General features: G+C 58.6%; 90 protein-coding genes and 5 pseudogenes (1 of these 95 only partly in view). 31 read left to right on the top strand and 64 right to left on the bottom strand.

Annotated elements, in window-relative coordinates:
• The first annotated feature begins 986 nt into the window (after window positions 1–986).
• The 5 genes from V1289_RS41160 to V1289_RS41140 all read left to right on the top strand — a co-directional run bounded on the left by V1289_RS41160 (window position 987) and on the right by V1289_RS41140 (window position 5,073).
• Window positions 987–1,340, top strand: a complete 354-nt coding sequence (locus V1289_RS41160) for a hypothetical protein (RefSeq protein ID WP_334404988.1) — start codon at window positions 987–989, stop codon at window positions 1,338–1,340.
• Window positions 1,324–2,163 carry a terminase large subunit domain-containing protein gene (locus V1289_RS41155; protein ID WP_334404986.1) on the top strand — a complete coding sequence of 280 codons (840 nt, stop codon included), beginning with the start codon at window positions 1,324–1,326 and terminating at the stop codon, window positions 2,161–2,163. Before V1289_RS41160 ends, V1289_RS41155 begins: the two co-directional genes overlap by 17 nt.
• A 92-nt stretch (window positions 2,164–2,255) precedes the next feature.
• A complete protein-coding gene (locus V1289_RS41150) occupies window positions 2,256–2,849 on the top strand; it encodes a hypothetical protein (RefSeq protein WP_334404984.1) in 594 nt (197 codons plus the stop codon).
• 288 nt (window positions 2,850–3,137) lie between these two features.
• A complete protein-coding gene (locus V1289_RS41145; protein WP_334404982.1) occupies window positions 3,138–3,965 on the top strand; it encodes a YqaJ viral recombinase family protein in 828 nt (275 codons plus the stop codon).
• Window positions 3,946–5,073 (top strand): ERF family protein, encoded by a 1,128-nt coding sequence (locus V1289_RS41140; RefSeq protein WP_334404980.1) that lies wholly within the window; start codon window positions 3,946–3,948, stop codon window positions 5,071–5,073. Before V1289_RS41145 ends, V1289_RS41140 begins: the two co-directional genes overlap by 20 nt.
• 195 nt (window positions 5,074–5,268) lie before the next feature.
• Here the strand turns inward: V1289_RS41140 and V1289_RS41135 are convergent, their stop codons facing one another.
• The 18 genes from V1289_RS41135 to V1289_RS41050 all read right to left on the bottom strand — a co-directional run bounded on the left by V1289_RS41135 (window position 5,269) and on the right by V1289_RS41050 (window position 23,491).
• Window positions 5,269–5,664 carry a type II toxin-antitoxin system VapC family toxin gene (locus V1289_RS41135; protein ID WP_334404978.1) on the bottom strand — a complete coding sequence of 132 codons (396 nt, stop codon included), beginning with the start codon at window positions 5,662–5,664 and terminating at the stop codon, window positions 5,269–5,271.
• Complete coding sequence (locus V1289_RS41130) at window positions 5,661–5,915, bottom strand: type II toxin-antitoxin system VapB family antitoxin (protein WP_334404976.1); 255 nt, start codon at window positions 5,913–5,915, stop codon at window positions 5,661–5,663. Before V1289_RS41130 ends, V1289_RS41135 begins: the two co-directional genes overlap by 4 nt.
• A gap of 871 nt (window positions 5,916–6,786) precedes the next feature.
• The gene (locus V1289_RS41125) at window positions 6,787–7,323 is read right to left on the bottom strand and encodes a hypothetical protein (protein WP_334404975.1); all 537 of its coding nucleotides are present in this window, start codon (window positions 7,321–7,323) and stop codon (window positions 6,787–6,789) included.
• Window positions 7,324–7,443: 120 nt separating this feature from the next.
• Entirely contained in the window at window positions 7,444–7,992 is a 549-nt protein-coding gene (locus V1289_RS41120) for a tetratricopeptide repeat protein (protein ID WP_334404974.1), read from the bottom strand.
• A gap of 768 nt (window positions 7,993–8,760) precedes the next feature.
• A complete protein-coding gene (locus V1289_RS41115; protein WP_334404972.1) occupies window positions 8,761–10,341 on the bottom strand; it encodes a type II and III secretion system protein family protein in 1,581 nt (526 codons plus the stop codon).
• Window positions 10,342–10,928: 587 nt separating this feature from the next.
• Window positions 10,929–11,381 carry a TadE/TadG family type IV pilus assembly protein gene (locus V1289_RS41110; RefSeq protein ID WP_334404970.1) on the bottom strand — a complete coding sequence of 151 codons (453 nt, stop codon included), beginning with the start codon at window positions 11,379–11,381 and terminating at the stop codon, window positions 10,929–10,931.
• Window positions 11,381–12,757: a pilus assembly protein TadG-related protein gene (locus V1289_RS41105; protein WP_334404968.1), complete on the bottom strand. Its 1,377-nt coding sequence runs from the start codon at window positions 12,755–12,757 to the stop codon at window positions 11,381–11,383. The genes V1289_RS41110 and V1289_RS41105 overlap by 1 nt, the downstream gene beginning before the upstream one ends.
• A gap of 10 nt (window positions 12,758–12,767) precedes the next feature.
• Window positions 12,768–13,226 (bottom strand): hypothetical protein, encoded by a 459-nt coding sequence (locus tag V1289_RS41100; protein ID WP_334404966.1) that lies wholly within the window; start codon window positions 13,224–13,226, stop codon window positions 12,768–12,770.
• A gap of 229 nt (window positions 13,227–13,455) precedes the next feature.
• Window positions 13,456–14,361, bottom strand: a complete 906-nt coding sequence (locus V1289_RS41095; protein ID WP_334404964.1) for a type II secretion system F family protein — start codon at window positions 14,359–14,361, stop codon at window positions 13,456–13,458.
• On the bottom strand, window positions 14,358–15,287 hold the full coding sequence (locus V1289_RS41090) for a type II secretion system F family protein (protein WP_334404962.1): 930 nt from the start codon (window positions 15,285–15,287) through the stop codon (window positions 14,358–14,360). Before V1289_RS41090 ends, V1289_RS41095 begins: the two co-directional genes overlap by 4 nt.
• Window positions 15,287–16,594: a CpaF family protein gene (locus tag V1289_RS41085; RefSeq protein WP_442896226.1), complete on the bottom strand. Its 1,308-nt coding sequence runs from the start codon at window positions 16,592–16,594 to the stop codon at window positions 15,287–15,289. The genes V1289_RS41090 and V1289_RS41085 overlap by 1 nt, the downstream gene beginning before the upstream one ends.
• Before the next feature lie 134 nt (window positions 16,595–16,728).
• Window positions 16,729–17,931, bottom strand: coding sequence for an AAA family ATPase (locus V1289_RS41080; protein WP_334404958.1), 1,203 nt, complete (start codon window positions 17,929–17,931; stop codon window positions 16,729–16,731).
• A complete protein-coding gene (cpaB, locus tag V1289_RS41075) occupies window positions 17,928–18,884 on the bottom strand; it encodes a Flp pilus assembly protein CpaB (protein ID WP_334404956.1) in 957 nt (318 codons plus the stop codon). The genes V1289_RS41080 and cpaB overlap by 4 nt, the downstream gene beginning before the upstream one ends.
• A gap of 1 nt (window position 18,885) precedes the next feature.
• Window positions 18,886–19,401 carry an A24 family peptidase gene (locus V1289_RS41070; protein ID WP_334407874.1) on the bottom strand — a complete coding sequence of 172 codons (516 nt, stop codon included), beginning with the start codon at window positions 19,399–19,401 and terminating at the stop codon, window positions 18,886–18,888.
• A 79-nt stretch (window positions 19,402–19,480) separates the two neighbouring features.
• Window positions 19,481–19,690: a Flp family type IVb pilin gene (locus V1289_RS41065; RefSeq protein ID WP_334404954.1), complete on the bottom strand. Its 210-nt coding sequence runs from the start codon at window positions 19,688–19,690 to the stop codon at window positions 19,481–19,483.
• Window positions 19,691–19,757: 67 nt separating this feature from the next.
• Window positions 19,758–19,967 (bottom strand): Flp family type IVb pilin, encoded by a 210-nt coding sequence (locus V1289_RS41060; RefSeq protein ID WP_334404952.1) that lies wholly within the window; start codon window positions 19,965–19,967, stop codon window positions 19,758–19,760.
• A gap of 1,800 nt (window positions 19,968–21,767) precedes the next feature.
• Window positions 21,768–22,508, bottom strand: coding sequence for a methyltransferase family protein (locus tag V1289_RS41055; protein ID WP_334404950.1), 741 nt, complete (start codon window positions 22,506–22,508; stop codon window positions 21,768–21,770).
• 110 nt (window positions 22,509–22,618) lie between these two features.
• Window positions 22,619–23,491 carry a sterol desaturase family protein gene (locus V1289_RS41050; protein ID WP_334404949.1) on the bottom strand — a complete coding sequence of 291 codons (873 nt, stop codon included), beginning with the start codon at window positions 23,489–23,491 and terminating at the stop codon, window positions 22,619–22,621.
• 242 nt (window positions 23,492–23,733) lie between these two features.
• On the opposite strand from V1289_RS41050, the pseudogene V1289_RS41045 reads away from it, so the two are divergent.
• Window positions 23,734–24,203: pseudogene (locus V1289_RS41045) on the top strand (transposase); the annotation flags it as partial.
• Here the strand turns inward: V1289_RS41045 and V1289_RS41040 are convergent.
• A pseudogene (locus V1289_RS41040) lies at window positions 24,200–24,346 on the bottom strand (IS5/IS1182 family transposase); the annotation flags it as partial. The pseudogenes V1289_RS41045 and V1289_RS41040 sit on opposite strands and share 4 nt — an antisense overlap.
• A gap of 146 nt (window positions 24,347–24,492) precedes the next feature.
• On the opposite strand from V1289_RS41040, the gene V1289_RS41035 reads away from it, so the two are divergent.
• Entirely contained in the window at window positions 24,493–24,636 is a 144-nt protein-coding gene (locus tag V1289_RS41035; protein WP_334404948.1) for a hypothetical protein, read from the top strand.
• 260 nt (window positions 24,637–24,896) lie between these two features.
• On the opposite strand, the gene V1289_RS41030 is transcribed toward V1289_RS41035, so the two are convergent.
• Entirely contained in the window at window positions 24,897–25,526 is a 630-nt protein-coding gene (locus V1289_RS41030; protein ID WP_334404947.1) for an SGNH/GDSL hydrolase family protein, read from the bottom strand.
• Window positions 25,527–25,925: 399 nt separating this feature from the next.
• Here V1289_RS41030 and V1289_RS41025 point away from each other — a divergent pair.
• Together V1289_RS41025 and V1289_RS41020 are read left to right on the top strand one after the other, a co-directional pair.
• Window positions 25,926–26,171 (top strand): annotated as a pseudogene (locus tag V1289_RS41025) (integrase core domain-containing protein); the annotation flags it as partial.
• A gap of 104 nt (window positions 26,172–26,275) precedes the next feature.
• Window positions 26,276–27,403: an acyltransferase family protein gene (locus tag V1289_RS41020; RefSeq protein WP_334404946.1), complete on the top strand. Its 1,128-nt coding sequence runs from the start codon at window positions 26,276–26,278 to the stop codon at window positions 27,401–27,403.
• Between the two features lie 599 nt (window positions 27,404–28,002).
• Here the strand turns inward: V1289_RS41020 and V1289_RS41015 are convergent.
• From V1289_RS41015 to V1289_RS40985, 7 genes are all read right to left on the bottom strand, one after another.
• Window positions 28,003–29,550, bottom strand: coding sequence for a hypothetical protein (locus V1289_RS41015; protein WP_334404944.1), 1,548 nt, complete (start codon window positions 29,548–29,550; stop codon window positions 28,003–28,005).
• Window positions 29,551–30,214: 664 nt separating this feature from the next.
• On the bottom strand, window positions 30,215–30,997 hold the full coding sequence (locus V1289_RS41010) for a class I SAM-dependent methyltransferase (RefSeq protein ID WP_334404942.1): 783 nt from the start codon (window positions 30,995–30,997) through the stop codon (window positions 30,215–30,217).
• A gap of 27 nt (window positions 30,998–31,024) precedes the next feature.
• Window positions 31,025–31,897 carry a class I SAM-dependent methyltransferase gene (locus V1289_RS41005; protein ID WP_334404940.1) on the bottom strand — a complete coding sequence of 291 codons (873 nt, stop codon included), beginning with the start codon at window positions 31,895–31,897 and terminating at the stop codon, window positions 31,025–31,027.
• Between the two features lie 37 nt (window positions 31,898–31,934).
• Window positions 31,935–32,297 (bottom strand): EamA family transporter, encoded by a 363-nt coding sequence (locus tag V1289_RS41000; protein WP_334404938.1) that lies wholly within the window; start codon window positions 32,295–32,297, stop codon window positions 31,935–31,937.
• Window positions 32,285–34,165 (bottom strand): asparagine synthase (glutamine-hydrolyzing), encoded by a 1,881-nt coding sequence (gene asnB / locus V1289_RS40995; protein ID WP_334404936.1) that lies wholly within the window; start codon window positions 34,163–34,165, stop codon window positions 32,285–32,287. Before asnB ends, V1289_RS41000 begins: the two co-directional genes overlap by 13 nt.
• On the bottom strand, window positions 34,165–35,187 hold the full coding sequence (locus tag V1289_RS40990; protein ID WP_334404934.1) for a glycosyltransferase family 2 protein: 1,023 nt from the start codon (window positions 35,185–35,187) through the stop codon (window positions 34,165–34,167). The genes asnB and V1289_RS40990 overlap by 1 nt, the downstream gene beginning before the upstream one ends.
• A 329-nt stretch (window positions 35,188–35,516) precedes the next feature.
• The gene (locus tag V1289_RS40985) at window positions 35,517–36,116 is read right to left on the bottom strand and encodes a TVP38/TMEM64 family protein (protein WP_334404932.1); all 600 of its coding nucleotides are present in this window, start codon (window positions 36,114–36,116) and stop codon (window positions 35,517–35,519) included.
• 604 nt (window positions 36,117–36,720) lie between these two features.
• Between V1289_RS40985 and V1289_RS40980 the strand changes: the two genes are divergently transcribed.
• Window positions 36,721–37,856 (top strand): IS3 family transposase gene (locus V1289_RS40980; protein WP_334395110.1). Its coding sequence is split into 2 segments (ribosomal slippage): window positions 36,721–36,979 and window positions 36,979–37,856, totalling 1,137 coding nucleotides; the frame shifts between segments, so codons are not numbered across the junction.
• A 307-nt stretch (window positions 37,857–38,163) separates the two neighbouring features.
• Here V1289_RS40980 and V1289_RS50060 read toward each other — a convergent pair.
• From V1289_RS50060 to V1289_RS40950, 7 genes are all read right to left on the bottom strand, one after another.
• Window positions 38,164–38,772: an isoaspartyl peptidase/L-asparaginase gene (locus V1289_RS50060; RefSeq protein WP_442896132.1), complete on the bottom strand. Its 609-nt coding sequence runs from the start codon at window positions 38,770–38,772 to the stop codon at window positions 38,164–38,166.
• Window positions 38,703–39,143, bottom strand: coding sequence for an isoaspartyl peptidase/L-asparaginase (locus tag V1289_RS40975; protein WP_334404930.1), 441 nt, complete (start codon window positions 39,141–39,143; stop codon window positions 38,703–38,705). Before V1289_RS40975 ends, V1289_RS50060 begins: the two co-directional genes overlap by 70 nt.
• Before the next feature lie 480 nt (window positions 39,144–39,623).
• A complete protein-coding gene (locus V1289_RS40970; RefSeq protein WP_334404928.1) occupies window positions 39,624–41,447 on the bottom strand; it encodes a hypothetical protein in 1,824 nt (607 codons plus the stop codon).
• Between the two features lie 260 nt (window positions 41,448–41,707).
• Window positions 41,708–42,274 (bottom strand): isoaspartyl peptidase/L-asparaginase, encoded by a 567-nt coding sequence (locus tag V1289_RS40965; protein ID WP_334404926.1) that lies wholly within the window; start codon window positions 42,272–42,274, stop codon window positions 41,708–41,710.
• Window positions 42,205–42,546: an isoaspartyl peptidase/L-asparaginase gene (locus tag V1289_RS40960; RefSeq protein ID WP_334404924.1), complete on the bottom strand. Its 342-nt coding sequence runs from the start codon at window positions 42,544–42,546 to the stop codon at window positions 42,205–42,207. The genes V1289_RS40965 and V1289_RS40960 overlap by 70 nt, the downstream gene beginning before the upstream one ends.
• Window positions 42,547–42,584: 38 nt before the next feature.
• Window positions 42,585–44,042, bottom strand: a complete 1,458-nt coding sequence (locus V1289_RS40955; RefSeq protein WP_334404922.1) for a hypothetical protein — start codon at window positions 44,040–44,042, stop codon at window positions 42,585–42,587.
• A 53-nt stretch (window positions 44,043–44,095) separates the two neighbouring features.
• Complete coding sequence (locus V1289_RS40950) at window positions 44,096–45,397, bottom strand: glycosyltransferase family 87 protein (protein WP_334404920.1); 1,302 nt, start codon at window positions 45,395–45,397, stop codon at window positions 44,096–44,098.
• A 321-nt stretch (window positions 45,398–45,718) separates the two neighbouring features.
• Between V1289_RS40950 and V1289_RS40945 the strand changes: the two genes are divergently transcribed.
• A complete protein-coding gene (locus V1289_RS40945; RefSeq protein ID WP_334404917.1) occupies window positions 45,719–47,200 on the top strand; it encodes a hypothetical protein in 1,482 nt (493 codons plus the stop codon).
• Between the two features lie 234 nt (window positions 47,201–47,434).
• On the opposite strand, the gene V1289_RS40940 is transcribed toward V1289_RS40945, so the two are convergent.
• From V1289_RS40940 to rfbF, 7 genes are all read right to left on the bottom strand, one after another.
• Complete coding sequence (locus V1289_RS40940) at window positions 47,435–49,435, bottom strand: hypothetical protein (protein ID WP_334404915.1); 2,001 nt, start codon at window positions 49,433–49,435, stop codon at window positions 47,435–47,437.
• 457 nt (window positions 49,436–49,892) lie between these two features.
• Window positions 49,893–50,288 carry a GtrA family protein gene (locus V1289_RS40935; RefSeq protein ID WP_334404913.1) on the bottom strand — a complete coding sequence of 132 codons (396 nt, stop codon included), beginning with the start codon at window positions 50,286–50,288 and terminating at the stop codon, window positions 49,893–49,895.
• A 172-nt stretch (window positions 50,289–50,460) separates the two neighbouring features.
• Window positions 50,461–51,390: a transketolase family protein gene (locus V1289_RS40930; protein ID WP_334404912.1), complete on the bottom strand. Its 930-nt coding sequence runs from the start codon at window positions 51,388–51,390 to the stop codon at window positions 50,461–50,463.
• Complete coding sequence (locus V1289_RS40925) at window positions 51,387–52,199, bottom strand: transketolase (RefSeq protein ID WP_334404910.1); 813 nt, start codon at window positions 52,197–52,199, stop codon at window positions 51,387–51,389. The genes V1289_RS40930 and V1289_RS40925 overlap by 4 nt, the downstream gene beginning before the upstream one ends.
• Window positions 52,180–53,097, bottom strand: a complete 918-nt coding sequence (locus V1289_RS40920) for an NAD-dependent epimerase/dehydratase family protein (RefSeq protein WP_334404908.1) — start codon at window positions 53,095–53,097, stop codon at window positions 52,180–52,182. The genes V1289_RS40925 and V1289_RS40920 overlap by 20 nt, the downstream gene beginning before the upstream one ends.
• Before the next feature lie 40 nt (window positions 53,098–53,137).
• A complete protein-coding gene (gene rfbG / locus V1289_RS40915) occupies window positions 53,138–54,211 on the bottom strand; it encodes a CDP-glucose 4,6-dehydratase (protein ID WP_334404906.1) in 1,074 nt (357 codons plus the stop codon).
• Window positions 54,208–54,978 (bottom strand): glucose-1-phosphate cytidylyltransferase, encoded by a 771-nt coding sequence (rfbF, locus tag V1289_RS40910; protein WP_334404904.1) that lies wholly within the window; start codon window positions 54,976–54,978, stop codon window positions 54,208–54,210. The genes rfbG and rfbF overlap by 4 nt, the downstream gene beginning before the upstream one ends.
• 282 nt (window positions 54,979–55,260) lie before the next feature.
• Between rfbF and V1289_RS40905 the strand changes: the two genes are divergently transcribed.
• The 4 genes from V1289_RS40905 to V1289_RS40890 are packed head-to-tail and all read left to right on the top strand — an operon-like array spanning window position 55,261 to window position 57,924.
• Window positions 55,261–55,464 carry a hypothetical protein gene (locus tag V1289_RS40905; protein WP_334404903.1) on the top strand — a complete coding sequence of 68 codons (204 nt, stop codon included), beginning with the start codon at window positions 55,261–55,263 and terminating at the stop codon, window positions 55,462–55,464.
• 49 nt (window positions 55,465–55,513) lie between these two features.
• Entirely contained in the window at window positions 55,514–56,191 is a 678-nt protein-coding gene (locus V1289_RS40900; protein ID WP_334404901.1) for a class I SAM-dependent methyltransferase, read from the top strand.
• Between the two features lie 5 nt (window positions 56,192–56,196).
• Complete coding sequence (locus V1289_RS40895) at window positions 56,197–56,910, top strand: class I SAM-dependent methyltransferase (protein WP_334404899.1); 714 nt, start codon at window positions 56,197–56,199, stop codon at window positions 56,908–56,910.
• Between the two features lie 3 nt (window positions 56,911–56,913).
• Window positions 56,914–57,924 (top strand): glycosyltransferase family 2 protein, encoded by a 1,011-nt coding sequence (locus V1289_RS40890; protein WP_334404897.1) that lies wholly within the window; start codon window positions 56,914–56,916, stop codon window positions 57,922–57,924.
• A gap of 264 nt (window positions 57,925–58,188) precedes the next feature.
• Here V1289_RS40890 and V1289_RS40885 read toward each other — a convergent pair.
• The 3 genes and pseudogenes from V1289_RS40885 to V1289_RS40875 form a co-directional block, all read right to left on the bottom strand.
• A pseudogene (locus tag V1289_RS40885) lies at window positions 58,189–58,515 on the bottom strand (DsrE family protein); the annotation flags it as partial.
• A gap of 77 nt (window positions 58,516–58,592) precedes the next feature.
• The gene (locus V1289_RS40880) at window positions 58,593–60,689 is read right to left on the bottom strand and encodes a hypothetical protein (RefSeq protein WP_334404895.1); all 2,097 of its coding nucleotides are present in this window, start codon (window positions 60,687–60,689) and stop codon (window positions 58,593–58,595) included.
• 1,267 nt (window positions 60,690–61,956) lie between these two features.
• Window positions 61,957–62,145, bottom strand: coding sequence for a hypothetical protein (locus tag V1289_RS40875; RefSeq protein WP_334404893.1), 189 nt, complete (start codon window positions 62,143–62,145; stop codon window positions 61,957–61,959).
• Between the two features lie 310 nt (window positions 62,146–62,455).
• Between V1289_RS40875 and V1289_RS40870 the strand changes: the two genes are divergently transcribed.
• The 4 genes from V1289_RS40870 to V1289_RS40855 all read left to right on the top strand — a co-directional run bounded on the left by V1289_RS40870 (window position 62,456) and on the right by V1289_RS40855 (window position 65,520).
• Window positions 62,456–62,650, top strand: coding sequence for a hypothetical protein (locus V1289_RS40870; protein WP_334404891.1), 195 nt, complete (start codon window positions 62,456–62,458; stop codon window positions 62,648–62,650).
• Window positions 62,647–63,060: a hypothetical protein gene (locus V1289_RS40865; RefSeq protein ID WP_334404889.1), complete on the top strand. Its 414-nt coding sequence runs from the start codon at window positions 62,647–62,649 to the stop codon at window positions 63,058–63,060. Before V1289_RS40870 ends, V1289_RS40865 begins: the two co-directional genes overlap by 4 nt.
• Before the next feature lie 171 nt (window positions 63,061–63,231).
• A complete protein-coding gene (locus V1289_RS40860) occupies window positions 63,232–63,396 on the top strand; it encodes an ADP-ribosylglycohydrolase family protein (protein ID WP_334404887.1) in 165 nt (54 codons plus the stop codon).
• Window positions 63,397–64,362: 966 nt separating this feature from the next.
• Window positions 64,363–65,520 carry an ISAs1 family transposase gene (locus V1289_RS40855; protein ID WP_334404885.1) on the top strand — a complete coding sequence of 386 codons (1,158 nt, stop codon included), beginning with the start codon at window positions 64,363–64,365 and terminating at the stop codon, window positions 65,518–65,520.
• Window positions 65,521–65,716: 196 nt separating this feature from the next.
• On the opposite strand, the gene V1289_RS40850 is transcribed toward V1289_RS40855, so the two are convergent.
• Window positions 65,717–66,166: a M10 family metallopeptidase C-terminal domain-containing protein gene (locus V1289_RS40850; protein WP_334404883.1), complete on the bottom strand. Its 450-nt coding sequence runs from the start codon at window positions 66,164–66,166 to the stop codon at window positions 65,717–65,719.
• Window positions 66,167–66,695: 529 nt separating this feature from the next.
• On the opposite strand from V1289_RS40850, the gene V1289_RS40845 reads away from it, so the two are divergent.
• On the top strand, window positions 66,696–66,935 hold the full coding sequence (locus V1289_RS40845) for a hypothetical protein (protein ID WP_334404882.1): 240 nt from the start codon (window positions 66,696–66,698) through the stop codon (window positions 66,933–66,935).
• Between the two features lie 93 nt (window positions 66,936–67,028).
• On the top strand, window positions 67,029–67,388 hold the full coding sequence (locus tag V1289_RS40840) for a hypothetical protein (protein ID WP_334404881.1): 360 nt from the start codon (window positions 67,029–67,031) through the stop codon (window positions 67,386–67,388).
• A gap of 368 nt (window positions 67,389–67,756) precedes the next feature.
• Here V1289_RS40840 and V1289_RS40835 read toward each other — a convergent pair whose 3' ends face one another.
• The 4 genes from V1289_RS40835 to V1289_RS40820 form a co-directional block, all read right to left on the bottom strand.
• Window positions 67,757–68,113: a hypothetical protein gene (locus V1289_RS40835; protein WP_334404880.1), complete on the bottom strand. Its 357-nt coding sequence runs from the start codon at window positions 68,111–68,113 to the stop codon at window positions 67,757–67,759.
• 204 nt (window positions 68,114–68,317) lie between these two features.
• Window positions 68,318–68,974 carry a type II toxin-antitoxin system HicB family antitoxin gene (locus tag V1289_RS40830; RefSeq protein ID WP_334404879.1) on the bottom strand — a complete coding sequence of 219 codons (657 nt, stop codon included), beginning with the start codon at window positions 68,972–68,974 and terminating at the stop codon, window positions 68,318–68,320.
• A 129-nt stretch (window positions 68,975–69,103) separates the two neighbouring features.
• Window positions 69,104–70,471, bottom strand: coding sequence for an HlyD family type I secretion periplasmic adaptor subunit (locus V1289_RS40825; protein WP_334404877.1), 1,368 nt, complete (start codon window positions 70,469–70,471; stop codon window positions 69,104–69,106).
• 9 nt (window positions 70,472–70,480) lie between these two features.
• Window positions 70,481–72,193: a type I secretion system permease/ATPase gene (locus V1289_RS40820; RefSeq protein WP_334404875.1), complete on the bottom strand. Its 1,713-nt coding sequence runs from the start codon at window positions 72,191–72,193 to the stop codon at window positions 70,481–70,483.
• A gap of 505 nt (window positions 72,194–72,698) precedes the next feature.
• Between V1289_RS40820 and V1289_RS40815 the strand changes: the two genes are divergently transcribed.
• Entirely contained in the window at window positions 72,699–75,122 is a 2,424-nt protein-coding gene (locus tag V1289_RS40815) for a S8 family serine peptidase (RefSeq protein WP_334404873.1), read from the top strand.
• Between the two features lie 108 nt (window positions 75,123–75,230).
• Here the strand turns inward: V1289_RS40815 and V1289_RS40810 are convergent, their stop codons facing one another.
• Window positions 75,231–78,893, bottom strand: coding sequence for a beta strand repeat-containing protein (locus V1289_RS40810; RefSeq protein ID WP_334404872.1), 3,663 nt, complete (start codon window positions 78,891–78,893; stop codon window positions 75,231–75,233).
• Window positions 78,894–79,376: 483 nt separating this feature from the next.
• On the opposite strand from V1289_RS40810, the gene V1289_RS40805 reads away from it, so the two are divergent.
• Complete coding sequence (locus V1289_RS40805) at window positions 79,377–80,069, top strand: Crp/Fnr family transcriptional regulator (RefSeq protein WP_334404871.1); 693 nt, start codon at window positions 79,377–79,379, stop codon at window positions 80,067–80,069.
• Window positions 80,070–80,540: 471 nt separating this feature from the next.
• Here the strand turns inward: V1289_RS40805 and V1289_RS40800 are convergent, their stop codons facing one another.
• The 4 genes from V1289_RS40800 to V1289_RS40785 form a co-directional block, all read right to left on the bottom strand.
• Window positions 80,541–80,891, bottom strand: a complete 351-nt coding sequence (locus tag V1289_RS40800; protein ID WP_334404870.1) for a hypothetical protein — start codon at window positions 80,889–80,891, stop codon at window positions 80,541–80,543.
• 57 nt (window positions 80,892–80,948) lie between these two features.
• On the bottom strand, window positions 80,949–81,395 hold the full coding sequence (locus tag V1289_RS40795; RefSeq protein ID WP_334404869.1) for a hypothetical protein: 447 nt from the start codon (window positions 81,393–81,395) through the stop codon (window positions 80,949–80,951).
• A gap of 328 nt (window positions 81,396–81,723) precedes the next feature.
• The gene (locus tag V1289_RS40790; RefSeq protein WP_334404868.1) at window positions 81,724–82,155 is read right to left on the bottom strand and encodes a hypothetical protein; all 432 of its coding nucleotides are present in this window, start codon (window positions 82,153–82,155) and stop codon (window positions 81,724–81,726) included.
• A gap of 61 nt (window positions 82,156–82,216) precedes the next feature.
• Complete coding sequence (locus V1289_RS40785) at window positions 82,217–82,477, bottom strand: hypothetical protein (RefSeq protein ID WP_334404867.1); 261 nt, start codon at window positions 82,475–82,477, stop codon at window positions 82,217–82,219.
• 493 nt (window positions 82,478–82,970) lie between these two features.
• On the opposite strand from V1289_RS40785, the gene V1289_RS40780 reads away from it, so the two are divergent.
• Together V1289_RS40780 and V1289_RS40775 are read left to right on the top strand one after the other, a co-directional pair.
• On the top strand, window positions 82,971–83,798 hold the full coding sequence (locus V1289_RS40780; protein ID WP_334404865.1) for a YqaJ viral recombinase family protein: 828 nt from the start codon (window positions 82,971–82,973) through the stop codon (window positions 83,796–83,798).
• A complete protein-coding gene (locus V1289_RS40775) occupies window positions 83,785–85,101 on the top strand; it encodes an ERF family protein (protein WP_334404863.1) in 1,317 nt (438 codons plus the stop codon). The genes V1289_RS40780 and V1289_RS40775 overlap by 14 nt, the downstream gene beginning before the upstream one ends.
• A gap of 128 nt (window positions 85,102–85,229) precedes the next feature.
• On the opposite strand, the gene V1289_RS40770 is transcribed toward V1289_RS40775, so the two are convergent.
• A complete protein-coding gene (locus V1289_RS40770; RefSeq protein ID WP_334404862.1) occupies window positions 85,230–97,058 on the bottom strand; it encodes an Ig-like domain-containing protein in 11,829 nt (3,942 codons plus the stop codon).
• A 1,160-nt stretch (window positions 97,059–98,218) separates the two neighbouring features.
• Between V1289_RS40770 and V1289_RS40765 the strand changes: the two genes are divergently transcribed.
• The 3 genes from V1289_RS40765 (at window position 98,219) to V1289_RS50055 (ending at window position 101,063) form a co-directional block, all read left to right on the top strand.
• Window positions 98,219–98,884: a hypothetical protein gene (locus tag V1289_RS40765; protein WP_334404860.1), complete on the top strand. Its 666-nt coding sequence runs from the start codon at window positions 98,219–98,221 to the stop codon at window positions 98,882–98,884.
• Between the two features lie 178 nt (window positions 98,885–99,062).
• Complete coding sequence (locus V1289_RS40760; RefSeq protein WP_334404858.1) at window positions 99,063–99,749, top strand: hypothetical protein; 687 nt, start codon at window positions 99,063–99,065, stop codon at window positions 99,747–99,749.
• Window positions 99,750–100,847: 1,098 nt separating this feature from the next.
• The gene (locus V1289_RS50055) at window positions 100,848–101,063 is read left to right on the top strand and encodes a L,D-transpeptidase (protein WP_442896131.1); all 216 of its coding nucleotides are present in this window, start codon (window positions 100,848–100,850) and stop codon (window positions 101,061–101,063) included.
• A 1,100-nt stretch (window positions 101,064–102,163) separates the two neighbouring features.
• Here the strand turns inward: V1289_RS50055 and V1289_RS40755 are convergent.
• Both V1289_RS40755 and V1289_RS50050 read right to left on the bottom strand, forming a co-directional pair.
• A protein-coding gene (locus V1289_RS40755; protein ID WP_334396741.1) for an IS3 family transposase occupies window positions 102,164–103,296 on the bottom strand; the annotation gives its coding sequence in 2 pieces (ribosomal slippage) (window positions 102,164–103,041 and window positions 103,041–103,296; 1,134 coding nt in all).
• Window positions 103,297–104,845: 1,549 nt separating this feature from the next.
• Window positions 104,846–104,959, bottom strand: a pseudogene (locus tag V1289_RS50050) (IS630 family transposase); the annotation flags it as partial.
• Window positions 104,960–105,078: 119 nt separating this feature from the next.
• On the opposite strand from V1289_RS50050, the gene V1289_RS40750 reads away from it, so the two are divergent.
• Both V1289_RS40750 and V1289_RS40745 read left to right on the top strand, forming a co-directional pair.
• Complete coding sequence (locus tag V1289_RS40750) at window positions 105,079–105,291, top strand: helix-turn-helix domain-containing protein (RefSeq protein ID WP_334407871.1); 213 nt, start codon at window positions 105,079–105,081, stop codon at window positions 105,289–105,291.
• Between the two features lie 294 nt (window positions 105,292–105,585).
• Entirely contained in the window at window positions 105,586–105,825 is a 240-nt protein-coding gene (locus tag V1289_RS40745) for a hypothetical protein (protein WP_334404856.1), read from the top strand.
• A 176-nt stretch (window positions 105,826–106,001) separates the two neighbouring features.
• Here V1289_RS40745 and V1289_RS40740 read toward each other — a convergent pair whose 3' ends face one another.
• Window positions 106,002–107,282 (bottom strand): MFS transporter, encoded by a 1,281-nt coding sequence (locus V1289_RS40740; RefSeq protein ID WP_334404854.1) that lies wholly within the window; start codon window positions 107,280–107,282, stop codon window positions 106,002–106,004.
• 37 nt (window positions 107,283–107,319) lie between these two features.
• Complete coding sequence (locus V1289_RS40735) at window positions 107,320–108,507, bottom strand: FAD-dependent monooxygenase (protein ID WP_334404853.1); 1,188 nt, start codon at window positions 108,505–108,507, stop codon at window positions 107,320–107,322.
• A gap of 223 nt (window positions 108,508–108,730) precedes the next feature.
• Between V1289_RS40735 and V1289_RS40730 the strand changes: the two genes are divergently transcribed.
• Window positions 108,731–109,000 carry a hypothetical protein gene (locus V1289_RS40730; RefSeq protein WP_334404852.1) on the top strand — a complete coding sequence of 90 codons (270 nt, stop codon included), beginning with the start codon at window positions 108,731–108,733 and terminating at the stop codon, window positions 108,998–109,000.
• A 12-nt stretch (window positions 109,001–109,012) separates the two neighbouring features.
• Here the strand turns inward: V1289_RS40730 and V1289_RS40725 are convergent, their stop codons facing one another.
• The 5 genes from V1289_RS40725 to V1289_RS40705 form a co-directional block, all read right to left on the bottom strand.
• Window positions 109,013–109,729 carry a TetR/AcrR family transcriptional regulator gene (locus tag V1289_RS40725; RefSeq protein ID WP_334404851.1) on the bottom strand — a complete coding sequence of 239 codons (717 nt, stop codon included), beginning with the start codon at window positions 109,727–109,729 and terminating at the stop codon, window positions 109,013–109,015.
• A gap of 136 nt (window positions 109,730–109,865) precedes the next feature.
• The gene (locus V1289_RS40720) at window positions 109,866–110,786 is read right to left on the bottom strand and encodes a dioxygenase family protein (protein ID WP_334407870.1); all 921 of its coding nucleotides are present in this window, start codon (window positions 110,784–110,786) and stop codon (window positions 109,866–109,868) included.
• 238 nt (window positions 110,787–111,024) lie between these two features.
• The gene (locus tag V1289_RS40715; RefSeq protein ID WP_334404849.1) at window positions 111,025–112,743 is read right to left on the bottom strand and encodes an AMP-binding protein; all 1,719 of its coding nucleotides are present in this window, start codon (window positions 112,741–112,743) and stop codon (window positions 111,025–111,027) included.
• 51 nt (window positions 112,744–112,794) lie between these two features.
• Window positions 112,795–113,583 carry an enoyl-CoA hydratase/isomerase family protein gene (locus tag V1289_RS40710; RefSeq protein ID WP_334404847.1) on the bottom strand — a complete coding sequence of 263 codons (789 nt, stop codon included), beginning with the start codon at window positions 113,581–113,583 and terminating at the stop codon, window positions 112,795–112,797.
• A gap of 22 nt (window positions 113,584–113,605) precedes the next feature.
• Window positions 113,606–115,343 carry the 3' portion of a CocE/NonD family hydrolase gene (locus tag V1289_RS40705; protein ID WP_334404845.1) on the bottom strand. 8 nt of this gene lie beyond the right edge of the window, so 1,738 of the gene's 1,746 nt are visible here — the last part of the coding sequence; the start codon falls outside the window, past its right edge; the stop codon is at window positions 113,606–113,608.

Raw genomic sequence — 115,343 nt, 5'->3', positions numbered from 1 at the left:
CGTTCCCGGTGTCGCGGACGATGTGCGCTTCGTGAATCTCGTTGGGTGAAATTCCAAATTTGCGAGAAGTTAGCTTTCCGAAATTCTCTTTTGGAATTTCGATGGCCTGCCGAAGATTGTCAGAAGCCTTCGCAACCTGTTCGCTGACCTGCGCTGCGTCGCAGGGCTCCTCGTCAAAGAACGTAGCGGGCGACGGAGGCTCGCTTAGTATCTCCGCAACAGTATTGCTTAGTGCCTGAAGTTTATCCGTACTCATTGCTAACCTTCAGCCCCGACTCCAAGCGGTTTCGCCTCGGGGCGACCGGGCAGATCGTCCTGTTTGCGGCGCCAGTTGTCAAGATTGTGCAGCGCATCAGATGGCGGGGTTCTTTGAAGCCATCGCGGAATTTAACGAACGAATTTCAGGGCCGATATTCTTGTGCCGGCGAACATTTGGATCGGACTTGCGATATTGCCTTTTGCGATAAATCAGAAGGATGTGGTTCCCGATATGATTCCGGAATGCGAGCGACGATACGGAAAATTTCGAACATCCGTTTTAGAATCTGACGGGCCCGCCCCTGTACCCGGCGCGCCACGATCGCGACTGGCTATTATCCGGCTCGCCAGGCCCTGAACCTGTTTGGGCCGCCCGAAGCCCGGCAGAATCCTTTCCCGATTTACGCCAGATTTACCAACGGCCCGCCAAGCAGGAGGGCGCGGCGGGTTGGTAACGTCACATTAAAAATTTTGGCGCGCGCCGCGGAAGTGAGTCGGGCGCGAACAGACCAAGGTTCGATTTGCGAAGTAGAGCGTAGGAGTGGGGTAAAATGGCGAGAAAATGCAGCACATGCCAGCACATCAAGCGGGCCGAGATTGACCGACGGTTGGCGGCGGGCGAGACGGGCAATCAAATCGCGCATGACTATGATTTGAATCCATCGAGCCTGCACCGGCACCGGTCAAATTGCCTTCGGCTCGGCTCTTCGAATGCCATCATGAAGGAAGTGTCGCGCGGCACCGCGGCCGCCGCCTGCCTTCCAACCAAGGCCGATCTTAGCACCGGCTATTTCGACCTGCGGGCGCGGATCGATCAGATCGTCACGCAGGCCGAGCAGCAAGGCTCGCTTCAGGTCGCGTTGTCTGGCCTCAACTCGATCCGGCAAACGCTCGACAGCCTGTCGCGACTTTCGGGTTTTGACCGGCAGGGTTCGCAGGTCAATGTCGCCGTGCAAACCAATGTCAATTTCGACCTGTCGAAAATTGCCGAGCGCATAATCCTTAAATTTGATCATGAGCCCGAACTGAAAGCGCGTATCGCGCAGGCATTGTTGGAGGTAGACGATGAGCACACTGCGTGAATTAGCCTATCAAATTGACCCTGTTCAATGGGTCCGCGGCGCACTCGGGGTCGAACCCTCGCCATGGCAGGCGGAATTCCTGCGCGCGCCGCGTGGCGCCTCGATCATCGCATTGACGGCACGGCAGGTCGGCAAAACCACGACAGCGGCCTGGGCAATTGCGCACCACATGCTGTTCACCGCCGGGGGCTTGAACGTGATTGCCTGCCCCGCCCAACGCCAGAGTGCCGAAGCCGTGCGGCGGGTGCGCGATAGCCTTATCAAGGTCGGCGCCGAACTGAAGGTCGACAACACCTACGGGCTCGAACTAAAAAACGGATCGCGCGTGCTGGCGCTGCCGAGCAGCGATGATTCGATCCGTGGCCTGACGGTGGACGGCTGGATCATAGCCGACGAGGCCGCCCGCCTTGACAACGACCTGATCAGCGCCCTACGCCCGATGCGGGCTCGCCGCCCACAAGCGCGCTTTGCGATGCTGTCGACCGCCTGGAGTCGCACCGACCCGTTCTGGACGGCATGGTCGGACGACGAGCCATCGTGGCTTCGGCTGAAAGCCACCGCCGATGTCCCGGGGATGTACGCGCCCGCATTTCTCGAACAAGAACGGCGGCAGTTGGGAGAACACAGCTTCAATCGGGAATATCTCGGGATTCCCGGTGGCGCGCAGGCCAGCCCGTTTGGCTGGGATCTGTACGAACGCGCGACCCGGATTCACGTACCGCTGGTGCCGCAAGGGCCGGCTTTTGGCCCACCGCCTGAGGCGCAAGCCGTGCCGATTGCAAACCCGTTCCAGCGCCTTCAGCACTCCGGAGTAATTCGATGAGCTATAACCTAGATGACGTCAGCACCTGGCCCTGTTTCAGACCGGTGATCATCGCCCATGATGTCGGGCGCAGCCGCGATCGATCGACCGCCGTGGTCGGCGGCAACTCACCGTATGGACGATGCCTGCTTGGGATCGCCGAAGCCGAGGAACTGCCGCAGAACTTTTTTGGACATGCGCGGGCGAGCGCGCTGGCGGCGGTTGATCGACGTCACAATAACAATGCACTGATCGTCGCGGACCTCAGCTATGACCCGACCTACGGCGAAGTACTGCGCGAGACATTCGGTCCTCGGGTGATTGGAACGCAAATCAGTCGCCATGGCGATGGCATGAACGCCGAATTGCGACCGACCAAACATGGCTGTTTGCCGGTTTACACCATCGGCAGGAGCTATCTGCTCGAACTGTTCCATACCCAACTTCAATCTGATCTTGTCCGATTTGCCGACAAACCGGCAATTCGCCGCGCCTTTGCGCAACTGGCCAATCTGGCGGTCGAGTTTCGCCAAGGCGGAACGGTCTATGGCTGTCCGTCGGGAGCGCACGATGACCTCGGCATCTCCTGCGCGATGCTGGCGTGGGCGGCGCAGCATCGGCATTTGGAGGCGTGGCTTAGAAATCTCGAGGCCCCACGCCGGCCGCCCAAGCCGCGGCAAAGTGTGGGCTGGGGACCGTTTACTTGAGGATCGAACTTCGATGTGCCGGAATAAATTTCTCACGCGGCAATTCCGCAACACAATCATTTTTTTAAATGCTCCCCGCCCCGCTCGCCCGTCAAGTTGATTCGGAACAGGCTCTGCCTGGTGCCGCCTTAGGCATCCTCGTCGTCCAATGCGGCCACTCCATTTCGTATTCATTCGACGCGCGTTTGATTGGCTTCGGTCCCGGTTGTTCGACGCGGCGCGGGTGTGGGGAGATCGTCGATCGGCGATCTGCCGCCAGCAAATGGACAACCCAATGGAGACAGCAAGATGTTGCACTCTGTCAGATCGACCGCGGGCCGCCGGGCCTTTATCGGCGGGTCCGACGCCCGGATTATTATGGGTGACGATGAAGGAGCCCTGCTCCGGCTATGGCGGGAGAAGCGCGGTGAGATCGAACCGGAAGACCTCTCGAACAACCTGATCGTCCAGCTCGGCATCGTGACCGAGCCCCTCAACCGGCACTGGTACGAGCGAAATACCGGCCAGGTCGTCACCGCGGTACAGCGCCAGGTGTTTCATCCCGTGAAGCGCTGGATGGCGGCAACCTTGGACGGCATGGTCGAGGGGACTGGCGCCGTCTTCGAGGCGAAGTTCATGCTGCCGTGGTCGTTCTCGGAAGAAGGCGCGGCCGAGAAACACATGGCCCAGCTTCAGCACAACATGTGGGTGATCCAATCCCGCTCCGCGGTGCTTTCCATCATCACCGGTGGCGGCAAATGGGTCGAGATAACCATCCCGGCTGACCCTCTCTATCAACACCTCCTTCTCACCGCGGAGAAAAAGTTCTGGCGCTGCGTCGAGAGTGGTGAGGCCCCTCACCTGTTTGGCGTCGAGCCGCCACGGGCAAAGATCGAGGCGGTCCGGACCGTCGACATGAGTGGCTCCAACGCCTGGGCCGAGTTCGCTAGCCTCATGCGGCAGACACGAACTGCAGCGTTAGACCATGAGCGGGCGAAGACAGAGCTGAAGGCGCTGGTGCCGGAGGACGCCAAAGAAGCCAGGGGCCATGGCATCCGTGCCAAACGCTCCAAGTCCGGGGCCATCAGCTTTGAGATCCTGAGTGAGGAGCCCGGCCATGCAGCGATCCAGCAATAAAGTCGGCACGCTGGCCGCGGCACTCGCCAAGGCGCAATCCGAAATCGCCAACCCGGAAAAGTCGCTGACCGCGACCATCGAATCCCCCTTTCCGCGGGAGGGGCAGCGAACGTTTCGCTACGCCCCGTTGTCGACCGGTCTGGACATCGTCCGCAAATGTCTGGGCCAGCATGAAATCGCGACGGTCCAGAGCACGGCGATCGACCGGGACAGCGGCCTAATCAGACTGACGACCACCTTGGTCCACGCGTCCGGTGAGTGGGTGTCTTCGGACTGGCCGGTATGCCCGGCCAGCGAGACGGCAGCACCTCACCGCATGGGCGCCGCCCTCACCTATGCCCGGCGCTATGCCCTGTTCACACTGGTCGGGATCGCCGGCGAGGACGATCTCGACGCGCCCGACCTCGCCCTCCAACCGATGGACCCAGGCCCGAAAAACAGTCCGTCGCCAAAGAATTCCGGTTCGAATGGTCAGATCCCGCCAACCCGCGCAGCATTCCAGCGGCCAGGCAAGGGTGCGAACGGTGCCCGGGTCGCTGTCCTATCGAATGAAGCCTCGGAAATTCTGCGGGATCAGCTGCTGCTCGAGCTGGAAGGGTTGGCGCTCAAAGACGATCTGGATACTTGGACACTCCGGGCCTGGCCCAAGGCAAACACCCTGACGCCAGAAGATGGCGACAGGCTCAGGCAGGCCTTCCAGGCCCGGCTCGCCCGCCTGCAGACGATACCGGATAACGACCTCCCGCCAGCCGAACCTGATCCGCCAGGCGCGAACGAGGACACCCGCTCCCGCATCGACAAAAGCGTCCTTGCCCTGCCTGAGCCCAAGCGGCTAAGGGACAAGCAGCACCTGCGCTTTGTCGCCGGGCAGCCCTGCCTCGTCTGCGGCCGCGAACCCTGCGACCCGCACCATTTGCGTTTTGCGCAGCCGCGCGGACTAGCGCAAAAAGTCAGCGATGAATTCACCGTGCCGCTGTGCCGCGCGCATCATCGCGAACTGCACCGTGCCGCCAAAGAAAAGGATTGGTGGTCGCGAAACGGGCTCGAGCCACTCAATTCCGCGCGCAGCCTGTGGACGATGACGCACCCGACTGTTGCAGGCGGATAGCGCAGTCTCAAACCGTCGCCTTTTGGTGATAAGAACCGGCCGGAGCAGAAAGTCTGCTCCGGCCGTGTCTTCGGTAGTTCGGTACTGGACCAGTGAAGCTGGGCCGAATGCCAGGGGTTTACAGAAAGCTTTTGCGTATGTCAGCCCGCGAGACCAACAAGCGTCATTGGCTCGCGAGACAATTCGCCGTTACAGTCAGGCTCGTGCTTGGATGATATCGGTATGGACGAAGTCATCACCCTTGAATAGCAGGGGCTCACCGGTCGTCTTTGCGAGCGCGTAAGCAAAGCAGTCGCCGAAATTGAGTTTGGCGGGATGCCCGCTGCCTTTACCAAAATCGCGATAGGCCTCGCGCGCAATTCGCGCCTGATCCTCGGTGACGGGTTCGATCGCAATGTGCGCTTCTTTGACAAGATCGTCGAAGCGCCGGCTGGCGATAGGATCGCGGCTTCCGTCGATCACCAGCGCGGTCTCAACGAAATTGGCAGCGGACACGCGCCGGATCTGATTTCTCTCGATCGCGACGGCGCAATCCTGTGCTTCGGGTTCGTTGCGAAGGATCGCGACCAGCGCAGACGTGTCGATGATCATCGGGGTAGCCCTCGATCATCGTAAAGCAGTTTGTCGTGATCGGCCGATCGATACGGTTCCTTCAATCGCTTGGCGCAGTCCTTCCCAATCTCCACAAGACGATCCGCCAGGCTGGCCCCCTGTTCGCGGCGGACCCTATCAAGCCGTTCACGAACGGCGGTCGTTACCGCCGCGGTCATGGATTCGCCGGTCCGCTTGGCAAGCTCTTCGGCCAGACGATGCGTCTCCGGGTTTTTGATGTTCAAGCTCATTCCTGGTACCCTTCTAGCCCACATCATATACCGTTCTACCATGCCTTGTAAAGTTTAGGGATCCCAGGAACTCGATGCTGGCGGCTGCCGAGGGCGGACAGCGCCGCTCAGCCCCGCTCAGAACTTCCACCCGCGTCAACCGACCTTAAGGCTAGCCTTAAAGCCACATGCTTCCTCGCAGCCTGTATCGAACAAGGCGGCCCTCCGCGGAGCAAATAGGCCGATCACCCCAAGTTAAAGGGCATCAACTGCTATACGTTGCTATCCACGCCGCGCAGCACCTGCGATTTGGTAGCCAAGCAACCCTGCCCTGCCTCGTCTGCGGCCGCCAACCGTGCGACCGGCACCATTGGCGTTTTGCTCAGATCGCGAATTGAGGCACAAGGTTAGCGATGAATTTACGGTGCCGCTCTGCCGAGCACATCACCGCGAACTCCACCGCGCCGGCAAAGAACGAGATTGGTGGGTGAGAGTCGGTCTCGAACCAATCATCGTGGCACGCAAGCTTTGGCTGGAAACTCACCCGCTCTCGGTTGCCCCACTCGTCCTGGAGGAAGGTAATGCGATTGCGGCGCCGCTGTGACCACTTTGCCTCAGCAGTCGCGGCAGACGCAGACGCGCGAAACGAACTTAGTTACCGGGACTTCCGACACTCGCTTTCCCAGATCAAATCCAACCGCGGGACGCCGAGCGCGGCGTGATCTTCCCAAGATTCCTGCGCGCGACCACCGGGTCCTTCCTCGGAAGGCCGACCGTGATTTCGGTGATCTCGGAATACGCTTCGAAATTGCTCGTGCGAAGACGCCCGCAATGGATCAATCGTCATTGTGAGACGCGACAGCCGGCAAGCCGACGCCGTTTTGCCGCCGAATTAATTGAACCCGCGAACGATTCGGGGCCCTGCCCGCAGCCGACGTACAAAAGCTCGGATTTCCTCCCGCACGGCGCGGATATAGAGCAGGTGCGTGATCGCAAAGGACAGGAGGCAAGTCCCCAAAATGGTCGCCATCACGTACAGGCCAACGCCCGGCGGGACCGCAACCGGTACAAGTGATGCCTGCGTAACGGTGGGTGCACCAACCTGCCAGGAGAGGACCAAAAACCCCGCATACGCCGCGCTCAGGTGAGTTGCGATCGTGAAAAGGGGCCGGGACTTGGCTGCGAGCCCAAAGCAGGCAAGCACGAAGATCGGAAGCGCAACCCCGAAGAACTGAAACCCATCCATCGGAATGAAATAGCTCAAAACTGCATCGCTTCGCTGAAAGATGCCGAACATCCTGAGATTGATGAACCAGAGAAGTTCGGAGCTGGGGGCATATTGAAGAGCACGTGCAGCCAATTCGGCGCAAAGCGTGGCGGCGAACAGCGCGAGTGGCCCCAAGAATTGTAGCTTAAAAAGACGGTTCATAAGACAAGCCATACGTCAAAAACGTTAAGCTTGCCTTAAAGGTTCCCCGGCATAAGGCGCCCCGCCTCGCCGATTCTAAAAAGATCAATACAAACAGAGTATTACGAGTAGTTGCTCTGATTATGGTTGATTTTCCGCCGGTCTTTCAATGAACCGTCGGCTGCCATTGAGCAGCTGAAGATTATTGGCAATAACCGGGTTAGTCGGATCAAGCGAATAGGCCTTCTCAAACTTCCGGCGCGCTGCACTCAGATTGCCGCGCAGCATATACGAATATCCCTGATCATTCAGGATTTGGACCGTTTCTCCCCCCAACCGGATCGCTTGGACATAAGCCTGATCGGCAAGATCGAAGCGACGCAACCGGTCATAGCTCGCTGCGAGTCCAATCCAGGCCGTCACATCCTTCGGGGCCTTTTCGACCGCATCCTTGAAATACCGCTGGGAGATCCCGTAATTGCCGCGGTTGAAGTGTTCCAATCCCATCCGCACAGGTTCATCGGAAGGATAATATTTGACGTCGGTCGGCTCCTGCACAGGGTCTGGACCGGCTGGAGCAACGGGCGCAACTACGGCAGCGTCACGCACAGTTGGTTCTTGCACCGTTTCGCAACCTGCCAAGGCTGTGGCCAGTAAGGCGCTAGCCAGCCAAAAAAGAAGGCGCCGCATAATCCGTTATCCCCGCCCCATTTACTTGCACCGTTCGAAATATCATTCCCACACTAACATGAGCGGGGTTAGAGACGTGTTACCGGTAAGCCACATGCCCCCATTGAAAAAGACGCCGGATAAACTCCCCTGCCCGGCCGACCCCGGCGTTCAACGTATATGACTAAACGCCGCGCTTAACTTTACTACTACCGGTAGCAAAACAACCAAAAGCCCGGGTAAATACAGATTCGGATTTCTACCCGTAATGGTCACGCTGCCGACCGTCCACCCGGGAACGCGCGGTGTCCTTGCGGTGGCGACGCCGATTCGTTAAATCTAAAGCTCATGTGGCTGACTTTGGCTTCTTTGTCTCTCAACTCATTAACGTGCGGCAGCACCTCCAACGCCCACGCTCACGCCGCTACCACCCAAGAGGACGCCACCACCTGCGTCGACTGTTGCTGCCGTTGCGCCCGCAGCTCCCATTGGGAGGCCCTCTCCCGAGATAGCAGGTAACGGATCGCGTGGTTGGGTACCGCTACGATAACGCACAATTGCACCTTGGGTCTTCGCCGCCCCAGCAACGATCCTGCGATCGCCGACGTAGCTCGGCCAGGGATTGATCGTGTGGGTCACGGCATTGGCCTGCTTCGCGTCGCCGGCACTTAATGTCATGGTATCAGAACGCTGGAAATAACGATCCATTTCGTCATTGCCGGCCAAGCCGTTGCAAGACCCGAGTGTAAAGACCGCGAGTAACACCGTGCATGTCATATCGGTCGTCCTTCAGTTGAGGGTCTTGACAACGGGCTGCTCGGTTACAACCGCCGGCGGCTCGGACAGGCGCACATCGGGCGCGATGATGTGCCCGTAAGGCCCTTTGACGTCACCGCCGGAATTGACGTAGTCATTGTAGCGCTTTTTCACTTCCATCTGACCGTTGAGGAAGAAGTCGACGTCATTCGCCGGCAATCGCGAATCGAGGGGCGACGCCAAGGTCTGCCCCGGGGCCGCCGGCGCGACCAGACGCGGCGTCACGATGATCACCAGATCCGTCTCTTTCTGTTGATAAGATGCGCTTCGGAACAACGCACCGAGGACTGGCACCGAGCCGATCCAGGGCAATTGCGAGACATCCTGCGAGTTGCGGGTCTGGAGCAATCCGGCGATCGCGAAGCTCTGGCCGTCGCGCAATTCAACCGTGGTCCGCGCGTTACGGCTGGTCAACGCCGGAACTATCGTCCCCTGAATCGTCACCGCATTGGCGAAATCAAGCTCGCTGACCGACGGCTCAACCCGAAGGTTGATCACGCCGCGCGACAGAACGGTGGGCACGAAAGCCAACTCGACGCCGAACTTCTTGAATTCGATGGAGATGGTGGGAAAGCCGTTCGCACTACCCGTGGTAGAGGGTACCGGCACCGGAAATTCACCGCCGGCCAGGAAGCGCGCCGACTCGCCCGACAACGCCATCAGGTTCGGCTCGGCCAAGCGGCGCACCAGCCCCTTCGTCTCCAGGGCCTGCACTAGCAGATCGACCGACGTGCCGTTATTCAGCTTCAGGACATTCGTTAAGAGGTTGCCGAACGGAGCCGCGCCACTCAACAGCCCTCCCGCGGTGGCGAGAACAGGAACTCCTTGGGGGGTCCTAAATGGTAGTGGTGCTGAGCCGGCGGCGCCGGCAGCTCCACTATTTCCAACCTGCGTGAGGTTGCCATTGCCGGCATAGAGGTTCACGCCCAGTTCGCGGCCAGCGGACCTCGCGACCTCGAGGAAGCGCACTTCCAGCATGACTTGCTGCGGCCCCGCCACGTTCATGGCGTTGACGACGACGCCGCCCTTGGGGACGATGCCGGTGGCAATCGCCATGGCTCGCTCGGCGGCGACCGCATCCGCGGCCATTCCACTCAGCACCACCTGGCCCTCCGCGGCCGTGACACGGATGCCGCGCGTGCCGGTCGATGACTGGATATTCTGCTGCAGGTTGCCCGTATCGATCGCGACCTCGACATCGAGGATGCCGATCTGCTTCATCGTATTGTCGAACAGGATGACGTTGGTGGTGCCGGTCTGCTTGCCCTGAATGTAGATCACGTGATCGCTCAGCGACCTCACCTCGGCGATGTCGGGCGAGCCCGAGACAATGGTCGAAAAAGCTGTATCGACCCTGAAGGTGCGTGACTTGTTGATGGTCACCTTGACGCGCTGGACGTCACTCATTTCGCTGACGAACACGCCGCTGGACGAGCCTCGCCGCTCTGCCGCACCCACGCCGTCAGCGGAACCAAACAAGACAAGCGCCGCGCCAAGAAGTACGACTCTCAAGGCGAGAAGCCTCCCACCGTCCTTGCTCGCAACGCGTCTCATTCCATTCCCCTTCGCCACGATACGCGGCTGCTTCGCAACACCCCCAAAAAACAACGGCTTCGGCGCCCTAACAGCTTCCCTTCGCGCACCACGTCGTAGAGCTTACAATCGGTTCCGTGATAAATCGTTACCTTTGTATTCTCCTGGCGCGCACTGGTTTTGGGCACCGACTCCGCGCCCCGCAGAGAGCACTTTCGTGTCCTCCCGCCGGACGAATACATCATCATCCGTTATGTGCCTCGTTTTGCAAGGAAAGACCTTCACCGGGCTGTCGCAACACCAGAGAAAATTCTCCAATGTTGCCAACAAGCACCACTTTCCGTGCCAGCCTAGGGTGACCTGCAGCGTGAGCACCTTCGTGACGATCACTCATGGGTGACGGCCCGAGCAACCACCGCGTAAAACTCGCATTAAAGGGCTGGTTTTGGTTAATGTTTTCGTTATTTTTGCTTTAATTATCTCCCAGCCGCTCCTCCGCTTGGCAGCCTGAGCCCGGGCAAAAGCTCCACTAATCGACGCGGAAAATCTGTTCAGAAGCCGGGGTCGAATCTCTGTCGCTTACCGCCAGAATGATTCCTGGGAATGTGCTAAAACGGAACTGAGGTGGACGCGCTCGGCGCGTTAAATGCTGTGCCCCATACCGGCATTATCATGGTGAAATTTGGTTGAGATGCCGTAACAGTAAGCGCAGTGGCTCCCACAGCTGGCGCCGGTATGCTAAGCGTCGGCGGACCGCCGGTGATATACAGCAACGGGGCAACGGCTTGTTTGGCTGCATCGGATGGCAGGGGGTCACCGGTACAGCTCGAGGGTGATGTGTTAGTCGCCGACCATGGTGACGAAGGGGTTATTCCTATTTCGGTAGGTGTGTAGCAATAGATCATCATTGCCCGAGCACCAGCATTCGCGAGCGACCGCAATGACTGGGCAGTGATTGCATAACGTCCCAGATCGAAAATGGCAAACATCAACATGAACAAAGGCACGGCGACGAGGCAAAACTCCAGCGCCGCGACGCCTCGTTGATCGAGCTTTCTCATCACTGCACCAAAGCAACGACCTGGCTGTGAGAAACAGTGCCCGGAGCACAATTATTCGAGCTCATGAAGGCATTACCGTTGATGGTGATCGTGTTGGCGATCACTTCTGTACAGGTCGTATTAGCATTTTGAGTACTTCCGCCCCACGTAACATCGACGTGGGGGAAGTACATCGCGCCGCCCAAAGTAACCGTGCCGCCGTTGATCGTGACAGCATTGTTGCTCCTGTTCGATGTCTGATCGTCAATCAGAACGCCATTCAAATCAGAAGAGAAAGCGTTGGTCGCAGGGGCGGAGAGGTTAACATTAGCGGTACCACTAATGGAAAGGCCCGCATTATTAGTCCCGAGCAAGACGAGGGTTACGCCTAGACCTGTGCCTGTAGGTGGCCAGGGTGTGCAGGCGGTGCAGGTGACGGTCCCACCATTGATGCTTATCGCTGCGTTATAGAAAATGTAGGTTCCTGGGGCAAAATCTACATAGTCTCCCGTTGTCACCGTGAGCCTTGTGTACGCCGCCGTACTACCAAGACCACTGTTCGGGGCCATCCTATAGCAATTATTCGTGCCGGCAGGTACCCCAGACGGGCAGGGATTTACTACTATTCTTGGATCTGTATTGCCCGTCCCTGTCCAGTTGTTGAACGTGGCAGTATCCAGTCTTTGCAGCTGGAGGGGGGCCTGCGCTGGCAGCGCATTGTAGTTATAAGGCACGCTAATATTGCAATGGCCCGTGGAGGCGACACAGCCAGTTACGCCATTAACGGCCCAACCGGAACCACTAAAAGTCGGAGTGCTATTGTATTTGACGGAGTTGTCGGACATCAGCCCGCAACCATTCCCGGTTATGTTGCTGCTGCCGCCGATTGTAAGTGCGTTATTATTCGGTCCAAGTCCCAACCCACACAGGTCTTTCGGATTCTTGACTTCGGCGATGGCTTGAGCGCGGACGGTGATAGTGGACAAACCAAGCACTTTTGCCAGGTATGTTGGCTGTTGCTGCGCAACAATGGCACGAACGCGACTGGAGGTCGGCTGATCGATCCCCACAGTCTGCGTCGTTCCTGTCGGGGGCGAGCTCGCACAAGGATACGAGATGTCGCGAGGGTCGCAGAACTTGTTCTGATCGGCAAATTGTTTGCCACGATAGACATAGTCTTGTGCTGTATCACAACTGCTACCAACAGCGGCGTTCGAGCATGCCACCCGCAAGGCGCCCGAATAGGCTGCCGCGTCAGCGGCGTTTTGCGCGTGTTGCTTGGTGACGTACCACGATCCCGCCTCGGCCCCGAGTGCGACCACTCCGATCAGCGGCACCAGGGCAATGACGGTCGCGAAGGCGACAGAACCACGATGGCAACGGAGCAAGTTACGCATCGACATTCTCCTACTGGAATCGTTGCGAGTAAGTTACCGTGCAGTTGCTGCACAACACTGATCCAAGCACCATTGGTGACAAGGTAAAGCTTGTAGAAAAGAGGAAGTACTTCGGCCAGGTTGTGCCGGCACAGGGGGCCGCTGCCCCGGCATCACCGCATTTAACCGCCGCACTGACTGTGTAGCCATCGACCGTCGTGGGTAGCGAGCTTTGCCAGGTGCTGATACTGGTCGCATCGGTAGCGTCGGGGTTGGAATACTGGGTACGCTGTCCCATATCACGCAACGCCTGATATGCAGAGTTGAACTTGAAGCCGGCGACGGCCATGTCGGCAAGCGGCACAAGCAGGGCCAGCATCATGAAAAGGGAAACGATGGTCATCTCCAACGAGGCGGCGCCGCGTTGATCCGAGAGCAGGACCGCGGCGGTCACTTTGTCGTTTCCGGCCAAAACCGTTCTTTCAGCCATAGTGTTACCCTCGGCCTTGCCCTGACCCTTAAAACATTTAGCTCTGAACACCTTGCTGCTGCAGCATAACATCCTTATTGCGTTCTGCTTTATCGGCTCCGTAATGGAGGCTTCGAACCCCGACATCGTCATCCGCTATGAAAGAATTTATGGATCATAAGCCTTCCTCGACAGGGGCGGACCAAAAATCCGATCGTTAAGACCAGTGTCAACAGTGTGTGCTCATAGCTTACTTACCTGCGCTGCTGAACGTAGCGATGAGGCGCAGATACGGACTTCCACCCAAAATGACGAACATGGCTGGAAGCATGAACAACACCATCGGAATAGTCAGCTTGGCGCCTAACTTGTGTGCTCTTTCTTCCAGCCTGGTGATACGTTCTCGCCGGAGGTCGACAGCGACACTGCGCAGGGCCTGGCTCAACGGCGTTCCGTATGTCAGGCTTTGGCTGACAATGGTACCGACTCGGCGCAGTCCCTCTGACGTAGATCCGAATTTCTCGAACGCATCGCTGCGATTTGGCAATATCCGGAGATTATCAAGAAGATCGTATAACACCCGGGCGGTCGCAGGACTAGTCTCGTTCATTTCTTCCGCTACTCGTTGCACCCCGCTCTCCAGACCCATTCCCGCTTCGGTGCATACAACCAGCAAATCGATAGCATCCGGCGTGCCTAGCCGAATGGCAGCATCAAAGCGCCGTTTCAGCACCAACAGGATCAATCGCGGCCCCATAATTCCGATCAACAGGCCAATGAGCGTGAAGATCAACACATCGGTCAGTGGCTTCCCAGAAAGCTGCGCAACAAAAAAGGCACTGATCGGGAATAAGAAACTGCTGACAGTTTTGACACCGATCCAGATCGGCAAGGCTCGATAATGGTTGAAACCGGATGATTGAAGGATCGTCCGTAGTTGATCCAGATTTTCCTCGGCATAGAAGCGCTGATACCGCACGCCGAGCGATGAAAACCAACCGGTCATGTTCTGGATGGGGGCTGACTTGCTGGGAATGCCCATCACAGCGTTTGACACCCGTGTGTTCAATGCACGAAAGTGTATTTCGCGAATGATCAACACGCAGGCCGCAGCCGCAACTGCTATGGCGAAGGCCAAGCTGAGACCAACACTCATAGTGCCGTATCCTTTCTGATCATCCAACGTATCACAAAGTGCCCGACAAGCACTGAGGATGCTGCGTACGCCAGCAGTTTGTTTCCGGTCGGATCAGAGAACAGTAGATCAACTGAGTGCGGACTGATCCAGTAGAATATCCCACCTACAATGAAGGGCATTAATGAAAGTGCTCGCGAAGAAAAGATCACCTCTGCTGCCAGAGCCTTCGCGCGAGCAGCTAGCGCAACACGCTGGCTCACAGTGTCTCCCAGTGTCTGCAAGGTTTCGCTCAAACTGCCACCTGACTTCAGCTGGACTGCAAGCGTCACCGCAAACATCGCATACTCTGCCACCTGCGTTCGCCGATAGATAGCCTCTACAGCTTCCGCCGGAGGTCTCCCCAGACTCAATTCGCTGCATGCAATAGCAAACTGCCCAGCTGTTGGTTGCGGCATCTCGCGGGAGATGGAGCGAAATGCTTCGTTCACAGGCAGCCCGGATCGGACAGTACTTGCCACAATCTGGATCGTATCAGGTAGCTGTCGAAAAAGTTGATTGGCGAGGCGACGTTGCTGCCATCCAAACAGACCTCGCACCACCATGATGGCCACAATTGCAGCCGCAAGATTCACGTAGAGGGTGGGAAAATCCAGCAGGCTATTAACATAAAAGATTGCCGCGGCTGCGATGACACCGGCAAGTAGCGCATATGCGGGGTGCCAAAGGTAAGTTGTCTCTGCGTTGTAATTGGCCAAGCCGTGGATAAACCGCCATCGGGACCCGGCCTGTAACCGACGAATGGAGGGCAGGCTCGCCGAATGTGAGGTTGGTAAAGCTATTGCTACCTGACGATTGATGCGTCTTTCTCGAGCGTCGAGCCACAACGACACGACCGTTGCGCAGATCAGGAGCGCCAGGACAATGATGATCAAATACGGCAGCATTATAGTTGCCTCATAGCGTCAGCCCAAGCTCGATCAAGCCCATAATAGGCAAGACGGCTCTTGAATTTTGGGACTGCGTGGGTGGACCGATAGGCGCCCAATATCCGCCCGTGAACATCCTCCTCTTGGTATTCGAACGCCGCGATGTCATTGGTGGTGATCACATCGGTTTCCAGGCCAGTCACCTCGGTAATTTGGATAATGCGACGTTGTCCATCCCGCATGCGTTCTACTTGCACGATGATATCCAACGCAGCGACGATCTGGGATCGAATCGCCCGCAGCGGCAGGTTTGGCTGTCCCATCTGCACCATGTTTTCAATACGGGTAAGTGCGTCGCGGGCTGAGTTAGCATGCACCGTGGAGATCGAACCATCATGGCCGGTGTTCATCGCTTGCAGCATGTCAAACGCTTCAGCGCCGCGCACTTCGCCTACGACGATCCGGTCAGGACGCATGCGCAGGGCATTCCACACCAGATCGCGTTGTGTCACCTGCCCGGTGCCCTCGAGGCTCGGAGGCCGCGTCTCCAGGCTGATCACGTGCGGCTGTTGCAGCTGCAACTCTGCGGCATCCTCGATGGTGACAATGCGCTCACTGTGATCAATGAATTGGCTGATGGCGTTCAACAGTGTCGTCTTGCCAGAACCGGTACCGCCAGAGACCAGAACATTGAGCCGAGATCGGCCGGCAACCTCCAGCAATTGTCCCATGGCAGAGGTCATTGTGCCGTTTTCGATCATTCCGGCCAAATTTAAACGGCGACTTGGAAATTTTCGGATGGAAATGCAGGGACTATGGATCGCTAGCGGTGGGAAGATGATGTTGACTCGGCTGCCGTCCGGCAAGCGGCAATCCACCATCGGACTCGATTCGTCAACGCGCCGTCCAACCTGGGCCGCGATCTTCTGCGCCACCGATGCGATGTGATCATTGTCGCGGAATCGCATCGCGACCCGTTCCAGCTTGCCGTTTCGCTCGACATAAACGTTACTTGGTCCGTTGACCATGATATCGTTAATCGATTGATCCATCAGGAGCGGACGCAGCGGCCCGTAGCCGGTCATGTCGTCCGCAATCTCGTCCGCTAGCTGAAACTGCTCGCGGCCTGACAGTTCGAGCCGTTCCTGGTTGGCGATTCCATGGATGATTTCCTCGATCTGCCGCCGAAGAACATCGCGGGAAACAGTTGCGGCCACCGATGGCTCAATCTGCTCAATGACCCGTTCGCGCAGCGAAGCCGGCATCACAGCTCGTTCGCGCAGCGAAGCCGGCATCTCGCCTCGTTCGTGCAGTGAAACTGGCATCACGGGCTGGTCGGTCGAAGGTTCGTCGCGGTCTGGCGTCAACGCCGGCAAACCGGTTGGCGTGCCGTCCCTTTCCGCTGATGCAGGAAAACGGGTTGGCGTGCCGTCGCGTTCGCGCGTACCGAATTTTTTCGTCACCGGAACAGCCTCCTCAACCATCCTTTCCGCTGGGCGCCGACGCCAGCGATCTCCCGTACAATGGGGGCGAGGTGACGGCGCAGTTTTGATACGTGCTTTAAAGCTGGAATTCCGAGATTGACCGCCTGGGTCATCCCCTTTCCGAGATCGGGAATCACCATGTCTGGTTCTGCGCCCAAGGCCTTGACAATCGTGGCCCTGGGAAGGCCCCCGGGACGATCGGCGCGATTGAGCAAAGTAAAGACTCGATCTTTACCGGCGATGTTGGTGACGGCGGCGCGGAGGGCATGGGCATTGCGAAGTCCGGTCACTTCAGCCTCCAGCAGCACCAGCACGTGGCGAGAAAGCGTGATCACCGGATGGATGGATGGCGGAAACGGGACTGGTATATCGACAACGATGTAATTGAACCGTTGACGGAGCAGACCCAGCACATGTCTCACTCCCGCTTCAGTGATGTCGAGCTGCGCATCCAGGTCCTCATCGGCGGAAATCAAGCAAACTCGTTCGTTGATTTCGATTGCCGCGCGTTCGAGGAACAAGGTGTCCGCCCGCATCGGGTTTTCCAGAGCGATGCGCAGCCCTGGCCCAGGCCGAACACCCAACATCACCGCCGTTTCGCCGTTTTGCAGATGAAGGTCGAGCAGCGCGACCTTGCCCTTTGTGGTCTCGGCCAGTTGCAGTGCGAGATTGATAGCGATACTCGTGGCTCCGGCGCCTCCCTGCGCGCCGCAGATCGAGATCACATGCCCACCACGATCGGCCGCACCGGGTGCCACGTCGCCAAGCAGCAGCTTTGGACGCAGCTGATGCAGCACCATATCGCGCGTGAGCGGCCTCGGAAGGTACTCGGTCAAGCCGATTTCAATCAGCTCGCGGTAGAAGGTGATCTCTCTGCTCTCGCCGATCAGAGCTACCAGGACATCGGGTGGGCAGACGCTGGACAACCTTTCCAGTTCGGTAAATGGATCATCGATTCCACTAATGTCTGCTACCAATGCGAATAGCTCGGTGTCGGTCTCGAGCATCCGTATGGCATTGCGGATCGTGCCACGCCTGATCGACACGTTGCTACCTTCGAGCCCTTTGCGCAAAGCCGCTGCACTGAGCTCGTCGTTTACGAAACAGATGATTCGGTTGCGCGTTGCAACAGACGGAGTTTCATCAGGCGGGCTGACCATTGCCATGTCGACGCTCATCGCACTTTCTCCGGCGGCTTTACGGCCCCAACCTTATCGGCTGCATTAACCACCACCGTTTCACTCTGGCCGGCAATTTTCGGCAGCTCACCGCAACCGGCGGCTGAATCCTGTTTCCTGACTGAGTATTCCTGGACCTTACCGCCACCATAAACCACCACCGCTGCACTCTGGCCGGCAACAGCATTCTGGCGGGCTATTTCCGGCGACACGTCGCAGCTGGAAATAGTGCGACTGTCCGCTGCGTCCCGTAGCTCGACCGCTGATCGCATGGCCAAGGAGAGCGATCCGAGATTTTTTGCGACCGCGATCTTCTTGACCTGCTCGGGCGCAAGCTGCAGTGACACAGTTTGCGCTACCTTCGCGGCCGTGGCGTTATTGGCTCCGCCGCCTTGCACAATCTCCTGGTCAATCGCGATGATTCGAACATTCTGGAGAAGGGTTTCGCTCAGAGCGCGACGCGCGACATCAGCGTTCGCGGCTACTTGGGTCAAGACAACATCCACATAGTCACCCGGCTTGATCAGGCCCGAGACACCAGATTCTGCGTCAACCTTGATGCTGATGGCACGGGTACCCGGTTCCAAGACGCTCGCGAGAAAACCCCGATCTCCCCGGAGCAATACGTTTTCTGATGTGATAGGACTGCCGGTGTCGAGGTTCTTGCGAACCAGAGAGCCCTGAAGTCTGTTCCTATCGTCGGTCGTATCGCGGATCGCCCCTGTTGGAACGCTATCCAACGGATCGGCGCGGAAATCTTCGTCGCGTGTCAATGTACCAGCCTTCAGCGGACGTGCCGCGACAAGATACCGAGTGAGAGGCGCCGGCGCCTTTTCCGTGACCTGTACCGGGACCTGTGCGTTCGGCAGGTTCATGCCGTAGGCAATAAGTCCGAGCGCAGCGGTCGCGAGCAAAAGAACCATTATGATCGAGAGACGCAAAGTAGATGACATGTCAAAGTCCTTGGCTGAAAATGGTCCAAATACCGCCGCACGCAATCGCAACCCCGTAAGGTAGCGGCGCGTGTCGCAAATGGCGCCAACGTTCTATCGCGTAGACGCGGCGTGCGAACGACGATCCCGCGGGCGCTAGCCTGGGATATGGCAGGCGGCGCATCATCAGATGCACCACGGCAAGAACGCCGCCGGCCAGCGCGGTGATAGTCAACAACTGAATCACGCCCATCAATGGGAGCCCAATCGCCAGTGCGACCAGCAGTTTGACATCGCCGCCGCCCATCCATCCCCGCTGATATATGACTAAAAGCAGCAGAAACAGGATTGTCGCGGCGATCAAGGATTCTACAATCTGCATAGGGCTGGCAAAATGCCCGGCGATCCCGAGCAGCGCCAGCACCAGACAAATTTCATTTCGGATCAATCGTGTTGCGATATCGATCATTGCAACATATACCAACAATAGGATCTCAAGACACAAAGCTGTGGGAACAATCCAATTCATCAAATGCATGCCTGAAAGGAGGCGTGGCATTGGGACATCCATTGCCACGCTCCGGACTCAAAGACCTGTCATGGGACCCAGAGCCGAGTCATGGCAGTCCAGTCATAGTGGAGGCGATCACGCCGAACCCGGTATTTAGCGCTCCGCTGAGGGTGTTAGTCCCGGTACCAGTAAACAGAAGAAGTACGACGGCGCAGACACAAGCCCCGACGATCACGTACTCGAGCGACACCACGCCGTCCTGGTCCGTGCGCAGACGCTTCAACGCTTCCGCGATCTTGGCATAATACATCAACATAGGAGAAATCCTTCTTTCAAAAAGGCGCGCGGCATTGGGACATCCATTGCCGCGCTCTGGATTCCGCTTACGGCAGACCAGTCATAGTGCTGGCGATCTTGCCGAACCCGGTATTCAGCGCTCCGCTGAGGGTATTCGTGCCGGTACCATTAAACAGAAGAAGTACGACGGCGCAGACACAAGCCCCGACGATCACGTACTCGAGCGACACCACGCCGTCCTGGTCCGAGCGCAGACGCTTCAACGCTTCGGTAGTCCTAATATAATACTTCAACATGGGAGAAAATCCTTCTGTACAAGATGAAACCACAACTACTAACGCTGGCAGACACGCCTTCCTGCCAAGTGGGTAAATTTTGTGTTAAAGTGGCCGCTACGTCAATGTTTATACTGGTTTAACCTTAACCGTGAAAATGCGGTGTACCCGGCGGGCAACAACGCCAAATCGTTGAGCAATTTTCTGTTTTTTCTGGCGTCAGACTGTGCACCCGGCCGAAGGAACTCCCGTGCTCAGGCGGAGTACCCCGAAAGAATACTGGCGAGATGTACCGGAATGATACGCGGCGAGGAGAGCATCTCGGGGCTTTGCCGCCGGCCCGAAAACGCAAAACGGCAAACAGCTCTTCCCAAAATGCGGTTCGCAATGGATTGACAGCAGAGACCGTGATCGGGCCGCTTGACGATCCCAACGATACCGAGCCTTCGACCAAGCAGTGATAGCCGATCAGACGCGGGGACCGCAGTAGAGCGCGAACTGGCGCTCCGTCTGGAAGCCTGTTGTGGCGATTAAGGCGTGCGACCTCGGTCGAGACCGGTCCGGCCTGCTCCAGATGCAGTGAGAAGCAAGCACCGCACCTGAGCTTTCTGCTGATCGTGGCCTACGGCAGCCTGCTTCCCCAGACCATTCTTTCGATCATCTACTTTCCCGCAACGGACGGATCCGCACGCACTCGTGAGTTGCTGCTACTGGCGGACGCGACAGCGACAGCGACAATGCTAATATCGGCGATTTGGCCAACGCTGGGCCTGGTCGCCGCGCACGGTAGTGGCGACGTCGCCTATCTGCGAGATATGCTGGCACTACGTGCGGGCGGGCCTTGGCATTTCGAGTGCGATGGAAGGCATCGTAACGATGCCATCGAATCACACGGTTATGGCGCGGCACCGGCCTAGTCGGATATGGGATCGCAACGCTGAACTTTCTGATGCTCTTTCGATCCCGCCGATCGGCGGGCATTACCTGGTCGACTGGCGCTGGCGATCGGAGCAATCGGCGTCCCGCGAGCGCAGCTGCATGGAGTGAGCACGAATTCTGTTCGGCCTTCGGCGCGAGACATTGGTCAAGCCTGAGCGAATTTCGACGCTGATTACTCGCAGTAAAAACGGATCATGTACATGATGTGCTCGAGATGAAGGAAGCCACAGGGCGGCGAGCTCTTGGCCGCGGCGTCTCCGGCCCTCACGGCCTGCTCGACGGCCCGCCTCTCGCGGTCCACGCTCGCCTCCTGCGTGTGCGTTGCCAGTTGCGCTCGGCCTCGCCGGTGATGCGGATTGCGTTCACGGAGAGCCGCATCTCCAAGGGCCGCGCCGGTGCGAGTGGCGCATCAGCGCAAGCGTTTGGAGCCAACCAACGAGTCCCACGCGGGTAGAAGCGGGACCGGACCGCCCGCGTGGCTGCCGCCGCGTCGCGTCAGTGAATAGAAATCGATAGGGGTCATTGGCTCGGCAATTTGATCTGTTCCGCCCCCTTTGGGCCAGGGTTTCCCAGAGTGGTTTTGATGGGATTCAGACTTCGGCGAAGGCTCAAGCTGCTACTGGGCGTCACCTCAAATTTGGCAGGACGGGCGTTAGTCTCTCCGTGATGGTCCCGGAGCATCGCTTACCTTTAAATTTCTCCGGTTAACCGGAACCTGCAGATGACAAAAGGCGAAATGTAACCATCCGGTGAAGCCCGCGGATAAGCGCGTTGCATCACCGATGCCACACAAGCTTGATTGATTAACGGTTTCTCTCCATCGCTGCGTGAAAGATGGGTTAGGTCAACTGGACCCGCTTCGTCGAACGCCGGGCTAACCATCTACGGCGGGTTCGATCCTGCAAAAAACTGGCTAAGCTTTGTGGGGATCAGAAAAGATGTATTCGCAGCATAGACGCGATATTCAGGAAAAGCCGCCTTCAGAATCGCTTCTTCGTTGATCATACGCCGACATTGAAGCATCACAGCCGTAATGGCGATGAGTACGGCAAGCGGCGAAAGCACCTGTAGTGTGACACCGACCAAAGCAACTCCTTCACAGAGGTAGAGCGGATGCCGGACGATTCGATAAGGTCCTTCTGTCACCAAGCGCCTTGCCTCCGCAAAAATGCTGAAAGATTTACCCAACCAGCGGAGCACCACGAAAGAAAGCGTAGTGCCCACTAGGATCAATGTCGTGGACACGACCGACCAAACAGGACCCAGCTCTGCCTTCGGAAGCAAAGCAATTGTTGTGAACAAAAACGTGCCCAACAAGGCCGAGATCCGCGGCTCGATGCCTTTGGACTTCTGTATCGGGACCAGCCGGGTAATAGTTGTCGCTGCAACCAAGCTCAGGAAAGAGACGTTGGCAGTGCTGGCCGCGAGCATGAGCAGCTTATGGATGCTGTCCAACGGAAGCAGGCGAGGAATTCCCGCAACGCCAATCACGACAAGCGCGGTAAAAACAACAACGACCGCCGCTCTCGCGGTCCAATCGAGCCAACGATTGACAGTCAACTCAACGGCCATACTTTTCCCGTGGGATCCATCGGTTCCCTCGAGTTTGATATTCGTCATCATCTCAATCTCGTGCTTTCATCGTCGGCCAAGATGTTCCGGCAAGCTCTGAAATTTGACTCCGTTCCCGCCCAAGCAGGATAGGTCACTGGTGAACAGCTTCAGGGTGCAGATTAACCGGACGGGAGTTCCGTTACTGACCGAGGCTGGGCGAACAATTGGGCGGCCTCCTCTGGGGCCCGCATCGTCTCTGCCAGCGCCGCTGTGTCCGATTTGGACTGGAAGATCCGCTCGCCGATGAAGGGATAAAGCAACTGAGGCACGTAGCGTTGCGGCATCGGCCGATCCAGACCGTAGGTCGTCGGTATTTGCCCCCTCGGCAAATGAAGACTCCCAAACAACGCATCCAGGAAGGACAGCTGCCCGGCGAAATTCCGGTCCCTGGCTTCCCGGTGGTTACTATGATGCCAGTGATGAAATTCCGGCGAAGCAAACAGGAAGCGCAACGGACCAAATCCCACGCGAACATTGGAGTGAATGAGAACCGCCTGCCACTGATAGAGCAAGGCATAGACTCCAATCGCCCATTCGGAGAAACCCAGCGCGAAGACCGGGATCAGCGAGACCCCCTTGGTCAAAATCTGATCGACCGGATGGACCCTGGCCGCAGCCAGCCAGTCAAGCTCCTCGATACTGTGGTGAATGGAGTGGAACCTCCATAGCCAGGGAACGGCATGGAACATGCGGTGGGTCCAATAGAATCCCAAATCAGAAAGTACGATAACGGCCGGGATTTGCACCCAATAGGGCAAGCCCCCGACCATGTCCTGAAAGGATGCCGGGACAATCCATGCGGCGGCAAAGATGACCGCAACGATAACGGCTAGCAGACCAAGCTTTATCAAAATACCATTCAAGAACAAGAAGATCAGATCGTTGCCCCAATTGCGACGAAAGACCTTCTGCGGATGTATGGCGAACAGCCGCTCGAGCGGTATGAACACAAGAACGGTGATAAAAATTACCTTGAAGCCAAAGGGATCCATTACGCTCCTCACTGGCTGTTACCCTATCGCTATTTTCCTATGGCATAAAGGGTAAACCGGCGGCTGCACATTATGATGGTTAAGTGGTTCGGGATGCTGCCATCTGTGATCTCCGAAAAAATAGAGGTAATCCCAACTGGCGCGCCAGCCGGCCGACTGCGCTCGGTGCAAGGTATCCTCGAGACCCGCCAACTCGCGCCGTATCGCATCCGCACGTTCAATCTGTCGAGCGATTCGAAGTTTTGCCGATGAAGCCCGGCCGTGCCGGGATGAGGACGCGCGACTACAACGCACTACCACGTTGTCCGCAGTCCTCAACAGCGCCATCGCCATCAAGAGTTCATCCGCTTTCTCAACGCGATCGAGGAGCAGGTCCCGGTGGGGAAAGTGATCCACGCCATCGTCGACAAATATGCGACCCACAAGCATCCGAAGTACGCCAATGACTGGCCCGGCATCCCCGCTGGACGTTCACCCCGACCTCCGCATCAGGCTCAATGCGGTCGAAGGCGTTTTCGCCAAGCTTACCCGCCGTCGCCTCAAACGCGGCACCTTCCGATCCGTCGTTGACTTGCAAGTCGCTAATGAACCCTTCGTCTGGATTGCCGATCCGAAGCGCGTCCTCGCCGCCGTCAAACGCGGGAACCAAGTTATTCATTGGATGGTCTTACAGGCTAAGCAACTAATCGAGGCGGCTCAGGCGAGCGCCTAGTAGGGCGCGGACTCATTAACGCGCAGCCATAGCCTGATTGATGCAAGGACGAAGGCAAGGTAGTTGGCGGCAAGCTTGTCGTAGCGCGTTGCAATCCGACGACATTGTTTGATCCTGTTGAAGAACCGCTCGACCTGGTTGCGATCGTCCTCTGTCCGTTTCAGTGCAAATTTCGCTGTGTGACGTCTATCACGGCGACAATCCACCACCGCGCGTATCCCTCTATCACGGCTGGCGGGAATAGTCCCTCATCCGACAAAGCGGGAGAGAGACATCGCGCGAATTGAATTTGGCCGAGCTGGACGCAGTGAGCGGCGGCGAGATCGTCGACCTCTTATACGAAGTTGGAAAGACCGTTATCGTCGACACACTCACCAAATATCACGGTATTTCGGATTCCATCAACTACATCAAGCAGCAGGCCGGCAAGTAACGCGACCCAACAGGCGGCCTCAGCTGGCGGCCTCTTTCTCCCGGCCTTGTCGAATCAGCTATTGCTTCGCTGATGGACCGCGACACAATCGAACATCGAGATCGAGCGCCTACTTCAAGACGAGAAACTAAAGGACGAGGACCGGCACGCATCACATGGCGCGCGGCAGACCCTGCGGAACGTGCTCGACTGGGAGCCGGCATTCGCAGACGTTCTACCAGAAAACAGCACGGTCGTCGCTGGTCCGCGATTCTCCTGTCCTACTCGCGAGGACAAATTATTCTGGCCTGGCTGAGAAGAGCGGCCTCCCAGATCGAATAGCTAGCGCTATCTAGGTGCACACCATCTGTTGTATGAGGCTCCGGCATTCGTGCCAAGGGAACGAAGTCGATTCCTTGTTCTTTGGCCAGCATGAAGATAGCGGTATTGTATTCATTTATACGCTCGTTAGCGTCGGATGGACCATCCAATGCCGGAATCGACATAACGGCAATGTGCTCTGCAAGGGGTGTTATTTCCGCTAGCAAGGCTTTGTAGGAGCCTGCAAAATTGTCGGTTCGTCGCGACATTAGGGCGTCATTTGTCCCAAGAGACAAAATCACCAGCGCCGCGCGCTTTCCGCGAAGTGACTGCTTGAGTATGGCGCCCAGACCGCTTGTCGTTTGTGCGCCGGAAATTCCAGCGTTAATGACAGCATGATTGCACAAGACGGGAGGTAAGATCGATGACTCCACAATACTGTCGCCGAGCACGATAATCGGACTAGAGACTCTATCCAGCATTGTTTGAAGTTTGAATTGCCTATACTGAATGAAAGCCTGCTCATTTTGCGGGCCCCGAAACTTCAAAAAGGTCCCGACCGATAGTGCTACCGCCATGATCAGCAGCATGCGGACCGTCGTTCGTCGGCTGATCCCGTGGAAGAGGATCACTTGTGATCCCACATCTGCATAAACATCTCCTTCACGCACAAAAGCGTAGCTCGATATGATATTCAATCGCAAACCAAAAAGCCCGTTGGGATGAGCCGGCGGGCTGGTCGCTTGCTAGTAAGATTTATGCTCGGCGACGCGTTTGATTCAGGTCACCGGCCAGTAGCCATTTAAAGTCAAGCCGGTCTGAGCGAAGGCCATCAGGAGCTGATGCATTAGCACCAACGCTGCCTTGACCCTTTTGTTTCGGTACGAGTTTATACTTGCCGCCGCCCGCTCAAGGTTGCGGAATGATGGCCATTTTAGTCCGGCTTTTTAATCCGCGCGCCGACACCTCGCTCACCGCTCTGCGTGTAATGGCACTACATCGCACCCGGCAAGCCGATGCAGAATGGATTTGTCGAAAGCTTCAATGGCCGACTGCGCGATGAGTGTCTCAACGAGCACTTGTTCGCCAACCTCAGCGAGGCCCGCCAGATTATCGAAGAATGGAGGATCGACTACAACACCAACCGGCCGCACACGAGCCTCAACGGGCTCACACCAACCGAGTTCGCAACCCGCCCCAATCGGGGCCAAAACCAGAACAGACTCTACCTATAAACAAGGGAAAGGGCAAACGGGGGAGCAGGTCAGACAGTTTCCGCGCCCTGGTTGTTCGGTGGTGCTCGTGATGATACGTATTCCGACCAGGCACGGGAGGCAGATTGGAAACTCACCAGATTGGGCAGGATAGTCCGACCAAAGATCGGCTGCCAGAACTGAGGGCGCTAACAGGGCTTCGCGGGGTAGCGGCGACGACCGTAGCATTGGCACACTTCATGCAGTTTTTCCCTAACGGTGTGGAAGCCAACAGCTTTTTCATGTGGCACAATGCCGTTGATCTGTTCTTTTGCCTCAGCGGCTTCACGCTTTCCTACGTTTACAGCCGGGAGGGATTTCAGTTTTCAAGCTACCTGACGGCTCGCATTGCCCGGATTTACCCATTGTATTTCTTAACACTAATCATCGCCGGAGCGGCATGGGTCTTGCCGCTATATGTTAATCCAACAACCTATCCCGCCGGATCAGCCCTTTCCGATTTCCTGCTGCAAGTGGTCATGATCAACTCTTGGCCGGTTATTGGCTCCGGGGTGCATTGGAACATTACGGCGTGGTCGATCTCTGTCGAATGGTTCTGCTACGTCCTGCTGTTTCCCTTTCTCCTGGTTCAAAAACGGCTGCTTCGCTCGTCTCCAATCGTGCTGCTCTGCATCGTCGTCGTTTTGTCAGCATTTTCCTATTTAGTGTTTCTAAGATATTTCGACGGTAACCTATCCAACCCTGAGGTCTACGTACCAAAAAGTCAGTGGAGCTACTGGGTAAGCCTGTTCCGAGGCGTTTGCGGGTTCACGGCCGGATGGATCGTCTTTGCAAGCTTCGAGAGGCGCGATGACCTCTACGCGCTCTGCACTAGATTCTCTACCCTGATTTGGTCATGCGTCGTTTGCATTGTTTTCTTGGGGTATAGGCTTATCAATGCGCAGGCGCTGGTATTCCTCTTTCCGTTCGTGGTGCTCGCCGCGACAGACCCAGCTTCCGCCACGTCGCGCCTACTAGGGTCGAGGGCGCTACACTTTCTCGGCGTGATTTCGTACTCGATCTATATGGTGCACTCTTTCGTTCTTGTGTTGTTCATCGCTGTGTTTCGCACACCTTGGACAGGGTCCCTTCTAGCTCTTTTGGTTGGGACGACATTTGTCGTCTCAGCGGGCACATATTTTGCGATCGAGGTGCCAGCCCGGAACGCGATACGAGGCATTCAGGGAATGCGACCTGCGCAATTGATCTCATAGCATTTCATCTGACGGCTGGCTTGCCGCTCCTTCAGCCTAATTGAACGCGTCGTGAGTACCGGAAAGAAAGCGAAGAGGCCACCCAGCTATTATAGCGCGCCTACAAAGATCAGTCCGATCAAGCTTGATTGAAAACTCAAGCTCGCGCAGTGCGTCCGTGCGTCCGGCAGGAAGCCCAGAATCTCCGGCGATATCGCGCCGGGTGACGCTGACTTACTGAAAGGGGCGCGTCAAAGCGGCAAAGCGGCGAATGACTCGGGCAAACAAGCGACCTCGCTGCGGTTGAACTCTGCTGGCGGTAACTTGCTAGAAGCTGTCCGGCTGGCAGCCCCGGTCAGGTTTGCAAGAATGTCCACGAATGCAGGTCAGGGCGCAACTTGCGCATCAGCTTGCTTTCCCATTTTCGCAGCAGGGGAATCCACATGATGACAGTGCTGGCTACGGTAGGGAAATCAAAAGAAACAATCTATGAAAAGGGCATTCGCTACTTGAAGTATCCGAATGACGCCGCTGGACGTTACAATGTGATTGATTGAGACCGGCGTACAAATCTTCGATAGATGAACGGGCGCCGTATTATTTTCGGAACTAAGTCTAGCTCAATTTCGCCTCACGAATAATTCAGAAATATCGTCAGAATAAACACCAATCCAATTCGATGAAGCTCGAAATTCTTGAGACTCGAAAGAGTTTGGCGCAACGAGACCAATAGAGATCCGGTACTTATCCAAGTATCCAATAAATTCACGTGGGCGTTGGAAGACAATTCTCCGATTTTCAGTAATAAAGCCGTCGCCGAAAAGCATTTCCGTTCTGCCGTCTATAAAGGTGGGAACTCCTCTAAAAATCAAATAGCCGCCGAAATCGTACTCGTTGTAGATGTTACCATGCAAATTGTGCGCAAAAATGTAATCGACCGCATTCTCTGGAGAAATCTGCCTCGATGGCTTAACGGAGTTTCCGAGAACGCCAGTTGCAAGAATTATGATCGCGATTACTCCATAAGTCCCATGGAGACCGCGCCGCCCTAGTTGAGAAATTGTCGTGAAGAATTGTGGTTGAGTCGTAATTTGCTCAGAGAGTCGCAGAAATCGAAATTGCCTTGTTAACGGGGTGGCGAGGAGCAGGGGCGCAAGTATATTGAATAGGAAGATGAATCTCACTGCGGTGAGCATATACGCTGTGATTAACAACAATATTGCTAGTCTACAAAAACGAATTTTAACCCCATTCAGAAGAGCTAAAAATACGAGCGCAAGAACACTGAGGACTGTAATCTGCCCATTGTCGAAACTTACGGCTTGCCACTCATTGATATATGCTTTGCCTTCATTTGCAACGACAACCTGAAAGGCGCTCAGGAACGAACGCGCGCCGTAGGGTGTTATGCACGCAGCGCCGAGCGTGGCGACAAGAAAGATAGCCCATCTTCGGGTTACTAGAAGACGATCACCACTTGGGGATTCGATTACCGCTTCTGCGGCCAGCGCGACCGTCAGGGCAAGCCCCGCCACAAAGCTGCCATGGACGTTCGCCCACAGGGTCATGACTGGGAGCAGCATCAAGCTCGGCGAAGTCTTGGCGTCGACAGCTCTCACCAGCGCCGCGGCCCAGACCACCATCAGCCCATCGCTAAAGATCTGCGTGCGAGCGTGCAAGTGCCTAACCGACAGCGCAAGTGCCACTGCAGCCACGCCGATCGCAACCGTGAGCCGCATGGTGCGCGAGAGCATGAGGAAAAGCAGCGCGTAGGCGAGCGCTATCGCGCCGCCGGTAATCATGGCAACTCCACGCCAACCTAAAAGACTATATGCGCCGAAGAAGCTCAGATCGCCCAGCCAGTCTCTCTCTATCCAGGGATGCCCACGAAACGTATGCGAAAATTCATCGACCTGGGGAAACGATCCGCTTTCCCAAATCTTACGCCCAGTTGCTATGCGCCAATACAGGTCCGGATCTAAGAGAAGCCGGCCAGCAGGAATGAACACAATAAGCAACAGTAAAAAAAACGCGACCAGAAGCACAAATATGAACCATCTGGCTCGCTGAACGTCTTGATCGCTGGGGCGCATTCTTTCGGGCTTCTCGCTGACCGTGCCGATGGTATGCCGGGCGTCGGATCTAGCCGAATCTTCGAGATGACCCATTGCTCCTCCATTCCCGCGAATCTGCGACCATATTGTAGCAATGCGTCAGATGACTTAGAAGGCTAAGGCTGAAGTGGCTCGCGCCGTGAACCGGCAGAGTTCGACGGTGTTACGGTGCGGCGCGCAACGACTGGGAACTCCTCGGCTCGTTATCGCTGTTTCCCGATCGCATAAAGAGTAAACCGACGGCCGCGCATCATAATGGTTAAGCGGTCCGGGATGATGGCGGGCTAATCTCCGACAATATAGAGGTAATCGTAATTGGTGCACCAGGCGCGAACATGCGACGGGACTGTTTCGCCCGCTGAAGCGCTATTCAACTGCGAAATCGTCGTTGGTAGGTAATCAAGCGCGTCTTCGATTTCAAAAGCCGATTTCGAAGCCGATTTCCTGACGGGTTGTTGAGCAGACAGCGTGTATAGCGATGGCACGAACGCAGTTGCATAGTGTACCGCCAAGGTTGGGGGCATAGAACATCGGTGCATTTATACGGCCGGTTTCCCATCGCTGCGTGCGACCAGAGTTGTTGAATTAGCTCGGAGTATCGAAAAGGCTTGCCGCGAAGAAGGTCAAACTCAATGTAACCAGGCACGAGTTGCACCCCACCAGATTACGGCGTGGAAGCGCGAGGTGGCCGCCGGCGATAGTGGCTAGCGACTCCTGATCAAATTCTCCAGTGGGGCAATACGCGCGACTTGAGACGGGCGAGCGTCTGCTGAGCAGAATAAGGCAAACGCTGCAAAAGGAATTTGCGTAGCTTGAAGGGCAAGGGGGAAATATCCGGAATGGACTCGCCATCGCCAAGCCTAGTCGCGGCGATCGCCTGCGGCAACGTGGCCATGCGATCCTCGCGCACGTAAAGAAGAACATTGTAGCGATACCAGAATGAGATGTCGGCTCTATCTGCGATCCGCGGCCTAATGCAGTCGAACGGCATAAATCCGCGCTGACGAAATAGCGTTCGCCAGTATTCAAAAGGCCTTTCATTAATGTGGAATTCGCCTCCCTGTCCGGGGGGCGCCGCTGAAAAAAGCACTAACCCGCTCGAATGTCCCGTCAGAGACTCTATGAACCCGGCTGCCGACTCGGCCGCGAGATGCTCGGCTACTTCCAAGGATTGAACGAGATCGAATGTTCGGTCGAGGTGAAAATTCAAGGACAGGTCATGCGACACAAATTCAGTGGGAGAAATCTGCAACTGGTCGCGTTTGACATACTCACCGTCTACCCCGCGGATATCCGCGACTCCGCTTGCCTTCCATTCCTTCAGCCACGTTCCAGTTGCGCACCCAACGTCGAGAACGCTCGCAATCGGAAGGTTATGCCGTAAGATCTGAATTATGGCACGCGCGGAAAGTGTGTTCGAGAGCACCGCATATTCCATGAATGCGGTGTCGTAGCAATGACCCCTCGCTGACACGTCCTTCTGATCGATTGTAACCGGCAATTCCATTTTCCCTGTGGGCTTTCGGTATCACAGCGTATCAGTTGGAATGGGTTTCCGATGCCTGTGGCGCGTGTTGTCCCAGATTGTTTCCGCCGCCTTGTAGCCAACCGCTGCCCAAGACATTTCGTTGACCCAAACCAGCCGAATATCATTGAGCCCGGCCTGCTGCATGAGTAACTCGACCTCATCCTTTCGCCAATAATTTGCAATGCGCGGTATCATTTGGTCGAATACAATATGATGCAGATGGCGAAATGTGAATCGTCTGAGCAATTTAAAATACTCAACACGCGACAGGCCGAGGCGAAGGAATATCCAGAGAAAGGCAGCAGGGACGTAAGCCAAATACCGAACGGCAGATACGGGGATCCTGCTGAAGACAAGGTTTCGCAATGGGTTCAGTACCCGGACGTAATGCTCCATGTTTTCATAGCCGTATACCCAGATCAGAACGGCACCTCCCGGCTTGACGGCTTGGCGCATGCGCTGGAGAGCTCGGCCGGGATCTTCGAGATGGTGGATGACCCCGATGCTGAAGGCAATGTCGAAGACGTTCCGTTCCTCGAAATCGTACGCGCTTCGATGGAGAACCTCGACGCTCGGAAATCTCGCGAGATTGCGACGGGCGGCCGCTAACGAGCGCTCATCGACGTCGATGGCGACGCCACCGGCAGCACCATGCATCATGGGCCAGTAGCTATTACGGCCCATCCCGCATCCGACATCCAGGAAGCGCTTGCCATGCCAATCTTTCCCAAGGTCCAGCGGGGCCGTCCAGCGCCGAAACTGCTCCTCCTGATCGGGCGTCAAGTCGTTGAATTTTTCCCAGGAATATCCGAAACGATCAGGTGAGCCGCCCTTCACATCAGTCGGATCGTCAAGCACGCTATCTTTGGTCATTAGCCGTCTCTGATCTGCCAACGGGTTGCCAAAAAACTTAAATTGTAAACGAAACGATTCCAATGCCAATGACGATAATAACCATGCCCATCCACCGCATGGAGGAAATCGGTTCATTGAGGAAAACGCCGGCAGCCACAATCACGCAGACGTACTGCAGCGTTAGGATGGCCTGCGCCAAATTAAGCGCAAGACGTTGCAGCACAAGCGAGTATAGCAGGAACGCGAACCCGAAGCAGGCGAGGCCCGCAAAGGTCTTGAGATTGACGACACCACCAAGCATGCTTGCCGCGGCGTCGCTTGGGAGCGCGCCGAGCTTGACGAGTATATTCGCGGCGACGGTAAGTGCGATTTGTGCCAACAACAGAGCGCTGACGAATAGGAGATCTAGGATGCGCACTCTTTCACCCTCGTTTCTTTGACTAATCCATATTGGAGGGCGAGCCATGCCCAGAGGATCAAACGATGGTCCGCTGTGCCTTGGCGATGTTCCCGCCAAAGCCGTTCTATCTGTTCCGGGCGAAAGCCAGGCAGTTCCCTGATAGGAGGCATATTCGGGATGTCCTTCAACCATGAGGCGAGAGGAATGCCGAAACCCTTCTTGGGACGGTCGATGATCTGTCGTGGCAGAAGGTCTCGCATGGCTCGTTTCATGATGTATTTGCTGACGCCATTGCGTAGCTTGAAATGAGATGGCAGCCGGCGAGAAAAATCCACAAGGTCGTTATCGAGGAAAACGGCCCGCGTTTCCAGAGAGTTCATCATTCCGGCTCGATCGACTTTCACCAAAATATCTTCCTGCAAATAAAGACGCGTATAAAACTCCATTGCTTTGTCGAGCGGATTTGCCAAATTGCTGCTCTCCCACAGCTCAATCGCCTCCGAATATAGTTCCTCAGCGCTGGGCGCTTCGTCCATGATCTCGGCCAAACGTCGTGGGTCTGCGGGCGACAACCAAATCGGGTTCCAAAGCGCGGCCTTGTGGTTGAGGCCGAGCAGCGTACGTCGCAGCTTGAAATCGAGACTCATATTGGTATCGGATTTCGGCAGGCGATTGGCGAGCTTCTCCACCATCTGATGCAAGGGCCGGGGCATGCACGCAGAATACCATCGTGCCGGCTTCATCGCACGGAAGGGATCGTAGCCAGCAAGAAGTTCGTCTCCGCCATCGCCGGACAACGCTACTGTCACTTCTTGACGGCAAAAGCGCGAGAGGAGAAATGTAGGGATCAGGGAGCTATCGCTGATCGGGTCATCCATCCGACGCAAGATTTCAACGAACAGCTCTTTTGCGACATTCAAGTCCAGCAGTTCGACCCGATGCACGCAACCGAAATGGTTGGCGACAATCCGGGCGTATTCTGTTTCATCAAATGAAGGTTCATTGAAGCCAACGGTAAAGCATTTGACGTCCGTCTCAGACCGAAACTGCCTGAGCGCCCAGAGAATTGAGCTGGAATCAAGCCCGCCACTGAGAAATACCCCAAGTGGAACATCTGCAACGAGACGGCGTCTAACCGAGTTCAGCAGGAGCTGCCGAAACGTATCGGCGAGCCGCTCGTCGTCACGTTCGCGGAGATTGTCGTCTGGCTCGAGGCGGAACTCCCAGTATCTTTGCACTTCGCAGCGATGATCGTCGAGATTGACGCTCATCTGGCCGCCGGCGGGCAGCTTCAAGATTTCTCGATATGGAGTATGCGGGGCCGGTAGAAAGCCGTAAGCGAAATACTTCGCTATCAGCCGCGGCTCAAGGTTGAACTCGAGTTCGGGGTGTTCCTGAAAGCCTTTGATTTCGCTGCTGAACGCAAAAAGACCGTGCTGCTGGGTATAATAGAGCGGCTTTTCGCCAAGCCGATCGCGCGCCAAAAATAGCTTGCGTCGTCTTTTGTCGAGTACCGCAAACGCAAACATTCCGTTGAGCCGAAGCGGAAGTTGATGGCCCCACTCCTCGTAACCGTGGACCAAGACCTCGGTGTCGGAATGGTTGGTCGTGAATATATGCCCGGCCGCCTCAAGATGCTCGCGGAGTTCGGGCGCATTGTAGATCTCACCATTGAAGACGATCCCGACCGATCCGTCCTCGTTCCACATCGGTTGTGCGCCGCCTTCGATATCGACCACCGAGAGCCGGCGATGTCCCAGAAACACCTGCAGACTTGCATCGATGTGATAACCGGCGCCATCGGGACCGCGATGCCAGAGACGCTCCGTCATCGAGATAATATCGGATTTATTTCCGCGACCGATAAAGCCTACGATGCCACACATCAGTGCGTTTTCTGAATATTCGCGAAATTGGTCTCCTCGCGGACTTCATAACCGAAGCGGCCCTGCGATTCGAAATAGGTGCGGGTCACGATCTCAGCCAGAAGTCCCAGCAGCATGCTGACTGCTCCCATGAGGAGCGCCGTTGCAGAGAAGACTGGCAAAGGTGTCTGGATAAGTGAAATACCTTCAGCGAACTTCAGATAAAATGCATAACACAACGCCAGCAAAGAGATGATCAGGCAAAATGCACTAAACGTACCAAACACATAAATCGGCTTTGAAAGGTAACGATCAAGGAACGTAATAAGCAACAGGTCGAGAACAACTTTAAGAATGCGTTCCAATCCGTATTTTGACGATCCAAACTTTCTCGGATAATGGCGAACCTCGACTTCCTCAATGGTAGCGCCCATCCATTTCGCATAAATCGGAATGAAACGGTGCATTTCACCGTAAAGACGCACGCCCTGGATCATCTCAACGCGAAAAGCTTTCAAAGTACAGCCATAGTCGTGTAGGGAAACGCCCGATATTTTAGAGATCACTCGATTGGCGACACGGCTGACAAAATTTCGTCGGATTTTTGCATCTTTTCGATTTTTTCGCCATCCACACACGACGTCTGCGCCGCTTTCAATGCGCTCCAGAAGCATTGGAATATCCTGCGGATCGTTCTGCAGATCTGCATCGATCGTGACGACTATCTCTCCCAAAGAGTGATTGATGCCGGCTTGCAGCGCGGCGGTCTGACCGTAGTTGCGGCGGAATCGGATTACCCTAAGCCACGAATGCTGCGCTACGCAGGCTTTTAATTTTGCGAAACTGCCGTCGGTACTGCCGTCGTCGATACAGATCACTTCGAAGGAGCCGCTTCCACTAAGTGCGGTATTAAGGGATTCGACCAGCAAGTCTATGTTTTCGGCCTCATTATAGATTGGCGTAACTATCGATATCCGGGGACGTATTCTAGAGATCTCGGAAGAGGGACGGATCGAACCCGCGTTCTGTTCAGCGGTCTGCATGTTCACTGATCCTCAATCCATCGCGTCCGGCCAACACCGGCGCGTTTTGGTTAGGGATAGCCCCGTCGCCTCGGGCTCAGAGTTCAACGTCACTATCCTCTTTCGTAGAGGCTCTCGCGCCGTGGCCATCAGGCTTGGCGCCAAAGGCAGTATACCCTCGGTTTATGCCCACACATACCCATATGCGCTCCGTCTCGCCAACAAAAGCGAACCCGGATTTAAGACGCTGGATCCAACAACCCGCTCGATTCTTGACAAGCCAATATGCTCCTCTCTATGTCGAGGGCCACGGCGCTGAGCTGGCGACGACAGCGGCGTGATGTGATCAGTCAGTGGAGCGGCTCAATGGCCCGATCAGCTAAGATCGCTCTTGTCCGTTGGGCGATAAGCCAACAGACCGCCAAGGCAAACCCTAGGCTCGCCAACATGACGCCGAATTTGAACCATGATTCCGCTCGCACGGCTGCATTGCCTGTAGTGCCCAGATAGACGAACAGGAAGGTCTGGGGCATCAATCCAGCGATCGTTGCAGCGGTGTACTGCCACAAGCTGATCCGGGTAAGGCCGAAAAGATAGTTTGTCGCGGTGCCTGGCACCGGCGAAGCAAGTCGCAACAATCCCACAATTCGCCACCCCTCGATATCGACCGCATCTTTAATGGCCCTCCATTTCGGCCGCCTGTTTATAGCTTTCAAAAAAGAGGACCGAAACAGATATCGCGAGATCAAAAATGCCAAAATGGCACCGACAGTTGAGGAAACAAGAGCGACCGGAAATGCCGAGAGGCCGAAGAGAATTCCTCCGGCCACACATAGCGGTGGACGCGGAATAAAGAAAAGCGCGCCGGCAACGAAGGCCGCCGCGAGGAAAGCGAGGCCCGGGATAGTGGCTTGTTGGATAGGAAGGAAGCTTGTTAGGCCTTCTGTCACGAAAACCTCGGCTAAGGAGGGAGGCCCACCTACGAATGAGAAACAATTACCCTGCCCGTTCTGCGTCGCCAACCACGAGGTGAAATTGTTTAAGCAATATTTGGAACTCTAATGTCATATCGGCATCGGTAAGTCCAGCCGGTCCAACGATCTCTGGCCTACACTTCTTAGCGATACTTATCCGTTAAGGCTAAAAGGTGACCGTGTAGTTCTATTCCTGCCTCTTCGTTCAATGGCTGTCCACGAGCCTCGACGTCGTCCGCAATTGTCTCTACCAGCAGGCTACGGGATCGGTCGGGACACCGGGCTGATCAAAACCTCAGCCCTGACCCATCCCCGGCGCTAAACCCGGTTCACCCTAGCCGGGATCATCGGCGCAAGCCGGTGCCCCGTAGCATTAACATGCACCTAAGTGACTATTATCTTGAAGGAGGGACTAAAGTAGCATTTGTGCATTCGCAAAGTTTTTCTAAGAATTTAAATAACCGGTTCAAACAGGCGTCCTTTACGTACGCCAAGAGCCGGCTCCGGAAATCTGAACAGGGCGATAAGTGGAGTTTCTGCCTGACGGCGGGCAAGATTGGCCCGCGAATCAGGAGAGACGATGAGCAGACGAGCACGCCGGAACCACACCCCGGCTTTCAAGGCGAAGGTGGCACTTGCTGCCGTCAAGGGCGACCGAACACTGGCTCAACTGGCGGAGCAGTTCGACGTCCACCCCAATCAGATCACATCGTGGAAAGCGCAGCTTGAAGGCGGCGCCGCCGATGTGTTTGGGCCAGGTCACGGTAACGCTACGCGGTTACCCGCGATTGATGTGAAGTCGCTGCATGCCAAGATCGGGGAACTGACGCTGGAGAACGATTTTTTAGAAGGAGCGCTCACCAAGGCGGGATTGCTGAGCGCAAAGCGATGATCGACCGTGAGCACGATCTGCCGATCACCAAGCAGGCGAAAGTTTTGAAGATCAGCCGCGGCAGCGTTTATTATCTGCCGCGCCCGGTGTCGTCTGCCGACCTCGCGATCATGCCGCGGCTCGACCGGCTGCACCTGGAGTTTCCTTTCGCCGGTTCGCGCATGTTGCGAGGCCTGCTGGCTTTGCAGGGGTGCAAGATCGGCCGCCGGCATGTCAAAACGCTGATGCAGCGGATGGGGATAGAGGCGCTCTATCGCCGTCCGCGCACCACCAAGCCCGAGCCCGGCCACAAGATCTATCCATATCTGTTGCGCGGCATGGAGATCACGCGCCCGAACCAGGTCTGGGCAATGGACATCACCTACATCCCGATGGCACGCGGCTTCGTGTATCTCGCTGTCGTCCTCGACTGGGCGACCCGCCGGGTTCTGTCGTGGCGGCTGTCGATCACGATGGAGGCAGCCTTCTGCATCGAGACCCTGGAGGACGCCCTTGCTCGTCACGGCAAGCCCGAAATCTTCAATACCGATCAGGGCTCGCAGTTCACCGGCGCGGCCTTCACCGGCGCGCTCGCCAGCAACGGCATCGCGATCAGCATGGATGGCAAAGGAGCATGGCGGGACAACGTGTTCGTCGAGCGGCTGTGGCGCAGCGTCAAATACGAGGAGGTCTATCTGCGGGCCTACGAAAGCGTCGGCGAGGCACGACATTCGATCGGCCGGTATCTCGATTTTTACAACGGCCGACGTCCTCATTCGAGTCTTGACGACATGACCCCGGATCAAGCCTACTTCAACCTTCCGTCGCCCCGCGCGGCGGCCTAACCCCGGCAGAGGCTCCACTTATCGACGCGGAATTTTTGTTCAGACAACCGGGGCCAGCTCTCCACCCTCACCGCTCCAAGGGATGGGAAATTCGTCATTCTTGAGGATGACGTCATCGGAAGCCTTGAGTTTGCGCAGTGGTCAGCTGAAGTTGAGTTGACGTAGAGCCGTGCCGCCGCATAGAGGCGCTCCATCACGCGCGCCGTTTCCGGTTCGTTGTGGAATGCGCCGGCACGGCACGCTGCAAATTGTTGTTGCTGCGATCTGTCCAGTGCGGTCGGTTGCTCTTCCAGTGCGATGCCGAAATCTAGATTCGTTCAGCGCTACTACATTCCGGGTGAGCCATTGTTTCACGCCAATACCAATAATGAATATCATCGGGGACGTTCACTGCCACGACGCGAGCATTACCGTCACGGTCCGCGGCATGTATTGTTAGTCCGCCAATCAGGCCACCGGTTAGTGCGGCCAAGTCCTTAACCGCGTTTCCAACAGCTTCATGCACGCTTTTTCCCAGCTCCAACTGGGTCACAACGTAGCGCGCTATTCCCGTCCGCATCGCCATTTCGCCGGTGTGTGTGCATCCGCACCAGCCAAAGCGGCTGTCGGGAACAGGAGCATCACCAAGCCGACCGGGATGCTTCCACGGCCAGCCGGAAGTGCTACTCGCAGACGAGAGTCCCTGCCCGTCGGATGCAACCATGATAATCGTGTCGAATGCTTCCTTCCGAGGAGCCGTGAGGTGGGCGACTAGATCGAGGAGCCCAGAGTTATGACTGCCCAGCAACGGTTTGACGTCCTGTTCCCACTTTTTGTATTGGGCTGGGGCCAGCGTCAGTTCGGATTTCAGGCCGCAGTCAAATGCGAAACGTTCGGCGCCAGGCCCGACCAGTAACGTGTGCAGTCGCGCATCCATAAGACGGCGGGCTTTTTAATGGGAAGAAATTTCTGGACGGCCGCGACCGCGCCAACCGAGCGGTTGTTACCGTCCATGAAGGAAGCATCGAGCTCCATTTCACCCAAAATGTTAGGGGCTCCACCATATCCTACAGCGTCAATGCTTTCGTCCTCTTCCAGCTCCCGAAGGCAATTTTCGAGCACGTCGTGTCTGTGTCTCTGCGCCAACAGGTCCCGCACGGCTTGTTCTATTCCGTTCGAAGCTTCGCAGTTACGCAACAAGAATTTCAATTGTGCCTCCGCTTGAGGTTCCGGTACAATGCTCATCCGCGTCGAGATCCGCAGCCCGCAGCAAGCCTGCTTCTCAAATTCATCGTACCATTTTGGCAATCATCATCCGCACCAATTAGGCTTGGCAACCAGGCGGCTCACCCTTGGGATCGGTTTCGAACCCCTGCCCATCCCTGGGACCGATTAAGTGGAGAGGAGCCGACGGTTCAAGCCGTCCGCGTCCCCAGCCGTTGGTCTCTAACCGACCCGGAAGTGCGGTGAGGCGATCGGAACCCTTGACACCGCCATCCGCCTCCGCTCGTGATCTCAGAGAGAGGGTGCCGCGCTATGACTGGATGTTTCCAGCAGACGTGAGCAATGTCGTGGTCCGTTGGCGATAAATGCAAGTCCGAGGCCGCATGATCCAGTTTCGCTGGCAACCGAAAAAGGTCCGCCTCCGGTTGCGATATCATATGTTCCGTTATCGGGGAATGGATCGAATGCCCGGTCGGCATCACGGCGATAATCGCGTCGAGGCGCACATTTTTGTCGCCGCCTCAGCACAATCAAGGCGTTACAGGCGCAGAAGGGAAACGTGGGCTAGTTAATGCGCCAGCGGCGTGGCCAACCGAGCTGGGCGGCAGCTGTGAACGCGATAACCGCCAGCGACGCAAATAGCGCCACCAACGTAATCCTTTCCGCAATCACGAACTGTATCGGTTTGCGCCATGGCAAAGGGCGCCAGTTGATGAATTGCTCAACGTCGCTTCGGTCGAATCTCTGAAATTGATCGCCTGGCCTGCACTGATGCGCTTCGCCATCGAGGTAGCAGCGCGGATCGGCGAGGTTGAAGAAAGATTCGCTTGCGGTCGGTTCAATACGGCCGGCACTGAGCCCCTTTGCGGGGAACCATTCGCGGAAGTACCCGAACAAAGGTTCGTAGCAGGGCAACGTCGAGACTCCGTCGAGCAGGCCCTTGCTCTCGTCGTCGATTAGCGAAACGGCCGGTAGTCCCTCGTTGTCGATGCGCCCAGTGTTTGAGAGCAAGGGGGTTGAATCATACATTTGCCACGGCCCCGCGCCTCGGTAGTAATCCAGTTTCCGAGCGAGCAGCTGCGTTGCTGCAATGCTGATCAATACGAACATGGCAGCTGTTCGCGCCGCGTCCGAATGGAACAAGCGATCGAATGCGAGACTACTGCACGCGATCAGAGCTAGGATGTATATCATCCACCATCGCTCGAATAACATCGTATTGTTTATGATTGGCACTTTCACCAGGATTTGACCCCAGCCTTCGCTTCCCAAAGTTCCGGCCAGCGGCAGCGCGATGATCAAAATGGCGATGCAGCCCGGAAAAAGCATTGCGCGCACCCCATGCAGCGCCGACCGTCGCGGGGTGCTGCGATCGCGTCGAAGCCAGACGACGGCCAACGCTGCGAATAGAAGCAGCGGCACGACCGACAGCCCGAATTCCAACTCGTGCATGCCGATCTCGATCGCGCCTGGCCGCGCATTTGTCATGTTGAGGTGAGTTATGAGTTCCGGCGCGAAGAACGCCTTCAATAGAGTTGCAACGAACCTGGCCGGATCGTCCCACAGGGCGGCCGGCAGGTAGGGTCGCGGATAATCCAGCGCCAGTTTGGCGGCCGGAACCAATTTGGCGAGGGAGAGCAGTCCGCCCCAGATGGATGCCGTGCCGATGAGGAGCCAAGGCTTGACAGAAACGCCAGAAGCGATCTGCCGCATGGCCACGATCAACGTCGCAGCCAACAAAAACGGAACGACGACGTTTGGCGCTCCGGAATAAACTAGCACGGCAAGTACGAGTCCCCCAAGGACACTGCGCGCCACGAAGTTCAAGATTGGATCGAGGCGCCGGCGACCAGGGACTTCCGGCGTCGGAAGCACAAGCAGACAGAAAAACGGCAGGTAGCCGATGACATGATAGGGGACATGGCCTATGGCCAGTCTAAAGATCAAAAAGCTGTTCATTTCGAACAGCGCTGCGCCGAGCACGGCGCTCTGAATGGACAATAAGAATACACGCCGGAGAAGGAGAAAGCTCGTCAAAGCGCCGCCCATGGCGGAGATCAAGAGCGTCCACTTGAAGGCTGCAACCGGATTGACGACGAACGTGAGGGCTTGGGGCATGGAGTACAGCATGGACAACGGGTTTGCGAACCACGGTATGCCGCCGCAAAACGCCGGCGTGAAATAGGCGGGTTCAAGCCAGCCGTTGACCCGGAACCAGTTTCTTCCCGAGACGATGTAGGGCAGCGCGTACTGATAGTCGAAGCCGATGAGGCCGCTGTTTCGGGGAAAGAGCTGCAAGACGACGTGAAAGAGGGCGTAGGTTGATAAGGTCAGGGCCGCAGTCGATACGACCACCACGCCGCGTTTACTCATCTTCCGATCGATCATGCCCGGCCTAATCATCTCGAATTGCTTACTTGCAAGGAACCCTCAATTGGCCGGTAGGCGCGACTTTTGCGCATCCCTGAACGTCCACAGCTATTCAAAGCGTAGCTGGCGACAGGTTAGGACAAAAGGACGAGCGCCGCCAGAAGGAGGGCCGCCATGCCGAATAGCAGCGCACCGAAGCGCAGTGGCGCGATCTTCTCTCCAGAGAGCGTACTGCCAAGTGTAACGAAGTGCTGCTCTGGGTCCTCTTCTTCGGCTCGCTAGCCGTGGGAATCGTTGGTGAGCACATTGCGAACGTACACGCCTTTTCGATCCGCTGCATGTATTTTTACCCCGCCAATCAAACCGTCGGTTAGTGCGGCCAAGTCCTTAACAACGTTTCCAACAGCCTCGTGCACGCCTTTTCCAAATTCCAACTGGGTCACGACGTAGCGCGCTATTCCAGCCCGCATCGCCATTTCGCCAGTATGCGTGCATCCGCACCAGCCAAAACGGCTGTCGACATAAAAGCCCGCTCCGGGAACAGGAGCATCACCGAGCCTACCGGGATGCTTCCATGGCCAGCCGGAAGTGCTACTCGCAGACGAGAGTCCCTGCCCGTCGGATGCAACCATGATAATCGTGTCGAATGCTTCCTTCCGAGGAGCCGTGAGGTGGGCGACTAGATCGAGGAGCCCAGAGTTATGACTGCCCAGCAACGGTTTGACGTCCTGTTCCCACTTTTTGTATTGGGCTGGGGCCAGCGTCAGTTCGGATTTCAGGCCGCAGTCAAATGCGAAACGTTCGGCGCCAGGCCCGACCAGTAACGTGTGCAGTCGCGCATCCATAAGACGGCGGGCTTTTTAATGGGAAGAAATTTCTGGACGGCCGCGACCGCGCCAACCGAGCGGTTGTTACCGTCCATGAAGGAAGCATCGAGCTCCATTTCACCCAAAATGTTAGGGGCTCCACCATATCCTACAGCGTCAATGCTTTCGTCCTCTTCCAGCTCCCGAAGGCAATTTTCGAGCACGTCGTGTCTGTGTCTCTGCGCCAACAGGTCCCGCACGGCTTGTTCTATTCCGTTCGAAGCTTCGCAGTTACGCAACAAGAATTTCAATTGTGCCTCCGCTTCTCCTCGCTGACCGTTACGTATCGCTATTTACCGATCGCATAAAGAGTAAACCGACGACCGCGCATCATACTGGTTAAGCGGTCCGGGATGCTTTCGGGCTGATCTCCGACAATATAAAGATAATCGTAATCAGTGCGCCAGGCGCGAACATGCGAGGGGGCTGTTCCGCCTGCTGAAGCGCTATTCAACTGCGAAATCGTCGTCGGTAGGTAATCAAGCGCGTCTTGCATTTCGAAAGCCGATTTCGAAGCCGATTTCCTGACGGGTTGTTGACCTGACAGCGTGTATAGTGACGGCACGAACGAAGTTGCATAGTGTACCGCCAAGGTTGGAGCATAGAACATTGGCGCATTTATACGACCGGCTTCAACATCGCTGCGCGCGACCAGAATTGTTGAATTGGCACGGAGTAGCCCAAACGACATGATGATCTCGGCGTAGTCAGAACGGTAAGCGGACCAAACCGAGGCTACGTTCGCCACATTAATAAGTATGATACTTACAGCCACAAGTGCGGCCACCGATCGAACAGCGGCTGATGGCCAGTGCACTGTAAAAAACGCCGGCAGGATTAACATTATTGCAGGAATGAGACGAACGTCAGCGTATGCGCTGCCGAACAGACGCGCCGGCATCAACAGGTACACAACGAGAAACCCGGATCCGATAAAAACGGCTGGTCGGGTCAGGCCCAATATGCGGTGGTACCCCAGAAATACCAACAGCCCCGCAACCGAAACCCCAAGTGCGATCGAAAGAGATATGTTGTAGCAGTTCATGACCATCAATGGCCAAACAAGCTTCAGTCCGAACCACCACGTAAAGTCTTGCTGCTCAGGCGCGCCGCCCGACCAAACAAGAAAAAGGTATGCCGCGACCGCCGGAAATGCCATCGCAACAAAGATTCGCACGGCCTGAGGATATCCGCGAATCTGGCTCGCTTCGTAGCAACCAATCGTCAATCCATAGATCCCGAGCGCGAACAAGTGAGCGAAGAACAACGTAATGAAAAAGCAGGTATGTAACCCGACCAAAAAAACCCAAGGCCCTCCGCGAAAGTGAATCCAAAATACGATGGCCCATAGTGCGACGCCGCAACCGAATTCCCAGTTCAGCAGCCCCCAAAGAAACGGCAAACTGTAAAGCGCGATCAGTGCGGCGAAGCCAGATAGTTGATGTCGCCCACGAACCTTCAGTTCCAGCGCTATCGCGCCACTAACCACCAACGTTTGGCTTACAAGCAGGAAAAGACGAGTGGCCGTCTCGACACTTACGAACCGCGCCGCCAGTGGGACAATGAGGTCGATGGCGAGATTCGGATAGAGTTGCCAATCTATTTCATAGGCCGGGTTCGGGTGGCCGGCAGCAGCATCAACAAGTAAATGCATCCGGGCGAGGTGGTTAACATAATCGATCATCGCGGGAGTTTCGACCGATAGCACAGGAACCAGCGATGCTGCAAACAGCAGACCGACCAGCATCAGACTTCGCTGATGTATAAGCTCCCCTGACATAAAAGGTCCGCCTCTCACACTTACGGTGTTTTGGTTGTCGCGGCCGCTGACGCGGCGGGGCGTAGCAGGACAAACAGCAGGCAAACCATTACTACCGGCACACCAAATCCAAAAACGGACAAGCGAGGCACTTCGACGAGTGGTGCGGACCAGGGAAGCAGCAACAACGACGAACCCGGCATGATCGCAATTCCATCGAGCATGTCTCGGTAGAGCAGCAGCACAACAGCGGCTAGCAAAACCAAGTCATAGGGCGAAACGTGCGGCGCCGCCACCAACGTCGCAGTCAAAAGCACTGCGACGCGCCGGTCGCGTCCGAACGCACCAGAAAAAGCGATCCACGTGCAGACGATAGCCAGAAGGATTGCCGTGCCTTGCGCCGCATTGGCGAGCCAGTCCGACGCACCCAGCACTGTCGCGCACGCCCAAACGCTGAGGCCCCATAGCCGCCCCGCGTTCGACCATGCTAGATCGCCTGCCCCACCCAATAGGGCGCCGGGCAGAGTATGGCCTAGCCAGAGCCGCCATGGTGCGAAGCCGAATGTGGCGGCACTGAGCACGATTGCAAACGACGCGGACACAATCGCACCTGCGAGCGCACGCCAGTGACGCGCCGCTAGCAAAGCCACGGCGACCATGATGGCGAATTGCGGTTTATAGCTCAGCAACCCAAGGATGAGCCCTGCCGCAAAATCCCTACGGCCGAGCAAGCCCATACCGCCTAACAGCAGCGCGAGTGTCAGAAACGCGTTTTGGCCGGCGATCACGTTCATGGACGCGGCTGGCGACAGGGCGAGACCCAGCGCCCACAGCGCCCAGCGCCTAGAGGGGCCTGCCCAGAAACAACAACCGGCGGCGACAGCCGAGGCAAAGCTCGCCACCTGAAATAGCGCGTATGAGATCGCGAACGGCAAGACCGCGAATGGCATTAGAATGAGCAGAAAATGCGGTGGATACATCCAAGGAAACAGTGGGAGGGGACGGCTCAGCCAGGCGTGGAATTGCTCGCTAATCTGAGCCGTGAACGCGACCGGATCGGCCAGCAGTGCGAAGTTCCCCGCCATCGCCGCCCGAGCGGCACGCCAATATACCATGTAGTCAATACCGGGTGTGATGTAGCGCTGCCCAAAGGGCCCGTTATGGTCAAACGCCATAACGAAAATTAGCCAGCCGTATAAGCCGATTGCTCCACCTATAATTGCAACTAGCGCAAGAAGGCCGTGGCGTCCGGCAAGCTGATCGTGGCCGTCGGCACCGAAATGGGTAGCGGCGACGAGCGGTTTGACGGCTTGGTCATAATCTTCTTCGCGATCAGTTTTCATATCGATCGTCCTAGCTGTATTGCTCCGCGCAATGCGGTACTCACGCGTCCCGGCAGGCAAAGTTATCGGGCAGCCCCATTGCTACAAGGAGACGACATCGTCCAATATAAACCTGATCATAATCTGGCGGATTGATTCTGTGCTCGATCTCTAAGCTCGTCATCTTGTCGGCCTCCGTGCTTGTGCCTTTCGAAATCGCGCGCCCGGAGCCAGCGTCCCCGTATAGCGAAGCTATAAGAAAACTTCTTTAACCTCGAAGACCGACGGAATCATCCCACGTTTTGTTGGACATGGGTCCCGCTTGTAGGAGATAGACCCGCTATGATTGTTCAGAGGTCCTTATTCACAGCGGCAAAGGCCGGCTTCGTCCTTCCGGCGTGGTTTTGGTTGGGGGCCGGTCTGTACGCGCTCCTGTTGGTCAACGGCAACGCTCGTCTGAACGATCCCGACACCTATTGGCATATCGCGGTGGGGAAATGGATCCTTGATCACCATGCCATTCCCCACATCGATACTTATTCCTTTACGAAAGCAGGCGATCCGTGGATTTCGACTTCCTGGCTGGCGCAAGTTCTTTATGCCGGTAGTTACGAGATTGGCGGCTGGGCCGGGCCGGTAATTCTCGCTGCGACCTGTATCGCTGGAACGTTCGCCTTTCTCACCTTCATTCTTAACCGACGCATTCGCTCGATCCATGCAATCATGATTGCGCTGGCGGCTGTGGCAGTTTCGGCGTCTCACTTTCTGGCTCGCCCACATGTGGTTGCGTTGCCAGTCATGCTTGCATGGGTAGACGGACTTGTGGCTGCAAGCGAGAGACGCGAGCCACCCTCGTTCTGGCTTTTGCCGCTAATGGTTCTCTGGGCAAACCTTCATGGAGGATTTGTTTTCGGGCTTGCATTGATTGTGCCACTGGCATTTGACGCCTTGTGGAATGCCGAGGTTTCGCAACGACGGCCATTGGCACTGCGTTGGATCGTTTTCGGTGCCTGCGCATGCGCCGCCTGTTGCGCAACGCCTTACGGGTGGGGATCGATCCTCGCGTCGCGCAAAATTCTAGCAATGGGGGAGTTGCTGAATTTAATTTCCGAATGGAGCCCGGCGGATTTCAGCCATTTCAGCATATTCGAGGCGTCTGTATTGGCTTTGATAGGAGGGTCACTTTATTTCGGCGTAAAGCTTTCGCCGCCACGAATTATTTTGGTGCTGGGGTTATTCCACATGGCCCTTTCCCATGTCCGAAATGCTGATATCTTCGCTTTACTGACGCCACTTGTGCTGCTGACGCCTGTGTCATCGCAATTCGGCTTGCAAGAGGATCGATTGGGCAAGATGATTTTCCCAACCGTGCCGGCCGCGCTACTGGTCGCCGCTTTCGGTGTCTCGACTTGGGCATTCGCGGCCAATCACAGGTTTTCGCCGCCGCTCATCCATTCGCCGGCGGCAGCCATCGACGTGCTCAAATTCAGAGGTGCCAAGCGCGTCCTCAACGACTATCCGTTCGGTGGATACCTGATCTCGCAACAGATGCCGGTCTTCATCGATAGTCGCGCCGAGTTATATGGCGAGCAATTCGTCATGACCTATTTCCGAGCGCTGCAGCTTAAAGACGTTAATCAATTTCTAGGGATGCTCAAAGAGTACGAGATTGATGCAGTGCTCTTGATGCCAGCAACACCGGCAGCAGGTCTGCTTGATCATCTCAATGGCTGGCAGCGCGTCTACTCGGATGAGACCGCTGTGGTTCATATCCGCAACGCGGACAATGCTGAAAATGGCAAACACGACGGGGCTTTTAGATGATTAATTCGATCTGGGATCGTCAGTGGGTTGACGTTTGTTGTTCTAAGACGCCGCAATTATTATTGTCGCGATCGGCCCGAACGGTCGTTGAAGCTGCCGGCGCGGTGGCAACCCAGGGGCGAATTTTGGATGTCTTAGTGAGCACGCCGCACGATTGCGCGGAACGAATCACTCAAACGATCCCCGCCGGATTTTGGAAAACTCGACTGAGTCGCGCGGTCAGGATCGCGGCAATCACCGTGGCACCAAGCGGTAGGCGATGTAGTCGCCGAAGCGCAACTCCTCTGCCACCTCGTATCCGCTGCGGTATGCATCGAGCCAGGCGCCTGCTTGAACATCAGGAACTGGGGACGATCGGAGAGCGCGAATTTGCGTGTCGAGCAACAGCCACCCTTCTCGCCGCGCCGTCGTGGCGCCGGCGCGGATGAATTGCTCGATGGCTTGGGGCGGCAGGGTCGCGAAACTGCCGAGGTTCTGCATGCCGGTCCACGTCTGCCCCGGCGCGCCACGCGGCATGACCATAGCGCCGTTGGCGAAGACGGGCGCCTCCGCCCCCTGGGCGCGGAGCCAGGCCAACGCCTCCCGCGCATCGTTGAGTGAACCGTGCGGGGCGCCGTTCGCCGCCATAAACCGGGCAAGAAGATCCCAGCCTTCCAGGTCATTGAGGCTCATGGCACGGAGCATCGCGGCGGGGCCCGTGCGCCAAGCCACGCTATCTCGCTGCGCCTCCTCCCAGGCGCCGAGGCCGAAGCAGGCCAGCCAACCAAGGAGGCCCGCCAGCGCGGTACGCGCGAAGCCCGTCACCACCGCAGGCAGCCCGGGACGCAGCAGGCCGGAGACCGTTATCGCTAGGAAGGGGAACAGGTTCAGCAGGTTGTTGTCGTGACTGCGGCCCAGGTAGTAGCTGCCGACCGCGACGAAGGCCGCCATAGAAGCGAAGTCCGACCGCTGACGCGACGGGTCCAGCCGGGGCAGCACCAAGCAACCGGCCAGGATGGCGAAGATCGCTAAGGAGAGTGGGCCGAACAAGTTCGGCGGGAGCATCCCCGGCGGGTTGCTGACGAACACGAGGACCCCGGGGAAGAGCGGCCATGCCCCAAAGCCTAGCCTGAAGACCAGCACTAGCAGGCCGAGGACGAGCAGCAAGGCGCCAACCGCCAGCAGGACGCCGCGCAACAGCGCGAGCAGCACCCCTCGCCCGTCCGCCGCGGCCTGAGCGCGCCGCAGCGCCAAATAGGGCCACCAGACGATAGAGGCGTGGGCGGCCGCCTCGGGCGACCAGGCAACCGCGAGAGCCCAGAGCCCATGGCCGACCCATCCCGGCGCTCGCCCGTGCCGCTCGGCGATCAGGATCGCGAGCAGCAAGCAGGCGACCGGCAGGAAGCGGAGTCCGGCGACCGAAGGAAACGCAAGTGGGCCCAAAAAATCAGGCGGATGGCCGGTCCAGAGCAGGGCTGCTGCGCCGGCCGCAGCCGCGGCCATGATCCCAGCGCCGCGCTCCGCATTGTGGGCCTGTAGCAGCGCACAGCTGACGACCGCCAGAGCATAGAGCAGGTTCGCGGTGCCGGCGACGACATAGAGAGCGCCCCAGCAATCCCCGCCGCAAACAGCCGCGACCATGAGCGCCGGGCCCATGCCGTACTGCACGGGGAAATCCCGGAAGGGGACGAAGCCCGCGAGGATCGCCTCGGACGACGACACGAAAACGCCCCAGTGATGCCAGAGCAACCAGAAGGCGCCGGGTGTGCCGAAGGGCCCCGTCATGAGCATGGAAAGTAGGCCAAGAGCGCCGACGGGCAGCAGGACGGCGGCGGCCGGGACCGGCGCCGACTGGGAGAATAGCCTGGGCAGCCAGGCCGCTAGTCCGCCCAGCAGCACGAAGGCGAGGCCCCGGAGCCAACCGAGATCGATGTCCTGCGTCCACCAGGTCACGCCGGCGAGGAGCTGGAGAGTGCCCAGGCCACCCAGCACCGCGGCGGGGCCGAGCCGCATCAGTGGCAGCACGAGCACCAGGCCGAGCACGACGGGATGCGTGGGCCCCGGCCAGCCGCGCGCCTTCAGCAGGAGGACCGCCATGTCGACGAGTAGAGCACCGAAGAGCAGTGGCGCGATGCGTCCTTCCTGCCGGCTGCGGCGGAGCTGTACGGCGAAGGGCCAGGCACAGACAAAAAGGAGCAACGCCAGGTAGAGGATCAGCATTACCGGCTTGGTGCCGAGGAGCGTGTAATCCGTCATCCGTGCGCTCAGGCTCGTGCGGAGGCGAAATTCGACCGGGCGAGCCAACGGGTGGTGGGCACCGCCACCTCAAGCGCCTGTTCCACGGCCAGGATCGGTCGTGACAGGCGATCGGGCAGGCCCGGCAGCAGGCAGTCGCGTGTCGACTCCGCGCCAGCCCGCCTCGGCCAGGGCGCTCTCGCTTTCGTCATATGTGGATCCAAATTGGAAACATTCTCCATCCAGCTTTAGGGCCTGTCGTCAACTAAGCCAATGTCCAAGGCGTCACACAGAGGCCGGTGGCCCGCGGAGTCGCCGTTGGTTCGGCCCATAACCTAATTCCCCTCACCGCGGCAACCGCCCTTGCCCACTCTAACTCGAGGTGGGAGGGAAAGGGTTGCACGGTCTTCAAGTGCAAACGCGTCAATGGACCGGGGTGCAACGAACAAGACAGAACTCGTCCCGCAGCAACAAGGCATCAACGCCTGAATACTAGCCTGGCATTAATGAAATAGGACGCCACCACCACGAAGGGCAACGCCACCGCTTGGGCGGGAAGCGCGCCTAGGCCTGAGCCGATTAGTAGATCGGCCAGGAGCAAATTCAAAATCAGAACCGCTCCATAGCCGAGCACGAATGGCAGCGCGGCGCCGGCCGACCAATTGCCAAATACCACACTTCCTGTCGTAAAAAAATTAAACGCAATTCCGACAACAGTACCAATCACGATGGCAATGCGATGGCTGTTCGCAATAGCATAGATAACAGCAAAAACCGCAAACCCAAAAGCTGTATTGAATCCGCCAACAATAAGAAAACGTACGAAGCGGCGGCTGGGCCAGCGGAGACCCCTACCCTGCGCCTTACTTTTCATTACGCCTCTCCTATCCGCTCAATTACGCAAGAGACCTTGCGTGCCTCATTGAAGGCAGTTAGCAAGGAAGCCATGTTGCGGGCAAAATTTCGTTTGTAACGCCACGCTACAATGAAGGATCGAAGTTTCGCGACTGCTACAGCGAAGCCTCGTATCGGAATTTCCGGCTAAACTAGGAGAGCTGGGCTAGAGCCGAGCGTATACGCTTGGCAATGGTTGCTGCTGAAAGTCCAGCCGCCTCGAGGAGTGCCTCACGGTCGCCCGCCTTGGTTATCTTGCTGGTTGGCTCTGGAATAGCAAGTCCAAGCACCGGAGGTCTGTCCTGAACGAGCGCGAGTGACGCCAGCACCCCTGCATGCAGACCGCCACGAAGAATATGTTCCTCAACGGTAACAAAAAGCCGGGCCCCGTTTGCCACTTCTTGCGCGAACGCGTCATCGAAGGGTTTGATGCAAGGCACGGTCAGAACGCCAACCGTGAGATCTTCAGTGGCGAGGCGGTCGGCGGCGGCTAAACAAGCAGAAGCGATCGGCCCGCTCGCAAAGATTATGACATCTCGGCCCTGCCGCAGCACGCTTGGTCTGCGTAAATCTTTTGGCGGAGTTAAATGCAGCAGCGGCTCACCGGCGCGCGAAAGCCGAAGGTAAGAAGGGCAACCACTTGCAGCGATGGCCTGCGTGGCGATGCGGGCCTCGATGGGATCACAGGGCACGAATACTTCCATGCCAGGCAAAGCCGACATGATAGCAACATCTTCAATAGCGTGATGCGTGTAGCCTTGGCTGCCGTAAGCAAAGCCGGCACCGACGGCGACGACCTTAACGTCTGCACCGTGATAGCAGATATCGTTCCGAATTTGCTCGAGGCAGCGCAAGGTCGGGAAGTTACCAATCGAATAGATGAAAACCGTGTTTCCGCTGAGTGCGATTCCGGCAGCTACACCTGCCATGTTCTGCTCCGCGACTCCCATATTGAGGTATCTATCGGGGAAACGCGCAGCAAATGGTTCCAGCACCGAGTACCCCAGGTCACCAGAGAGAAGCCAAATTTTCGGATTCTGCGCGGCGACATCCGCCAGGGTAGCGATAAAATTGTTTCTCATGCACCAATCTCAGCCAAGGCAGCTTTGAGCTGTTCATCGGACGGGGATTTGTAGTGCCATTCAAGCTTATCTTCCATGAACGATACACCCCGGCCTTTGATTGTGTGGGCGATCAGGACGCGCGGTTTGCCTGGCACCGGTGGTGCCGCGAAATTTTTCTCCAGCGAAATAATATCGTGGCCATCGACCTCCAAAGTTTCCCAACCAAAAGCACGCCATTTGTCGGCGAACGGTTCGAGGTTCAGAACCTCGGATACTCTTCCGAAGCTTTGGATCTTATTGAAATCGACGATGGCGATGAGGTTATCGAGCTTGTGATGTGGCGAAAACAGGATCGCCTCCCAATTGGAGCCCTCGTCGCACTCCCCGTCGCTGAGTAGACAATATATGCGACTCTTCATTCCGGCAGACTTTGCCGCAACCGCCATACCCACCGCTATTGGCAGGCCATGGCCGAGCGAGCCTGTCGACACTTCGACGCCTGGTACCGCATGGCTGACGTGTCCCGTGAGAGCGGAGCCGTTAGCGCAGTAGTCGTCCAAATCCGAGAGCGGAATATAGCCGCGCTCGGCCAGCGTCGCGTAGATGATCGCCGCGGCATGACCCTTGCTCACGATGAAACGATCGCGCTCCGCCAGCAGCGGTTGCCGAGGATCGATGCGCATGATGCGCGTATAGAGTATCGCGAGAATATCGGCCATCGAAAGGCAGCTGCCGATATGGGAAGATCGCGCTTTGAAGACCATGCGCAATGCATGGGCTCGAATGCGGCGAGCAAAATCATGCGGATCAATTTCGTTGGTGCGCATTGTACCATGTCACGGTTTCGGAAAGACCCTCCTGAAGTCCGATCTGTGGTCGCCAACCGAGGGCTTCGAGGCGACTGATATCAGCTTGTAGTATCATGACCTGATCCGGGCGATAGGGAATATCGCCAAAGCCAAGATCCGCGTTCGGGTTGACAAGATCGCGAAGCGCCGTGACGGTTTCGCGCAAGGGTGGGGCATCGTAACTCCCCAGGTTGAAAACTCCCTCGGCATCTTTGCGGGTTATCGCCAGTCGAAAGGCCGAGGCAGCATCGCGCGCATGCAGAAACCCCCAGCGCTGCTCGCACTGGGTCAGCGACATCCGCTTTCCGTCCCGGAGCGTCCGCATCATGCTCGGAATCAGCCAGTTCGGTGCGTCCTTCGGCCCGTAGGTCGAGAAGATCCGAAGCCATGCGAACCGCGCGCCACCCTCGGCACAGAGCTGGCCGGCCATCGCCCCTGCAGCGAGCTTGGCGCGCCCATAGAGTGTGGTGGGACCGGGAACATCGCTCTCACGGATGCGGCGCGAATAAGGTCCGTATTCTGCCTGCGACCCGGCGCCGACAAATATCGTCGCGCCAGCCTTCATGCTGAGCGCGGCTAGATCCAGCGTGTCCGGAATATTGTGGGCCTGGATTGGGCTGTTGCGATCGGCGTTGCCGACGCCACGCCAGGCCAGATGGGCGACCGCATCTGGCTGAAACGTGGTGAGCGGCCCGCGCAGGGTTTCGATGTCGTCGAAATCACCAGTGATCGTGGTCAGACGCGAAAGTTGCTCCGAAATACGCCATGGATCCCCGCCCGCACGGAGCAGGACCGCGACCTGATGGCCATGCTCGAGCAGGTCGGCTACTAAATAAGACCCAAGAAACCCACTCGCGCCGGTCACAAATATTCGCATCGCCACGCTCCGCTAAATCCCATCGGCTTAGCAGCGCACACTAGCTCTTGCTGCCGCCTGCCGAGAGCACCGCGTGGATCTGATCCAAGCTTATCGCTTTCATGTCAGCGCCGCGCTGCTCAGCCTTATACCACTCAATGGTCAAGGAGAGGGCCCGCTCTAGACAGAGGATCGCGCCCCACCCGAGCTTGTGGATCGCTTTGGAACAGTCAAGCTTCAAGTAAGCAGCCTCGTGCGGATGTTCACCGACATCGCGCGTCCAACTCGCGCCCTCGCCCCAAGCCCGCACCAATTCCTGAACGATATTTTCAACTGGGACTTCGCTCGCCGCAGAGGGCCCGAAATTCCATGACCCCGCAAAGCGGTCACCTTCCTTTACAAGTCGTTCCGCGAGTAGAAGATACGCGAGCACCGGGTCAAGCACATGTTGCCAAGGACGAACTGCAGCGGGGTGACGAATAAGAAGGGGCAATCCCTTGGAAAACGCCCTGATTGCATCGGGGACGAGTCGATCCTGAGCCCAGTCGCCACCTCCGATCACGTTGCCGGCCCGCCCCGTTGCCACAAGCGCCGCCCCATCCACGCGGAAGAAGCAGCGGCGATACGAGTCAACGACTAGCTCCGTACAAGCCTTACTGTTGCTGTACGGATCGTAGCCGCCGAGATGATCCACCTCTCGATAACCCCACGATCTGTTCAAGTTCTCATAGACCTTGTCGCTGGTAACGACGACCACGGCCTTGACTGTTGGTTGCTGGCGCACGGCCTCAAGCAAGTGGACCGTCCCCATCACATTGGTGGAGTAGGTTTCGACAGGCGCGACATAGGATCGTCGCACAAGCGCTTGAGCCGCCATGTGGATGACCACGGACGGCTCCGCCTCACCCAGTGAGGTCCTCAAACTGTCGTAATCTCGGATGTCTCCCAGATGATGATGGACATCATCAGCGACCCTCGCCGCAACGAAGATACCGCGGTCGTCCTCCGGCGGCAAAGAGAAACCAGAGACCTTGGCGCCCATTGATTTCAGCACGAGCGCCATCCATGCGCCCTTGAAACCGGTGTGCCCGGTTAAAAAAACGCGCCGATCTCGCCAAAAGCTGGGCTCAATCACCACGTTCTCCACTTGGCCCGACCGCTTGCCCACTCCTCCTCGAGAAAGTTCTTGTCGCGCATGGTATCCATCGGATGCCAAAATCCGTGATGCGAGAACGCACGCAGTTGATCCTGTGAGGCTAGGGCTTCCATGGGCTCCCGCTCCCAAACGGTCTTGTCGTCAGCAATCAACTCGCCCACCGAAGGGGACAGCAGAAAAAAACCACCGTTAATCCATCCACCATCGTCGTCCGGCTTTTCTCTGAAACTAGAGACCCGATCGCCTTCGATCGCAATCGCGCCGAAACGCTTGGCCGGCCTCACCGCCGTCACAGTCGCCTTGCGACCGTGCCTCTTGTGAAACTCAAGTTCCTCAGCGATATTGATGTCCGCAACGCCGTCCCCATACGTAAGGGCGAAAACGTCGTCATCACCGACATAAGGCAGCGCCCGCTTGAGCCGACCTCCGGTCATGGTTTCTTCGCCCGTGTCGACCAGCGTTACGCGCCATGACTCGGCGGTCTCGCGGTGCACCTCCATCCGGTTTTCGGCCAAATGGAAAGTCACATCTGACATATGAAGGAAATAGTTAGCAAAATATTCCTTGATCACGTAGCCCTTATAACCCAGACAAACGACGAAATCCGTCAGTCCATAATGGCTGTAGATTTTCATGATATGCCACAGGATCGGACGCCCGCCGATCTCAACCATCGGCTTGGGCTTGATCGTAGTCTCTTCCGAAATGCGAGTACCCAATCCGCCCGCAAGAATGACGACCTTCATGATCTTCCTAAAAGAGGTAGGAGAGCGCAATCAGTCTGCAAAAGCTGACATTCCACAGCTCTGAGCTCTAGACGACACAACGCTTTATTGCAACAGCGGCGCTTTCGTTTGGACCGGGGTCTCGCGCTTTGGCAACAGCCACGATTGGCAACGCTGATCGATACGGCGACTTATCGAACAGGAGGCGGTCTATGGGCCGCGCTCGACCAGCTCGTGAGCTTTTTTACCGTCGAGGTTGCAGGGTGTTTGCAGCCATCGTACAATAGATAGCGAGCTCATATTATGATAGATCAGGCACATCAAGATGAGCCCGTTCAAACTGGCGATTCGCCGGAATCGAGCATGGCGGAAAGCGGAACGGTTCGAAATTTCGATGCCGACCTTGTATTGGACGAAAGAGATCAAATCGCCGAATCCGGCGGAACAAGCTTAACGTTCCCGTTCAACTTCAGCTATGGGAAGCAACATGAGCACCGCTCCTGCTGAGGAATTCAAGCCCATCCCGATCCGGCGGAACGCCGGCATGTTGGGCCGGTTGGCCTTCGCTGCGCGCATGGTGGTGGACCTTCAACTACTCACCTGCAAGCGATTCCTCATGCCGCATCTGATGGTGATGAAAGGCAGCGTGCTGGACGTCGGCTGTGGCGAGATGCCCTTTCGCAGCCTGCTACCGGAAGCCGCGCGTTACACCGGACTTGACGTGCCAGCCGCCAACGATTTCGGCATGGGCCGCCATCCCGAGATTGTGGATTTCGACGGCGTCACCATCCCTTTCCCGGATGCCAGTCAGGATCACATTCTCTGCACCGAGGTCCTGGAACATGTTGAGAATCCGGTGGCGTTGATCGCCGAAATGCATCGTGTGCTGCGGCCGGGCGGCACGCTTGTCGCCACAGTGCCCTTTGCAGCCCGCGTGCATCACGCACCCCATGACTATCACCGATTCACCCGCTATCGTCTCGTGCAGATGTTCCCGGGCTTCGAAGGAGTAGCGGTCGAAGAGCGCGGCGACGATTTTGCGGTGATCGCGAACAAGCTTGTCGTCGTCTGCATGCGACTGGCGAAACCCACCCGGCCATGGCTTCTGCCGTTGCTACTGGTGGCAGGCCCGGCAGCGATGCTGTCGGTTGGCTTGGCGCATCTTTCACTTCGCTTCGGGTGGGGATCGAAGAACGATCCGCTCGGCTACGGCATCTTCGCACGGAAGGTTTGATTCTCATGTCCCGAACGGTTCTGCAGGATGAGCGTGGCTTCAACCAGGTTTTTAAGCCGGTGGGCTCCACGCCACTGCGTATGCGCCGACGGGGCGACTGGTTTGTAACGCAGATCGAGCGACTTGGGGCTCGGCGCGTGTTCGAGATCGGCAGCGGCACTGGCGATACTGCGGCTTATCTGGCCGAGCACAGCAAAGCGGAGATCGTTGCGGTCGATATTAGCGAGAGATTCGTGACTGAGGCGCGCGCGCGTCACGCGGCCCCTAATCTTCGCTATGAACTATTCGATTTGTTAGGGGATACGCCGCTCGCCTTCGGCCGTTTCGACATGGTTTGTGGTAACGGCATTTTGCACCACCTGATACTACGGTTGCCCGACGTACTACGAGCGCTACACGGCGTGACCAGGTCCAACGGCGGCCTCGCCTTTATAGAGCCAAACTTTCTTAACCCTTATTGCGCCCTCATCTTCGGGACGAAGTTTGGCCGCCGCTGGGCAAAGCTAGAGCCGGACGAAATGGCCTTCACGCCAGGCAAATTGCGCAGCGTGCTGCCGGCGGCGGGCTGGCGCGCGGTGGAGGTGATCACGCGCGATTTCCTGCTGCCCGGCCTGCCCGAGGTGTTCGTCAAACCAAGCATTGCGATCGAGCCTGTGCTTGAGGCCACGGCCGCCACGCGCTGGCTGGCGCAGTCTCACTTCATCACTGCACAGGCCTGATTCATGGCGCGCATCACGATCGTTTCTCCATGCTACAACGAGGAGGAAAATGTCGAAGCCTGTTACCAGGCTGTTTTGGCCCTTTTTGCGCCGGACGGGCCACTCGCGCATCACGAGCGTGAACACATCTTCTCCGACAACGCGTCGGAGGATGCGACGGTCGAAATCCTTCGTCGCATTTCGAGCACCGACCAATTCGCGAAGGTGATCCTGAATGCGCGAAATTTCGGGCCCTTCCGCTCGAATTTCAACGCGCTGCGCTATGCGACGGGTGATGCGATTCTCGTCTTTCTGCCGGTCGACCTACAGGATCCGCCGGAGGTGATTCCCGAGATGGTGCGCCATTGGGAAAATGGCATCGAAGTCGTAGCCGGCGCGCGCGTCAATCGCGAAGAGACCTGGACGCTGCGCACGTGCCGGCGCATCTTCTACCGCATTGTGAACATGCTCTCTGACTTCGAAATTCCGGAGAACGTGGGTGAGTTCCAGCTCATCGATCGCAAGGTGTGGGAGGTAGTGGTCAGCCATCGCGATCAATACCCCTATATCCGCGGCATTATCGCCTCGGCCGGCTTTCGGCGGCTGATCATCCCCTACACCTGGAAGGCACGGAACCGCGGCATCTCGAAGAACAACGCGCTGCGCCTGATTGATCAGGCGATGAATGGTATCTTCTCCTTTACCAATGCGCCGATGCGCCTTTGCAGTTTTCTAGGATTCGGCGTTGCCACCCTCGCGCTCCTCTATGCGCTCTTCATCTTCCTGCTTGCATTGGTGACGCAGCAGGCAGCACCTGCGGGCACACAGACCATCATCGTTGCTCTTTTCTTCTTCTCGGGTGTCCAACTGATGTTCATTGGTCTGATGGGCGAGTACATTACCGCGATACACTCACAGGTACGCCGCGGGCCGATGGTAGTGGAGCGTGAGCGTATCAATTTCGATCCGCCGGCACCGCCGAGCGACGCGGGGCAGCGAAGTGACACTGATCTGCCGCCGTCATATAAACCCTGAGCCTTCGCCGTTGCCTCCTGAACCACAGCCAGTTGCGCTGGTCGGATTGGAAGTGCGCTAACCTCGATCAGGAAGCTGGATTGGCGCGGCGGTTTAAGGAGAGCCGCCGCTTCAAGCCGGTTGGTGGCAGGCCTGCTGGCGGCTGCGACCTGAGCCGGTCAGAACTGTCGTCGTTTTGCCAGCGGGCACCTCGTCGGCGCGACCGAGCAGTTTCGCCGCTTGTGTGAGCGGCTGTGATCGCCGATGCAAGCGCCAAACTCAGTCTCACGGCCTAACGTAGGTCCAGCCTTGCTCCTGCAGCTCCATTACACGCACAACGCCAGACTTCACGACTGTTGCCTCGGGAATAATTCGAATTCCCTTGTTTTCGACCTTGTGCATATTTTCTTGGGTATTGCCGCAGGCTTTGAAGGAGATGGATGGCGTGCTCTCCTTGATTGCCTTGATCCGCGCCTTGACCGGCGAGGTGTCGTCGCGCAGCATATGCAGGCCGGGACCGAAAGTGACGACCTCGATCGCTACTTTTTCGCCGAGATCCTTGTAATATTGCGCGACATTTGCCGCATTGTTGAGCGCGAGATTCATCGTCGAGAGCCAAGTTCAGCTTTTCAGCCAGCAACCATCGCAGCCCAGGCCGGGTGCGTAAATGCCAAAACGTCATCCTCCCACTAACGCAACGCGACGGATCGATCCTTGGCTTCCTGGATGCCGCCGGCAAGAGCCTTCGCGTATAGTTCGCGCGCCTTCGTCACATCGCCGCGCGTTCCGAATGTCTTCCATGTGGAAAGAACGAGGGGATCATATGTCTCCGCGAGCATGAAGCTCGCCTGCGCGCTGCCCGTCTCGACAGCGCGCTCAAGCACTGTCCGCGCCGCACCGATATTTCCCTGGCCGAGCAGCGCACTGGCGCGCGCCAGCAACCTGGCCACTTCCGGACTGCCTTGCGCCTCAGTGGCCGCTGGCTGCTCTGTCACAGCTGCCTCCGCGGCTTGTGGTACCTGGGAGATCTGGCTGTTCGATGCACGTTCGACCGCACTTCGCGCCCCGATCGTGGACTGCATGGATTCACGACCCGGCGCCAGCGCCTCGGCCCGGTCGCGCTCCTTCTGCAGAGATAGTCGCAGCTCCGCCGTCGCGCTCTCGGCGGCCTTCTTCACCTGCGCCGCCTCCTCGCCCGCCTTGCTTGACAGCGCCAGCTGCGTCTCGATGTCCCGCTTCGCCTTCGCCAGCTCGCTCGTCAGCGCCTCGGCCCTGTCGTGCTCCTTCTGCAGCGACTGTCGCAGCTCCGCCGTCGCGTTCTCGGCGGCCTTCTTCACCTGCGCCGCCTCCTGGCCCGCCTTGCTTGAGGGCGCCAGCTGCGTCTCGAGGTCCCGTCGCGCCCTCGCAAGCTCGCCAGTCAGTGCCTCGGCCCTGTCGTGCTCCTTCTGCAGCGACTGTCGGAGCTCTGCGGTCGCGCTATCAGCGGCCTTCTTCACCTGCGCCGCCTCCTCGCCCGCCTTGCTTGACAGCGCCAGCTGCGTCTCGAGGTCCCGTCGCGCCCTCGCCAGCTCGCTCGTCAGCGCCTCGGCCCTGTCGTGCTCCTTCTGCAGCGACTGTCGCAGCTCCGCCGTCGCGCTCTCGGCGGCCTTCTTTTCCTGCACCGCCGCCTCGCCCGCCTTGCTCGACAGCGCCACCTGGGTCTCGATTTCCCGCTTCGCCTTCGCCAGTTCGCTCGTAAGCGCCTCGGCCCTGTCGCGCTCCTTCTGCAGCGACTGTCGCAGCTCTGCGGTCGCGCTCTCGGCGGCCTTCTTCACCTGCGCCGCCTCCTGGCCCGCCTTGCTTGAGGGCGCCAGCTGCGTCTCGAGGTCCCGCCGCGCCTTTGCAAGCTCGCCAGTTAGTGCCTCGGCCCTGTCGTGCTCCTTCTGCAGAGACTGTCGCAGCTCCGCCGTCGCGCTCTCGGCGGCCTTCTTTTCCTGCACCGCCGCCTCGCCCGCCTTGCTCGACAGCGCCAGCTGGGTCTCGGTGTCCCGCTTCGCCTTCGCCAGTTCGCTCGTAAGCGCCTCGGCCCTGTCGCGCTCCTTCTGCAGAGACTGTCGCAGCTCTGCGGTCGCGCTCTCGGCGGCCTTCTTCACCTGCACCGCCTCGTCGCCCGCCTTGCTTGACAGCGCCAGCTGCGTCTCGAGGTCCCGCCGCGCCTTTGCAAGCTCGCCAGTCAGTGCCTCGGCCCTGTCGTGCTCGGTCTTCAGGGACTGTCGCAGCTCTGCGGTCGCCTTCTCGGCGGCCTGATTGCGCTGCGCCGCCTGGTCACGCGCCTTGCTCGGCAACGCCAGCTGCGTTTCGATGTCACGTCGTGCCTTTGCCAGCTCGCCCGCCAGTGCCTCGGCCCTGTCGCGTTCCTTCTGCAGAGCCTGTCGCAGCTCCGCCGTCGCGGTTTCCGCGGCCTGACTGAGCTGCGCCGTCTGCTCATTTGCTGGAGCGTCTGCGCGGCGCCGCTCCTTATCCAAAGGCTGTTGCGCTTCCGGCCGGGTCACCTCCGCACCTTGCTTGTCCTGCGCAGTATCCCGCGGCGCCTGTGAGCTCACCCGGCCGGCTTGCTGAGGAAGAGCCGGATCCCGCGCCAATGAGTCGGCTTTCTGCGCGTCCTGGATTGGAACCGGGGTCTTTTGCTCGACGACCTCAACGCCGTCTGTGCCAATCCTGACGTTATTCAGCTCACCGCTGTATCGCGTCACATAGGCGGCGAGCTCGGCGTGGAAATACCAGCCGATGAGCGCCGCCCCGACCATGACTGCGGCGATCGAGGAGACGGCAAACCAGCGCCGCGCGCGCGGTTCGCGCTCCGATTTGCCCTGCGCGGCCCGCGCCCCCAGCCGGACGACAGTGTCCGCGTTCGCAACCTGACGAAGTACATCCGTCGCCCCCCGCCGTTGGAGCGCAGCCTGGCCCGAGGGGAAAAGAAAGAAGCGGGACTCTCGCGACGGCGAGGGGTCGCTCGATCCAGTTTCCTTTTGCGGAATAAATTCATCTTGCAGAAAAAATTCATCGCCTTCTTGTGGAAGATGCGTTGTTTGCCAATGCGTCGGCGTGATCTTGCTTAGCTCGCCATTTTCCTTGACCCACCCACGCGCCTCAGCCGACCACTGAGCGAGCTCGAGGCTTCCACTCTCGTCATCCTCAAGAATGACGAATTGCCCATCCTTTGGAGCGGTGTCGATCGTACGGCGCATGTAAAAGACGCCTACTCGAAGCAGTTATCCATTTTTAAAAAAACTTCGCGAGTACGCAGACCCTACTCCACCCCATCAAAGGCCTCAAGATAATAGTCATTTGTTCCGGGGGTCGGAACTCGCTGCAGAGCACGAGGCGCTGGAAACTTCAGCTGGCAATGCAACCGGCGAAGGGGGTTCTCATCCGATCAGTTGAGGAAGCCGGATAGTTACGGCTCACGAGAGCAAATCGTTCAGAGTCGAGTGTGCGTCGCTAGCAAATTGGGAGCACATCCTCTAACGCTGGTCCACACATCCGATCTTCGGACTGGCCGGTTTGTCCGGCCCGCCAGCAAAACCGCTCCAGGGGCCTCGCCAGGGCACAAATGGCAAACCGCCCCCTAACCTGTCGCATGAAGCCTCCGTAGTCCTACGGGACCAACTGCTGGCCGAACTGGAAGCGTTGGCGCTTGAGGACGATCTGGACGCTCCGGGCCCGGCCAAAGGCAAACACCTTGAGGCCGGCGGATGGCGACAGGACCCGGATAGCATTCAGGCCCGGCTCGCCCACACACGGCCACGGGCGAGGCTTTGCGATTTCCTCCATTTCCGAACTATCGCTAATGGCCTTCAGAACCTGCAGAAGCTAGTTTTTCTTCACCGCCTGCGCCGCTTGGATCTTAACGTCACGCATCGCACGACTGCGGATCGCGTCAAAGTTTTGGTCGACCATCGCGCGTCTGCATTTTTTCGGCGTGATCATCCTCCGCGCCAATGCGGAGAAACGCGGAGGTCGACCGAAATTCATCCGCCAGAATTCGACGCCAAGAAATGGGTACGGCCGCTATCAAAGATAAACGACGTGGATTGCGTCTGGATCAGTAGCCTGAACTGGAAATTGCATATCCCGGTCGACATAGCCGTCATAAATGAGGCCTGGTTCATTCAAGCCATCAAATGGTCCGGCACTTTTCACCACGCGCGCAGTCTTATCCGGAAGCGCCAATAACTTCTCGATCAATTCAGCAACGGTCATTGCACCCTCCCCAGGGGTAACGCCTGCCCTACACTTCCGCAAACACGGGCAGCGGCGCAACCATCCCTGCCGCCGCCAGCCCTGGACACCTTTTTAAAACCGCCAACGCGGCCGAGCAAGCCCCAATGGAACCCGGCGGGCTATCGTCACGGCCCGATGGCCTGTTTTCCCGAAATACCATCTTCGGCTGTTAGCTCTTTTAAAAGCGAGCTTGGGTAGCGCTGATTGCTGAAAAATCCGGCCCTGTCGCTATTCGCCCTGCGATTGTATGCTGGTGGGAGCTATTTGGTAGACTTTGGGGTGGTAAATCATGCAGCCTACGGAAGCGCAGCTCGCTGCCGCTGTGAGTGCCGCGAAAGCAAAGCAGGCGTTAACACAAACCGAGCAGGATGGATTTCTAGGGTCGGTTATCAACGCGGAACAGATTGAGCTGGTAGACAAATGGATTGCCACCAACGACCCGGCCATTGATCGCTCCGAGTTGGGGCTGAAGGTAAAAAAATGAGTACGGAAAAACTTCAGTCGCTGCTTGCGGATATATTAAGCGAGCCTCCCCTGATTTCGACCAATACAGAACCCTCGCCTCCTACTTTCTTCGATGAGGAGCCCGCGCCCCCAGTTCTCTCTCGCCAGTCAAACAATGTGGAGCCGGCGATTGAAACCGCTGTAGTTGCCGCTCCGACCGATGCGGAAAGTGCGGTGAGACGAGCACAGCAAGCAAAGTCATTGCTCGCCGGACTAGACCTTGACACCGCGATCCGCCTCCGCTGGGCCATGCGCGACATCAGAGGCAAGCGAACGAAATTGTCGCCCGTCAGCGAAAATGACCTAGCTGCGCTGATAGACCTCGGCTTTGTTGAGATGCGAGAAGGGATACCGAGGCTTACAGGTTTAGGTATCCTCGCGCTGGATTGAGCACCGCCCGCTGATCGGCGCGTTTGGCTAACACCTGTGGATCGAACTGACGACGAAGAGGCCGCTCTCAAAAGAAAAGGCCCCATACTGTCCCGTTGTTGGCACGGTACATGCTAAGAATGTCGGGGTAAGTTCGAAGCTCTCCGCGAGAGGAGACGCGAAAGGCGCGTCATGTGGGGACTTTTCGTCGGAGTTTCATTGGCGTTTGTGCTCTATTCTTTCTATGAAGGATGGCAGCAACGTCGTGTGGATAAAAAGCGCCTCGCCGACATGCGAGAGAATTTCAAGCTTGGTCGCCATTTTGATGTGACGAAAGGTCAATGGGGCGACGATTGAACGTCGGCGCGGAGTTCGTGAACGGAGCCCGGCACACTGTCAAAAGTAGCGGGGTAGCTTGCTATGAGAGTATTCGGAATAATAGTGGTTGTTGCCGCCGCCGCATTTTTGGTCGATCAGCAATATTACTACGGCCGATACTGGGGCGCGGTGTCGTTGATGCTGCGCCAAATCGGTCATTCGTTCGGTTGGCATTGAGGCGCGCCTGTGGTCGGATCACCAAAAGGAAACGGCCCCAGCCCGGGGCTAGTAGCGCCGGGGCCGCCCCTCCTTGAGCGTCCCTATCCAAGACGCTGAATCATTCCTATCGGGAAAAAGTGGCAATTTCGCTGCCACAGGCAGACGGCCCTTGGCGGTCCTGGCGCGACCTCAAACCCCGCGCTGGGGCCGTTTCCATTTCTTATCTTAGGGCGGGGCTTGAATATCGAGTGGCGTCCAGATGGCGTAATCGTAAGCCCCACTCCATGAATGGACCGTTGTTCGACAGACCGTACAGTCGAACCGTCCGGGTTGCCGGGCGTCCCGGTCAAGCAAGTTTTGGCTGGCACGATAGACCCGGCCGCACCTTGGACAGGAGAACAGGACGCTGATTGCCATCCCAAGAATATGCCCCCGAAAGGGGCCAATTTCTAGGCGTTGGCACTAACAGTCTCACAACCTCGCCCTGCAGGCCGCTTCACTCGGGCCGGCCGGCCTTTTGGCCTGACCCCGTTAGCTATTTTTCCAGCCGTTGTTTTGAGCTAGCATCCGGCCTTTCAGTCAGTGGCGTTTGGGGTTTAGTCATGTTGGACGAGCAATTTAAGAAGCAACGAGCCCGCACAGTGCGCGATTTGGCCGAGAAGGCCAATGATCCCTTCATCAAGGGGCACGGCACGGAAGTCAGGTTAACGGGGTTGGCAGGCTGATTTTGTGTTGACGCGCGGGCTGTGATTCCGTGGTGGCTCTGATTCTTCATGGAGCGCGATCATGGGCCAGATTATCGACCAGGACGCGCCGCGGGCACGGCTTGCGGTGCTTTTGCAGCATTTTTCCGACCTCGACGATAGCCGCGAACCCTGGCGGGTGATGTACCCGCTGAAGGAGGTGCTGCTGGTGACCTGCGCGACGATCGCTTCCTGTGACGATTTCGACGAGATTGCCGACTGGGGCGAGCACAATCTCGCCTTCCTGCGCCGGTTCTCGGACTACCATCACGGTATCCCGTGCGAACGTTGGCTGCGCCATCTCTTCAACCGGGTCGATCCGACGCTGTTCGCGCTCTGCTTCGAGAACTGGGTGGCGGCCCAATGGCCGGGCCGCCATGAGTTCATCGCCATCGACGGCAAGACGGCACGGCGGACTCACGACCGGCGCAAGGGGCTCAAGGCCCTGCACACGCTCAGCGCCTACGCGACCGTGGCGCGGCTGACCCTGGCGCAACTGAGCGTGCCGGAGAAGACCAACGAAATCACCGCCATCCCGGATCTGCTCGACCACCTCGCCGAGACAAAGCAGCTGCAAGGCGCGCTGGTCACCATCGATGCCATGGGCTGCCAAGTCGACATCGCCGAAAAGATCATCGCCCACAAGGCCGACTATCTGCTCGCCCTCAAGGGCAATCAGCCCAATCTCGAAACCGAGGTCGCCGACTATTTTCACGGCGCGCCCAACACCGAGGTCGTCACCAAGACCACCGTCGAAAAGGGCCACGGCCGCATCGAGACACGCACCTATACCGCCTCCAACAAGGTCGACTGGATCGCTTCGGAGCGCAGCTATCCGGGCCAGCCGCGCTTCATCGGCATCAAGACCCTCGTCAAGGTCGACAGCCGTGTCGCGCATGCCGACCGCTCCACCTTCGACACACGCTACTTCATCTGTTCGGTCACAAACGACATCGACCGGATCGCCCGGGCCATACGTGGTCATTGGGCTGTCGAAAGCATGCATTGGCTCCTCGACGTCGAATTCGGCGATGACTTGTCGCGATATCGGGCCGGTCACGGCGCAAAGAATATGGCCGTCGTCCGACGCTTCGCCCTCGATCTCGTCCGTGCCAACAATGCCAAGGGAAGTGTCAAGACAAGACGAAAGCGAGCAAGCTGGAATCCCGCCTTCCTGCTCGAAATCCTTCAAATCGCGTGACCGTTAACCTGGATTCCGTGCCGTGCATCAAGGGGCGCCTTCTGGACTTGGCATCGAGATATGAGGACGGCGGCCCCAAAACTCCCACACCGCTGACGCCCATTGACCTGCAGTTCGCAAGCCGTGGCACCGGGTCAGAGCGATAAGGTCCGTGGTGGACAAGGACTGGCAACAACGCTTCCACGATCCGATTGCGCTACAGCAGGAAATCCGACGCGGTGAGATGAACGTGTGACTCTGTCGTGTGCACGAAGATCTCGAAATCAGCAGCATGGTCGCCATTGAGGTCGGTAGCCGCCACCATGAAGGCGGCAACGACTTGACCGGCTGCACCGGTGAAGTGATCGGTAAAGTTCAGCGGCGCGTGACCGGCGGTTTCGTTAGCCAGGCCTCGGAGATCGATGTGGTCCTGGCCGGGCGTGAAATCGGTGATCTGATCCAGGCTGTTAAAGATCCCTGCCCCAAGGGGCCCGGCCGGGCTGTCCGATTGATCGTTGAACCTGAACGTATCATTGCCGGCTCCGCCAGTCAGGATGTCGTGGCCACCGCCACCGGTCAGGACGTAATTTGCCAAGTTGCCGATGAGCACGTCATCGTTGTTGGTCCCAGCTCCTAGACTTGGCGGCAAAGCTTTCTGCGGCTGCACGCAAGCTGCCGTCCGGAAACGATCGTCAAGACGCCTTTCGCGAGATCAGCAAATTTCGGGATAGGATCGAAACCATCAAGGTTGCAGAGCAACAAGTGCGTTTGGCCAAGAATGGCGTAAACTCGCCGGCTGGTAGAACTGGGGCTGAAGGCTAAAGGGAAGTAAACGTTCAAAGTCGAGGGGAAGAACTATGAAGCAGCTAATCGGAATCATTGCCCTACTTTTTGCAACGAGCGCGCTTGCTCAGGGCGCTCCGCCGAAAGCGGCGAAAAAGCCGCCTGCGCTGGCCAAGCCGCAAGCGCCAACGGGATGCAAGCTGGTCGGCACCGTCAAAGGCACCAAGATTTGGGCGGGTGACTGCGTTGCTGTGACACCTGCAGCGGAAACTCCCCCGCCAGCATCTCAGCCCAGCGCCCCCGGTGAGAAACAGTGATGGCGTCTAGCGGCCGCTCGGAAGCCATCCGCCGGCAGGTTGAACTTGGCCTGAAGGCGACGGGAAAATAGGGACGGGATAAATCAAGAGCCGAGCATGCTGACGGAGTTTGATCAGAACACGATTGCCAATATGACCGCGGCCCTGGATTACGTCTGCAAGAAGATCCCTGCGGATAACGGACACAATGACCTGCGAAAGCGCATCGCCGACGAACTCATTCGGTGTGCACGATCCGGCAAACGCACGCTAATCGATCTCCAAGACGTTGGGTTGCAGGTCGTGAAGAAGACGACGAAACCAGCGAGGTTCAATTGGTTCGGGTTGATGCGCTAGTTGCTGTCGGCCAGCGAAGTCTGACGAAAGATTGCCAAGATTCCATCTTGGCTGCTATCCTCCAATCAGAGCGGTACTGGCGGGGGTTGCGTTATGGGTTGGATGCAGGATCGAGACCTTTTGATTGCCGAAACTCTGGCTTTTGTGAAAGGGGTTAAGGGCGCAAACGCCGAGACGACTGTGCCGGTACAGATTGCGCCGATCGAAGAAATCGAACAAATCGTGCAGCCGGAACAACCCGGCAGTTTCGATCCGCCGAAATTCGAACGAATGTCGCCCCTGCCGCCGCGAAATGAGCGTGAGGAAATTACGGCCCGATTGGCTTCCTTCAAAGCCACACAGTTGAGGTTCCAGCGGGAGCGCGAGGACTACAGTTCGATGACCCTCAGGGACGCTCTCCACGCGGCCGGCGCGCCGCAGCCATCCAACGTCCGGTCGGACCAAGTCAAATGACAACCAAACGATTGCAGGATCTGGAAGAATTAGCGGCCGAGCTACTGGAGACGGCTCGCAGACTTCCGCCAGGGCCTGACCGACAGGATATCCTTAAAAAGGTTGGTTCGTTCGTAACCCAAGTTGCTTCTATGCAGCGCTCGCCCGCTTCACGCAAAATCGCGATCAAATAGCGGGCATGGCCGAGGGAGCAAGGTTACACGACTTGATCAAACGAATCGGTTCCGAGCATCTAGAAGATTGAACGCAACGGTCGAGTCTGGTTGTGGGGATACCGTATCGACCAAGTCAGATGAGCCAGAATCGGTTTTAGTCCCTTTCACCGGCAAAGCGCGCCGAAGGTGACATCGCGGCGACGCGGCCGAATATCAGTAGCAATTTGCGGTATTCCCGCCCAGCGACGAGCAGCCATCGGAATTCGACAGTCGCCATTGCGTCGCGGTCAATGAGGCAGCCACCACATCCCCAGGTTTCGCCTGCAATCGGGTTTGCTCCTCGACCAGCATGCTTGCGTGGAATTTGGTCATTTGCCGGTTTCGCTCAAGAAGCGAAATGCTCCCGCTCTGAACCTGTTCGGCCAGGGTTTTTCGGAAGGAGTTTTCTTTATCGAGCAATTCCGGGAATGGCAGCAGCGGGCGCAAGGGCTCTGTCGCCTTGATCACGCAAGCCGCACGCGGAACCGCCTGGGTTATCTGATCGGGATAGCCATTGCGGCATTCGGCCAAGGCATCGTTCAAATTCACGGGCGGCGGGTCGGCCTCCTGCTCGATGGCCTGAGGAACGGCCCCGCAAGCGGTCAGCAGCGTGCAAGCCGCCAGAACCGCCAGAGGCCTCATGCGACCTGTCGTGGAGATCATCGCAGGGCCCTTGATCGAGTTCGCGATCTTGACGCCCGGTTGCGGCAGGTGAGCCTCGTCATGACGAACCGCTCATCGCCTTCGCCCAGCCGGGCGATGCAACTCGAGGCCGTCTTTCGCGCCGTTCGGCAGATGCGAGGTGGCCTGCTCCTCAAGCAGACGCGCCAGTTCGGCTGTAATGTCAGCGGTCACTTCACGCACCTGATCGGTAACGCCGCCCTGGTCAACTGCTGGAGGATGTGGGGCCCGTTCTGCAACGGCGATCGTTTCCACCTTCAGTTCGAGCGGATTGTCAAAATCGGGCAGCATCAGGCCGTCGGCTTCTCCCCTGCCCGGCCGAGCCACCAGCTCTTCCATGGCCCACCGATCGACTGCGGCGACGAAAAGCGCAGCGGGCGTCAAACCGAGCCGTCTGGCCAGGGCCTCGATTCTCGCCAGCGACAGGGCTGGAACATCAAGCTCGACGCGAATCGTCCGGATGTCGTCCGGCACATCGATGGCAGCAAGAAGCAATGCGCCGTTCCGCGCAATCGCGTCAGCCGCCGTTGGCACGACAATTTCCTGACCGGCCGCCGACTGGGCCTCGACATGCGCGAGCAGCGCGTGCCTCGCCCTGGCAATCACCTCGTCGACGGTCCGAGCTGCGACGGCGCAGGTCGGATAGTCCGGAAACGATGCCGAATAGCCAAATTCGCCGTCCCTTGTCACGACAGCGATGAAGATTGCCATTTCCGCCCACCGCGACCAATTCCGGTCAGACGATGCCCCGTATCCAAATTTGAACTTCAACCCAGGATTGACCGCAAGATCAACCTTCCGGATCCCTCGGCCGCAGATTTCCCGACAGCGAATCAGGCGTTACTTCTGCCGAAACGAGTGATTGAACGACATCACGAGCGGTCCGACAATATAGTCGAACGCGGTTCGCTGGATGGTGGGGATCATCACCGTGGCCGGCATGCCCGGATAGAGCCGGATATTGGGCATGGTCGCAAGCTCGCTCTCGTCGATCCGCACGTACGCCGTGTAATAGGGATTATTGGTTTTCGGATCGGTCAGACGATCGGCGGATATCTGGATGACGTCGCCATGAATGATCGGAACGATGCGCTGCTTATAGGCCGTGAGGTGAACTTCGGCGCGCATATCGGGCTTGATCTCGCTGATATCCTCGACCGCGATCTGCGCTTCGATGGTCAGCAAGTCCTGGTCCGGGACGATGTCGAGAATCTTGTCGCCGCGCTGAATGACGCCGCCGACCGAAAACGCGGTCAGCGCGACGACCCTGCCTGTGTAGGGTGCACGGATTTCCATGCGGCCGAGTACGGCCTTCGCATTTACTGCCTTCGGGATCACCTCAAGCATCTTGGCCTGGGTGTCGCGCAGGTCCTTGGTGACGTCAGTCATCCGGTCGTTGTCGAGTTGCGCGATCTGCTGCTGCTGCTCCGCAATGGCCTGCCGGGCCTTGGCGATGTTGGCATTGGCGTCCGCAATCTGCCCCTCGAGGCCATAGGCGGTGCGCTCCAGCTGCAGGATGCGCGGCCGGGCAATCAGTCCCCGCTCGACCAGTGGCGCGATGTCTTTGGCTTCAGCCTTTACAGAGGTGATTTGGTCTGTGAAGGATTTGACCTGCGCTTCGGCGCCGACGATCTGCGAGTCCAACTGATTGATTTTCTCCCGGATGACATTGCGCTGTCCTTCAATCGCGGCGCGACGACTTTCAAACTGGCTGATCTGGCCGTTCCAGACGCTCTTCAGATAGGTCTCTTCAACGCGCGCCTTGAGATCGTCGGGCATCACGAGCGCCGAGCCGTGGTCAAGTTCGGTCAGGAGCCGTACTTCGGTGGCACGGAGCACGACATATTGCTGGGAGAGCACGTCGTATTCGGCGCGCGCCTGGGATTCGTCGAGCACAATCAAGAGGTCGCCGACGTTGACCTTCTCGCCTTCTCTGACATGAAGCTCCTTGACGATCCCGCCGTCGAGGTGCTGGACGCTCTTGCGGTTGCCGTCGACCTTGACGACCGCATTACCCACGACCGCCCCGTTGAGGGGCGCGGTTGCCGCCCATGTCCCGATACCGCCGAAAAAGATCGCGATAATCAGCCAGCCTGCCAAAGCGACGCGCCGGATGGAATCGCTTGGCGGCCGATCACTTTTCGCCGTCGTGCCGCGCAGTTCTGCGGCGGACCCCATACTTCGAGTTGCTGCATCCAAGAGTGCCATTTCAGATTCCTAGCCCGTCGAACCTTGTACGGCATGCATCGGCACCGCACGCGTGAGACGCGACATGATTTCGGCGCGTGGCCCGAACATTTCAGCGACTCCGTCCCTGAGAACCAGGATTTTGTCGACTACCCCTATCGTTGCTGGCCGATGGGACACGATCACCACGGTCGTGCCGCGCTTCTTGAGTTGAAGAATGCAATCGGCCAGCGCGGCATCGCCTTCGGCATCGAGATTGGAGCTCGGCTCATCCAGCACGACGAGGCTCGGATTGGCGAAGATGGCGCGGGCAAGACCAATACGCTGACGATAGCCGCCGGATAGTATGGCGCCGCCTTCTCCCACCTGGGTGTCATAACCATTCGGCAGGCGCACCACCATCTCGTGCACGCCGGCTATCTGCGCCGCCAGAATCGCCTCATTGTCCTCGCCCTCCTGGAAGCGGCTGATATTGGCCGCGACCGTGTCGGCGAACAGCTCAATATCCTGGGGAAGATAACCGATATGCTGACCGAGTGACGTCCTGACCCAGTTCGATACGTCCGCCCCGTCCAGCCGCACCGCGCCGGCAGACGGCACGAGCACGCCAACCAGGTGACGCGAAAGCGTGGATTTGCCGGCGCCCGAAGGGCCGATAACACCCAAGACCTCGCCTGGCTCTATCGCGAACGTTACCCCGCGCAGGATCGGCTTCGAACTAAGCGGGGGCACATAGGTCAACCCCTCGACCGAGAGTCGGCCCTTCGGCCGCGGCAGTGTCAGGCCGGCGTCGCGTTCGGGATTGGCCGCCAGGAGTTCGCGTATACGCAGGAATGCCCCGCGCGCGGAAACCAGATTGCGCCAGGAACCGACGATCTGCTCCACCGGCTGCAAGGCTCTTCCGAGCAGGATGCTGGCGGCAAACATGGCGCCGACGGTTGCAAGCCGCTCGATCACGAGATAGGCGCCGAGACCCAGTATCATCGACTGCATGGCAAGCCGCAGAAAACGGATGAGGCTCTGCATGGTGGCGGCACGGTCGCTTGCAGACACCTGCCTTTCAAGCATGCGGTTGCGATCGCGGGACCATCGCCGCAACAGACCTTCGGTCATGCCCATGGCCCGCACCACTTCGGTGTTGCGGAGGCTCATCTCGGTGAAGCTGTAGCTCCGGGAGGCCGCCTCACCCGCCTCGTTCAACGGCAGCTTGACCAGCCACTCGTTGAGCAGGGCCATGAGGATCAGCACAATGCAGCAGCCTAATGCAAATGCCCCCAGGAATGGGTGCAGCACGAAGATCACCGCAATATAGATCGGCGCCCAGGGCAGATCGAAGATCGCATGGATCCCCATGCCGGTGACGAACTGCCGGAAGGTGTCGAAATCGCGCAGCAACTGGCTGCGGGCGCCGCCGGCGCTTGCGGAGCGATTGATGATCGCAGTCATCACCCGCGCCGCGATCTTCTGGTCGAGACGAATGCTGGCGCGGGTCAGCACGCGCGCCCGAACGGCGTCCAACCCGGCCAACGCCATGAAAGCGATCAAGAGCGCGATCGTGAGCATCAGAAGCGTGATCTCGCTGGCGCTCGAAATCACGCGATCATAGACCTGCAGCATGTAAAGCGGCCCGGCCAGATAGAGCAGGTTAATGGCCAAACTGAAGATCGCAGCGGTGGCGAAATAGCTCTGGCAGCTCTGCAGCAAACGCCGAAGTTCGTCAGGTCTCTTGAACGGAGCACTCACACTGTTCAGCGGAAATCCCCGCCCCTCTTTAAATTAACTATTTGCGACCCGTTTGGGCCAAATGACATTGAGCCAACTGCTGCACCTTAGCAGGGACCCGGTACGATTTTCAATTTATCTAAGGCAATGTTTAACATGGCCATTTTTTCGATGGAAGCACGCCAGACCGTCAACGCACGCAAAACACCGTATTTATGCGGTAATCAGAGGGGCTATCGGCCCCGGCAATCCCGCTGCCCAGGCGGCGGCGCAAGGCAGGCAGCCGCCTCGTTGCATTTTAAGTTAATTTAGGGCGCGCGGAGACACACATTATCAGCAGGTATTGCCAGTGTATTGGCGCGGTTCTCGCAATTGAACCGTCCGCCTAAGCTCTCTGGAACCGCTAATTTAATCTAGATCGCTAATTTTACATCCCGTTAAAGGCCTCTGCTCCTACGTGGCGGACCGGACGCGCCAATGAGCGAGCGCGCCTGTTCGCCGGCGCCTCCGCCGGCAAGGAGGCCAGATGCGAAAGTGGAGCTTTGCTGACAATTTCAACGGCGGGCATTCCGACATTGCGCTGTACGGAGCCGACGACGGCTACTTTTTCGGAAATCCGATCGTACCAACGTCAAATAGTGCCACGCCGGATCACGGGCAAGATTTTGCTTTGGTGCAAGCAGACGCCACCATTGAAGATCATGCCGGGGCGCCGCTCACTGTCGCCGGCGGATTAAGCGGCGATGACTTAGAGGTTGGCCCCGAGGCCACCGCCGCCAAAAAGGGCGGCGGAACCACAACCGGCAGTGGCGGCACGACATCTGGCACTGGCTCAGGCACCACGGGTTCAGGCACCGGCACAGGCCAAGGCACCACCACGACGGTGCTGCATGACATTCCGATCCATTGGCAAACGCTCAACCCGCCGACTGGAGATACAACGCTGCCGACTGACACCTATTTCCGCTCCGAGTGGAATCTAACCAGCACCACCGCTGGCGTCGACGTTGTGAAAGCCTGGCAGAACTATACAGGCGTAGGCGTGAATATTGGAATCATCGATGACGGGATCGATTACAATCATCCTGATCTGAACTCTCACTATCTGTTTAATCTAGACTATGACGCCGTAGTTGCCGACGGCAGCGCCTATGGGACTTCCACCGATAGCCACGGGACCACAGTCGCGGGGGTCCTGGCGGCTGCCCGGGACGGCTCGGGCGTGGTTGGCGTCGCGTACAACGCAGGTGTAGCAGGCTTTCGCATCGGCTTCGGCGCGAGCGGCGGTACCAGCCAGAATACTGATGCGCTGAATCATCTATTGGCCAACGGTATGGACGTTGCCAACGCGAGTTGGGGGTATTCGGGCCTTTACCAGGACAATTTCCTCTCGTCCTTCTCCTCATCACAGACAGCCATTCAAAACGACGTTGCCAACGGCCGGGGCGGACTCGGCATCGATATCGTTTTTGCGGCCGGAAATTACCGGGCGTCCGGCGACAACGTAAACTATCACAACTACCAGAACGATCCCTTCGTCATCACCGTGGGGGCGACCGACAGCACCGGCCATGTCACGTCGTTCAGCACACCGGGTGCGGCGCTCCTTGTCTCGGCACCGGGCTCCTCGGATATGACGGATGATCGTCTCGGGGCTGCTGGCGCGATGAGCGGCGACTACGCGTCGGTTTCGGGTACGTCGTATGCCGCACCAACGGTGTCAGGCATCATTGCGCTGATGTTACAGGCCAACCCAAATCTAGGTTATCGTGACGTCCAGGAGATCCTGGCCTATTCAGCCAAGAACTCTGATCCGGCAAATACTGGCTGGCAGACCAACGGCGCCCACGACTGGAACGGCGGCGGCCTTCATTTCAGCAACGACTATGGCTTTGGTCTTGTCGATGCCACCGCCGCGGTGAGACTGGCCGAGAGCTGGCAGAAGCAGTCGACTTACGCCGACATGTCCACAGAGGCGGTCAGCCACACCGACAACGCCACAATCACCGATGGGACCGGCAGCATACAGAGTACGATCACGCTCGCTTCATCCGAGCGTCTCGACAAGGTGGTGGTCGACCTCAACATCACGCATCCTCACGTCAGCGACCTCACGGTCACATTGACATCGCCGGACGGGACCAGTGCGGTGCTCGTCAACCATCCGGCGAGCGGCACCGGGACCGGGATCGTATTTGAGACCACAGCCAACGATTTCTGGGGAGAGGATGCCAAGGGCAATTGGACATTGACCGTGACAGACAATGTCACGGGCAATGTCGGGACGCTGAACAGCTGGACCCTGACGGCCCTTGGCGATGCTCCCTCAACGCCGACAACCTATGTCTACACGGACGAGTTCGCGGCCGAGGCTGGCACGGCTCGCACGATCTTGAATGACAGCAGTGGCTCTGCGACCATCAATACGGCCGCAGTCACAAGCGGCTCATATCTCGACTTGCACTCCGGTGCGTTCGACACCATTGCCGGCAAGACCCTTCAGATCGGAACAACGACCCTGATCAAGAACGTCTGGGCTGGTGACGGCAACGACACGATCATTGCCAATGACGCAGGAGACACCATTCAAGGCGGCCGGGGTAACGATACAATTGTGGCCGGGATGGGCGCCGACAAGCTCTATGGCGGGCCGGGCAACGATACGTTTGTCTTCAACTTCTTGAAGGCGGCACCCGACACCGTTGCGGACTTTGCCGTTGGCCAGGACGTGATCGATATGCACCAGCTCATGACATCGATCGGATACACCGGAACCGATCCGGTTGCCGACCATTGGCTGATGTTGGTCTCGGACTCTAACGGAGGAACAAACTTTGTGGTGGATCCGCACAACGGGCAGGCAGCGACAACCATCGTGGACGTCCTTGGTGTAGCACCGGCGATACTGCATCAAGGAACCGACTATTGGACAACGGCGCATATCGTGTGAGCGCGCATGTCGCGACACCCAAATGTAAATCCTGCGGCAGGTGACACTGCCGCAGGACTTTATCATGTCGATCATGTAGTCGTCGTCGCGCGTGGTTCGATCGTGCGCTCAGCCAATCCCCGTCAGCCCCGTTTGCTGATGCAGCGTGAGCCAGAACTCGTCGGTTGTGTTTAGATGGATGGTTGCCGGGTTCACGCCGCCGGAACCAGTCCCATCAGGATCATACGCCACTTGTCCGGCCGCCGTCGTCACGAGATGACCGTCGTTCCACCACATCAGTGCGTTTTTCAGTCCTTCGCCGTCGGCTGTCACGGGTGTACCTACGTATCCAGCGGCATCCGTAACATTGACAAAACCATGCCACGCCGACGAACTCGTTGCCACCGCACTGCCCGCCAGGGCAGTGTGGCCGGCATTTTCGGCGACGACGAGGGTTAAATTGCCGTGCCCGTCATCAACAAGGCCACTAGCTGCGATATTGACCCCAACGCCGGACCACGCGCCAGGCGCCGCCTTGGTGAGCCACATCACGGCTTCGTCGATCAGGTTGTTGGGCTCGGCCTTGCCATTGTCGATGTTCAGCTGAGTGGCGATAGCCTGCTGCAACATGATCATTCGGGCGTCGCCGGATGTGCTGGACGACTCGATCGCTGCGGCAAGTTTGTCCGAGATCAGGAGATCGTGCGCATCATTTGCGATTCCGTCGCCGTTGGAATCGCCGAGCAGGAGGTTACCATCGTGGCGCGGATTTATCTCGAGTTTGCTTAATACGCCGCTTTTGAACGCACTCGTGGTCGGATTGCTTTCCTTGCCATTGACGCCATCCCAGGCATCGGTATGGCTACCCCAGAAGCCCTGGGTCAAAGTCCCGCCCTGCTCGGTAAAGGTACCGGTATAGGACGAACCGTCGTCGTCACTGACGGTCGAGCTGCCAAGGTGGCCTGTCGCTGTCCCGGTGTTGTTGTAGCCACCGAGGACTGCTGTGCCAGTAGCCTTGTAAACCCATGTCTCGGTAGTTTCGAGAATATGGTCACCATTCGTGTCGCCGCTAACATAGACCGGCGTCACGCCTTTGCTATCCGTCACCGCAATGTTGGACAAATCGACGTTGCCATCGTTGGTGACGGTGTAGGTCCATGTGACCCCCGAGCCGGCCAGAATACTGATGCCGTCACCCGTGTGATTGGCAGTGCCGTCGAAACCGGTTGTCACTTTTTCGATATGGATCGACGGGTCCTGGTCGACCACCGTTGTCGCTGTGGCGTCCTGCGGAGCGGTCTGGGTCGTATCCACCGTCGCGGTGTTGACCAGGTCGGCTCCAGCGTTCATCTCGGCCTGCGTCACCGTGTGACTGGCCGTAAACGACCACTTCTCGCCCACATCTAGGATGTTGTCGTTGTTGCCGACAATGTCGGCACCGCGTGTTGCACCACTGTCTGCAAACGAAGTATCAGTCAACGTGACACCGGTCAGATCGATGTTGCCGGTGTTGTCGACTTCGATCGTGTAATTGATCACCTGGCCCGCGTGATCCGCCTGGTTCACATCCAGTAGATCAGTCGGGGTTGTGCTCGCGACCTTCGTAATCGTCAGCGACGGGTCCTGGTCGACCACCGTTGTCGCTGTGGCGTCTTGCGGAGCGGTCTGGGCCGTATCCACCGTCGCGGTGTTGACCAGGTCGGCTCCAGCGTTCATCTCGGCCTGCGTCACCGTGTGACTGGCCGTAAACGACCACTTCTCGCCCACATCTAGGATGTTGTCGTTGTTGCCGACAATGTCGGCACCGCGTGTTGCACCACTGTCTGCAAACGACGTATCGGCCAATGTGACACCGGTCAGATCGATGTTGCCGGTGTTGTCGATTTCGATCGTGTAGTTAATCACCTGGCCCGCGTGATCCGCCTGGTTCATATCCAGTAGATCAGTCGGGGTTGTGCTCGCGACTTTCGTAATCGTCAGCGACGGGTCCTGGTCGACCACCGTTGTCGCTGTGGCGTCCTGCGGAGCGGTCTGGGCCGTATCCACCGTCGCGGTGTTGACCAGGTTGGCGCCAGCGTTCATCTCGGCCTGCGTCACCGTGTGACTGGCCGTAAACGACCACTTCTCGCCCACATCTAGGATGTTGTCGTTGTTGCCGACAATGTCGGCACCTCGTGTTGCACCACTGTCTGCAAACGACGTATCAGTCAACGTGACACCGGTCAGATCGATGTTGCCGGTGTTGTCGACTTCGATCGTGTAGTTGATCACCTGGCCCGTGTGATCCGCCTGGTTCACATCCAGTAGATCAGTCGGGGTTGTGCTCGCGACCTTCGTAATCGTCAGCGACGGGTCGAATACGATCGGCACAAACGCTGTTGACGTTGCGTCAGGCACCCCGGTAGCCGAAGCAGTTGCCAGGTTATCGATAAAGCCATCGCCCGGCGCACCACCGATCGGGGTGCCATAGCCGTCGTGGTCGAGATCGGCCTGAATGACGGTATAAGATGCAGTATACTCCCAGTGCTCGCCGGGATCGAGTATGTTGTTATGGTTCGCATCGCCGCTGTTGAAAGCCCCGCTGAGCGTGGGTATCGCGTTTGTCACGCCAAAGCTTTCGACTTGATCGGTGACAGCCGTCACGGTGAGACCGGCGGTGCCCGTATTTCCAAGCTCGATGTTGTAGTTGATCACGTCGCCGGCATGGTCCACGACGAGATTTTGCGTGTCGAGGTTCACGTCGTGTACGATTTTCAGAATCGTTAGCGCGCCTTGCCCACCGGGACCGCCACCTGCGGGTGCAGCGACCGACCATTCCTCAAATCCCGCATCGGCGTTCGAGAATTCCGAGTTGAGATATATGAACGCCGACGGGTCCGTCCCTGAAAAGTAGCTGTCCGGGATCAGTATTTTGTAGTCACTATGGCCGCTACCCGATGACCATGCCGTCAACTGGACAGAGACGTTTACGTTATCCCCTGGAGTAGCGCTGAGGCCGTCCGGCCCTCCGTCCATGTCGTAAATCTGCGTCAAGCCTGCGAGGCTCGTAAGATCTCCTGCGGCGGCCTTATAGATTTGAAGAGTATCGAGCGTGATTGGTTTATCCGTCTCGTTCAAGTCTAGCCGGAATTCGCGGTAATCGACCCCGTTAACAGTGACGATCGGAACAGCGCTCAGCAGAAGGCTGTGATTGTGGACGGAGGAGCTTCCGGTGTCCTCTACTGGAGCAGCGTCTGTGTTAAAGCCCTGTTCGACACCTCCCTCTTGCGGATTCGCCTGGATTTGCACGAACGAGGGGAAGATGCCCGTGCCTGTCGCCGTATGTGTATCACCGGTTAGAAAGACTATCCCGTTAGTTAGTGTAGCCGGAACGACGGCGGGCACCGGTATGTGAGGAGCAGAATCGGTAAACGCCGTTGTCGCCATCAGACCGGCGGTTTGGTCCGTCGCGCTAAGCACAAATGACTCGCCTGCCGCGTCCTGTCCGACGGTCCAGGAGGTCTGGATCACACCGTTGGCAACGCCATCAAGATCGCCCACACCACCATCCGTAATTGTCCAAGGCGCGTTCGTGCCAGACACGGCTGTTCCCGCCACGTCGGTGACATTGAACGTAACGGTATCGCCCACGCCGACGCTCGCCGTGAAAGCAGCCGTCGATCCCGGCGCATAGTCGGGAAGATCGGTTGTTACGGAGATATTGGTGGTCAGGGAAGGATCGGAGCTCAGGAGCATCGAGTCGTCGACGAGAATATACGTGTTGGTGGTGGCGTCGTACTTGTACGTGGCCATAAATAAACCCTCCTCAAAATCCGCAACTACAATCTCTAAAATTCACATTCGTCGTGACGCGCTCTCGGTCTTTTCACCGCGAGCGCTCCCACAAAATTACAGGGCGCAGGCTGCGCCCATGGCAATGCACACGCGGCGAACGTCGCAGTCGCCGTTTTATCCGCTGGTGTCGTTCTGGTCGGATTTAGCCCCCGCCCTGCCCGCAGCCACTCCTCCCAGCTTGGCATGTGGCCAGGAGCCTGTAATTGTCGAAAGTCACAATTTGCTACATTTTCTTCATGATTCATTAACCAGCGGGATTAGCGGCTAACCATCAACAGGAAAGGCAATTCGCGATCCGTTCCGAAGCGTGCTTGCCGGGCCGGCAGCAACCTTAATCAGCAAAATCAGTTGGTTCAGCGCCGATTGCGGCCTACTGATTGCGGCGACGCGCCACCAGCGGGATGCCTCGAATTGGCTGTGAGCGGTTAACAGGATACGGCCGTGGACAGGCTTCGGAAGTCGAGTAACCTATTAAAATCCCTGCCGGAAGGGCTGACTTCCCGCCTGGTCGAGAATGGCGTGCGCGGCCACGCCAAAGCAGACAGCGTGCTGTTTTCTGCCGGCGAGCCCGGCGATGGGCTCTACTTCATCGAAGCGGGTTTGCTCAAAGTGGTGATTGTATCGCCGGGCGGCGAGGAGAGCGTTGTCAGTTTGCTCGGCCCAGGCGAGTTCGCCGGCGAACTGGCCATGATCGACGGGCTGCCCCGGTCGGCTTCGGTAGTCGTGCTGCGGGACTGCAGCTACCGCTTCATCAGCAAAGAGAGTTTTCAGAAATTCACCGCGACGCATCCCGAATTCTACCGCGAGCTGGCGAGGGTCCTGTCCATGCGCTTGCGTGAAGCAGACCAGGCGCTTGCGGCGGCGACGTTTCTTTCCGGCAAGGAACGGCTGGCGCGAGCGCTGCTCGATCTCGCGGGGTATGTCGGCAAGCCTTCCGACTCGGGCAGCGTGATGTTTACCTTTAAGGTCAGCAATGGCGACCTCGCGGCGATGGCGGGAATGGCACGCGAAAACGTGAGCCGCGTGCTTCGCGAATGGCGGGACCGCAAGCTCGTCAGCCAGTCCGCGCACTATCACTGCATCCACGATATCGCTGCGCTGGAGCGTGAGGTGAAGCTGACGACACAAAAATGACCCGAGGGCGCGGAATGCGCCTGTAGTTCGCACTGCTCGTGCGCTGGCTTTGCGAACGCAATAGTAACTTTTAGCGAGGCTGCCGAGTATACCGTTTGATCCAAAGTCCATTTGAAACGAACCAGGCAGTCCGATGCTCATTTGGCGAATACGCAACCCAAGTGCCGAAGCGCGCCGAATTCATCACGAAAAATAGAAAAATCAGAAAGTTAGGGGGCATTAAATTAGTCCCCCAATTTAGTTGTAATACCTCAAACGCACAACGTCAGGGCTGCCAACGGCAGATCTGGACAGCCATGTCAGGGAGTACCCGACGAACTCTCGGGCGGAATTGCCTGACCTCTTGTCAAAAAGCTGACACCAGCTTCCCGAACGGTTGCTCGGCGAGATCAGACCTCGTGTCGAGAAGGTTTTAGGCAGCCTTTGCGGGCGAAGTGTGAGATTGAGCCGCAGGCGGCAGAGGCCAATCCATCATGCCGGCGAGAACGCGCTGGGTGTATCCGACTGCGGCCGACGGGATTGAGCCGCGCGCTCGAACTCCCACGCACGCGCAAGGCGCTCGGGAGGGGTTTCCTTCAAAAACCTGGCCCAGGCCGCGCTAAAACCGTTCATGCAGGCGTCGCGACTTTCGGCTGTCCCGTTCGCCCATTCCGGCATTGCCAAGGGCACGGTGACGAACCATTCCCATGGAGCAGCGGGCGATTTCGGATCGGCCACCAGGCGGATCCTGCCTATGGCATAGTCTTCATGCCAGACCACATAGTCGTCATGCACATCGGCCCATTTACGACGGGCATTAAGCGTGATCGATTTCTTCGCCATCGCAATACTTCAAACCTGGAAAGCGCGCGGAATGATCAAAAAAGCAGGACGCGAATTTCAGGATTTAGCGACCTTTTTCGACGAAAGCAACGCGTCGGCGCTTTTCGTCAATCCGCCGGCCACCTGTTTTGCAGCATCAGGTGAGAGCGCATAGCCAGCCTGACCTTCCAGCCGATGATTAAGGATGAACAGGACCAAACCACGGCCGCTCGTGTCTGCCGTAATGGTAAAGTTCTTTGGCAGTTCGAAGCGGACCTCATCGGGATTGCGGCTGCCTCCCCCATCAGTGGCCAGAGTTGAAGATCTCCCTGGTGCGGTGTCCGCAGAAGGCGCCGGCTGCTGCACGCTCCTGGCTCGGGTCAGAGCGTCAACGAGATCGTCCAGACATTCACACGCAAACCTGAGCTCCAAGTCCCCGGTGTACTTGCCACTGGTAGCGACAATCACCTCTTTCTTGTCGTCCGAAAGACTTGCGGCCTTTACTGCGGCAATCCTGATGGCCATTCGCTGCTCTTCCTTCAAAAAATTTGGACCGTGCGGTCTAACCGGCGCCTTCGGGCAAAAATTCGATTGCGGGCTCGCTCAGTCGTTTGCGGCTTGCCGTATCGTTCTGCCGAAATGGTCATCTTCTGACATCGTCGCCTCGAATTCAGCGTTAAAGATAAAACGCCAATTTTGCAAACCGGGGTTTGGCGCGGCTCGCGCCAGACCTCATTCAGCCGCGGCCGGGACAACAATGGCCCGGCCTCGGAGTTAGCCAGAATGCGAGGATCGGTATTGCCCTCGTTAATTCTAGATCCTACAATTTGCCAATAAGCGCTAGTATTTCGATTTAATGAGACTTGCCCCAGGCGGCGCAACAGCCATGTCGATAACCCCGACCCCGCGGATCGTTACGGAATTCAAGCCAAAATTCGAAATCAAGATTGATCTTGATGACCGGTGCTTCGTTTTTCCGGCAGGCAAATCCGTTAGCCAATTGCTCCTGACGTCTGATGGCAGAACGGTCTTTCTCGATGCGACCTATCCCTTCAATCAATCCCACACTCCGCCGCGCCTGATCTCTCTTGATCTGGAAGACACGAAGGAGTTCAGCCGGCGATTGATCGAAGCCGTTCACTGCGCCCGGGCCCAGCTTGTCGCAACGAGCGGCGTTCGCATCTCCATCAACGTCAATGCGAATGGCTATCACATTCAGTTCGGCGACATGAACAGCGCGATCGACCTGTTTCTCGGAACGAGCTGCATCTGGCGGGTGTGCCAAGGGTTACTGAGGATTGCAGACCTCATTGCACCCATTGAATCCAACTGACCGGCAGCGGCAATCAGACTTCAGTTTGCTCGCCGCTGATTTCTGGTGGGTCTCCAATGGGCATCACCGTTGGCGGCACAGCAAGCAGATAACTGAGATGAAGCGTTTGCGGTGATTTATATCCGTCGAATACGACCCGGACGGCATTCCTCGTCTGGGCGAAACCGACAACCGTCCCCTTCCGGCCTTGCAAGCGTTGGCTCCGTCTCCCGCCCACCTTCATCTGGCAGCGAGAGCCAATCGATAATTTGGCTTCAATCGAATCGTCGCTCATCTTGACCTATTTTGATAAGCGACTCCGTGGGCATGCCAGTCCCTTATGTAGTCGCCAGATTGAGCGCGAGCGAACGTCTTGCGCGATTCGAATTTGGAAGCCGGCCAGGGATCGGATCGATTCATTTCCGAGGCTTTTCTTTCGCGGGCTTTCGAAGGCGGACGCCCGGACCGCCCCCATTCTCATCGATGAAGTCTACTCCGGCGGCTTCCAATGCGCGGCGAACTGCGAGGTCGTTCGCTGCAGTCATGGACGTCTCGCTGTCGGTTAGCTCGGCGCGGCGAATGGTCGTGAGCCCGACAGCGGATGCGCGCGCGAGATCTTCCGCACTCCAACGGATGAGAGCGCGGCCTGCACGAAGCTGCGCGCTAGTTAGCGGATTGCGAAGGGGGGTTGACTTATTCATTCCATATGATACTTTTCATTCCATTCGGACGAAATACATCCGAAATTGTCCGCGTAGCAAACGCTATTTCAGTCTTTGGAGAAAGTCATGAATTCGCAAAAGTTTACAAATTCTCATGGAGGGCGCCGCTCTTTCATCGGTGGCTCAGATGCCCGCGTCATCATGGGAAGCGATGAAGGCGCGCTAATGCGGGTGTGGCGGGAGAAGCGTGGCGAGGCCGATCCAGAGGACCTGTCGGGCAACCTCATCGTCCAGCTTGGGACGGTTACCGAAGACCTCAACCGGCGATGGTACGAACTTAACAGCGGGCATGTCATCAAGGATGTCCAGCGACGCGCCCGGCACCAGGTAATCCCGTGGATGGCGGCAACCCTCGACGGGATTGTCGAGAGCACGGGAGCAGTCTTCGAAGCCAAATTCATGCTGCCGTGGTCGTTCTCGGAGGAAGCAGCCGCCGAGAAACACATGGCCCAGCTTCAGCACAACATGTGGGTGATCCAGTCCCGCTCCGCGGTGCTTTCGATCATCACCGGAGGCGGCAAATGGGTTGAGATGACCATTCCGTCCGATCCGCTCTATCAACATCTCCTGCTCACCGCGGAAAAGAAGTTCTGGCGCTGCGTCGAGACTGGCGAGATCCCTCATCTGTTCGGTGTCGAGACGCCAAGGCCGCGGATCGAGGCGGTCCGGATCGTGGACATGACTTCATCGAATTCCTGGGCGGAATTCGCTGGAGTGTTTTGCCAGACTCGCGGAGCGTTCCTCAATCATGAAGCCGCGAAGGTCGAGCTGAAGAAGCTGATGCCAGAGGATGCCAAGGAGGCGATCGGGCATGGCATCCGGGCCAAGCGCTCCAAATCAGGCGCCATCAGCTTTGATCTTCAGGTGGCGGAGGTCGGTCATGCAGCGCTCTAGCCAGTCGATTGGAGCAATTGCAGGCGCGCTGGCAAAAGCTCAGATCGAACTTGCCAATCCCGAGAAGTCGCTGACCGCGACCATCCGGTCCCCCTTCCCGCGCGAAGGCGACCGCAGCTTCCGCTACGCGTCCCTATCCAGTGGATTAGATCTGGTACGCAAGAGCCTCGGCCGGCACGAGATTGCCACAGTGCAAACCACCTCGATCGATGAAGCGGCCGGGCTGATCCGGCTAACCACAACGCTCGCGCATTCATCCGGCGAATGGGTCTCCTCGGATTGGCCGGTCTGTCCCGTCAGCGAGACAGCCACGCCGCATCGGATGGGAGCCGCCCTCACCTATGCCCGGCGCTACGCGCTGTTCACGCTGGTCGGGATTGCCGGCGAAGATGACCTCGATGCGCCGGATCTTGTTGGCGCCCCGCCCCATCCGATTGGATCGGATCAACCCAGCCACCAAGTCGCCGAAAAGATCGGGCCTGCCTCACCTCCCGATGCTGCAATCCCCGCGCCCTCCCCCACAGCGGCGACGTCCGATTACGGCCGACGCAAACCGGTCAGACCGCCGCGCGTAGTCCTGCCTGCTGATCATTCGCTGGCTCTGCGCGAGAAGCTGATCTCCGAGCTTAAGGCCTTTAAAGAATCCGACGCTTTGACAATCTGGGCACAACGGGTTCTGATCCTCAAAAATCAGCTCACCACATCGGATTCCCAGGAGCTCGAGACCGCTTTTGCCGCGAAGCTCAACGAGCTCTGCGACGACGGTGCTGCAACTCTCGATACGGCCGGGGCGAGCACGAGAGCCGAGACCAACGGCAACAGCAAGGCGGCGATTGCAAACGGCAACACCAGTTTCGACCGCGAACCAATTTCGACAGGCGAGAAACCCAAGCCTGGACGCAAGCTCAACGGAAATCGCGTGCCTAAGCGCGGCGCAACGCAGAAAAATGCATCCGTCGTCGGCGCAACTTCGCAGGCTCCTACGCAGCTTGTCACCCCGATTAGCAAACCTCTTCGGTTGCGCGACCGCAATCATCTGAAGTTCGTGAGCACCCAGCCCTGCCTCGCCTGCGGTCGCAGCCCCTCGGATGCACACCATCTTAAGTTCGCTCAGCAGCGCGCCATGGGACGTAAAGTAAGCGACGAGTTCACTGTGCCGCTTTGCAGGCTTCACCATCACGAGCTCCATCGATATGGCGACGAACGCATATGGTGGCAGCAGCTGAGTCTCGATCCAATGCCGATGGCGCAGCGGCTATGGTTGTGTACACGGTCGGACGGTACGGCCTCGAGGAGCACGTAGCGGAAATTAGGAGCGGCTCAAGTAGCCTAATCGATCAACCCTACTTCCGCCGCGAAACGTAACCACGGCGGCAATCCTGAGAATCAAAAAGGGCAGCTCGCGCTGCCCCAATTGCCCGGATCGGCTCCTCAAACGACAGAATGCGGATCGTGGTAAGTCACCAATGTTCCGCCGCCATTGTCTACCGACGTAGTGAAGCCGTTCCCCGAATATTGCCCCAGGATGACAATGTTAGCGGTGTGCACGCCGTCGCTCACGGTCAGGGTGCCACCGGTTCCTGCTTGGTTGGCCGTGTAGCTCTCTGTCGTGGATGCGCCAAACAGGATGTCGTGCAGATCCAACTGATTGCCCGACGCCAGACCTGAAACGGTGCCCGTGAAGTCAACGGAATGATCAAGCTTCAGGGTTCCGAGGGCGCTGAAGTCGAACTTTGCATCTGCCGACGACGCGCCGGCGAATTCGAGCGTCGCCGAGCCGCTGATCAATGCCGAGCCGCCACTGACATTGCCGTTGGCTACAATATTTCCGTTGTTCGCCCAGAGGACTCCGGAATTCGCGACATCGCTATCGATCACAAGTCCGCCACTGCCGGTTGCTTCCAGCGTTCCCGAATTGACGATGGTATTCGTCCCGGTATCGATATCGAGCGCATTGGTTCCGTTTGCAATGATGGTGCCTTCGTTGACAAGCGCCATGAACCCATCACCGAGGTGGCCGGCGCCGGTAATGGTGTTGTCCACGTTGGTGAGCGTGACGTCGGAAACCGTACCGACAATGAAATTTTCGCTGCTGTCGGAAAGGACGACCTGCCCGTGGCCGTCGAGCGTAATGCCATGCTCGATAAGCTGGAGATCGGTCTCGTCGCCGGTCGAGTTCAGCGAGATCGTGCCGGTGTTGTGGATGATACCGCTGAGCGGCAGGACGGCACCATCGTCAATCGTCATCGTGACCGAAATGTCGGTCTCCGGCGTTTGATCGAACACGAAGTCGCTCGAGTTAAGCGATGCGGCATCGACGCCGTGCAGCGTGATCGTTTGGCCATCTCCCAGAGTGATCACGGCATCGCCGGCACCGTCGTCGGCCGTGTGGGCCTGGATATCGCTAAAGCTCGCGAATCCGGCATAGCCGATGAGATCGATCTGGTCTGCGGCAACGTCGAAGCTATAGACGGTGTCATGCCCGATCGGCTGCGAGAACACCAACAGGTCGTGGCCACTCGACGCGGTCAGGAAGTCGTCACCGGACAGCGCGAAGATCGGCGAGCCTGCCGCATAGGCTTCGACGTTGTCGACGACGGTTGCGTGTCCGGTGCTACCGTCCGCATTGGTCCAGGTTTCCGTGATGTTGAGTACCAGCGCACCGGTGTAAGCGGCGGGTGACGTGATTGACAGTGATGCAACGTCGTTGGTCACTACCGTCCAAGTGCCGTCGCCGTTGTTTGTACCTTCGCTCACGCTCCAGCCGGAAAGAACTCCAGCAATGGTGAGGGAGAAAGAGCCGACATGATTGACCGATGAGTCGGTGAGTCCCAAATTGATTGGCTCGCCGCTGACGCCGGCAGGCGCCACCGTGGTCGTGGTTGCTTGAAGTGTGTTACCGGCAGCATCCGTGGCCGTCGCACTAATGCTATCTCCTGTGTTTGGCTTTTGGTTGGAGGGTATGCCGGCGAGCGTCCATGTATGGTTGGTATTGTCGATAGTCAATGTACCGGTAAGGGTGGTCGTGCCATCCTTGACCGTAATCGAGCTGACATTTGTTACATCCGTAAAGGTCCCGGATATTGTTGTAGCATTTTTTTGGACCGTGTTGATCTGAAGTGTCGGATTTGCATCCAGCACAAAGCTGGTGGTGCCGGCCGAACTGGTGTTGCCGGCCGCATCGGTCGCGATCGCACTCACGCTGATCGTGCCGTCGGTCAGCGTCGTCAGGTCCCCAGATGTCAGCGTCACCACCTGCGCGCTGCCGGTGCCGGTCACCGTCTTGGTCACCGTATGGATGCCGTTGGTGAACGTCACCGCAATGCTGGCGCCAGATTCGTCGCTCACCGTCACTACACCGCCCGCCTGCGTCGCTTCCGCCGCGGTCGCGCCGTTGGCCACGCCCGTCCCCAACGCCAGCGTCGGCGCCGCCGGGGGATGCGTGTCCAGCACAAAGCTGGTGGTGCCGGCCGAACTGGTGTTGCCGGCCGCATCGGTCGCGATCGCACTCACGCTGATCGTGCCGTCGGTCAGCGTCGTCAGGTCCCCAGATGTCAGCGTCACCGCCTGCGCGCTGCCGGTGCCGGTCACCGTCTTGGTCACCGTATGGATGCCGTTGGTGAACGTCACCGCAATGCTGGCGCCAGATTCGTCGCTCACCGTCACTACACCGCCCGCCTGCGTCGCTTCCGCCGCGGTCGCGCCGTTGGCCACGCCCGTCCCCAGCGCCAGCGTCGGCGCCGCCGGGGGATGCGTGTCCAGCACAAAGCTGGTGGTGCCGGCCGAACTGGTGTTGCCGGCCGCATCGGTCGCGATCGCACTCACGCTGATCGTGCCGTCGGTCAGCGTCGTCAGGTCCCCAGATGTCAGCGTCACCACCTGCGCGCTGCCGGTGCCGGTCACCGTCTTGGTCACCGTATGGATGCCGTTGGTGAACGTCACCGCAATGCTGGCGCCAGATTCGTCGCTCACCGTCACTACACCGCCCGCCTGCGTCGCTTCCGCCGCGGTCGCGCCGTTGGCCACGCCCGTCCCCAACGCCAGCGTCGGCGCCGCCGGGGGATGCGTGTCCAGCACAAAGCTGGTGGTGCCGGCCGAACTGGTGTTGCCGGCCGCATCGGTCGCGATCGCACTCACGCTGATCGTGCCGTCGGTCAGCGTCGTCAGGTCCCCAGATGTCAGCGTCACCGCCTGCGCGCTGCCGGTGCCGGTCACCGTCTTGGTCACCGTATGGATGCCGTTGGTGAACGTCACCGCAATGCTGGCGCCGGACTCGTCGCTCACCGTCACTACACCGCTCGCCTGCGTCGCTTCCGCAGCCGTCGCGCCGTTGGCCACGCCCGTGCCCAGCGCCAGCGTCGGAGCCACCGGGAGGTGCGTGTCGAGCGTGAAGCTCAGGACATCGCTGACGCTGACGTTGCCGGCGGTGTCGGTCGCCTGCACCTGAATGGTGTGGGCGCCATCGCCGAGCGCGGCCGGATCGTAGGTGGCGCTAAAGGTGGCGGCGCCGTCGACCTTGTAGGCGATGGTGGCGGCGGAATCCTGGCCGGAAACCGTCACGCTCGCGTTGGAGGTGATGCCGTCGCTGTTCGAGCTGCCGGTGTCGCTGGCCAGCACAACGGTCGGCTTGGCCTCGCTGGTGTCGAGCGTGAAGCTCAGGACATCGCTGACGCTGACGTTGCCGGCGGTGTCGGTCGCCTGCACCTGAATGGTGTGGGCGCCATCGCCGAGCGCGGCCGGATCGTAGGTGGCGCTAAAGGTGGCGGCGCCGTCGACCTTGTAGGCGATGGTGGCGGCGGAATCCTGGCCGGAAACCGTCACGCTCGCGTTGGAGGTGATGCCGTCGCTGTTCGAGCTGCCGGTGTCGCTGGCCAGCACAACGGTCGGCTTGGCCTCGCTGGTGTCGAGCGTGAAGCTCAGGACATCGCTGACGCTGACGTTGCCGGCGGTGTCGGTCGCCTGCACCTGAATGGTGTGGGCGCCATCGCCGAGCGCGGCCGGATCGTAGGTGGCGCTAAAGGTGGCGGCGCCGTCGACCTTGTAGGCGATGGTGGCGGCGGAATCCTGGCCGGAAACCGTCACGCTCGCGTTGGAGGTGATGCCGTCGCTGTTCGAGCTGCCGGTGTCGCTGGCCAGCACAACGGTCGGCTTGGCCTCGCTGGTGTCGAGCGTGAAGCTCAGGACATCGCTGACGCTGACGTTGCCGGCGGTGTCGGTCGCCTGCACCTGAATGGTGTGGGCGCCATCGCCGAGCGCGGCCGGATCGTAGGTGGCGCTAAAGGTGGCGGCGCCGTCGACCTTGTAGGCGATGGTGGCGGCGGAATCCTGGCCGGAAACCGTCACGCTCGCGTTGGAGGTGATGCCGTCGCTGTTCGAGCTGCCGGTGTCGCTGGCCAGCACAACGGTCGGCTTGGCCTCGCTGGTGTCGAGCGTGAAGCTCAGGACATCGCTGACGCTGACGTTGCCGGCGGTGTCGGTCGCCTGCACCTGAATGGTGTGGGCGCCATCGCCGAGCGCGGCCGGATCGTAGGTGGCGCTAAAGGTGGCGGCGCCGTCGACCTTGTAGGCGATGGTGGCGGCGGAATCCTGGCCGGAAACCGTCACGCTCGCGTTGGAGGTGATGCCGTCGCTGTTCGAGCTGCCGGTGTCGCTGGCCAGCACAACGGTCGGCTTGGCCTCGCTGGTGTCGAGCGTGAAGCTCAGGACATCGCTGACGCTGACGTTGCCGGCGGTGTCGGTCGCCTGCACCTGAATGGTGTGGGCGCCATCGCCGAGCGCGGCCGGATCGTAGGTGGCGCTAAAGGTGGCGGCGCCGTCGACCTTGTAGGCGATGGTGGCGGCGGAATCCTGGCCGGAAACCGTCACGCTCGCGTTGGAGGTGATGCCGTCGCTGTTCGAGCTGCCGGTGTCGCTGGCCAGCACAACGGTCGGCTTGGCCTCGCTGGTGTCGAGCGTGAAGCTCAGGACATCGCTGACGCTGACGTTGCCGGCGGTGTCGGTCGCCTGCACCTGAATGGTGTGGGCGCCATCGCCGAGCGCGGCCGGATCGTATGTGGCGCTAAAGGTGGCGGCGCCGTCGACCTTGTAGGCGATGGTGGCGGCGGAATCCTGGCCGGAAACCGTCACGCTCGCGTTGGAGGTGATGCCGTCGCTGTTCGAGCTGCCGGTGTCGCTGGCCAGCACAACGGTCGGCTTGGCCTCGCTGGTGTCGAGCGTGAAGCTCAGGACATCGCTGACGCTGACGTTGCCGGCGGTGTCGGTCGCCTGCACCTGAATGGTGTGGGCGCCATCGCCGAGCGCGGCCGGATCGTAGGTGGCGCTAAAGGTGGCGGCGCCGTCGACCTTGTAGGCGATGGTGGCGGCGGAATCCTGGCCGGAAACCGTCACGCTCGCGTTGGAGGTGATGCCGTCGCTGTTCGAGCTGCCGGTGTCGCTGGCCAGCACAACGGTCGGCTTGGCCTCGCTGGTGTCGAGCGTGAAGCTCAGGACATCGCTGACGCTGACGTTGCCGGCGGTGTCGGTCGCCTGCACCTGAATGGTGTGGGCGCCATCGCCGAGCGCGGCCGGATCGTAGGTGGCGCTAAAGGTGGCGGCGCCGTCGACCTTGTAGGCGATGGTGGCGGCGGAATCCTGGCCGGAAACCGTCACGCTCGCGTTGGAGGTGATGCCGTCGCTGTTCGAGCTGCCGGTGTCGCTGGCCAGCACAACGGTCGGCTTGGCCTCGCTGGTGTCGAGCGTGAAGCTCAGGACATCGCTGACGCTGACGTTGCCGGCGGTGTCGGTCGCCTGCACCTGAATGGTGTGGGCGCCATCGCCGAGCGCGGCCGGATCGTAGGTGGCGCTAAAGGTGGCGGCGCCGTCGACCTTGTAGGCGATGGTGGCGGCGGAATCCTGGCCGGAAACCGTCACGCTCGCGTTGGAGGTGATGCCGTCGCTGTTCGAGCTGCCGGTGTCGCTGGCCAGCACAACGGTCGGCTTGGCCTCGCTGGTGTCGAGCGTGAAGCTCAGGACATCGCTGACGCTGACGTTGCCGGCGGTGTCGGTCGCCTGCACCTGAATGGTGTGGGCGCCATCGCCGAGCGCGGCCGGATCGTATGTGGCGCTAAAGGTGGCGGCGCCGTCGACCTTGTAGGCGATGGTGGCGGCGGAATCCTGGCCGGAAACCGTCACGCTCGCGTTGGAGGTGATGCCGTCGCTGTTCGAGCTGCCGGTGTCGCTGGCCAGCACAACGGTCGGCTTGGCCTCGCTGGTGTCGAGCGTGAAGCTCAGGACATCGCTGACGCTGACGTTGCCGGCGGTGTCGGTCGCCTGCACCTGAATGGTGTGGGCGCCATCGCCGAGCGCGGCCGGATCGTAGGTGGCGCTAAAGGTGGCGGCGCCGTCGACCTTGTAGGCGATGGTGGCGGCGGAATCCTGGCCGGAAACCGTCACGCTCGCGTTGGAGGTGATGCCGTCGCTGTTCGAGCTGCCGGTGTCGCTGGCCAGCACAACGGTCGGCTTGGCCTCGCTGGTGTCGAGCGTGAAGCTCAGGACATCGCTGACGCTGACGTTGCCGGCGGTGTCGGTCGCCTGCACCTGAATGGTGTGGGCGCCATCGCCGAGCGCGGCCGGATCGTAGGTGGCGCTAAAGGTGGCGGCGCCGTCGACCTTGTAGGCGATGGTGGCGGCGGAATCCTGGCCGGAAACCGTCACGCTCGCGTTGGAGGTGATGCCGTCGCTGTTCGAGCTGCCGGTGTCGCTGGCCAGCACAACGGTCGGCTTGGCCTCGCTGGTGTCGAGCGTGAAGCTCAGGACATCGCTGACGCTGACGTTGCCGGCGGTGTCGGTCGCCTGCACCTGAATGGTGTGGGCGCCATCGCCGAGCGCGGCCGGATCGTAGGTGGCGCTAAAGGTGGCGGCGCCGTCGACCTTGTAGGCGATGGTGGCGGCGGAATCCTGGCCGGAAACCGTCACGCTCGCGTTGGAGGTGATGCCGTCGCTGTTCGAGCTGCCGGTGTCGCTGGCCAGCACAACGGTCGGCTTGGCCTCGCTGGTGTCGAGCGTGAAGCTCAGGACATCGCTGACGCTGACGTTGCCGGCGGTGTCGGTCGCCTGCACCTGAATGGTGTGGGCGCCATCGCCGAGCGCGGCCGGATCGTAGGTGGCGCTAAAGGTGGCGGCGCCGTCGACCTTGTAGGCGATGGTGGCGGCGGAATCCTGGCCGGAAACCGTCACGCTCGCGTTGGAGGTGATGCCGTCGCTGTTCGAGCTGCCGGTGTCGCTGGCCAGCACAACGGTCGGCTTGGCCTCGCTGGTGTCGAGCGTGAAGCTCAGGACATCGCTGACGCTGACGTTGCCGGCGGTGTCGGTCGCCTGCACCTGAATGGTGTGGGCGCCATCGCCGAGCGCGGCCGGATCGTAGGTGGCGCTAAAGGTGGCGGCGCCGTCGACCTTGTAGGCGATGGTGGCGGCGGAATCCTGGCCGGAAACCGTCACGCTCGCGTTGGAGGTGATGCCGTCGCTGTTCGAGCTGCCGGTGTCGCTGGCCAGCACAACGGTCGGCTTGGCCTCGCTGGTGTCGAGCGTGAAGCTCAGGACATCGCTGACGCTGACGTTGCCGGCGGTGTCGGTCGCCTGCACCTGAATGGTGTGGGCGCCATCGCCGAGCGCGGCCGGATCGTAGGTGGCGCTAAAGGTGGCGGCGCCGTCGACCTTGTAGGCGATGGTGGCGGCGGAATCCTGGCCGGAAACCGTCACGCTCGCGTTGGAGGTGATGCCGTCGCTGTTCGAGCTGCCGGTGTCGCTGGCCAGCACAACGGTCGGCTTGGCCTCGCTGGTGTCGAGCGTGAAGCTCAGGACATCGCTGACGCTGACGTTGCCGGCGGTGTCGGTCGCCTGCACCTGAATGGTGTGGGCGCCATCGCCGAGCGCGGCCGGATCGTAGGTGGCGCTAAAGGTGGCGGCGCCGTCGACCTTGTAGGCGATGGTGGCGGCGGAATCCTGGCCGGAAACCGTCACGCTCGCGTTGGAGGTGATGCCGTCGCTGTTCGAGCTGCCGGTGTCGCTGGCCAGCACAACGGTCGGCTTGGCCTCGCTGGTGTCGAGCGTGAAGCTCAGGACATCGCTGACGCTGACGTTGCCGGCGGTGTCGGTCGCCTGCACCTGAATGGTGTGGGCGCCATCGCCGAGCGCGGCCGGATCGTAGGTGGCGCTAAAGGTGGCGGCGCCGTCGACCTTGTAGGCGATGGTGGCGGCGGAATCCTGGCCGGAAACCGTCACGCTCGCGTTGGAGGTGATGCCGTCGCTGTTCGAGCTGCCGGTGTCGCTGGCCAGCACAACGGTCGGCTTGGCCTCGCTGGTGTCGAGCGTGAAGCTCAGGACATCGCTGACGCTGACGTTGCCGGCGGTGTCGGTCGCCTGCACCTGAATGGTGTGGGCGCCATCGCCGAGCGCGGCCGGATCGTATGTGGCGCTAAAGGTGGCGGCGCCGTCGACCTTGTAGGCGATGGTGGCGGCGGAATCCTGGCCGGAAACCGTCACGCTCGCGTTGGAGGTGATGCCGTCGCTGTTCGAGCTGCCGGTGTCGCTGGCCAGCACAACGGTCGGCTTGGCCTCGCTGGTGTCGAGCGTGAAGCTCAGGACATCGCTGACGCTGACGTTGCCGGCGGTGTCGGTCGCCTGCACCTGAATGGTGTGGGCGCCATCGCCGAGCGCGGCCGGATCGTAGGTGGCGCTAAAGGTGGCGGCGCCGTCGACCTTGTAGGCGATGGTGGCGGCGGAATCCTGGCCGGAAACCGTCACGCTCGCGTTGGAGGTGATGCCGTCGCTGTTCGAGCTGCCGGTGTCGCTGGCCAGCACAACGGTCGGCTTGGCCTCGCTGGTGTCGAGCGTGAAGCTCAGGACATCGCTGACGCTGACGTTGCCGGCGGTGTCGGTCGCCTGCACCTGAATGGTGTGGGCGCCATCGCCGAGCGCGGCCGGATCGTAGGTGGCGCTAAAGGTGGCGGCGCCGTCGACCTTGTAGGCGATGGTGGCGGCGGAATCCTGGCCGGAAACCGTCACGCTCGCGTTGGAGGTGATGCCGTCGCTGTTCGAGCTGCCGGTGTCGCTGGCCAGCACAACGGTCGGCTTGGCCTCGCTGGTGTCGAGCGTGAAGCTCAGGACATCGCTGACGCTGACGTTGCCGGCGGTGTCGGTCGCCTGCACCTGAATGGTGTGGGCGCCATCGCCGAGCGCGGCCGGATCGTAGGTGGCGCTAAAGGTGGCGGCGCCGTCGACCTTGTAGGCGATGGTGGCGGCGGAATCCTGGCCGGAAACCGTCACGCTCGCGTTGGAGGTGATGCCGTCGCTGTTCGAGCTGCCGGTGTCGCTGGCCAGCACAACGGTCGGCTTGGCCTCGCTGGTGTCGAGCGTGAAGCTCAGGACATCGCTGACGCTGACGTTGCCGGCGGTGTCGGTCGCCTGCACCTGAATGGTGTGGGCGCCATCGCCGAGCGCGGCCGGATCGTAGGTGGCGCTAAAGGTGGCGGCGCCGTCGACCTTGTAGGCGATGGTGGCGGCGGAATCCTGGCCGGAAACCGTCACGCTCGCGTTGGAGGTGATGCCGTCGCTGTTCGAGCTGCCGGTGTCGCTGGCCAGCACAACGGTCGGCTTGGCCTCGCTGGTGTCGAGCGTGAAGCTCAGGACATCGCTGACGCTGACGTTGCCGGCGGTGTCGGTCGCCTGCACCTGAATGGTGTGGGCGCCATCGCCGAGCGCGGCCGGATCGTAGGTGGCGCTAAAGGTGGCGGCGCCGTCGACCTTGTAGGCGATGGTGGCGGCGGAATCCTGGCCGGAAACCGTCACGCTCGCGTTGGAGGTGATGCCGTCGCTGTTCGAGCTGCCGGTGTCGCTGGCCAGCACAACGGTCGGCTTGGCCTCGCTGGTGTCGAGCGTGAAGCTCAGGACATCGCTGACGCTGACGTTGCCGGCGGTGTCGGTCGCCTGCACCTGAATGGTGTGGGCGCCATCGCCGAGCGCGGCCGGATCGTAGGTGGCGCTAAAGGTGGCGGCGCCGTCGACCTTGTAGGCGATGGTGGCGGCGGAATCCTGGCCGGAAACCGTCACGCTCGCGTTGGAGGTGATGCCGTCGCTGTTCGAGCTGCCGGTGTCGCTGGCCAGCACAACGGTCGGCTTGGCCTCGCTGGTGTCGAGCGTGAAGCTCAGGACCCCCGTGGTTGACGTGTTGCTGGCCGTGTCGGTAAACTTGGCCGAGATCGACTTGGCGCCGTCGATCCCAAGATCACCGGCCATCACTGTCAGGCTGACGCTGTGAGCCGCCACTTCCGCCGCTGTGATCGTGTGCACAACCGGACGAGACAGCGAAGAACCGCCGAGCAGCAGCTCAACAGTATCGCCGGCCGCAACCGTGGGATTGAGTGCAACCGTGAAGGTCGGAGCCGTCACATTGGTGATGTTGTCGGTGTGCAACGATCCGGAATCCGAGGCGTCGATAAGATCCGGCGTGCCGCCTGTCGGCGCGACTTCGTCGACCGTGATCGCGTGGCTTCCTTGGACGAGGTGATTATCGACGTCCAATACACTCGCCTGAACCGTGTAGGTGCCATTGGCAAGCCCTGCGAAGGTCCCCGTGCCGCCAGCGGGAACCGTCACCGACCAGCTATTTGCCGCAACCGTGGCCGTGTATGTATCTATGACGTGATTAGAGCCATCCACCACCTGAACGGTAACCGTCTGCCCTGCCGCAACCCCGACCGTGGTGCCAGCAATCGTGAAGCCGTTAGCGGCCTCACTGGCATTCACAGTGTCATCCCCGGCAATTGGAGCATTGATCGAAATCGTGCCAGTCGTATTTGCCACACCGATAAAGTCGGCGAGACTCGGCTTTGAGTATCCAGCAAGATCGATCTTCAGATCGGCATTTCCGTCTCCATTCGTATCCGCAAAAATGTACGAACCACCGGATCCATCGCTCGTCCACCAAACGGAATAAGCAGCACCCTGCATGGGGTTGCCGCTTTTGGCTGCGTCTTGGAGCCAAAAGAGTTTCGTTAAGCCCAACGATTGTGCACTTGTTAATGCAGTTGGGTCCGCAACAAGCTTACCGAAGTCGATTTTATCCTGATTAGCTACCGTCGAACCGGCCGTGTTTACTCCTGTGAAGTTTGTGATCTGGTCCCAGGTCTGCGCCGGCTGACCGCCGGAATTAAGCTGTCCTGCAGCGGGCGAGTCAGTGGCAGACGTGTAAACGAAGTAATCGGAACCCACCCCGCCCGTCAGGACGTCTGCGCCCGCTCCGCCCTGGATGATGTTGTGAATAGCAACATTACTTGCGATGCCTTGAATGTTGTCTTTGCCGGCACCACCGTCGATATCCGCAGTTACCAGCAAGGAGCTGGACACGACTTGAGTCGTTACCCCCGTTTGTTGACCCATCCAGCTCAAAAATTGACTGACGTCGGTTGATGTCGTCGCGGCTGAATTGAGAGTGAGCGAGCTCGTAGAGGTCAAGGCACTGGCGTAGCTTCCGAGACTATCGGTTTGCGCGATATCGATAGTGCCGGTTCCAGCACCCCAGATTGTGTAGGTAGCGCCTCCGATAGAGAAAGTCAGACGTAGATTGCCGGTCCAAAAGGAGGCATCGATCGTTAAAGTCTGCGTTGCGTTGGTAGTCGGAAACAGCGCGTTCGCGACTTCTTGTAAAGTAACGTATTCGGTCCCGCCTGTGTCATTCGTCTTTGACGTATCGAGCACATTCAAGTTGTCTACTGTCGTCCCATCGAGCACGGCGGCATAGCCCACAATGCCTATTTTCGAGAGCGGGGGTCGCGCGACCACATCGAGCGACCAGGAACCACCCTGCTCTGCCGATCCAACCTTATTGCGGGTGCTCGCAACACTCACTCCGCTTAGTTCTGTCAATGCATTCACAAAATCCTGCCCGCGCCGGCCTTCCGCCGCGTGGCAGGACCACAGCAGCAGCCGGCCATCCACGCTCATCGCGGCACCGATCTGCTTTAGATCGGCAGCGTAAAGGTCAAGCGTCTCGGGCGTGAGCGAGCCTGCCGTAAATCTCACCTCCCCCGGCCGGCCATGGGCAATGACGTGGATCGCTTCCAGTCCTTCTCGCCCGTCAACCGCTCGCGCCATCTGGCGCGGAGCTGGTTCATCAATCGAGAGCAAGATCGGCTCCACATCGGGGCGGAGGCCCTTGAGCAGGGTTTCGAGGTCATCGACGCCGCGGTCGATGAAGGCGATCTCGCGCTTGGGGGTGGCGGTCATGGAAGAAATCTCCACTGGAAATGAGGGGGCGGCGGCAGGCGCGTCGGTGTCGGAAATGCGTTTGGTGATTGATGCGAAATCTTGACGCTCGGCCATAACGCTTCCCTGCAATTGGATTGATGCGAAAAATTCAGGATCGGTCGGATGGAATGGCTGTCAGCAAGGACAGCATGTCGAGGGGATCGCCGGGAGCGATCTCGGGTGGGTCGACGGATGCCGACGGATCGTTTGCAAGAGTTGCCGACGGCTCGATCGGAAGATCCGGTGACGGAGCGCCAGTCGAAATTTCCTGGAGGCGGGATTCAATCTCGGACCAGTCGACCGTCGGTTCGGCTTTCGGGGAAAAAATGACGCGCCCCATTACTCACTCCTCAACTCTGCCTACGCAGAGCAGGTGCGATCGCATTCGAAGAGCTACTCACAAAGAGAACGCCGACGATCGGCGTGCAGTCAGCGCAAGCGCGCTGCCGCTAGAAAAAATCTCTGGCCTATTGTGAAAAGTCTCCGACCGCCATAACCCCTGCCCGCTTCGTGCTCGGCCTCCTGAGGACCGCGCACGGTTTATCGATTTTTTCGCAACGTTCTTGAGAGATCGAGCCCGACAGTCCCCTCACTGAAATACCGAGGTCCTGTTAGACACTTTCCCTTAACCTAATTTGGCTCAACTTGCCGTAAATTCGCGTTAACGTCTATAGGCCCGCGATAACTCTGAGTTAATTATGAACGCCCGCAATTATCGATGTTGTTTCCGCGTGATTCTTGGAGAAGCGAGCCGTTGAGCCCCGTTGTTTCACGGGGTTCCTGGCGCGGAACTCGTTGCCGATTGACCGCAGATTGTTTTTTCGACTTCAGCCGCAAAGCTCGGGATTAAACGCCGCCAGCCGGGGTTTGCGCGCGTTCGTCGCTCGAGAAAGGCCGCCTTTAAGAGGATCATCCACGCGAACGAGCGAGTTCGTAAACTCTTCGCCGCGGCTCCGCTCGATCTCACATTGAGCCAGCAACCGAAAGATTCTCGTAAGCGAGAGCCGGCGCGGATTCGATGACTCGATATCGTCGTATGCCCGTCAGATGATAGGGGATAAGTGAAACGCACTCCCTTAATATGACTTGGTGTGCGAAATGCCTGATCGATATGGTTGTCGGTTCTGACGGAGCGCATGATGCCGACCCTTGCCAAAGCGCAATCGATTGAATCTGATTCTCCGTGGGGAGCAGCGTTCGATCAGATGTATCTGGGACTGTGCCGGGATCGGGTGTCCATCTTGATAGCTCTCGGATTCTACGCCGAACACGACCTGCCGCCCCCGGAAGAGAATTCAGACGCGATTCCAACGACAAATGAAGAAGAGGAATTACGTCAAATAGCGAGCGCGCTGACGGTCGCAGCGGCGGCGTCGGCCGCCATGCCAGCCGGTGTACTCGCCGCTACCCGTCTGACAGTTTCGAAAAACCCCGGCCTGTTCTTCACTCGCGAACTTCCGGCGCCTGTCGAGTGGGCAATTGCGTGCGACTATCAGCGCGGCGGCGAGCCCCCAGGAACGCATTGGCGAGACGTATGGGGAGACCAGGTTGCGGCTTTTCCAGGAGAAGTCGAACAACTGACCGACGTGAATATCGCGAAGGCAGCAGGCGCCGCCACCCTCGTTAAGCAAGACCCTCATCGACCTCGTCGAACGGCCGTTCCGTCAGTTCAGTCGTCTTTAGGATTTAGGGCGGCTTTCGGAACGCCTTGCCCATCACGGCCATTATCGTCGTGCGCCTGCTCAATTGGGGCGGTGTCGCCGGGCGTGATGTGCATCCAGAATGATCTCGCTTCTGGTTCGTAAGCGCGATGCGATCAGCGAAACGAGTCCGCCGAATGACGCGCGACACGACATTTGCGAGCGATCCATCTGGAACTAATTCGGCTTGTAATACAAATATAGATTCTTTGTTTTGACGTATTCATCATAATTTTGTCTATTATTTTCTGTATTGTTTATCCTTAACCAAAGGTTAACATCGTTGTTTACACAACCGAGGTTCGGTTTATCTTATCTCATCGAACTCGGAGAAAACAAGATGCGTCGTCGGCTTGGTCAGGTCCTTTCCTCAACTTTACTCTTGCTTACAGCCGGAAACGCCCGCCTCGCCGCGATAGAGAACGAACCGGCTGCCAACTCCACCGCCTTAGGTGCGGGTACCAACGTTAGCTGTTCCCGGCGTGCAACTCCGGTGGAACCAGCAGATCCTTCGGCGGATTCTTCGGTAACGGCTACGATTTCTCACAAATTCATCGCCAGCCAACGATTCAGGGAGAACACGTCACCTGCGGCGGAAGTCAAGATTTCGTGGCTTGGCGCGACTTTCATGCGCCACTTCGCCGTCAAGATCGAAGACGATACAAATGACGTGGCACTTCAAATTCATGCCTTGAACAAAGCATCAAGCGATAACCAAATCATCGCCGAACTCCATGACCGCTATGAGACTCGACTCGCCGACGTTTGGTGCTTCCTAAAACTCCAGGCGAACGGTGGAGACGGTGCGTTGCAGACCAACGCTGTACCAAACATATTTTTTGTTCGCGACGCCGCAGGCGAGCTCGGGGCGGTAGACACGATCTGGGGCGGCGCCGGATGGGAAATCGGCGCGAGCCCGGTGAGAGGTCAACGCCAATGGCCTTCCGGGTCGCGCGTCATCTCGCGCTGACGTCGCGCGCACGCCGTTTTTCGGCCTCGAATGTCTCAGTGGAGCCTGCCCGCAGCGCGAAGTCCGAAATATCGCACGGGCTCCGCGCCAGTCGTAGTAAATCCTCGCCCGGCACGAAATCGGGTCGTCACAGTGCCCGGCAACATCTCGCCTGCGCCCGAAGTGGATCGCTCCAACTCCACCGAACGCGCCAAGACGGATTGTTTGCGTAAGCGGGAATGCGCCATACCCAGACCGTCGCGTAAACGCTGTCCCCCAAGCGCTCGACATCAGGCTGTACTGTCGGCCAGAAAGCTGAACCAGCAAGAGCGAGCGTCAAAATTGACGCCGTTGAGATGATTGCCTTGCGCATCGCGCGCCTGCCCTTCGTATCGATTAGTGGGTTTTGATACCCGCAAAATTAAATGCACCACCCGTCGCCTGCGCTCTGCGCGAAGACGTCAGTGTCTGGCCTTATGAGATTTACTTGGGCGAAGTCTCGTTATCCGTAATGCGCAAGTGAAAGCAATTCAGGCAACCAACGGTCACTGAATAGCAACACTTCCGCCTACCGAAAAATCCGGAGAACTACGGCTTTCGACTTAAAGCTGATGGCGTTCTCAGCGATGCGGATCCATTGTCGACGCCGCTCATGTTCCACCGCGCGAAAAAGGGTGAACGCGCTTCGCCATGGCTTGAAGGCGCGGTGAAGGATCATGAGAACCCTGCTCACCATTATTCTTGCGGTTTTGCTGACGAGCGAGCCGACTTTGGCTCAGCATTTCTTTGCTCCCCCGGCGTCGGGACAGTCCTATACGTCCCAGAACTATTGATACTTTACGCCGCCAGTTCCCGTCATTCGGCGATCAAAATCCGGACCGGCCATCACCGCAAAAATTCCCGAGCCCGAAACTGCAACGATAAACGAGCAATACGCCAAGGGCTCGATCGTCATCGTCAACCACGAGCGCGCTTTATATTTCGTGGAGGAGCCCGGGCGAGCCACCCGCTATCCGGTCGCGATCGGCAGTCCCGTCGACCGGTGGGAGGGGTGTGCAAACGGTCACGGCCAAGCGGGAGAATCCGAAGTGGTATCCGACCGAGGACATTTAATGGGAAATGGGCGTGCCGCCGATGGTCCCGCCCGGGCCACAAAACCCGCTAGGACCCAGGGCACTATATCTGGGTGACACGCTGTACCGAATCCATGGAACGAACGGACCTGGCTCCATCGGCGGCGCCGTCTCGCACGGATGCTTTCGCATGCACAATGCCCACATTATGCAGCTCTACGACAAGGTGCACATCGAGGCTGGTGTTTATGTGGTGCCTTGAGCTTTCGTAAAATGATCGAGGTCGTTGGGTAGGCACCAGCTTCGTTTCACATCCGCGCGCCGCGAACTACAACGGCTTTCGCTCCGCCATCCCGGGCGACCGAAGTCGGTCGCCAACCCAAAAGCCGAAGAGCAGCAGTTTAGCGGCTCCCCTGGGCTGAGGGCTTACGTGTTGTCCGGTGAGAATATTCGATGGTTGCCGCAACCGGACCGGCGTCATGCCCGGAGCCTCGACGCCAGCATCCCTGGACGATTTCTCCACGCCACCGTCTGGCGACCCTGGCCGCTTTCGGACCGGCCGAAAATACATTCCGGCGGCGAACGCGATATTGAACAAAAACCAGCTGGCCACCACATAAACGAACGTTTGCAAATGATACTCCTTCGACGGCCTTCCTATCAATTCACACAAAAATTTGCGGGTAGCCGCGCGTATCTTAAGAATTAAAATAAAACACTAGGCGCCAGTTAGCTGCAGTGCAACCTATCTAAGGCAGCGAAGTTAGTGTGCCACATCAAGAAATTGATATTAGCGGCGGCCATGGTCATATCCACGGGGCTCGGTGCCCGGATTCATCGGGCGAAAGTTGGTCTCCCTGCGGAAGGTCGCTGATGTGCCAGCATTGTATTGCATGCCACGATCTCGGTGGGCGGCTACCGTCGACACTAATCCCACGAATGGAGACGTGATGTAGGGCCTCCGCAACAGCGACTGCGACTGCAACGGTCTGGCACCAAACGAGGCGATCGTCCGTCGCGGGACCGATCCCTGACTTCCTCTCGGACAGAATGAAACCGAGCCGTAAGAGCAATATCTAATATCAAGAGACAAGACGACCAATTGCGCTTGATGAAGATTAACGTTTCTTGCGCTAGCTTAATTTGATGAATCAGGAAAGACGAACACTAAAGATAAAGCGCCGGCCGGTGCGCAGGCGCCGTCATCAATCGGCTTGGGTTACGCTCGACGGCCTAACTGACCACGAGTGCCGGATCACTGATATCTCACAACATGGGGCAAGGATAAATCTTGTGCTGGAAGAGCCGGTCGCGGTTGTCTGAACAAAAATTCCGCGTCGATAAGTGGAGCCTCTGCCGAGGTTAGGCCGCCGCGCGGAGCGGCGGAAGGTTGAAGTAAGCTTGATCCGGGGTCATGTCGTCAAGACTCGAATGAGGACGTCGGCCGTTGTAAAAGTCGAGATACCGGCCGATCGAATGTCGCGCCTCGCCGACGGATTCGTAGGCTCGCAGATAGACCTCCTCGTATTTGACGCTACGCCACAGCCGTTCGACGAACACGTTGTCCCGCCAGGCCCCTTTGCCATCCATGCTGATGGCGATGCCGTGGCTGGCAAGCAGACTGGTGAACGCCGCGCCCGTGAACTGCGAACCCTGGTCGGTGTTGAAGATTTCCGGCCTGCCATGACGAGCGAGAGCACCCTCCAACGCCTCGACGCAGAAGGCCGCCTCCATCGTGATCGACAGCCGCCACGACAGAACACGACGTGTCGCCCAGTCCAGCACCACGGCGAGATAAACGAAGCCGTGCGCCATCGGAATGTACGTGATGTCCATGGCCCAGACCTGGTTCGGCCGCCTGATCTCGATGCCGCGCAGCAGATACGGATAGATCTTGTGGCCGGGCTCGGGCTTGGTGGTGCGCGGACGGCGATACAGCGCCTCGATCCCCATCCGCCGCATGAGCGTCTTCACATGCCGGCGGCCGATCTTGCACCCCTGCAAAGCCAGCAGGCCTCGCAACATACGCGAACCGGCGAAGGGATACTCCAGGTGCAGCCGATCGAGACGCTGCATGATCTCGAGGTCGGCTGAAGAGACTGGACGCGGCAGATAGTACACGCTGCCGCGGCTGACCTTCAAAATCTCTGCCTGCTTGGTGATCGGTAGATCGTGTTCACGATCGATCATCGCTTTGCGCTCAGCCATCCCGCCTTGGTGAGCGCGCCTTCTAAAAAATCGTTCTCCAGCGTCAGCTCTCCGATCTTGGCGTGCAGCGACTTCACATCGACCGCTGGCGTGGCCGGTGTCCCGCCTCCCGGTCCGAAAATCTCGGAAGCGCTTGCCTCAAGCTGCGATTTCCATGTCGTTATCTGGTTGGGATGGACGTCGAAATGCTCCGCCAGTTGGGCGATGGTTCGGTCGCCCTTGACGGCGGCCAGAGCCACCTTCGCCTTGAAGGCCGCTGAGTGGTTCCGCCGGGGTCGTCTGCTCATGGTCTCTCCTGTTCACGGCGATTATCGCCGCTGTCAGGCAGAAATTCCACTTATCGTCCTGTCCAAATTTCCGCGACCGGCTCTGGATGCCCCCATGGGAAGCCGCTTCGAGATCACATTCGTCCCCGGGACTCCGAAGCGCTCCTGCGAAGTGGTTTGGCGTCGCGGGAATGACATTGGCATTAAATTCTTGAATTGAGCGATCCGCTGATGGAAACGGCGCGAAGGTAACGAGGGTCGGAACCCGACTCGAAATCCCGTCCGTCGTCAGGGAAGAATCGGCCCGACAAGTCGACTCGCATCAGGGCCCCCGAGCCGATCATGCTGTTTTGGACGGACGCGTGACTGGCGGGCGTTAGACCGGCGACCTATCCGTTCGGCATGAGTTGCGAAACCCGGTCCTTCAATCGCGACAGCGCAAGGTGGCGATACAACCGCCGTTTGCACTGCTTGCTGCCACAGAGGCGTTCAAATTCTGTCGTCCCCCTGAGTCTGTTAATACGAAACTCTAGGCTGGAAATCGGGGCTGGAACTTTGCCGAAATAAAGCCGGAGGTTGAGCTACTTTTTGGATCGCGTCTCAAACGCTTCGTGCGTTATTTGATGTCCCTGAATGAGACCGGTGGCGTGCCCCGCCTAAAGTTCTTTTGTCATCGCCGAACGATCCTAAGAGGGTGGCGACCGCTCAACGCGGGGGGCTAGGCGTTGACAGGAGCCCCGGCGAGTCTCGTTTGGGGATCCTTTCGCCTATGGCCAGGACAGCCACGACGCGCGGTAGCTTGGCGTCGCGGCGAGCCCCGAGCCCCAAGGGATTCATAAGATGCCCAGAGGCACCACATAAGTTATTGTAAATCAATTTAAATTCCGGATCGCACTGTATTTTACATGCATCCTACCGGTACCTTACACTTACGGTGTTATCGCTGCCGCATTCGTGGAAGCGACCTGCACCGTCCGGAAGCGCTCATACACATTCGACGGTCAGCCGCCATTTGGCCGGCAGGACGAGTGAATCGTCGACCAGATTGCGGACGTTTTTGCCTGTTGCTGGGGATTTGGCCATTGCCCGTGAGCTGATAGATTTTCACTGATAATGACGCGCTGGAGGCTGATCTTCTTTGTCAGCTGGAGTTTTTCTGGCGCAGGAACGACCGGGCCGGCTGCGTGCTTTGGGCGACCTGCTCGGATACGCCGACGTCGAAGTAGCTACGCGGCCGGCCGTCCATTAATCGTCTGCCATCGCCGGCTCAACGTCGCCCTCCCCCCGCGCGCGGCGAGCTCTGGTGCTCGCCACCCTGCCCGAAACGATCGACCAGCGACAAAGTGCTATTGCGCGACGGGACGTTGGCGGGAGGTGAGTAGGCGTCATTTTTTTCTCGGCCCCCCGTTACATGGTACGTTTTGCAACAGTTACTCTCGCCGTTGCAACGTCTACTCGAAGCGCACCCCGACCGTAGCCCGGCATCGTGCAAACGCAAAGTAGCTGTTGCAACTCTCCTAGTAGTTGTTGCACCGAATCCTTGAATTTCGGAATTTCGGACCACCGACGCCGGAGGGTTTGCGCAAGCCGTTGCCCCCAGCCAGGCTTCCTCCTTGCCGGTGAGCTTGCGCTCCGCCCCAGGACGCGGATCCTCGCTCAGCGCCAGTTCCAGATTGCCTTCCACTCAATTCCCATAACGTACATTCATCTCGTGGAGGACCGGACGAATCGAAAAATGAATTAAAATCAGGCGCCGCTCGCAGCCTCAGCGCTCAAGGCTTCACCGAAAAGCAAGGCCAGTACCTGGCTTTCATCTACCCCTACTCGCACATGTTCCGATGCTCGCCCGCCGAGGCCGATATGCAGCGCCACTTTCAAGTCAGCCCGCCCTCGGTCCACCAGATGATCGTGACGCTCGAACGAAATGGCCTCATCAGGCGTCGACCCGACGTCCCCCGAAGCATCCAAATCCTCGTTGTTCTTAGTAAATATCCCCCGGCAAAGCCGGGGCTTTAGGAATGGGGCCGCTCAAAGCGGCCGGTCTAGATCCGAAACTCCATCTATGTGGCCACGTATGAAACATTCTCTCTGAAGATTCCAATTCAACCCGCCCCAACTTTTCCTACGACAGTTGGAGAACAGATACCGCTTCACTTAGCGGGGTTACAGTTTCACAGTTGCCTATCGAAAAACTCCTTTTCGTGTGCGTGGTGGCTCATGTGATGGGAGCCGATCAATAGGCAACTGCCGTAAATGTCAAACTTCTACTGCCACCCCGGCAGAGCCGGGGGGCCTCCCTTATTGGGCTAGGTGTGTGAAAAAGGTGCTGAAGCAGAACTCAAGATTGCGACAGCCATCGCCACTGCTGATCGCCGCGTTTCAGAGGTTAAGCACAAGGCCGCGGGCTATGCTATACGTCTGGGCAAGCGCAGTCGGGAGCTTGAGAACATATTGTTTGTGCACCAAGAGACGATCGCCCAACAGGAAGCTGAAATCTCAGAGCTTAGAGCGCTTACTGAAAACGGTATCTCCTTAAAGCATTCAATCTGAGTGACCGCTGCCGGTCGGCACTTAACATTATGAAGTCTGTGCCTCCACAATGCCCCCACAACAACCGGAGCCCACAGACGGCCAACTCAAGACCCACGTGAGTAACGTGCGCCTCGGACGTCACCGACCGGCACAGGCGCGCCTCACGTCGACTGGACTGGAAATTGCCTCCCCCTTTACGCATGTTCGGTGGCAGGAGCGTCCACAACTCGCCTGGCGCCTACCGGACTCTTTTCTTCAGCCGGATAGCGATAGGGACCGAGAGAGAGTATCGCGCCGCTTGCGAGAAGCGTGAACGCGCTAAACGTCCAAAGGGCGGGTTCGTAGGAATGCAGCCGTTCGAAAGCCAGACCCATCATGTAGGGTCCGACAGCCGAACCGGCGACGAAGCTGGCAAACAGGTATCCGTACAACTGCCCGAAGCGTTTCATTCCGAAATATCGGGACGTAAGGAATCCGATCATGTCAATTTCAGTGCCGGATGCCAGGCCAAGACTGATGATGCCCGCAACCGGCGAGATGGTGCTGTCGAGCAAATAGATTCCGAGGCACGGGAGCAGAAAGAAGAAGGCCGCGACAAAAGGCGCGAAGATCTTGTCAATGAGGTATCCGGATAACAGGCGCCCTGCCATCGTGGAGAGGCCAACGGCAATCATCAGCGTCGCCGCCGCCTCGGGCGAATAACCCTTGTCCGTCAAGAGAGGCACTGTGTGCACGACCATACCTTGGGTCACGGTCGAAACGAGTAACAAGGCGCAAGCGATAAGCCAGAACCGGCGGCCGCCAAGTGCCTCCCGCACCTCGAGGTCGGGCGGCCGGTCTTCGGCGGCAGAAGATTGCGCGAGCACACCGTCGGCCGCGGTCTTTGCCTCGGTCGGCTCGCGAATGAACAGAAACACTGCCGGAAACGCCACAATCAGCGTGAGCAGGCCGAGACCGGCATAGGCGGCGCGCCAACCGAGATTGCCGATGAGAAACTGGGCGTACTGGGGAATTAAGGCCGCTCCCAGACCGATCCCGCTCATCGTTATTCCCAGGGCCAGTCCTCGCCTGTCGTCAAACCAGGCAGAGACGCATTTTGCATAACCGAGAGGCCCCTGGCCCGATCCCAAAACGCCGGTGATCGCAAATAATAACATGAACACGACGACTGATTTTGGGGTCAGGGCAATGAGTGCGACGCTTGAGGCGCAAAGGACAGCAATCGGAAGCAGAACGGCCCGGACGCCCCAGCGATCCATCATTGATCCCACGAAGGGGATGGTGATCGCGGAAGAGATCGCAGCAATGCCGCCGGCGGCAGAAATGCTCGCGCGATCCCAGCCAAATTCCTGGTTCAGCGGTTTGATGAACAGGCCTAACGTGTAGAGAATTACCGGCCCTTGAGCCACCAGCATCGACAACGTTGCGCCGAAGACGATCCACCATCTGCTTCCGAAAGCTGCGCCTTGAGACATGTTCCCCTCTCCCGTCCTTCGATTCCATCGACTTTGCTCAGTGGCCGGAGTTCGACAGAGCATCTCGGGCGGCCTTTTCCGCATCGTGCTCGTATACCCACTTTCCCTGCGCCATCCATTCGCGCAGGCGCGCAGCCTTCTCCGAAGGGTTCTCGTGCTCGGAGCGATAGAGTTTGCCTGCGGCACGCGCGAGCGCCTGGACTTGGCTGGTCCGCGCAAGCCTGAGTGCCTCATAAAGCTTTAGGCGGCCGGCGACATCGACGGCGGTACATCCCTCCAGAAGCACGGCAAGCGTGATTGCGTCTTCGATTGATTGACCAGCGCCCTGGCCAACATGGGGGACCATGGGATGTGCCGCATCGCCCATGAGCGTGATGCGGCTAGTCGACCAGTACGGCAGCGGGGCACGATCGTAGATACCCCAACGAAAGGTCTCGTCGAGCGAATTGATGGTGTCCCGGACCGGCTTGTCCCAACCGGCATATTCGAGCGCCAGCGCCTTGAGGTCGCCCGGCGCAGACCAGGATTCCTCTGACTCGGTGTCGGTGGGAACGAAGGCAACCATGTTGATCAATCGGCCACCGGCGACGGGATAAAGCAGGAAGCTCCGGCCGGATCCGAGCCAAAGCGCTGGGTCCTTGAGATCGTCGGCCCACGCGAGCCGCTCGGCGGGAATCAGTCCCCGGTAGGCCATGATTCCTTCGCTTGTCGGGCGACTGTGCAGCCCGATCCCGCGTTGGACGACGGAACGAATTCCGTCAGCGCCGATCACGACGTCCGCGTCCGCAGAAGCGCCGTTCGCGAACGAAAGATGGACCCGATCGCCGTCTTCCCCAAGCTGGATGCATCGGTGACCAAGAGCGACCGTTCCTTTTGGTAATGCCGCAAACAGCAAGTTCAGGAAGTCGGCGCGATGAACGTTGTACCCCTGATCACCAAACGCGGGCGTCGCCGGCCCCGCAGGGGTGGTGATCGCGTTCCCCTGCGACGTGCGCAGCGTAATGCCGCTGATTGGCGAGCCGATCTTCCGTAGTCGATCATCGAGACCGATGCGTTTCAGCAACCGAGCGGCGTTTGGATGGATCGAGACCCCGGCTCCGATCTCCCGGAGAACCTCGGCCTGCTCGAATACGGTTGCATCGAGACCTCTCGCCCGAAGCGCGAGCGCAGCGGTCAGACCTCCGATACCACCGCCGACAATTACGATGTGAAGCGAACCAGGCATTACTCTCAGACCCTTGCTGTTAACCGCAATCACGGACCAGGCGATGTTGCCGAGCGGTTTGCGGCTTATCCGCGGGAACACTTGGCCGATGCGCCTAGAGGAATTGGTCGGGCCGGCGATGGCATGCCCGCGCACGATTCGATGCCAGCCAAATACGTCGACGGACGGACCCAGCATGACGCGACATGCGGACGGCGACTGCCTCCTCCCGGAGCCTTGGTCAGTGCATTACGACTTTTCGAACGGAAGCATCGAACTCAAAGCCGTGGCATTTCAGCTTGTCTTTAGCACCACGTTATTATACTATACGTCTGTAAAGTTTATTCAAGAGAAAAATGAAGCTGGAATCCGGGGTGATGCAACGCAGGCCCAGGTGGTTGCGCGCCGGGCGGCCGCCGCCACCATCCGTTCAATTGAGGGGAATCCGTCGAAGCGGCCAGGACTTCTGGTCTGGCCGCTTCGTTGGCGGCGGCCTATTTCCAAGTGGACCTAATTCTGCCTGCGCCTAGCGCTTACTTGCTTCGTTGACCCGGGGAGGCTTCCCGCGCGCATATTTTCCAAAGACTGTTTCGTCCACAAGGCGCCAGTACGCCTCGATGACCTTCGCATTTTCAGCGGATAGTCCGCTCGTAGCCTGCATTTCGGGCCCGAATCCGGAGAGCGTCGCCGTAAGACTAACCATCATGTAGTGGAAGAGGATGGGATCAACCGCAGGAAGGAGTCCTATTTTTTGGGCCGCAACAATCTGGGGGATCAATCGTCCAAGGAGCGGCGCCAATACCGTTTCCGCAACCCACTTCAGCCGCGGATTGTTGGTAAAGGCCTCCTGCCGCATGAACCGGTGAAATTCGGGAAATGCGACGGTGTAACGGAAAAGCGTAGCATACTCCTCCCGCAATCGGGCAAGCGGAGCCAAATCGGAGTTTTCTGGCGCCGACGTATCCCACCCTGCCCTGATCTGCTCGAACGCATGTTCAGCCGCCGCTCGCCAGAGAATGTCTTTGCTTCGGTAATGGTATGTGATGAGAGGATGTTGCAGACCAAGCCGATCTGCAATCGCGCGAATGCTCGCGCCTTCGAATCCTCGTTCGGCGAACTCCGTAATGGCCGCGTCCAGGATCGCGCCTCGCGTCTCAAGCGAGCGTTGTTGTTCAGCTCTCTTGCGCGGACGCACCCGCCGCTCCACGGTCGATTTCAGCTTTGCGCTCTTCGCCATGTTCATTGGCTAACACGATTGCAGGAAAAACGCCAAGGGGCGTCATGCACTAACGACTACTGCGACCAACCTCATCTTCCGATACTGCTTCATCGTACTCCGCCCGTGCAATCCTCTCTGTACGACAACAGTGTCGCTCATCCTAGAATTCGGAAGACCTGATCCCTTTGTTGCCCGCGACGAAGCTCGGCGACCCTGACTCTTCTGTGCGCAGCTCTCTGGCAAGTCCGAAGTTATATTCGACGGTGTTGGTAGCCTCTTTCACCTCGGGACGAACAACGAGCGACGGCTTAACCCCAAAAACCGCATCGCTCTCCAGAAATTCATCGCCTTCGAAGAATAGATGAGTGACGAGGGTGCGATAGCCCGGTGCGCTGATCATGAAATGAATGTGCGCGGGTCGGAAGGGATGTCGTCCCATTGCCGCGAGCAACTGACCTGCGGGACCGTCATCTGGAATTGGATAACTGACAGGCATGATCGTTCGGAATCGATAGGTACCTGCCATATCGGTCCGTAAGCTCGCCCTCAGGTGACCCTGTGGTTGATCTGTGTCCTGAACGTCATACAGTTGATTTGGAGCAGTTTGCCAAACCTCTATCAATGCGTTCGCAACGGGCTGCCCCTCGGGGTCAGTGACATTGCCGCTCATCACTAACGGCTCGCTCGCCTCCTCCCGAAGCAGGATACTGTCGCCTAGCGCGAGTTCACGCTGATGCCCGGCATAGAACGGACCGAGGACTGTCGAGTCACTGATGCCTGGACCGACTACATTGTCGACCGCGTCGACGAGCATGGAGATGCCAAGAATGTCCGAGAGCAGAATAAGCTCCTGGCGGCTTTCGGAACACATCTGGCCCGCACGGGTGAGAAAGTCGATGGCTTGCCACCACTCGCCTTGCGTTATCTTCGATTCTCTGACGATCGCATGCAAATGGCGGATGACGACCTCCATGACCTCCTGCAATCTGGCGCTCTTCGCGTTGCTCATGCGGTCAATGACGTCGCGGGTCAGTTCTGGGAAGACTTCCTCTGCTGGAACACCCTTCTGGTTGTCGATCATGACCGTCACTTGCGCTCCTGCTTAAGACGGCCGGCGGCCGTGATAGGCGTCGTCGAGAAGGGCTCGGATCGGATCCCGCTCGATTGGGCGCGGATTCCAAAGCCGCGTTGCGCCGGCGGGTGCGTGATGTGGATCGGAAAGAACGAAGGCCCGTTTGCGACCCAGAGCGATCAGCTCGTCGGTAACGCGCGCGAGTGTTCCGAACCCGAAAATGACACGCGCTGGCAGCGCCGAATATTCAAACGCCTCCATGTCGCTTGCCCGGAATGTCATGTCCCTGTTCTGCGCGGGCGAATTCCTCGATCATCGCCTCGCGCATTGCAAACTTCTGAATCTTGCCGGTTACAGTCGACGGAAAACTCTCGACGAAGCGAATGTAGCGCGGAATCTTGTAGTGAGAGATCCGGTCCTGACAGAACCTGCGGACCCCCTCCTCGTCGACAGCGGCGCCGGCCTTAGAGACGATCCAGGCGCACAGTTCTTCGCCGTATTTCGTGTCGGGCACCCCGAAAACCTGGACGTCTTGAATATCGGGATGACCGTACAGATACTCTTCAACTTCACGCGGATAGATGTTTTCTCCGCCGCGGATAACCATATCCTTGATCCTGCCGACAATACGGCAATATCCATTGTCATCGATGGTCGCCAGGTCTCCCGTATGCATCCAGCCGACTGAATCGATGGCTTCCCTTGTTCGGACCTCGTCATTCCAATAGCCGAGCATGACCGAATATCCCCTTGTGCACAGCTCCCCGGCTTCGCCGCGCGGCACCACCCGACCGTCGCGGTCGACTATCTTGACTTCAAGATGCGGCTGTATCCGTCCGACTGTCGAAACACGGAGCTCCAGCGAATCGTCACGGCGGCTCTGAAAGCTCACCGGGCTGGTTTCCGTCATCCCGTAGGCAATCGTTATCTCGCTCATGTGCATTGTCGAAGCGACTTCCTTCATGACTTCGATCGGGCACGGAGCCCCAGCCATAATGCCGCGCCGAAGCGAACTGAGATTGAAGCGAGAGAACTCAGGATGGTTCAGTTGAGCAATGAACATTGTCGGTACCCCGTAGAGCACGTCGCAACGTTCTGCTTCGACCGTTTCCAGGGTTTTCAGCGAATCGAAGGACTCCGACGGGTAGACCATCGTTGCCGCATGGGTCACACAACCGAGATTGCCCATTACCATGCCAAAGCAGTGGTATAGCGGCACAGGAACGCACACGCGCGAGCCGGGCTCGATTCCCGTCGCTTCTCCTACGAAGAACGCATTGTTGATCAGGTTGTGATGCGAAAGTGTTGCCCCCTTTGGCAATCCCGTGGTGCCGCTGGTGAACTGGATATTCACGGCGTCGTCCATCTGGATAGCAGCCGCCACCGAATTCAGCCGCTGGCGACCGAGTTGCTTCCCTCGGTCCAGGACCCGATCAAAGGCCAGGCAGCCGGCGTAGCTGCCGCTGCCAATCGAGACAACGTGCCGCAGCTCTGGCAAACGCGAACTTTTCAGCTCACTGCTTCCGTTTCCGTTTCCCAGCTCAGGGACAAGCTCGCGAATCATTGCAATATAGTCGCTGGTCTTGAAGCGAGCCGCAGTTATCAACGCTCGACATCCCACCGCGCGCAGCACGTGCTCCAACTCGCTCAGGCGATAGGCGGGATTGATGTTGACCAGAATCAGACCAGCCTTCGCCGTCGCAAACTGCGCGACCGTCCATTCCGCGCAGTTCGGGGCCCAGATGCCGACGCGATCGCCTGGCTCAAGGCCGAGGGACAGAAGCCCCGAGGCGAAAGCGTCGGAGCGTGATTTAAGTTCGGAGTAGGTCAGGCGAATTTTCTGGTGCGCAACGACCAGCGCTTCACGCTCCCCGTCAGTCGCGCTCACCTCATCCAGGAGAGCGCCGATGGTCTTCCCGATCAGTGGTGGGCCGCTGTTACCATGCACATAGCTTTCACGTAGCACGAATACCTCCGATACCTTCGGATCTGGAGCCAGAGTCCTTTCGCGGTCGATCTACTTCCCTTCGAACACAAGGGTCGGCGGCTCGATATCCTTGTTGAACGCATCCGCTGTGTTGGCAAAGCCGCGCTGCGCATCAGGGCCGTCGTAGAGTTCCATCGCCACGTCGAGCATTACGAGGTCCGCAGCGGCCACGCCTCCGCTTGACCACGCCTTGAGTAGCGTGCGCGTCGCGGCGTACGACCTGGTCGGCCCTGTCGCGAGCTGCTTCGCCAATGCGGCGGCGGCTGCCCCAAGCTCCTTCTCGGGAACTACATGCGTGGCAATTCCAAGTGCACCGGCCTCGCGTCCGGAAATGGGCTCGCCCAGCATGGCAAATCGTGATGCCCGGGCACGACCGGCGCGCTCGGCGATTCGCTGGAGAGCGCCGGCGATCGGCAGCATAGCTGTCGTGACTTCCACGCAACGGAAGGTGGCGTTGTCCGCCGCAACAAGAAAATCGCATGCCAGCGCCAGCTCGAAACCGCCACCGAAGGCGATCCCCTGCACTACCGCTACGGTGGGTATTTTCAGCATCTCGATGGCGCGATAGGATACGTTCACGTCGGCAACGAACGTCCGGAACCAATTGACATCCCTTCCCGGCCATTCCCGGACTTCGCCGCCGAAGCTGAAATGCGGCCCTTCGGAGCGAACCACCAGCACACGTATGTCGCTTTCACCGGCCTGGCGTACGGCTACCCGCAAAGCCTCCGCAAAGCGCAGATCCAGTCGGTTAAAAGGCGGGTTGGCCAGCACGATATTGCCAATCGCGCCGTCTCGTTCAAATCGGATCGTCGTCATAGCACTTCTCCTTTGGCCGGCGTCAGGCCGGACGCTGATCGCGGGGTTCAGGGATGATGGGCAGCAGCAGATGCGATGGCCGCTCTGCATCCCGATAGATCCTGTGGGTCACGGTCCTGCTGCTGCAAACGTGGTATGGAATGTACTCGACATTGGTCATCGCGCCGGTGCCGGTCGGAACATCCATGGATGTGATATCGAGGCAAATCCGGTGCCCCGCCTTAAATTGGTTTGCCGTGGCGAGGATCTGTATCCGGTACTCGACCACTTCTCCCGGCTTCACCGGAGCAATCGAATCCTGCGTGAGCTTGTGGAACGGCTCCCAGGGCTTGGAGTGCTTCTCATCGAGAGCCCGATAAGACGCTTTCAGCCAGCCCCGCGTCAGCTCGCGTTCGGGCAGCGTCGACGGAACATCGCGTTCACCTTCGCGCGCGGTACGAACCGAGACGTCGGGTCCTACATCCTTGAGCACGACAATCCAGTTGGTGTCTTCCTGATCGATTGCCGCGAACAGCGTCAGCGTGATCGGGCCGGCGACGGTGACGTCGTGCGGCAAGGGATCGGTCATATAGCGCAGCCGCTCGACCTTCGTCGTTCGGGTCACCGGCATTTGCGTGAAGACGTCAGGCTCGCGCGCGGCCGCTCCGAGCTCGGAGGCGGGTCGTAGGGGCTCGGTCGACAGAGTCTCCCAATGCGACAGATAGTATTTTGTCCATCGTGTCTCGGGCAGTGGCCAATCCATTCCGGTTCGCCACTCGTTGGCACCCATGAGCCAGTAGCGCACCGGCGGTTCGTCCATGATGCCGGTGTTCTGCCCCTTCAGCCAATGGTCATACCACCGGATGATCTCGTCGTGGTATTGATGAAATGGCCGCTCCAGATGAGCCGGGCCCGTAAACAACAGCTTCTTTGGCGCATCGACATTCTGAAAGTAGTGCTGTGCGCCGAGCCAATGGAGCTTGTAAGTGTAGGCGTAAGCTCCTGAACCGGTATAGAATGGTATTTTGATTTTCTTGAAGGTCTCTTCCGCGCGCTCGACAGTGCCGTCGAACTCCCAGGGATGTGTCATCATGAGATACATGATGAACGTCCGCTGCCCCTTTTGAGTGAGAATGTTGTAGAGGTTGATGTACTGCTTATAGTCCGGATTCCGCATCGCCCGGCGCCAAAGGTCTTCCTCCGCGGCGGGAAGTTCCGCGGGCCGGTCACGCGGCTCATGAACCGTGCTGAAGACGTCGAGCAAATAGGGGAAGGAATGAAGGACGCCACCGGGATTGAAATCGCGGAATCCGAACATGCCGCCATACGCGCTGCACGCGTCGTACGGGAAGATAGCTTTCAGGGCCGGATGTCCCTGCGCGGCCGCGCGCCATTGTTCTCCGGCAAATCCGGAGATGCCGACCATCCCGACCTTGCCGTCTGACCAAGGTTGCTGGGTGATCCATTCGATCAGGTCGTAGTGGTCTGTGTCCTCGTTGCCGTAATGCCCCTCCGACTTGGCCGAGCCCCTCGGCTGCGCGATCACATGAACATAGCCGTTGGCGATAAAACGCCGCGTGTCGCCCGCCTCTATGGGACCGAACCAGAGCGGTGCGTGGGCCGGTTGCGGCGGCAATATGTCCGCGATGTCGGGGCCTTGAATGTCCTTGTTATGCAGGGCGGACGCATAAAGTACGGGATACTTGCCCGACTTATCCGGTCGATAGACGTCTACCGCCAACCGCGTGCCATCTCGCATGGCGACACTGATGTCTCGCTCC

It is taken from the genome of Bradyrhizobium sp. AZCC 2289, assembly GCF_036924615.1.
Taxonomy (GTDB): Bacteria; Pseudomonadota; Alphaproteobacteria; order Rhizobiales; family Xanthobacteraceae; genus Bradyrhizobium.
The sequence above is the reverse complement of the archived record's forward strand: the minus strand, read 5'-3'. Positions and strand labels throughout refer to the sequence as shown.

Coding starts and splice junctions, on each gene's coding strand:
- V1289_RS41155 (WP_334404986.1), top strand. CDS start 1,324: ATGAGCACACTGCGTGAATTAGCCTATCAAATTGACCCTGTTCAATGG.
- V1289_RS41145 (WP_334404982.1), top strand. CDS start 3,138: ATGTTGCACTCTGTCAGATCGACCGCGGGCCGCCGGGCCTTTATCGGC.
- V1289_RS41140 (WP_334404980.1), top strand. CDS start 3,946: ATGCAGCGATCCAGCAATAAAGTCGGCACGCTGGCCGCGGCACTCGCC.
- V1289_RS41135 (WP_334404978.1), bottom strand. CDS start 5,664: ATGATCATCGACACGTCTGCGCTGGTCGCGATCCTTCGCAACGAACCC.
- V1289_RS41130 (WP_334404976.1), bottom strand. CDS start 5,915: ATGAGCTTGAACATCAAAAACCCGGAGACGCATCGTCTGGCCGAAGAG.
- V1289_RS41125 (WP_334404975.1), bottom strand. CDS start 7,323: ATGAACCGTCTTTTTAAGCTACAATTCTTGGGGCCACTCGCGCTGTTC.
- V1289_RS41120 (WP_334404974.1), bottom strand. CDS start 7,992: ATGCGGCGCCTTCTTTTTTGGCTGGCTAGCGCCTTACTGGCCACAGCC.
- V1289_RS41115 (WP_334404972.1), bottom strand. CDS start 10,341: ATGAGACGCGTTGCGAGCAAGGACGGTGGGAGGCTTCTCGCCTTGAGA.
- V1289_RS41110 (WP_334404970.1), bottom strand. CDS start 11,381: ATGAGAAAGCTCGATCAACGAGGCGTCGCGGCGCTGGAGTTTTGCCTC.
- V1289_RS41105 (WP_334404968.1), bottom strand. CDS start 12,757: ATGCGTAACTTGCTCCGTTGCCATCGTGGTTCTGTCGCCTTCGCGACC.
- V1289_RS41100 (WP_334404966.1), bottom strand. CDS start 13,226: ATGGCTGAAAGAACGGTTTTGGCCGGAAACGACAAAGTGACCGCCGCG.
- V1289_RS41095 (WP_334404964.1), bottom strand. CDS start 14,361: ATGAGTGTTGGTCTCAGCTTGGCCTTCGCCATAGCAGTTGCGGCTGCG.
- V1289_RS41090 (WP_334404962.1), bottom strand. CDS start 15,287: ATGCTGCCGTATTTGATCATCATTGTCCTGGCGCTCCTGATCTGCGCA.
- V1289_RS41085 (WP_442896226.1), bottom strand. CDS start 16,594: ATGCCAGTTTCACTGCACGAACGAGGCGAGATGCCGGCTTCGCTGCGC.
- V1289_RS41080 (WP_334404958.1), bottom strand. CDS start 17,931: ATGAGCGTCGACATGGCAATGGTCAGCCCGCCTGATGAAACTCCGTCT.
- cpaB (WP_334404956.1), bottom strand. CDS start 18,884: ATGTCATCTACTTTGCGTCTCTCGATCATAATGGTTCTTTTGCTCGCG.
- V1289_RS41070 (WP_334407874.1), bottom strand. CDS start 19,401: ATGCATTTGATGAATTGGATTGTTCCCACAGCTTTGTGTCTTGAGATC.
- V1289_RS41065 (WP_334404954.1), bottom strand. CDS start 19,690: ATGTTGATGTATTATGCCAAGATCGCGGAAGCGTTGAAGCGTCTGCGC.
- V1289_RS41060 (WP_334404952.1), bottom strand. CDS start 19,967: ATGTTGAAGTATTATATTAGGACTACCGAAGCGTTGAAGCGTCTGCGC.
- V1289_RS41055 (WP_334404950.1), bottom strand. CDS start 22,508: ATGATGACGAATATCAAACTCGAGGGAACCGATGGATCCCACGGGAAA.
- V1289_RS41050 (WP_334404949.1), bottom strand. CDS start 23,491: ATGGATCCCTTTGGCTTCAAGGTAATTTTTATCACCGTTCTTGTGTTC.
- V1289_RS41030 (WP_334404947.1), bottom strand. CDS start 25,526: ATGCTGCTGATCATGGCGGTAGCACTATCGGTCGGGACCTTTTTGAAG.
- V1289_RS41015 (WP_334404944.1), bottom strand. CDS start 29,550: ATGGGTCATCTCGAAGATTCGGCTAGATCCGACGCCCGGCATACCATC.
- V1289_RS41005 (WP_334404940.1), bottom strand. CDS start 31,897: ATGACCAAAGATAGCGTGCTTGACGATCCGACTGATGTGAAGGGCGGC.
- asnB (WP_334404936.1), bottom strand. CDS start 34,165: ATGTGTGGCATCGTAGGCTTTATCGGTCGCGGAAATAAATCCGATATT.
- V1289_RS40990 (WP_334404934.1), bottom strand. CDS start 35,187: ATGCAGACCGCTGAACAGAACGCGGGTTCGATCCGTCCCTCTTCCGAG.
- V1289_RS50060 (WP_442896132.1), bottom strand. CDS start 38,772: ATGGATGCGCGACTGCACACGTTACTGGTCGGGCCTGGCGCCGAACGT.
- V1289_RS40970 (WP_334404928.1), bottom strand. CDS start 41,447: ATGATCGATCGGAAGATGAGTAAACGCGGCGTGGTGGTCGTATCGACT.
- V1289_RS40965 (WP_334404926.1), bottom strand. CDS start 42,274: ATGGATGCGCGACTGCACACGTTACTGGTCGGGCCTGGCGCCGAACGT.
- V1289_RS40955 (WP_334404922.1), bottom strand. CDS start 44,042: ATGCTGGTCGGTCTGCTGTTTGCAGCATCGCTGGTTCCTGTGCTATCG.
- V1289_RS40950 (WP_334404920.1), bottom strand. CDS start 45,397: ATGAAAACTGATCGCGAAGAAGATTATGACCAAGCCGTCAAACCGCTC.
- V1289_RS40945 (WP_334404917.1), top strand. CDS start 45,719: ATGATTGTTCAGAGGTCCTTATTCACAGCGGCAAAGGCCGGCTTCGTC.
- V1289_RS40940 (WP_334404915.1), bottom strand. CDS start 49,435: ATGACGGATTACACGCTCCTCGGCACCAAGCCGGTAATGCTGATCCTC.
- V1289_RS40935 (WP_334404913.1), bottom strand. CDS start 50,288: ATGAAAAGTAAGGCGCAGGGTAGGGGTCTCCGCTGGCCCAGCCGCCGC.
- V1289_RS40930 (WP_334404912.1), bottom strand. CDS start 51,390: ATGAGAAACAATTTTATCGCTACCCTGGCGGATGTCGCCGCGCAGAAT.
- V1289_RS40925 (WP_334404910.1), bottom strand. CDS start 52,199: ATGCGCACCAACGAAATTGATCCGCATGATTTTGCTCGCCGCATTCGA.
- V1289_RS40920 (WP_334404908.1), bottom strand. CDS start 53,097: ATGCGAATATTTGTGACCGGCGCGAGTGGGTTTCTTGGGTCTTATTTA.
- rfbF (WP_334404904.1), bottom strand. CDS start 54,978: ATGAAGGTCGTCATTCTTGCGGGCGGATTGGGTACTCGCATTTCGGAA.
- V1289_RS40905 (WP_334404903.1), top strand. CDS start 55,261: ATGATAGATCAGGCACATCAAGATGAGCCCGTTCAAACTGGCGATTCG.
- V1289_RS40895 (WP_334404899.1), top strand. CDS start 56,197: ATGTCCCGAACGGTTCTGCAGGATGAGCGTGGCTTCAACCAGGTTTTT.
- V1289_RS40890 (WP_334404897.1), top strand. CDS start 56,914: ATGGCGCGCATCACGATCGTTTCTCCATGCTACAACGAGGAGGAAAAT.
- V1289_RS40880 (WP_334404895.1), bottom strand. CDS start 60,689: ATGGTCGGGGCGGCGCTCATCGGCTGGTATTTCCACGCCGAGCTCGCC.
- V1289_RS40875 (WP_334404893.1), bottom strand. CDS start 62,145: ATGACCGTTGCTGAATTGATCGAGAAGTTATTGGCGCTTCCGGATAAG.
- V1289_RS40870 (WP_334404891.1), top strand. CDS start 62,456: ATGCAGCCTACGGAAGCGCAGCTCGCTGCCGCTGTGAGTGCCGCGAAA.
- V1289_RS40865 (WP_334404889.1), top strand. CDS start 62,647: ATGAGTACGGAAAAACTTCAGTCGCTGCTTGCGGATATATTAAGCGAG.
- V1289_RS40860 (WP_334404887.1), top strand. CDS start 63,232: ATGTGGGGACTTTTCGTCGGAGTTTCATTGGCGTTTGTGCTCTATTCT.
- V1289_RS40855 (WP_334404885.1), top strand. CDS start 64,363: ATGGGCCAGATTATCGACCAGGACGCGCCGCGGGCACGGCTTGCGGTG.
- V1289_RS40845 (WP_334404882.1), top strand. CDS start 66,696: ATGCTGACGGAGTTTGATCAGAACACGATTGCCAATATGACCGCGGCC.
- V1289_RS40840 (WP_334404881.1), top strand. CDS start 67,029: ATGGGTTGGATGCAGGATCGAGACCTTTTGATTGCCGAAACTCTGGCT.
- V1289_RS40830 (WP_334404879.1), bottom strand. CDS start 68,974: ATGGCAATCTTCATCGCTGTCGTGACAAGGGACGGCGAATTTGGCTAT.
- V1289_RS40825 (WP_334404877.1), bottom strand. CDS start 70,471: ATGGCACTCTTGGATGCAGCAACTCGAAGTATGGGGTCCGCCGCAGAA.
- V1289_RS40815 (WP_334404873.1), top strand. CDS start 72,699: ATGCGAAAGTGGAGCTTTGCTGACAATTTCAACGGCGGGCATTCCGAC.
- V1289_RS40810 (WP_334404872.1), bottom strand. CDS start 78,893: ATGGCCACGTACAAGTACGACGCCACCACCAACACGTATATTCTCGTC.
- V1289_RS40800 (WP_334404870.1), bottom strand. CDS start 80,891: ATGGCGAAGAAATCGATCACGCTTAATGCCCGTCGTAAATGGGCCGAT.
- V1289_RS40795 (WP_334404869.1), bottom strand. CDS start 81,395: ATGGCCATCAGGATTGCCGCAGTAAAGGCCGCAAGTCTTTCGGACGAC.
- V1289_RS40785 (WP_334404867.1), bottom strand. CDS start 82,477: ATGAGCGACGATTCGATTGAAGCCAAATTATCGATTGGCTCTCGCTGC.
- V1289_RS40780 (WP_334404865.1), top strand. CDS start 82,971: ATGAATTCGCAAAAGTTTACAAATTCTCATGGAGGGCGCCGCTCTTTC.
- V1289_RS40775 (WP_334404863.1), top strand. CDS start 83,785: ATGCAGCGCTCTAGCCAGTCGATTGGAGCAATTGCAGGCGCGCTGGCA.
- V1289_RS40770 (WP_334404862.1), bottom strand. CDS start 97,058: ATGACCGCCACCCCCAAGCGCGAGATCGCCTTCATCGACCGCGGCGTC.
- V1289_RS40765 (WP_334404860.1), top strand. CDS start 98,219: ATGCCGACCCTTGCCAAAGCGCAATCGATTGAATCTGATTCTCCGTGG.
- V1289_RS50055 (WP_442896131.1), top strand. CDS start 100,848: ATGGGCGTGCCGCCGATGGTCCCGCCCGGGCCACAAAACCCGCTAGGA.
- V1289_RS40740 (WP_334404854.1), bottom strand. CDS start 107,282: ATGTCTCAAGGCGCAGCTTTCGGAAGCAGATGGTGGATCGTCTTCGGC.
- V1289_RS40735 (WP_334404853.1), bottom strand. CDS start 108,507: ATGCCTGGTTCGCTTCACATCGTAATTGTCGGCGGTGGTATCGGAGGT.
- V1289_RS40725 (WP_334404851.1), bottom strand. CDS start 109,729: ATGAACATGGCGAAGAGCGCAAAGCTGAAATCGACCGTGGAGCGGCGG.
- V1289_RS40720 (WP_334407870.1), bottom strand. CDS start 110,786: ATGATCGACAACCAGAAGGGTGTTCCAGCAGAGGAAGTCTTCCCAGAA.
- V1289_RS40710 (WP_334404847.1), bottom strand. CDS start 113,583: ATGACGACGATCCGATTTGAACGAGACGGCGCGATTGGCAATATCGTG.